At 64.3% G+C, this 103,939-nt stretch carries 99 protein-coding genes, 2 tRNA genes, 1 other RNA gene and 3 pseudogenes; 20 read left to right on the top strand and 85 right to left on the bottom strand.

The annotated features are described in order from the left end of the window. The 12 genes and pseudogenes from ACLL97_RS18845 to ACLL97_RS18790 all read right to left on the bottom strand — a co-directional run. A partial coding sequence (locus ACLL97_RS18845; protein ID WP_411282014.1) for a proton-conducting transporter membrane subunit occupies positions 1-734 on the bottom strand: 734 nt, incomplete at its 3' end. Beyond that, positions 731-1,024, bottom strand: coding sequence for an NADH-quinone oxidoreductase subunit NuoK (nuoK, locus tag ACLL97_RS18840; RefSeq protein WP_411282013.1), 294 nt, complete (start codon positions 1,022-1,024; stop codon positions 731-733). The genes ACLL97_RS18845 and nuoK, both read right to left, overlap by 4 nt. Further along, the gene (locus ACLL97_RS18835) at positions 1,021-1,527 is read right to left on the bottom strand and encodes an NADH-quinone oxidoreductase subunit J (protein ID WP_411282012.1); all 507 of its coding nucleotides are present in this window, start codon (positions 1,525-1,527) and stop codon (positions 1,021-1,023) included. Before ACLL97_RS18835 ends, nuoK begins: the two co-directional genes overlap by 4 nt. Next, complete coding sequence (locus tag ACLL97_RS18830) at positions 1,524-2,021, bottom strand: NuoI/complex I 23 kDa subunit family protein (protein WP_230981130.1); 498 nt, start codon at positions 2,019-2,021, stop codon at positions 1,524-1,526. Before ACLL97_RS18830 ends, ACLL97_RS18835 begins: the two co-directional genes overlap by 4 nt. A gap of 299 nt (positions 2,022-2,320) precedes the next feature. Then, positions 2,321-3,406: pseudogene (gene nuoH / locus ACLL97_RS18825) on the bottom strand (NADH-quinone oxidoreductase subunit NuoH); the annotation flags it as partial. Beyond that, positions 3,406-4,989 (bottom strand): 2Fe-2S iron-sulfur cluster-binding protein, encoded by a 1,584-nt coding sequence (locus ACLL97_RS18820; protein WP_411282011.1) that lies wholly within the window; start codon positions 4,987-4,989, stop codon positions 3,406-3,408. The pseudogene nuoH and the gene ACLL97_RS18820, both read right to left, overlap by 1 nt. A 7-nt stretch (positions 4,990-4,996) precedes the next feature. Beyond that, on the bottom strand, positions 4,997-6,325 hold the full coding sequence (nuoF, locus tag ACLL97_RS18815; RefSeq protein WP_411282010.1) for an NADH-quinone oxidoreductase subunit NuoF: 1,329 nt from the start codon (positions 6,323-6,325) through the stop codon (positions 4,997-4,999). Next, positions 6,325-6,876: an NADH-quinone oxidoreductase subunit NuoE gene (nuoE, locus tag ACLL97_RS18810; RefSeq protein WP_411282009.1), complete on the bottom strand. Its 552-nt coding sequence runs from the start codon at positions 6,874-6,876 to the stop codon at positions 6,325-6,327. The genes nuoF and nuoE overlap by 1 nt, the downstream gene beginning before the upstream one ends. After that, positions 6,873-8,060 (bottom strand): NADH dehydrogenase (quinone) subunit D, encoded by a 1,188-nt coding sequence (nuoD, locus tag ACLL97_RS18805; RefSeq protein ID WP_411282020.1) that lies wholly within the window; start codon positions 8,058-8,060, stop codon positions 6,873-6,875. The genes nuoE and nuoD overlap by 4 nt, the downstream gene beginning before the upstream one ends. Before the next feature lie 119 nt (positions 8,061-8,179). Next, positions 8,180-8,932: an NADH-quinone oxidoreductase subunit C gene (locus tag ACLL97_RS18800; protein WP_411282008.1), complete on the bottom strand. Its 753-nt coding sequence runs from the start codon at positions 8,930-8,932 to the stop codon at positions 8,180-8,182. Next, a complete protein-coding gene (locus ACLL97_RS18795) occupies positions 8,929-9,555 on the bottom strand; it encodes an NADH-quinone oxidoreductase subunit B (protein ID WP_411282007.1) in 627 nt (208 codons plus the stop codon). Before ACLL97_RS18795 ends, ACLL97_RS18800 begins: the two co-directional genes overlap by 4 nt. Beyond that, on the bottom strand, positions 9,546-9,950 hold the full coding sequence (locus tag ACLL97_RS18790) for an NADH-quinone oxidoreductase subunit A (protein ID WP_411282019.1): 405 nt from the start codon (positions 9,948-9,950) through the stop codon (positions 9,546-9,548). The genes ACLL97_RS18795 and ACLL97_RS18790 overlap by 10 nt, the downstream gene beginning before the upstream one ends. Before the next feature lie 275 nt (positions 9,951-10,225). On the opposite strand from ACLL97_RS18790, the gene dcd reads away from it, so the two are divergent. Then, positions 10,226-10,780 (top strand): dCTP deaminase, encoded by a 555-nt coding sequence (dcd, locus tag ACLL97_RS18785; protein WP_411282006.1) that lies wholly within the window; start codon positions 10,226-10,228, stop codon positions 10,778-10,780. A gap of 20 nt (positions 10,781-10,800) precedes the next feature. On the opposite strand, the gene ACLL97_RS18780 is transcribed toward dcd, so the two are convergent. Next, complete coding sequence (locus tag ACLL97_RS18780; RefSeq protein WP_411282005.1) at positions 10,801-11,430, bottom strand: twin-arginine translocation signal domain-containing protein; 630 nt, start codon at positions 11,428-11,430, stop codon at positions 10,801-10,803. 435 nt (positions 11,431-11,865) lie between these two features. Here ACLL97_RS18780 and ACLL97_RS18775 point away from each other — a divergent pair, with 435 nt between their 5' ends. Beyond that, positions 11,866-12,153, top strand: coding sequence for a hypothetical protein (locus ACLL97_RS18775; protein WP_411282004.1), 288 nt, complete (start codon positions 11,866-11,868; stop codon positions 12,151-12,153). Positions 12,154-12,180: 27 nt separating this feature from the next. Here the strand turns inward: ACLL97_RS18775 and ACLL97_RS18770 are convergent, their stop codons facing one another. The 5 genes from ACLL97_RS18770 to ACLL97_RS18750 are packed head-to-tail and all read right to left on the bottom strand — an operon-like array spanning position 12,181 to position 17,654. Further along, positions 12,181-13,038, bottom strand: a complete 858-nt coding sequence (locus ACLL97_RS18770) for an HpcH/HpaI aldolase/citrate lyase family protein (RefSeq protein ID WP_411282003.1) — start codon at positions 13,036-13,038, stop codon at positions 12,181-12,183. After that, the gene (locus ACLL97_RS18765; protein ID WP_411282002.1) at positions 13,035-14,408 is read right to left on the bottom strand and encodes an MmgE/PrpD family protein; all 1,374 of its coding nucleotides are present in this window, start codon (positions 14,406-14,408) and stop codon (positions 13,035-13,037) included. Before ACLL97_RS18765 ends, ACLL97_RS18770 begins: the two co-directional genes overlap by 4 nt. Before the next feature lie 27 nt (positions 14,409-14,435). After that, the gene (locus tag ACLL97_RS18760; RefSeq protein ID WP_411282001.1) at positions 14,436-15,593 is read right to left on the bottom strand and encodes an acyl-CoA dehydrogenase family protein; all 1,158 of its coding nucleotides are present in this window, start codon (positions 15,591-15,593) and stop codon (positions 14,436-14,438) included. A gap of 13 nt (positions 15,594-15,606) precedes the next feature. Then, entirely contained in the window at positions 15,607-16,470 is an 864-nt protein-coding gene (locus ACLL97_RS18755) for a MaoC family dehydratase N-terminal domain-containing protein (RefSeq protein ID WP_411282000.1), read from the bottom strand. Then, complete coding sequence (locus ACLL97_RS18750; RefSeq protein WP_411281999.1) at positions 16,470-17,654, bottom strand: CaiB/BaiF CoA transferase family protein; 1,185 nt, start codon at positions 17,652-17,654, stop codon at positions 16,470-16,472. Before ACLL97_RS18750 ends, ACLL97_RS18755 begins: the two co-directional genes overlap by 1 nt. 25 nt (positions 17,655-17,679) lie before the next feature. Here ACLL97_RS18750 and ACLL97_RS18745 point away from each other — a divergent pair, with 25 nt between their 5' ends. Together ACLL97_RS18745 and ACLL97_RS18740 are read left to right on the top strand one after the other, a co-directional pair. Continuing rightward, complete coding sequence (locus tag ACLL97_RS18745) at positions 17,680-19,158, top strand: aldehyde dehydrogenase (protein ID WP_411282018.1); 1,479 nt, start codon at positions 17,680-17,682, stop codon at positions 19,156-19,158. Between the two features lie 7 nt (positions 19,159-19,165). Continuing rightward, positions 19,166-20,842, top strand: coding sequence for a thiamine pyrophosphate-binding protein (locus ACLL97_RS18740; RefSeq protein WP_411282017.1), 1,677 nt, complete (start codon positions 19,166-19,168; stop codon positions 20,840-20,842). Between the two features lie 1,816 nt (positions 20,843-22,658). Here the strand turns inward: ACLL97_RS18740 and ACLL97_RS18735 are convergent. From ACLL97_RS18735 to ACLL97_RS18570, 34 genes and pseudogenes are all read right to left on the bottom strand, one after another. Next, positions 22,659-23,462 carry a c-type cytochrome gene (locus ACLL97_RS18735; protein ID WP_411281998.1) on the bottom strand — a complete coding sequence of 268 codons (804 nt, stop codon included), beginning with the start codon at positions 23,460-23,462 and terminating at the stop codon, positions 22,659-22,661. Between the two features lie 120 nt (positions 23,463-23,582). Next, entirely contained in the window at positions 23,583-24,353 is a 771-nt protein-coding gene (locus ACLL97_RS18730) for a succinate dehydrogenase/fumarate reductase iron-sulfur subunit (RefSeq protein ID WP_411281997.1), read from the bottom strand. Beyond that, a complete protein-coding gene (locus tag ACLL97_RS18725; protein ID WP_411281996.1) occupies positions 24,353-26,266 on the bottom strand; it encodes a fumarate reductase/succinate dehydrogenase flavoprotein subunit in 1,914 nt (637 codons plus the stop codon). The genes ACLL97_RS18730 and ACLL97_RS18725 overlap by 1 nt, the downstream gene beginning before the upstream one ends. 1 nt (position 26,267) lies before the next feature. Then, the gene (locus tag ACLL97_RS18720) at positions 26,268-26,990 is read right to left on the bottom strand and encodes a succinate dehydrogenase cytochrome b subunit (RefSeq protein WP_411281995.1); all 723 of its coding nucleotides are present in this window, start codon (positions 26,988-26,990) and stop codon (positions 26,268-26,270) included. A gap of 62 nt (positions 26,991-27,052) precedes the next feature. Beyond that, positions 27,053-27,982 carry a malate dehydrogenase gene (gene mdh, locus ACLL97_RS18715; protein ID WP_411281994.1) on the bottom strand — a complete coding sequence of 310 codons (930 nt, stop codon included), beginning with the start codon at positions 27,980-27,982 and terminating at the stop codon, positions 27,053-27,055. A gap of 224 nt (positions 27,983-28,206) precedes the next feature. After that, positions 28,207-29,247, bottom strand: coding sequence for a GTP 3',8-cyclase MoaA (gene moaA, locus ACLL97_RS18710; RefSeq protein WP_411281993.1), 1,041 nt, complete (start codon positions 29,245-29,247; stop codon positions 28,207-28,209). Then, positions 29,217-29,666, bottom strand: a complete 450-nt coding sequence (locus tag ACLL97_RS18705; protein ID WP_411281992.1) for a molybdenum cofactor biosynthesis protein MoaE — start codon at positions 29,664-29,666, stop codon at positions 29,217-29,219. The genes moaA and ACLL97_RS18705 overlap by 31 nt, the downstream gene beginning before the upstream one ends. After that, entirely contained in the window at positions 29,663-29,905 is a 243-nt protein-coding gene (locus tag ACLL97_RS18700) for a MoaD/ThiS family protein (protein WP_411281991.1), read from the bottom strand. The genes ACLL97_RS18705 and ACLL97_RS18700 overlap by 4 nt, the downstream gene beginning before the upstream one ends. A gap of 147 nt (positions 29,906-30,052) precedes the next feature. Continuing rightward, positions 30,053-30,397, bottom strand: a complete 345-nt coding sequence (locus tag ACLL97_RS18695) for an HU family DNA-binding protein (protein ID WP_411281990.1) — start codon at positions 30,395-30,397, stop codon at positions 30,053-30,055. A gap of 122 nt (positions 30,398-30,519) precedes the next feature. Then, on the bottom strand, positions 30,520-31,632 hold the full coding sequence (gene carA, locus ACLL97_RS18690; RefSeq protein ID WP_411281989.1) for a glutamine-hydrolyzing carbamoyl-phosphate synthase small subunit: 1,113 nt from the start codon (positions 31,630-31,632) through the stop codon (positions 30,520-30,522). Positions 31,633-31,639: 7 nt separating this feature from the next. Then, a complete protein-coding gene (gene secG, locus ACLL97_RS18685) occupies positions 31,640-32,074 on the bottom strand; it encodes a preprotein translocase subunit SecG (protein ID WP_411281988.1) in 435 nt (144 codons plus the stop codon). An 82-nt stretch (positions 32,075-32,156) separates the two neighbouring features. Continuing rightward, positions 32,157-32,912, bottom strand: coding sequence for a triose-phosphate isomerase (gene tpiA / locus ACLL97_RS18680; protein ID WP_411281987.1), 756 nt, complete (start codon positions 32,910-32,912; stop codon positions 32,157-32,159). Positions 32,913-32,958: 46 nt separating this feature from the next. Continuing rightward, positions 32,959-34,155, bottom strand: a complete 1,197-nt coding sequence (locus tag ACLL97_RS18675) for a phosphoglycerate kinase (RefSeq protein ID WP_411281986.1) — start codon at positions 34,153-34,155, stop codon at positions 32,959-32,961. A 121-nt stretch (positions 34,156-34,276) separates the two neighbouring features. After that, a complete protein-coding gene (gene gap / locus ACLL97_RS18670; RefSeq protein WP_411281985.1) occupies positions 34,277-35,287 on the bottom strand; it encodes a type I glyceraldehyde-3-phosphate dehydrogenase in 1,011 nt (336 codons plus the stop codon). A 5-nt stretch (positions 35,288-35,292) separates the two neighbouring features. Then, a complete protein-coding gene (locus ACLL97_RS18665) occupies positions 35,293-35,820 on the bottom strand; it encodes a ComF family protein (RefSeq protein WP_411282016.1) in 528 nt (175 codons plus the stop codon). A gap of 126 nt (positions 35,821-35,946) precedes the next feature. After that, positions 35,947-36,078: pseudogene (locus ACLL97_RS18660) on the bottom strand (double zinc ribbon domain-containing protein); the annotation flags it as partial. Between the two features lie 80 nt (positions 36,079-36,158). Further along, the gene (locus tag ACLL97_RS18655; RefSeq protein WP_411281984.1) at positions 36,159-37,037 is read right to left on the bottom strand and encodes a shikimate dehydrogenase family protein; all 879 of its coding nucleotides are present in this window, start codon (positions 37,035-37,037) and stop codon (positions 36,159-36,161) included. A 13-nt stretch (positions 37,038-37,050) separates the two neighbouring features. Continuing rightward, a complete protein-coding gene (locus tag ACLL97_RS18650; RefSeq protein WP_411281983.1) occupies positions 37,051-37,515 on the bottom strand; it encodes a low molecular weight protein arginine phosphatase in 465 nt (154 codons plus the stop codon). 24 nt (positions 37,516-37,539) lie between these two features. Beyond that, entirely contained in the window at positions 37,540-38,217 is a 678-nt protein-coding gene (locus ACLL97_RS18645) for an L-threonylcarbamoyladenylate synthase (protein ID WP_411281982.1), read from the bottom strand. Positions 38,218-38,223: 6 nt separating this feature from the next. Continuing rightward, entirely contained in the window at positions 38,224-39,000 is a 777-nt protein-coding gene (ispD, locus tag ACLL97_RS18640; protein ID WP_411281981.1) for a 2-C-methyl-D-erythritol 4-phosphate cytidylyltransferase, read from the bottom strand. Then, entirely contained in the window at positions 38,997-40,394 is a 1,398-nt protein-coding gene (radA, locus tag ACLL97_RS18635) for a DNA repair protein RadA (protein WP_411281980.1), read from the bottom strand. The genes ispD and radA overlap by 4 nt, the downstream gene beginning before the upstream one ends. Positions 40,395-40,404: 10 nt before the next feature. Then, the gene (gene dnaB, locus ACLL97_RS18630; protein ID WP_411281979.1) at positions 40,405-41,901 is read right to left on the bottom strand and encodes a replicative DNA helicase; all 1,497 of its coding nucleotides are present in this window, start codon (positions 41,899-41,901) and stop codon (positions 40,405-40,407) included. Continuing rightward, positions 41,898-43,022, bottom strand: coding sequence for a uracil-DNA glycosylase (locus tag ACLL97_RS18625; protein ID WP_411281978.1), 1,125 nt, complete (start codon positions 43,020-43,022; stop codon positions 41,898-41,900). The genes dnaB and ACLL97_RS18625 overlap by 4 nt, the downstream gene beginning before the upstream one ends. Next, positions 43,012-44,217 carry a bifunctional phosphopantothenoylcysteine decarboxylase/phosphopantothenate--cysteine ligase CoaBC gene (coaBC, locus tag ACLL97_RS18620; RefSeq protein ID WP_411281977.1) on the bottom strand — a complete coding sequence of 402 codons (1,206 nt, stop codon included), beginning with the start codon at positions 44,215-44,217 and terminating at the stop codon, positions 43,012-43,014. Before coaBC ends, ACLL97_RS18625 begins: the two co-directional genes overlap by 11 nt. A gap of 91 nt (positions 44,218-44,308) precedes the next feature. After that, positions 44,309-44,515 carry a DNA-directed RNA polymerase subunit omega gene (locus tag ACLL97_RS18615; protein ID WP_171224451.1) on the bottom strand — a complete coding sequence of 69 codons (207 nt, stop codon included), beginning with the start codon at positions 44,513-44,515 and terminating at the stop codon, positions 44,309-44,311. A gap of 3 nt (positions 44,516-44,518) precedes the next feature. Then, complete coding sequence (gmk, locus tag ACLL97_RS18610) at positions 44,519-45,166, bottom strand: guanylate kinase (RefSeq protein ID WP_411281976.1); 648 nt, start codon at positions 45,164-45,166, stop codon at positions 44,519-44,521. Then, a complete protein-coding gene (locus tag ACLL97_RS18605; protein ID WP_411281975.1) occupies positions 45,163-46,038 on the bottom strand; it encodes a YicC/YloC family endoribonuclease in 876 nt (291 codons plus the stop codon). Before ACLL97_RS18605 ends, gmk begins: the two co-directional genes overlap by 4 nt. Positions 46,039-46,081: 43 nt before the next feature. Beyond that, a complete protein-coding gene (locus tag ACLL97_RS18600; RefSeq protein WP_411281974.1) occupies positions 46,082-47,995 on the bottom strand; it encodes a TonB-dependent receptor plug domain-containing protein in 1,914 nt (637 codons plus the stop codon). Positions 47,996-48,012: 17 nt separating this feature from the next. Further along, the gene (locus tag ACLL97_RS18595; protein WP_411281973.1) at positions 48,013-49,494 is read right to left on the bottom strand and encodes a leucyl aminopeptidase; all 1,482 of its coding nucleotides are present in this window, start codon (positions 49,492-49,494) and stop codon (positions 48,013-48,015) included. A gap of 177 nt (positions 49,495-49,671) precedes the next feature. Further along, a tRNA-Asn gene (locus ACLL97_RS18590) sits at positions 49,672-49,743 on the bottom strand. Between the two features lie 119 nt (positions 49,744-49,862). Then, positions 49,863-49,946, bottom strand: a tRNA-Leu gene (locus ACLL97_RS18585). A 92-nt stretch (positions 49,947-50,038) separates the two neighbouring features. Then, on the bottom strand, positions 50,039-50,641 hold the full coding sequence (locus ACLL97_RS18580) for a hypothetical protein (RefSeq protein ID WP_411281972.1): 603 nt from the start codon (positions 50,639-50,641) through the stop codon (positions 50,039-50,041). Then, positions 50,638-51,333, bottom strand: coding sequence for a zf-HC2 domain-containing protein (locus ACLL97_RS18575; RefSeq protein WP_411281971.1), 696 nt, complete (start codon positions 51,331-51,333; stop codon positions 50,638-50,640). The genes ACLL97_RS18580 and ACLL97_RS18575 overlap by 4 nt, the downstream gene beginning before the upstream one ends. Beyond that, positions 51,326-51,880 carry an RNA polymerase sigma factor gene (locus ACLL97_RS18570; protein ID WP_411281970.1) on the bottom strand — a complete coding sequence of 185 codons (555 nt, stop codon included), beginning with the start codon at positions 51,878-51,880 and terminating at the stop codon, positions 51,326-51,328. Before ACLL97_RS18570 ends, ACLL97_RS18575 begins: the two co-directional genes overlap by 8 nt. A gap of 131 nt (positions 51,881-52,011) precedes the next feature. Here ACLL97_RS18570 and ACLL97_RS18565 point away from each other — a divergent pair, with 131 nt between their 5' ends. After that, positions 52,012-52,728: a glycerophosphodiester phosphodiesterase gene (locus ACLL97_RS18565; protein ID WP_411282015.1), complete on the top strand. Its 717-nt coding sequence runs from the start codon at positions 52,012-52,014 to the stop codon at positions 52,726-52,728. 92 nt (positions 52,729-52,820) lie between these two features. On the opposite strand, the gene ACLL97_RS18560 is transcribed toward ACLL97_RS18565, so the two are convergent. The 14 genes from ACLL97_RS18560 to ACLL97_RS18495 form a co-directional block, all read right to left on the bottom strand. Further along, entirely contained in the window at positions 52,821-53,186 is a 366-nt protein-coding gene (locus ACLL97_RS18560) for a hypothetical protein (protein WP_411281969.1), read from the bottom strand. A gap of 126 nt (positions 53,187-53,312) precedes the next feature. Continuing rightward, positions 53,313-53,606 carry a 50S ribosomal protein L27 gene (gene rpmA, locus ACLL97_RS18555; RefSeq protein ID WP_411281968.1) on the bottom strand — a complete coding sequence of 98 codons (294 nt, stop codon included), beginning with the start codon at positions 53,604-53,606 and terminating at the stop codon, positions 53,313-53,315. 50 nt (positions 53,607-53,656) lie between these two features. After that, positions 53,657-53,974: a 50S ribosomal protein L21 gene (gene rplU / locus ACLL97_RS18550; protein ID WP_411281967.1), complete on the bottom strand. Its 318-nt coding sequence runs from the start codon at positions 53,972-53,974 to the stop codon at positions 53,657-53,659. 129 nt (positions 53,975-54,103) lie between these two features. Then, positions 54,104-55,675: an Rne/Rng family ribonuclease gene (locus ACLL97_RS18545; protein WP_411281966.1), complete on the bottom strand. Its 1,572-nt coding sequence runs from the start codon at positions 55,673-55,675 to the stop codon at positions 54,104-54,106. A 472-nt stretch (positions 55,676-56,147) separates the two neighbouring features. Then, the gene (locus tag ACLL97_RS18540; RefSeq protein WP_411281965.1) at positions 56,148-57,365 is read right to left on the bottom strand and encodes an acyl-CoA dehydrogenase family protein; all 1,218 of its coding nucleotides are present in this window, start codon (positions 57,363-57,365) and stop codon (positions 56,148-56,150) included. Between the two features lie 14 nt (positions 57,366-57,379). After that, a complete protein-coding gene (locus ACLL97_RS18535) occupies positions 57,380-59,173 on the bottom strand; it encodes an ATP-dependent DNA helicase RecQ (RefSeq protein ID WP_411281964.1) in 1,794 nt (597 codons plus the stop codon). A 71-nt stretch (positions 59,174-59,244) separates the two neighbouring features. Beyond that, positions 59,245-59,442: a hypothetical protein gene (locus ACLL97_RS18530; protein ID WP_411281963.1), complete on the bottom strand. Its 198-nt coding sequence runs from the start codon at positions 59,440-59,442 to the stop codon at positions 59,245-59,247. A 1-nt stretch (position 59,443) separates the two neighbouring features. Beyond that, positions 59,444-61,954: a DUF3656 domain-containing U32 family peptidase gene (locus tag ACLL97_RS18525; protein WP_411281962.1), complete on the bottom strand. Its 2,511-nt coding sequence runs from the start codon at positions 61,952-61,954 to the stop codon at positions 59,444-59,446. Positions 61,955-62,209: 255 nt separating this feature from the next. Further along, positions 62,210-62,368 carry a hypothetical protein gene (locus ACLL97_RS18520; RefSeq protein ID WP_411281961.1) on the bottom strand — a complete coding sequence of 53 codons (159 nt, stop codon included), beginning with the start codon at positions 62,366-62,368 and terminating at the stop codon, positions 62,210-62,212. Next, positions 62,365-62,718 carry a hypothetical protein gene (locus tag ACLL97_RS18515; RefSeq protein WP_411281960.1) on the bottom strand — a complete coding sequence of 118 codons (354 nt, stop codon included), beginning with the start codon at positions 62,716-62,718 and terminating at the stop codon, positions 62,365-62,367. The genes ACLL97_RS18520 and ACLL97_RS18515 overlap by 4 nt, the downstream gene beginning before the upstream one ends. 5 nt (positions 62,719-62,723) lie before the next feature. After that, a complete protein-coding gene (locus ACLL97_RS18510) occupies positions 62,724-64,094 on the bottom strand; it encodes an acyclic terpene utilization AtuA family protein (RefSeq protein ID WP_411281959.1) in 1,371 nt (456 codons plus the stop codon). Beyond that, on the bottom strand, positions 64,094-65,728 hold the full coding sequence (locus ACLL97_RS18505) for an acyl-CoA carboxylase subunit beta (RefSeq protein ID WP_411281958.1): 1,635 nt from the start codon (positions 65,726-65,728) through the stop codon (positions 64,094-64,096). Before ACLL97_RS18505 ends, ACLL97_RS18510 begins: the two co-directional genes overlap by 1 nt. Continuing rightward, positions 65,725-66,138 (bottom strand): cobalamin B12-binding domain-containing protein, encoded by a 414-nt coding sequence (locus tag ACLL97_RS18500; protein ID WP_411281957.1) that lies wholly within the window; start codon positions 66,136-66,138, stop codon positions 65,725-65,727. Before ACLL97_RS18500 ends, ACLL97_RS18505 begins: the two co-directional genes overlap by 4 nt. Positions 66,139-66,214: 76 nt before the next feature. Next, positions 66,215-66,970, bottom strand: coding sequence for a class I SAM-dependent methyltransferase (locus ACLL97_RS18495; RefSeq protein ID WP_411281956.1), 756 nt, complete (start codon positions 66,968-66,970; stop codon positions 66,215-66,217). 102 nt (positions 66,971-67,072) lie between these two features. On the opposite strand from ACLL97_RS18495, the gene ACLL97_RS18490 reads away from it, so the two are divergent. After that, positions 67,073-67,510 carry a BLUF domain-containing protein gene (locus tag ACLL97_RS18490; protein WP_411281955.1) on the top strand — a complete coding sequence of 146 codons (438 nt, stop codon included), beginning with the start codon at positions 67,073-67,075 and terminating at the stop codon, positions 67,508-67,510. Positions 67,511-67,516: 6 nt separating this feature from the next. Here ACLL97_RS18490 and ACLL97_RS18485 read toward each other — a convergent pair whose 3' ends face one another. The 7 genes from ACLL97_RS18485 to aspS are packed head-to-tail and all read right to left on the bottom strand — an operon-like array spanning position 67,517 to position 75,768. After that, a complete protein-coding gene (locus tag ACLL97_RS18485; RefSeq protein WP_411281954.1) occupies positions 67,517-69,211 on the bottom strand; it encodes a methylmalonyl-CoA mutase family protein in 1,695 nt (564 codons plus the stop codon). A 4-nt stretch (positions 69,212-69,215) separates the two neighbouring features. Continuing rightward, on the bottom strand, positions 69,216-70,331 hold the full coding sequence (gene meaB, locus ACLL97_RS18480; RefSeq protein WP_411281953.1) for a methylmalonyl Co-A mutase-associated GTPase MeaB: 1,116 nt from the start codon (positions 70,329-70,331) through the stop codon (positions 69,216-69,218). Positions 70,332-70,333: 2 nt separating this feature from the next. Beyond that, the gene (locus ACLL97_RS18475) at positions 70,334-71,281 is read right to left on the bottom strand and encodes a CBS domain-containing protein (protein WP_411281952.1); all 948 of its coding nucleotides are present in this window, start codon (positions 71,279-71,281) and stop codon (positions 70,334-70,336) included. After that, positions 71,281-72,558 (bottom strand): hemolysin family protein, encoded by a 1,278-nt coding sequence (locus ACLL97_RS18470; protein ID WP_411281951.1) that lies wholly within the window; start codon positions 72,556-72,558, stop codon positions 71,281-71,283. The genes ACLL97_RS18475 and ACLL97_RS18470 overlap by 1 nt, the downstream gene beginning before the upstream one ends. Beyond that, positions 72,555-73,025 carry an rRNA maturation RNase YbeY gene (gene ybeY, locus ACLL97_RS18465; RefSeq protein ID WP_411281950.1) on the bottom strand — a complete coding sequence of 157 codons (471 nt, stop codon included), beginning with the start codon at positions 73,023-73,025 and terminating at the stop codon, positions 72,555-72,557. The genes ACLL97_RS18470 and ybeY overlap by 4 nt, the downstream gene beginning before the upstream one ends. Continuing rightward, complete coding sequence (locus tag ACLL97_RS18460; RefSeq protein ID WP_411281949.1) at positions 73,022-73,963, bottom strand: PhoH family protein; 942 nt, start codon at positions 73,961-73,963, stop codon at positions 73,022-73,024. Before ACLL97_RS18460 ends, ybeY begins: the two co-directional genes overlap by 4 nt. Before the next feature lie 26 nt (positions 73,964-73,989). Beyond that, positions 73,990-75,768 carry an aspartate--tRNA ligase gene (gene aspS / locus ACLL97_RS18455; RefSeq protein ID WP_411281948.1) on the bottom strand — a complete coding sequence of 593 codons (1,779 nt, stop codon included), beginning with the start codon at positions 75,766-75,768 and terminating at the stop codon, positions 73,990-73,992. Between the two features lie 177 nt (positions 75,769-75,945). On the opposite strand from aspS, the gene ACLL97_RS18450 reads away from it, so the two are divergent. Together ACLL97_RS18450 and rlmN are read left to right on the top strand one after the other, a co-directional pair. Next, on the top strand, positions 75,946-76,845 hold the full coding sequence (locus tag ACLL97_RS18450; protein ID WP_411281947.1) for a hypothetical protein: 900 nt from the start codon (positions 75,946-75,948) through the stop codon (positions 76,843-76,845). Further along, complete coding sequence (rlmN, locus tag ACLL97_RS18445; protein ID WP_411281946.1) at positions 76,845-77,936, top strand: 23S rRNA (adenine(2503)-C(2))-methyltransferase RlmN; 1,092 nt, start codon at positions 76,845-76,847, stop codon at positions 77,934-77,936. Before ACLL97_RS18450 ends, rlmN begins: the two co-directional genes overlap by 1 nt. Here rlmN and ACLL97_RS18440 read toward each other — a convergent pair. From ACLL97_RS18440 to ACLL97_RS18405, 8 genes are read right to left on the bottom strand one after another with little or no spacing between them, the layout of a single operon-like run. Next, the gene (locus ACLL97_RS18440; RefSeq protein ID WP_411281945.1) at positions 77,865-78,368 is read right to left on the bottom strand and encodes a LytR C-terminal domain-containing protein; all 504 of its coding nucleotides are present in this window, start codon (positions 78,366-78,368) and stop codon (positions 77,865-77,867) included. The genes rlmN and ACLL97_RS18440 overlap by 72 nt on opposite strands. After that, positions 78,365-78,925, bottom strand: a complete 561-nt coding sequence (locus ACLL97_RS18435; protein WP_411281944.1) for a hypothetical protein — start codon at positions 78,923-78,925, stop codon at positions 78,365-78,367. The genes ACLL97_RS18440 and ACLL97_RS18435 overlap by 4 nt, the downstream gene beginning before the upstream one ends. A gap of 8 nt (positions 78,926-78,933) precedes the next feature. Next, a complete protein-coding gene (gene trpA / locus ACLL97_RS18430; RefSeq protein ID WP_411281943.1) occupies positions 78,934-79,740 on the bottom strand; it encodes a tryptophan synthase subunit alpha in 807 nt (268 codons plus the stop codon). Beyond that, positions 79,724-81,184 (bottom strand): HD-GYP domain-containing protein, encoded by a 1,461-nt coding sequence (locus ACLL97_RS18425; protein ID WP_411281942.1) that lies wholly within the window; start codon positions 81,182-81,184, stop codon positions 79,724-79,726. The genes trpA and ACLL97_RS18425 overlap by 17 nt, the downstream gene beginning before the upstream one ends. Then, positions 81,181-82,881, bottom strand: a complete 1,701-nt coding sequence (locus ACLL97_RS18420) for a hypothetical protein (RefSeq protein ID WP_411281941.1) — start codon at positions 82,879-82,881, stop codon at positions 81,181-81,183. The genes ACLL97_RS18425 and ACLL97_RS18420 overlap by 4 nt, the downstream gene beginning before the upstream one ends. Then, complete coding sequence (trpB, locus tag ACLL97_RS18415) at positions 82,878-84,086, bottom strand: tryptophan synthase subunit beta (protein ID WP_411281940.1); 1,209 nt, start codon at positions 84,084-84,086, stop codon at positions 82,878-82,880. Before trpB ends, ACLL97_RS18420 begins: the two co-directional genes overlap by 4 nt. Continuing rightward, positions 84,083-84,781 carry a phosphoribosylanthranilate isomerase gene (locus ACLL97_RS18410; protein WP_411281939.1) on the bottom strand — a complete coding sequence of 233 codons (699 nt, stop codon included), beginning with the start codon at positions 84,779-84,781 and terminating at the stop codon, positions 84,083-84,085. The genes trpB and ACLL97_RS18410 overlap by 4 nt, the downstream gene beginning before the upstream one ends. Continuing rightward, the gene (locus ACLL97_RS18405; RefSeq protein WP_411281938.1) at positions 84,781-85,623 is read right to left on the bottom strand and encodes an indole-3-glycerol phosphate synthase TrpC; all 843 of its coding nucleotides are present in this window, start codon (positions 85,621-85,623) and stop codon (positions 84,781-84,783) included. Before ACLL97_RS18405 ends, ACLL97_RS18410 begins: the two co-directional genes overlap by 1 nt. 88 nt (positions 85,624-85,711) lie before the next feature. Between ACLL97_RS18405 and lexA the strand changes: the two genes are divergently transcribed. Beyond that, a complete protein-coding gene (lexA, locus tag ACLL97_RS18400; RefSeq protein WP_411281937.1) occupies positions 85,712-86,320 on the top strand; it encodes a transcriptional repressor LexA in 609 nt (202 codons plus the stop codon). Here the strand turns inward: lexA and trpD are convergent. Both trpD and ACLL97_RS18390 read right to left on the bottom strand, forming a co-directional pair. Beyond that, positions 86,314-87,372 carry an anthranilate phosphoribosyltransferase gene (gene trpD / locus ACLL97_RS18395; protein ID WP_411281936.1) on the bottom strand — a complete coding sequence of 353 codons (1,059 nt, stop codon included), beginning with the start codon at positions 87,370-87,372 and terminating at the stop codon, positions 86,314-86,316. The genes lexA and trpD overlap by 7 nt on opposite strands. Further along, a complete protein-coding gene (locus ACLL97_RS18390; protein WP_411281935.1) occupies positions 87,362-88,672 on the bottom strand; it encodes a GAF domain-containing protein in 1,311 nt (436 codons plus the stop codon). The genes trpD and ACLL97_RS18390 overlap by 11 nt, the downstream gene beginning before the upstream one ends. Positions 88,673-88,777: 105 nt before the next feature. On the opposite strand from ACLL97_RS18390, the gene truA reads away from it, so the two are divergent. The 11 genes from truA (at position 88,778) to ACLL97_RS18335 (ending at position 103,194) form a co-directional block, all read left to right on the top strand. After that, on the top strand, positions 88,778-89,554 hold the full coding sequence (gene truA / locus ACLL97_RS18385) for a tRNA pseudouridine(38-40) synthase TruA (RefSeq protein ID WP_411281934.1): 777 nt from the start codon (positions 88,778-88,780) through the stop codon (positions 89,552-89,554). After that, entirely contained in the window at positions 89,544-90,998 is a 1,455-nt protein-coding gene (locus ACLL97_RS18380) for a trypsin-like peptidase domain-containing protein (RefSeq protein WP_411281933.1), read from the top strand. The genes truA and ACLL97_RS18380 overlap by 11 nt, the downstream gene beginning before the upstream one ends. A gap of 4 nt (positions 90,999-91,002) precedes the next feature. After that, positions 91,003-92,442, top strand: coding sequence for an adenylosuccinate lyase (purB, locus tag ACLL97_RS18375; protein WP_411281932.1), 1,440 nt, complete (start codon positions 91,003-91,005; stop codon positions 92,440-92,442). After that, positions 92,439-93,395, top strand: a complete 957-nt coding sequence (locus ACLL97_RS18370) for a phosphoribosylaminoimidazolesuccinocarboxamide synthase (RefSeq protein ID WP_411281931.1) — start codon at positions 92,439-92,441, stop codon at positions 93,393-93,395. The genes purB and ACLL97_RS18370 overlap by 4 nt, the downstream gene beginning before the upstream one ends. Positions 93,396-93,567: 172 nt before the next feature. Continuing rightward, a complete protein-coding gene (gene pssA / locus ACLL97_RS18365) occupies positions 93,568-94,476 on the top strand; it encodes a CDP-diacylglycerol--serine O-phosphatidyltransferase (RefSeq protein ID WP_411281930.1) in 909 nt (302 codons plus the stop codon). After that, positions 94,473-94,730 carry a phosphoribosylformylglycinamidine synthase subunit PurS gene (purS, locus tag ACLL97_RS18360; RefSeq protein WP_411281929.1) on the top strand — a complete coding sequence of 86 codons (258 nt, stop codon included), beginning with the start codon at positions 94,473-94,475 and terminating at the stop codon, positions 94,728-94,730. Before pssA ends, purS begins: the two co-directional genes overlap by 4 nt. Next, positions 94,727-95,431, top strand: coding sequence for a phosphoribosylformylglycinamidine synthase subunit PurQ (gene purQ, locus ACLL97_RS18355; protein WP_411281928.1), 705 nt, complete (start codon positions 94,727-94,729; stop codon positions 95,429-95,431). The genes purS and purQ overlap by 4 nt, the downstream gene beginning before the upstream one ends. Continuing rightward, positions 95,428-97,755: a phosphoribosylformylglycinamidine synthase subunit PurL gene (purL, locus tag ACLL97_RS18350; protein ID WP_411281927.1), complete on the top strand. Its 2,328-nt coding sequence runs from the start codon at positions 95,428-95,430 to the stop codon at positions 97,753-97,755. Before purQ ends, purL begins: the two co-directional genes overlap by 4 nt. 14 nt (positions 97,756-97,769) lie before the next feature. Next, entirely contained in the window at positions 97,770-99,173 is a 1,404-nt protein-coding gene (purF, locus tag ACLL97_RS18345; protein ID WP_411281926.1) for an amidophosphoribosyltransferase, read from the top strand. A 32-nt stretch (positions 99,174-99,205) separates the two neighbouring features. Next, positions 99,206-101,866, top strand: coding sequence for a pyruvate, phosphate dikinase (gene ppdK / locus ACLL97_RS18340; protein WP_411281925.1), 2,661 nt, complete (start codon positions 99,206-99,208; stop codon positions 101,864-101,866). Positions 101,867-101,868: 2 nt separating this feature from the next. Beyond that, positions 101,869-103,194 (top strand): flavin-containing monooxygenase, encoded by a 1,326-nt coding sequence (locus ACLL97_RS18335; protein WP_411281924.1) that lies wholly within the window; start codon positions 101,869-101,871, stop codon positions 103,192-103,194. 36 nt (positions 103,195-103,230) lie between these two features. Here ACLL97_RS18335 and ssrA read toward each other — a convergent pair. Then, positions 103,231-103,587: a transfer-messenger RNA gene (gene ssrA, locus ACLL97_RS18330) on the bottom strand. 87 nt (positions 103,588-103,674) lie between these two features. Then, positions 103,675-103,939: pseudogene (locus tag ACLL97_RS18325) on the bottom strand (hypothetical protein); the annotation flags it as partial.

The following is a 103,939-nucleotide window of genomic DNA, read 5'->3' as shown; positions in this document are numbered from 1 at the left end:
AGCTGCGCGCTCTTGCCGGCGCAGCCGATGAACAGGAAGAGCGCAATCGCCAGTACAACGGGGGCGCCGGCCATGCCGCTCAGCGCCGCATGCGCGCCGATGAAGTCGAGCTTCTGCGTCGTAACCCAGATCAGGAACATGGCGACCAGGAAACCGAAATCGCCGACGCGGTTCACCACGAACGCCTTCTTACCCGCCTCGGCATTGGCTTTCTCGCTGAACCAGAAACCGATCAACAGATACGACGCGAGCCCAACGCCTTCCCAGCCCACGAAGAGCACCGGGTAGCTCGCGCCCAGCACCAGTACGAGCATGAATGCGACGAAGAGATTGAGGTACGCGAAATAACGCGCGTAGCTCGCATCGTCGCGCATGTATCCGACCGAGAAGAGATGAATAAGCGACCCGACGCCAGTGATCACCAGGACCATCAGGATCGAGAGCTGGTCGAGTTGCAGGCTCCAATCGATTACCAGATTGCCGACCGGCATCCACTGTCCATAGCGTACGATGTGCAACGCCTGTGCCGGCACGCGCTGCATATCGAAGAAGAGTGTCAGCGCCACGCCGAAGGCCGCCAGAATGACTCCAGGGCCGATCACGGTGACCAGCGGATGACGGGCGGTCGTCGCACGATCGCCCTCCGCCCGTCGCCCGAAGAGCGCGATCGAGCCGTTGGCGAGAAAGCCGAGTATCGGCAGCAGGATGAGCACGCCAAGCATGGTGGGGATCATCCGCGAAGTGTCCGGAGCGAGGACAGATCCACCGTGCCGAAATGCCGGAACACCGAGATCAAGATCGCGAGACCGACGGCTGCTTCCGCAGCGGCGACACTCATCACCATAATCACGAACACGTGGCCCGTCACGTTGTGCATCTTGGCCAGCGCCACAAAACTGAGGTTCACGGCGTTCAGCATCAGCTCCGCGCACATGAACAGGATGATCGCGTTGCGACGGGTCAGCACGCCGACCACGCCGATCACGAACAGAATCGCCGAGACGATCAGCGCTTCGGAGATCATAGTCTCACCCGCTTCTTGGCGAGAAGGACGGCGCCGATGACCGCCACCAGCAGCACGAGACTGGTCAATTCGAAAGCCACGAGGTAATCGGTGAACAGCGAAGCGGCGATGCCTTCGACGACGTTGTCGATGGCCGGAGCCAGCGCGACGCGCGGAATCTTGTCACGCTGCACAACCAGCAAATTGGCCAGCAGCGCCAGTCCGACCACACCAGCTCCGAGGCGCGAACCCAACGACCGAATATCGGACACACCGCTGCGTCCGAGGTTGAGCAACATGACGACGAACACGAACACGACCATAATCGCGCCGGCGTACACGAGTACCTGAATTACGCCGACGAATGGCGCGTCGAGCATCACGTACAGTCCGGCCAGCGCAAACATCACGTTCACCAGCCACAACGCGGCGGGCACCGGATTCTTGCGCGTGACAAACAGCAACGCCGAGGCGATGGCGAGCAGCGAAAACAGGTAGAACTGGAATTCGTAGAAGGCGTTCATTCACCCTTCGGGTCAGCGGGATCCCAGAGCTCGCTCACCGGATGTGTCTGCGCCATCAGGCGCTCGAGGTCGTACACGAATGACGCGCGGTCGAATTCCGCGTTCTCGTAGTGTCGTCCGAGATGGATCGCCTCCTCCGGGCACACTTCCTGGCAGAAGCCGCAGAAGATGCAGCGGAACTCATCGATCTCGAACACGAGCGGATAGCGGTTGCCCTGTTCGTCCTCGCCGGGCGTCAGCTTGATGCAATTGGCCGGGCACACCGTTGGGCACAGACCACAGGCCACGCACTTTGCCTTACCGTCTTCCGTCGTGAGCATGCGATGCGTGCCGCGCCAGCGCGGCGACAGATCCCATTTCGTTTCCGGATACTGCATCGTGACCTTATGGGGGTCCACCAGGTGCTTGAGCGTCGTGGCCATCCCCTTCAACGTCGCCCGCACGTAACTCACGCGTTCGAGCGGCCGATTCATGACCTTCACACCGATGGCCATCAGACGCCTCCTTCAGCAATCAACGTGGTCGTGACGGGCAGCGCCGTCATCGCCGGAGCCGGCAGCGTCTCGCTCAATGACGGGCGCTGCGTGGCCAACTGACGACGCGACAAGTCCAGCCCCCGCGCACGCAGGCGCTCGAGATCGGTCGGCCCGACCCGCGCACTCGACGGACTGATCAACTTGCCCTTATCCAACCAAGCGAGCAGGACGGCGATGATCACGATGTTCATGCCGAGCAACGAGAGCGAGAAGAGTGGCCCGCGGACGACCCCCAGCATATCGAGCCCCAGGGTGGCGGCGGCGATGACGACAATGTAGCCCAGTGCAATCGGCAACATAACGCTCCACCCGAGCGACATGAGTTGGTCGTACCGGAAGCGCGGCACGGTCCACCGCACCCACATGAACACGAACAGGAAGAAGCCGGTCTTGAGGGCGAACATGGCCATCGTGGCCAGCGTCTTGAGCACGCTGTACGCGCCGACATTGTCCCACTGCGTAAACGGAATGTCCCAGCCGCCGAAAAAGAGCGTCGCGGTGAGGCCGCTCACGGTCGCCATGTTCGCGTACTCGGCGATGAAGAACAGGGAGAACTTCATGCCGCTGTACTCGGTATGATATCCGGCCACCAACTCCGATTCGGCTTCCGGCAAGTCGAAAGGCAGCCGGTTCGTTTCGGCGAACGCAGCCACCAAGAACGTGAACCACGCGACGGTGAGCGATAGCACGTTCCACCCCATGTGCGACTGCTGCTGCACGATGGTGGTCAGCGAGACATTGCCCGCGAGCAGGATCACCGGAATCGTCGACATCCCCATCGCGATTTCGTACGAGATCATCTGCGCGCTCGAGCGGAGGCCGCCCAGCAAGGCATATTTGTTGTTCGACGACCAGCCAGCGAGCACGATGCCGTACACGCCAAGCGATGAAATGGCGAGCGTGAAGAGGAATCCCACCGGCAGCGGTGCCACCGCCATATCGATGAGGCCCCACGGCGTCGGCAAGGACGAGGCGATCGGCAGCACGGCCCACGTGAGCATGGCCGGAATGAAGGCCAGCGCTGGCGCGATGAGAAAGAGCCAGCGATCTGCATCAGCTGGATTCGTTTCTTCCTTCATGAAGTTCTTGATGCCGTCGGCGACCGGCTGCAGAATGCCACCGGGTCCGGCGCGATTCGGCCCCCGCCGATCCTGAATCCAGGCGGCAAGCTTCCGTTCGGCGAGCGTCAGGAACGCCACGCCGAGCATGTAGAGGCCGAAGACCACGATGATCTTGATTGCGCTGGCCAGCACAAACGTGCCAATCGCCGTCGGCTGTTGCTGCGGGTCGGCCGCTGGAAACCAGCTGATGACATCGAGCAGGGGACGGAACGGAAGACGCATCACGCCGTCACCTCGGCGGACGCGTCGGGAGTGCCTGTTTCAATGATCGGCAGTCCGCGCAGGCCCAGCGCGTCGTAGTCCAAGCCGGCAAACGCGTCATGTGTGGAGGCCAAGGCGGCAAAGACGTCGGACGGCATATAGAAACGGCCTTCCCCGCCGACCGCGGCGAGCAGGTCGGCGAGTACGTACCACGTCGGACGCGCGACGCCGGGCGCCGCCTTGGCCTGCAGGTAACGCTGCACGCGCCCACGCAGATTCGTCAGCGTACCTTCTTCCTCCAGAATGTTCGTTATCGGCAAGACGACCGCCGCGCGCGCGTCGAGCGTCGCCGGCAAGGCCGTACCAACGAATACAATCGACGAGGCGCGATCGAGATCGGCCGCGCCCACGCCGTCGAGTTGATCGCCGACGATCAGCAACGCATCGCCTTCGCGGAGCATGGCGCTGATGGATTCCGTTTCCGTGAACCCGAACAGGCGCGCTCCCGTGGCGTTCGCCACCCGCTCGACCCGGAGCGCTAGATCCGGCGCGCCGGGCAGCGGTACCTCGTCCCCGCGTTCAAGTCGGAATACACCAGTCCCTCCCGCGGCGGCGATCGTGCGTTCCAACAGGAACAGCGCTTCGTTCGACAAATTCGCCGAGGCCAACACCACCAGACGCTGTCCGGTGAGTGACCGCGCCGCGCTCGTGACCGCGTCATCCCATTCGGCGATCGCGAGCGTGTTCCCCTGACGCACGAGCGGCTGATCGGCACGATCGCGACGATTGAATTCGCGATAGCCCTGACGGCCGACCTCGCACAGGTAGTACTGATTGACCTGCTCGTTGGCGCGAGGCTTGAGTCGCACGACGACGTTGTCGCGCGTTTCCGCCACGGCGTTGCAGCCTTGGCTGCATCCAGTGCAGATGATCGGCGCGCGATCAAGCTCCCAGGCGCGCGCCCGATTGAGGAAGTCCTTCGAGAGAAGCGCACCGACCGGGCAGAGATCGACGACGTTGCCCGCCCACGGATTCGTGAGGTCGTGCCCGTCGGCTTTCCCGATGAACGCGCGATCACCACGCTCCGACACGTTCAACACGGGATCGTGCGCGACATCCGACATGAAGCGGACGCAACGCGTGCACAGGATGCAGCGGTTCGGCACGTACAGCACGTCACCGCCGAAGTCTTCGACCGGATTGAAGCGTTTCGGCTCGCGGTAGCGAGAGTCGGCGCGACCTTCGGCGAAGGTGTAGTCCTGCAACTCGCACTCGCCAGCCTGATCACAGATCGGGCAGTCGAGCGGATGATTGATCAGCAGAAACTCGAGCACGCCCTTGCGAGCATCGAGCGCCTTCGGGGAGTGCACGTGCACAACTTGCCCTTCCCCCACCGAGGTGGCGCACGCCGGCGCCAATTTCGGGAACTTCTCGACTTCGACGAGGCACATACGACAGACGCCCGCCACCGGCAATCCCGGGTGGTAGCAATAGTGTGGAATGAGCACGCCGGCGGTCTTGGCCGCTTCCAGAATCGACATCCCATCCGGTACCGTAACCGGACGCCCCTCGATCGTGAGCGACACCATCTTCAGATCAGCCATCAGTTCCTCACGCCGCGGAGGCGCGGAACGCCCCCGGTACGGTGACCATCGACTTATTCGCGGCGATCTTCGCCTCGAATTCATGTCGGAACTTCTTGAGGCCGGACATCACGGGCGTCGCGCAGGAATCGCTCAGCACGCAGATCGTCTTGCCGCTCATGCCATCCGAAATGGCAACGAGCGTATCGAGATCCTCGGCCCTGCCCTGCCCGTCGCGGATGCGCTCCATAATGCGCGTGATCCACGCCGTGCCCTCACGGCATTGTGTGCACTGGGCACAGCTCTCATGGGCGTAGAAGCGCGTGAGGCGTGCGATCTGTCGCACCATGTCCTGCCGATCATCGAACACGATGACGCCGCCGGATCCAAGCATGGTGCCCGACGCGACGAAGCCTTCGTAGTCCATGATGGCTCCTTCGGCCTCCTCCCGTGTGAGGATCGGCACCGACGAGCCACCGGGGATCACGGCCTTGATCGCGCGACCTTCGAGCGGCCCCCCGCACAGGTCATAGAGAAAATCCTTGAACGGAAATCCAAGCGCGACTTCGTAGTTGCCCGGACGGCTGATGTTGCCACACACCGAGAAGAGTTTGGTACCGATGCTCTTCGGATTGTCGGGGCGACCGTACTGCTTGTACCACTCGGCGCCGTGCTTGATGATGTACGGCACGGTGGCCAACGTCTCGACGTTGTTGATCGTGGTCGGCTTGCCGAAGAGGCCAGCCACGGCCGGGAACGGCGGCTTGATACGCGGATTGCCGCGCCGTCCTTCCAGCGAATTCATCAGCGCCGTTTCTTCGCCGCAGATGTACGCGCCGGCGCCGCGATGGACGTGCACATCAACGTGCTTACCGGAACCCATGGCGTTCGGACCGAGCATGCCGGCGGCATAGGCCTCGTCGACGGCCGTGCACATGCGCGCATAGGGTTCGGTGAACTCACCGCGGATGTAGATGTAGGCCGTCTGCGCGTAGATCGCGTGCGCGGCCAGCGCGACGCCTTCCACCAGGCCGTGCGGCGTCCAGCGCATGATTTCACGATCTTTGAACGTGCCGGGCTCCGACTCGTCCGCATTACAGCAGAGGTAGTGCGTCTTACCGTCGGGCTTCATGAACGACCATTTCATGCCCGTCGGAAAGCCGGCCCCCCCACGGCCGCGCAGGCCGGAATCCTTCACGACCGTCTGCAACTCCTGCGGATCGGCGTTCAGCGCTTTCTCGAGCGCCTCATAGCCACCGCGCGCACGCCACCCGGCGAGGGTGCGCGCCTCAGGATCGCCGAAATACTTCGACAGGATCGGCGTCTCACGTGGATGCGACGGATGCGGATACCCCATTACTGCAGCTCCGACAGAATCCGTGACACCGACTCCGGCGTCACCGACTCCACAAAATCGTTGTTGATCATGATCGGCGTGGCAAAACCGCAGGCGCCGAGGCACTCGACCTCGATCACCGTGAAACGGCCATCGGCGCTCGTGAGACCAAGATCACCGCACCCGGTATGCTCGAGTAGCGACCTCACCACATCCTCGGCACCGCACACGTTGCACGGCGTGGTGGTGCAGACTTGAATAAAGTGACGACCCACCGGATGCTGGTGGTACATCGTGTAGAAACTGACCACGCCCTTCACGTACGCGGGGCTGATGTCGAGCGCCGCGGCAACTTCTTCAATGCCGCCTCCGCTCACCCAGCCACGTGAGTCCTGCAGCATCCACAAGGCCGGCAACAGCGCCGCCTGCTTCGTGGGATAGCGCGACAGAATGCGATCGAGTTCGACGCGGGTGGCGCCGACGAACACGGGGACGTGGGGTTCGTCGTGATGCGTGCCGTGCGACGGGGCTGCAACGAGTGCGCCACCGCTGGCGGAGGGGCCATGACTCACCGGTCGATCTCTCCCATCACGATGTCGATGCTGGCGTTGATCGCAATCACGTCCGACAGCAAGTGTCCTTCCACCATCTTCGGGATCGCCGAAAGATTCACGAACGACGGCGGACGGATACGCCAGCGCACCGGCTTCGATGTGCCGTCGCTGACCATGTAGTAGCCCTTCTCACCCTTCGGACTCTCCACCGGCACGTAGCATTCCCCAGCCGGCGGACGCGGACCTTCCATCACGAGCTTGAAGTGGTGGATCATCGACTCCATCTCGCTCGTCGCTTTGTGCTTCGGCGGCAGAATGAGACGCGGATCGTCGATGTTCACGGGGCCGTCTGGCAAGCGCTGCAACGCCTGCTCAAGAATGCGCACGCTCTGACGCATCTCTTCGACGCGCACCAGGAAGCGATCGTACACGTCGCCCGCCGTTCCAACCACGACGTCGAAGTCGTACGTCTCGTAGTCGAGATACGGAAAGTCCTTCCGAACATCGTACGCCACGCCAGACGCGCGCAGCATGGGGCCGGAGAGTCCCGCGTTCACCGCTTCCTGCGCACTCATCGCACCAAGACCAACGGTGCGACCGGCCCAGATCGCGTTGGTCTCGAGCATGCGCACCGACTCCTCCAGCGTCTTGGGGAATCCACGGAGAAACGCGCGGAGTCCGTCGAGCCAGCCGTCGGGAATATCGGCCGCCATCCCACCAACGCGCGTGGCGGTGGTCGTGAGGCGCGCCCCCACCCAGCCTTCGAGCAGGTTGTAGACATTCTCCCGTTCCTGATACAGCCACAGAAACGGGGTGAACGCGCCCAGGTCGACGGACGTGGTGCCCAGCCACACCAGGTGCGAGATGATGCGCGACAACTCCATGAGTATCACGCGTAGCACCTTGCAGCGGTCGGTCATTCCGACGCCGAAGAGGCGTTCAGCGCCGAGTACGAAGGCAACGTTGTTGCCCGGCGAATTGAGATAGTCCTCGCGATCGGTCCACGGGATAATCTGATTGTACTGACGGTACTCGCCGATCTTCTCAAAGCCGCAATGCAGATAGCCGATGTGCGGAATACAGCGCACCACCGTTTCGCCGTCCAGCTCGAGCACCAGTCGCAGTACGCCATGCGTCGCGGGGTGTTGCGGCCCGATGTTGATGAGCATGTGATCGGAGCCCATTTCGGGCTCCGGCACCATGACCGCTGTGTCGAGCGCGACCGCTTGTCCACCCTGCGCCACCAGCGGGGCGCGCACCGGCATGCCCTGCGCATCGAGCCCGCTGGTACCGAGTGCGACTTCGATCGTGCGACGCGAGCTCATTCGCCCACCGCGTCGTCGACGTCGTGCCGTTCGGCGCGTTCGGCAAGCCGCTTCTTCATGTCTTCAGGCAACGAATCGAAGGCATCGGCGATGGACAGTTCTTCCATGGAGTACCGCGCTTCGGGATCGGCCGCCAACGCCTGCTTGAGCTGCTCCGCGCGACTGAACCGGCCACGCAACGGAAAGTCCTTCCGGAGCGGATAGCCCTCTTTGTATGTCTCCCAGAGCAGCAGGCGGCGCAGATCGGGATGCCCTTCGAAGCGGATGCCGAACATGTCGTAGCACTCACGCTCGAGCCAATCAGCACCGCTGTAGATGTCCATTATCGACGCGACGGACAAGACCGCGCGCTTCGGGAGTTCGACCTTGAGTCGCAGGAAGCGGCGATGGGCGAGGGCGCGCAAATGCCACACGACTTCGATCGGACGATCAGCGTCGCGATACTCGACCGCCGTCACGTCGACCAGATAGTCGTAGCGCTCGCTCGGCTCGTCGTGCAGCCAGCGCACGATGTCGTGCAGCGCCGCGTTGGTGACGAACAGCGTGGTCTCACCCCACGTGACATCGGTGCGGACGATGGCCGTGCCGAATCGCGCGACCAGTGCGGCGGCCGACGGATTCACGGGGCCACCGCGATGCGCGATGTTGGTGGGCGTGATCGGCGAGCCGTTCGCGTCGGAAGCAATGGCCGCCTGCAGCGCTGGAGGCGCCGCGACGCTCTCGACTGCGGGCACGATGGGCGCGGTCATGGTGCCGACCGGGTCTGATGCACCGAGTTGCCGAACGGCTCCGAGAGTTCGTCGATGCGTGACGGCGGAATGTAGAGTTGACTCTCGGTATCGGGCACGATCTCCACGTGTCGCGTGGAGTCCTTCATCCGATCCTGCATCACTTTCTTCTGCAGCATCATGATGCCGTAGATGAGCGCTTCCGGACGCGGCGGACATCCCGGCACGTACACATCGACCGGAATGATCGTATCGATGCCCTGCACCACGGCATAGTTGTCGAACATGCCACCGGTAGACGCGCAGGCACCCATCGAGATCACCCATTTCGGCTGCGGCATCTGCTGATAAATGCGCCGAATGACCGGGGCGAGCTTGAGCGGCACGCGTCCGGCGCACAACAGCACGTCGGCCTGTCGCGGTGAGTAGCTGAGACGTTCCATGCCGAAGCGCGCGAGGTCAAAGCGGCTCGCGGCGGTCGCCATGAACTCGATGGCGCAGCAGGCCGTACCGAACGGCATCGGCCAGAGCGAGCCGGCACGCGCCCAATTCACGAGGAAATCGAGGCGCGTCGTGACCCAACCATCCTGCGCGCCGGGATCGACCTGTACGAGGCGGCTCTCCGCGGGGGCAATCAATCCCACGTCAACGCTCCCTTCTTCCAGACGTAGACAAAGCCGACGACGAGAATGGCCGCGAATACGAGCATCTCACCAAGGCCGAAGAACGACAACTGTCCCACGGGACAGGCGCCGCCGACCATCGGGACCGCACACGACAGCTGCCGATAGTACACGCCCCATGGGATCATGAACACCGTTTCGATGTCAAACACGATGAAGAGCATGGCGACGAGATAGAACTTCACCGAAAAGCGGTCGCGCGCGTCGCCGAGGGGGCTCATGCCCGACTCGTACGGCTGCGACTTCACGGCCGTGGGTTGTGGTCGCACCGTGAGATGCGCGATGCCGAGAATCAGCACCGCGTTGATCATCACAAAGCCCAACAGGAGCAAAACCGGCAGATAGGTTCGTAGCATCACAAGCACTAGCGGATGGTCGCACAGAGGCGCGTCCTGCCCTCGTGAAAGAATTCACAAGGCAACAGGCGGAAGGTACTAGAAGGACCGCCTGCACTCAACGGCAAGTCACGTAGATCTGTGGCGCCAAGTAACCGGTGAAGCGGCTTTGGCCTGTGACGCGACTCGTCCGTATGTTCTGCCGGAGTTTCGACTATGTTTCCCGCCGATCGTGCGCCACGGAGCGGACCAGAGGGTCCGAGTCCGGCACGGGTCACCCTCGTCCCTCCCGCCTCATGGGGCTCTGCTCTGACCGCTGGATCACGCGCATGGCGCGTGACCATGGCATGATCGAACCATTCGAGGACCGTCAGGTTCGCGAAGGCGTCATCTCCTACGGCGTCAGCTCCTACGGGTACGACATGCGCGTCGCCCGGGAGTTCAAGATCTTCACGAACGTGCTCAGCTCGATCGTCGATCCGAAGGACTTCGATCCGAAGAGCTTTGTCGAGTTCGAAGGTGATGTCTGCATCGTGCCGCCGAATTCCTTCGCCCTGGCCTGCAGCGTCGAGTACTTCCGGATTCCGCGCAATGTGCTCACGCTCACGGTGGGCAAAAGCACCTACGCCCGGTGCGGCATCATCACCAACGTCACGCCCTTTGAGCCCGAATGGGAGGGCTACGTGACGCTTGAGATCTCGAATACGACGCCATTGCCGGCCAAGATCTACGCCAACGAAGGCATCGCGCAGGTCGTTTTCTTTACCGGGGACGAACCGCCCGAAGTGTCGTATGGCGAGAAGAAGGGCAAGTACCAGGGGCAACACGGCGTCACGCTGCCGCGCATCTAAACATCTCGGACGGCGGCTGCTTAGCCGCCGCCGTAGATATACCGGCAACCGCGGTCTTGGGCTTGCTGCAACGTCACGATCATGGCGGGGACGACATCCACGCCGGGCAGCAGATTCGCCCGGACCTCGTCGGAAAACGCCGTGCGTAACGTTGCATCGCCGCGCTGCGACTGGGGCAGGAAGCGCTGCCCAGACGCGCGGATGGAATTATTGCACGCCAGAATGATCACGCCGCGCGCAATCAGCTGGGCCACGAGCGCGGTATTGGCATTGCTCGTGCCCGGCATCTGCACTGTTTTGCCGATCGGATACTTCCGCCAGATCGCGTCGTTGAACAGCAGGCCGATCGCACGACCATTCAACCCAACGACGACGGAACTGTCCGCATCGGTCTGGCCGTAGGCGCTCTTTTGCGTGTCGAGAAAGGTCTGCGCCCAGCGCAACACGATGCCGTCGCTCGCCAGGTGCGAGTGAAAGACGACGCGGTTCTTCCCCTTGAGCCTCGACAGCCAAGGATCGTCGGCGGCGGTGAGGGCGGTGGGCTCAGTCGCCTCCGTCGCCTGAACGAGCCTCGGCGAGGCCAAGCCCACTGCAGCGCCCAATGCGGAAAGGCGGGCGAGGAAGCGACGACGAGTCGGATACGAGGACATGGCGAAGTGGTCAGGTGGGGGCGTCGTTGGATTACCGACGGTGCCGTCGGAAGCGCCCGCCGTTACCGGCCGGCCAAACCCAACGCGCGTTCGATACGATGAACTCTACACTCATGCGCCGGAAGGGGGCATTGGGACGTGAACCATGGTCGGCCGTCGGGGCTTCACCCCTCACCTCCAGCGGCAGCTCCATCTAACGAATCGCTTGGTTGATTCGACACCATTCCTTGATCGCCAGAGCTGCGCGTTCACCTGCCGGCTCGCCCTGAGTGTCACCGCCCCCTTTCCGATTCCTGTTGGTCGCCCCGCAGGTCTTGCTACCGCACTGCTTTCAGCGCGTTTCTCTCACGATGCATGTACACGCGGCATCACCACCGAGCGCGAGGCCGCGAATGTCAGTTCACCGTACATGCATGATGCCATGGTTCAGAGGTCATGACCACGTTCAAGCTGGCCTATGGCACAACCCATCTGGCCAGCCTCATCAAGGAGGCAATTGCCGAGACGGCGACCGCGCACCGCACGGGTGGTGACCTCGGGGTACGTGGTGCGCTCCCCGACAGTTTTTTCGCTCCGCTCAGTGAAGCTGACGCTGGGGATTGGGGCTTGTCGTGCGCGTGCGGTTGGACACACACGTCGATTTCTGGTGGCACGCCGAGCGCAAGCGGTTGTCGACGGCGGCTCGACGCGCGATCGGTGACCACGGCAGCACGGTGCATGTGAGCGCCGCCACCGTTGGGGAGTTGTCGATCAAGGCACACGCGACGGGGTGGGGAGATGCGCGTGTGGAGTCAGCACGTGCCCCTGCCCTGCGCGGGCCAGTACCGCCTGCGCTCGCAAGATTACCGGGCGGTCGACCATCGTGCCATCCAGCGCGACCGCCGCGCCGCCTGACGCACTCGCGATCTGCAACACGCGACGCGCGTGTGCCACGGCCGCGTCGCCAGGGTGCATCGCCGCATGCACCAGCGCCACCTGTCGAGGATGGATGCACAGCTTGGCGCCGAAGCCCTGACGGACGGCGCGTTGTACGTCGTTGGTCAGTTGGGCATCGTCGTGGTAGGCCATCGTCACGCCATCGACCGGCGGTGCCAATCCCGCCAGTCGCGATGCCAGCACCAGCTGCGCGCGGTACGGCGCGAGTTCGCTTTCAACGACATCGGCGTCAATGCCAAGATCGAGTTGGATGTCGAGACTGCCAAACACCAGACGCACGACACCGCGTGCGCTGCCAATAGCCGCCGAGTTTACGAGGCCCTTCGCGGTTTCGATCAAGGGCCACACGCCGACGTCCGGGAGGCCTTGCACATCAGCGGGCTGCTCGCACTTTGGCAGCACCACGCCCTGCACCTCGACGTCGCGCAGCGCCGCCACGTCCCCATCAAACCACGGCGTGCTGCGCGCATTCACCCGCACCAGGCGGATAGGGCCGGGATGGCCCGCCATACGGCGCAGCCACGCCTGCACCGCGTCACGCGCCGACGCCTTGTTGGACGCACTCACCGCGTCTTCCAGATCCAGCACCACGGCATCGGCGCCGCTGCTGACGGCTTTGTCGAAGCGCTCGGGCCGGTCGCCAGGAACGAACAGCAACGTCCGAACACTCATGGCAACAGGCGCTCCATACGCGTGCACTCGGCAAGCGTCCAACAGCGCGCGATGATCGCGGTCATCTCGGCGTCGCTGGCACCGCCGGCATACGCCGCCAGCCGACGCGCCTTGTCCTCGATCTCCGAACGACTGAGCGTATTGCCGGGATCGCCTTTCGGCTCGTCTACGCGACCGTGCAACACGCGACCGTCTGTAGTCTGCACGGTGACCTTGCCAATCCAGCGTTGGGGATAGGCGCCATCGACCTCGGCGTCGAGAACCATGTGCACCTTGTCGCGCAGTACCATCACGCGTTCATCGAGATAGTGTGCATCAAACTCCACCGGACCCGCGCGGTCGAATAGGGCGATTATTCCCAGCACGGAACCCATCGAAAACTTGCTGTGATGCACCGTGCGTGGATTGGTCACCTGTCCCAGCACGTCAATCGCGCCCTGATGAACATGCGCGGTCACCACGGCCAATTGGTCTGCGTGCAGCGCGTGCTCACGCATGACCTGCTGCAGCGCGTCGGCCGCCGGATGCGTATGCCGACACGATGCATGCCACTTGAACGACGTTTCCGTCAACGCCCACCGTTGTCCCAACGCATCGGTCAATCGACGCGGATCGGCATCGGTAGACATGCCTGCCGCCATGCCCTGCGGTCCTTCGAGAATATGTCGCGCGCCAGTAAACCCGTCGGCCGCGAGATATGCGGCCATCAGTCCATCGGCGGCAGCCTTCGCCGTGTGCAACTGTTTGCTGTCCGCCGCGTCGCGCAGGAATTCCCACAAGCCGGCGGCTTGCGTACCGGCCGATCCAAACGCGTGCAGCATGTGATTCGCATCGAGTCTGAGCAATTGCCCCACGGCAGCGGCCGCAGCCACTGTCCCTGCGGTACCGGTGGTGTGGAACACCTTGTAGTGAGAGCGACCAAGGAATTCGCCAACACGAATGCCCACTTCGTATCCTGCGACGATAGCCGTGAGCATATCGCGACCCGAGGCGCCGATAGACTGCGCCACCGCTAACGCCGGTGGAATCACGACCGCTCCAGGATGGAACACCGCGCCATTGTGCACATCGTCCTGCTCGGCCACATGCGACGCGGCCGCATTCACCATCGCCGCAAACAAGGGCGTCGTGCGGGCACGAGAAATCAGGACTTCCGATCCGCGCTCCCCGGCTTCACGCACCGGACCCATCGCCGACGCGAACCGGGCAATGCTCTCAACGGCGCGCGCGTTGCGCCCGGCCAGAGTCGATCCGACCCAGTCGAGAACCAGATCTTCCGCGCGGCGCAGCACCGCGTCGGGGATGTGCTCGAAGCGCAGGTCTGCAGCAAAGCGCGCCAGCACCACGCTGGCCGACTCAGGCTCGTTCATGATCGCTCCGGCATGCGCATCGCGCGCTTAATACGAACGTGGCAGGCCCAGCACATGTTCTGCGACATAGCTCAGGATCAAGTTGGTAGAAATCGGCGCCACCTGGTACAAGCGCGTCTCGCGAAACTTACGCTCAATATCGTACTCGCTGGCGAACCCAAAGCCGCCATGGAACTGCAGGCAGGCGTTGGCCGCCTCCCAACTGGCTTTTGCCGCCAGATACTTGGCCATGTTCGCCTGCGCACCACACGGCAGGTGCGCGTCGTACAGGCGACACGCTTCCCAGCGCATCAGGCTCGCCGCCTCGACCTCGATGTGCGCTTCGGCGATCGGAAACTGCACGCCCTGGTTCTGGCCGATCGGGCGACCAAATACGACGCGGTCTTTCGCATACTTCGTGATGCGATCGATGAACCAATGCCCATCGCCAATGCATTCCGCGGCGATCAGCGTCCGTTCAGCGTTCAGTCCGTCGAGGATGTACTTGAAGCCATCCCCTTCCTGGCCAATCATGTTCTCCGCTGGAATCTCCAGATTGTCGAAAAACAGCTCAGCGGTTTCGTGGTTGACCATGTTGCGGATCGGCCGCACGGTCATGCCGTGGTCGATCGACGCTTTCAAGTCCACCAGGAACACCGACATGCCCTTGCTCTTCTTCGCGACGTCCGCCAAAGGCGTCGTGCGGGCGAGCAGGATCATGAAATCGGAATGCGGCACACGCGAGATCCAGACCTTCTGTCCGTTAACGATGTACCGGTCGCCGCGCCGGACCGCCGTGGTCTGGATGCCGGTCGTATCGGATCCCGTGGTCGGCTCGGTCACCGCCATCGATTGCAGGCGCCACTCGCCGGAGGCAATGCGCGGCAAGAACTGCTGCTTCTGCGCTGCGCTGCCGTGACGCAGCAGCGTGCCCATGTTGTACATCTGACCATGACACGCGCCCGAGTTGCCGCCAGCGCGATTGATCTCTTCCATGATCACCGACGCTTCGGCCAGACCAAGGCCCGAACCGCCGTATTCCTGCGGAATGAGCGCGGCCAGCCATCCCGCTTTGGTCAACGCCTCGACAAAGGCCTGGGGGTAGGCACGCTCTTCGTCGACCTTGCGATGATATTCGTCGGGAAATTCAGCACAGAGCGCGCGCACGGCGTCGCGAATATCCTGGTAGTCGTTGGGGGGTGTCATGAAATGTTCTCGTTCACTCGATGGTGGCTGACGCCTGCATGGCAAGCTGACGCTGATCGTCAAGGGCCCAGAGACGGTAGCTCGTTGCGCTGTCGGCGTGTCCGTGGATGCTGAACGGCGCGGTATCGAACAGGGGCCGATGGGCCTTGAAGTTGAAGGTTTGCACCAGTGCCTCAGGTTTCTCGCGACGCAGCAGGTCCAACAACAACGTGGCAATTAGCGGACCGTGCACAACGAGGCCGGAATAGCCTTCAACGTCGGTGACATAGCGACGGTCGTAGTGGATGCGGTGACTGTTGAAGGTCAGTGCCGAATAACGGAACAACAGGACGGGGTCGGGAGTGATCACGCGGCTGAAGGCTGATGGCGGCGCGGCTTGGGGCGCGGTCGGCGTGGCGTTGGCCCGGTCCGGCGTTGGCGCATCGCGATACACGATATCCTGGGCTTCACTGATCGCCAGACCGCGCGGGGTGTGGAGGTCATGCTGCACGGTGATAAATACGAGCCGACCTGACGCACCGGATTTTTCCTGGACGTCGGCAACGCGCGACACGCGCCGCACCGCTTCACCAACGCGGGGCAGATGCGCGAACGTGAGCCGACTGCCCGCCCACATGCGTCGGGTCGGTCCCACCGGCGGCATGAACCCGCCGGGCGTTGGGTGACCATCGAGGCCGACGTCGCGCATGGGGGTGCGCGACAGGAAGAACAGCCAGTGCCAGAGTGGCGGCAGGGCGTCTCCATCGCGCGGCGCGAGGTCATCGCGATCGAGCGTGGCCGACAAGGCCGCGATTGGCGCGGTGGTGATCGTGTCTTCCGCTACCTGCTCGCGACCGATCCAGTCGCGCAGGTTGACGTCCCCGGCGTTCTGCGGCATCACACCACCCCTGCCGCACGCAGTTCGGCGATGCGCGCACGGTCGCAGCCGAGTTCGGCCAACAGCGCATCGGTGTGTTCACCCAATGAAGGCACCGGGTCCATTCGCGCCTCGTAGCAATTGTTGGGTGCTGGAGGTCGGAGCGCCGGTATCGGCCCGGCTGGCGTTACCACTGTGGTCCAGCACGCGCGCGCCAACAATTGTGGGTGCTGCCATAAATCGGCAGGACTGTTGATGCGGGCGGTGGCGATCTCCGCTTCCTGTAGTCGTGCCTCAGCTTCATGTACCGTGAGAGTAGCAAAGCATGCGGTGATCTTGTCGTCGAGCAGCTTACGGTTCTGAGTGCGCACCGTGTTATTGCAGAAGCGCGAATCGGCGGCGAGCTGCGGGTCGCCCAGCACGTCGGTGCAGAAGCGATGCCATTCGCGCTCGTTCTGAATGCCCAGCAACAGCAGCCGACCGTCACCGGCCAGCATCGGACCGTACGGTGCAATGCTGGGATGCGACGCGCCGCTTCGCGGGGCAGACGCCTGCCCGTCGTGCGTGTAGTACATCGGATTGCCCATCCACTCGGCCAGCGTTTCCATCATTGAGACGTCAATGTGTGAACCCTGCCCCGTGCGACCGCGCAACAGGAGAGCGTTCAGTACGCCGGCATACGCGTACATGCCCGCGCTGACATCAGCCGCCGAGAAGCCAGCGCGCGCCATCATTTCGCCGTCGCCCGTTGCGGCCACCAGTCCGGCTTCGGCCTGCACCAGCAAGTCGTAGGCTTTCCGGTTGCGGTAGGGGCCCACGTTTCCGTAACCAGAGATATCACAGACGATCAGACTGGGATGCTGCTCGGTCAATTGGTTGAAGGAAAGGCCTAACCTCGCGGCCGCTCCCGGTGCCAGATTCTGCACGAGCACGTCGGCGCGTTCCAGCAGCGCGTTCACCAGCGGCCGCGCGTCGGCGTGCTTCACATCCAAGGTCAGGCTTTCCTTGGAGCGGTTCGCCCACACGAAGTAGGACGATTGCCCCAGCACACGCGTATCGTACGTACGAGCAAAATCGCCGACCACCGGTCGCTCGATCTTGATCACACGGGCACCCTGATCGGCCAGGTGACGTGTGCAAATCGGCGCGGAGACTGCATGTTCCAGCGCCAGCACGGTGATACCATCCAGGGGACGTACAGACATGATGGGGAGCTTAGGAGCCGAAACGATGCAGCGCTACCAGATGTACATCAATGGCCAATTTTCGGACGCCAGCTCCGGAAAGTGGTTTGATAGCTACAACCCCTATACTGGCGACGTTTGGGGTCAGGTTGCACAGGGTAACGCGGACGATGTGCATCGCGCCGTCACTGCCGCGCACACGGCGTTCACAACCGGTCCGTGGCCGCAATTCACCGCCAGCCAGCGTGGGGCCTTGTTACGCACGCTGGGCGACCTGATCGCACGCGACGCCCGCAAGCTGGCGGAATATGAAGTGCGCGACAATGGCAAGCTGATCGCCGAGATGGCGGCGCAGCTCCGCTACCTGCCGCAGTGGTACTACTACTATGGTGGCTTGGCCGACAAGGTACAGGGAACGGTGATTCCGCTGGACAAGAAGGGGTACTTCAACTTTACACGGAATGAGCCGCGCGGCGTGGTCGCCGCCATTTCGCCATGGAACTCACCGCTGCTGCTGAGCAGTTGGAAGATCGCGCCGGCGCTCGCTGCCGGCTGCACCGTGGTGCTCAAGCCGTCCGAGTTCACGTCGGCATCGTCACTGGAGTTCGTGAAGCTGGTTGCGGAAGCAGGATTCCCTCCTGGCGTCGTGAATGTCGTGACGGGCTTCGGCAGCGAGGTTGGTGCGCCGTTGATCGAACATCCACTCGTGAGGATGGTCGCGTTCACCGGTTCGGATACCACCGGTCGAGCCATCAATGAGCTCGCCGCCAGACACTTCAAACATGTGAGTCTCGAGTTGGGCGGAAAGTCGGCCAACATTGTATTTGCTGACGCCAACCTTGACGACGCGGTGAACGGCGCGGTGTCTGGCATTTTTGCGGCCACTGGACAAACGTGCATTGCGGGATCGCGGCTCTTGCTGCAGGACAGCATTCACGATCAGTTCGTCGAGAAGCTCACCGCGCTGGCGCGCACCGCGCGCATGGGTGACCCCATGAGTCTCGATACGCAGGTGGGTCCGATTACCACGCGACCGCAATATGAGAAAGTGCTGCGCTACATCGATATCGCCCGGCAGGACGGCGCCGAGCTGTTGGTGGGCGGTGCGCCGGCCACTCGTCCGGAGTGCGGCAACGGCTGGTTCATCGAGCCTACCATTTTCTCGGGCGTCAAGAACACCATGCGCATTGCGCAGGAAGAGGTGTTCGGACCCATCCTGTCGATCATCCGGTTCACCGACGAAGACGACGCAGTGCAGATCGCCAACGATTCCCGATTCGGTCTCGGAGCTGGCGTGTGGACCAGTGATATCGGTCGGGCCTTCCGTATGTCGGAGCGCATTCAGGCCGGCACCGTCTGGGTCAATACCTATCGCGCGCTCAGTTATATGTCACCGTTCGGCGGGTACAAGGACTCCGGGCTGGGTCGGGAGAACGGGATCGATGCAATTCGCGAATACCTGCAGGTGAAAAGCGTTTGGATCAACACTGGTGCCGCAAGCGCCAATCCGTTCACGATGCGTTGAGATGCACATACACGAACGCACGACCGGCCGTGACGCGTTTCTGCGGCTCTTGATCGATGAGGGGGTCACCCATCTGTTCGGTAATCCCGGCACCACCGAGCTGGCGCTCATGGAAGCGGTCCCGCAATTCCCGCAGCTCACGTACGTGTTGGGGTTGCAGGAGTCGGTGGTACTCGGCATGGCCGATGGCTTCGCGCGCGCGTCGCACCGGCTCGCCGCAGTCAACTTGCACTGTACACCGGGTCTTGGTCATGCCATGGGTGCCCTGTACAGCGCGAAGTTCTCCGGGTCGCCGCTGATCATCACGGCGGGACAGTACGAGATCGGCTATGGCCTGCAGGAACCGCTGTTGTATGAGCCGTTGGTGCCCATCGCGCAGCCACTCGTGAAGTGGGCCGTCGAGGTGACACGCGTTCAGGATCTGCCGCGCATCGTGCGACGCGCCGCAAAGATCGCGATGACGCCGCCCACTGGCCCCGTATTCATCAGTCTGCCGGGCAACATCCTGGATGACGAGACGGAACTCGATTTCGGCAGTCGCACTCGCGTCGATGCCGCCACTCGACCCTCTGACGCGGCGTTGATTCACCTGGCGGATACGCTGCTCGCGTCAGCGCGGCCGGTGATCATTGCCGGTCGCGAACTGGCCAACCGTGACGCGTTCGACGAAGCCAGCGAGCTGGCGACGTTGCTTGGCGCGGCAGTGTACCACGAGCCTGTGCCCTACAACGCCCGCTTTCCGTCCAGTCATCCGGCATGCATGGGCGACTTGACGCGCAACCAGACCAAGGTGCGAGAGACGCTGTTGCCGCACGACCTGCTGTTGTGTCTCGGCGCCGATCTGCTGCGCATGTCGCCGTACAGTACGGTCAATCCACTGCCTGACTCCCTGCCCGTCGTACACCTCACGGAACGCGACTGGGAACTCGGCAAGAACTATCACACGGCATTGGCGATCCGCGCGGACGTGAAAGAAACGTTGCGCGCGCTGCTGCCGGTGCTGCGAGCGCGACAAACCGCAGAGCACCAGAGCGCAGCCGGGCAGCGCCTTCACGCACTATCTGCTTCTAACTGGATATCCAGTCGCCTGCAGGCGCGCGGGGAAGCCAGCGTGCACGCCACGTCGATGCCCATTGATCCACGCGTGCTGATGATGTGTGTGGTCGACGCGTTGCCCGACAATGCCATCGTGGTGGAAGAAGCGCTGACAGCGGCGCCCGCGCTGGCCCGCTTTCTCCCCATGCGTGATGTGCAAAGCTTCTACGGGTTGGCCAGCGGCGGTCTGGGCTTCGCGATGGCGGGCGCCATTGGCATCAGCCTCGCGCAACCTGGACGTCCCGTCGTGGCGATGGTTGGCGATGGGAGTGCGATGTATGGCATCCAGGCGCTCTGGACGGCGGCGCATCTCGAGCTGCCGATTACCTACGTGATCATCAACAACCGCAGCTATCGGATCATCAAAGAGCGACTCGTGGCCGGCCGTCACTCCAATCGCTTCGTCGGGATGGATATGCGCGATCCGCCGATCGACTTTGCCGGCGTGGCCAGGGGATTCGGCCTCGCCGCGCGTTGCGTGACCGATCCGGACGATATCGGTCGTGTCATGCGGGCGGCGATCGAAAGCGGTGTGCCGAATCTGGTCGAGTTCATTGTCGACGACGGGTTCGGAAACGGCAACGCCTGAACCCGATACGCCGCCGCGAACAGCTTTACGCGGTGACCGTCGGCGCTGGTCCGCCGCCTCGGAGCGCCGCGTGAATCATCAGAAACTCGCCGAGATTCTCCGCTGTGACGGAGCTTGGTTCGTTACTGTCGCAAGCGCGAGGAGTCACGCTCGCGCTTTCGCCGATCTCGACGCTGTGGGCGGACGCGCATCGCGGAAGTGTGGATCAACAAAGCGGAGGACCAGACGGCGGTCATCGGGTAGCACTGCTCACTACACTCTTCACTCGCCCGTCTCATTTTCCTTGACAGGTTCCGCCCAGCCACGATACCTCTCAAGTACCTCGATCCAGAAGAGCGCCGAAAATTGCGCGCGGGTGGGTGAAGATCTTGGCGGATTCCGACTACTCACGTACAGCGCACATGATTCCCATCTCGCGAGCTGCGTTAGTCGTGCGGACGATCGTCGAGCTCTCGGGTGCGACGAGCACCGCGCTGCTCATCGGATTGCTGGCTCTGAGCCATCCGCTGCCTGCGCAAAGCCGAATCACCGGTGTCGTCATGGACTCGCTGTCCGGTACCGCGCGTCCGCTTGGCGGAGCCATCGTGACGTTGCCTGGCTTACGCCGGTGGTCCGATGCGGACAGTCTGGGACGATTCGCGTTTGACAGCGTACCGGCGGGTCGCCATGCGATCGCCGTGATGCATTCGCTGCTTGATTCGCTCGACGTCACCCTCCCCTCATCGTGGATCGACGTTCCGGAAACGGGCGAAGTCACGACGGTGCTCGCGGTACCCGGTGTTCGGTCGATGCACGCTATGCTCTGTGGCGCTTCCCTCGGGGACGGGGCCGGCCTGTTGATCGGCCGAGTCTTACTCGGTGATAGCACACGACCGGATTCAGGATTCGTCAAGTTCACATGGGTAGAGAAGGACGCTGCTGAGGTATCGCTGTCGCTCACCCTACAGCGAGGTGCCGTTTTTGTGGGGTGCAATGTTCCGGCCGGGCAACCCATTCGGATTGACGCGAGCACGCCTTTGGGGTCGTCGTTGCCCGTACAGGTCACTCTCGCCGGTCTCTCTTTTGTTCATGTCCCGATCCACGTGCGGACGGGGCAGCGGCGGCTCTCCCTTTCGGTCATGACAAATGATGGTCTGCCGATCGCTGATGCCAACCTTTCGACGACTGGCGCATCGAGCAGAACGTGGTCTGACTCCGTGGGACGCGCAGCACTCGTGGTGGCCGCTGGATCGCAATCTGTCAGGGTTTCGCGCGTAGGCTATCTGGAGCATTGGCAGTCGGTCGATGTCGCACGTGACACGGTACTGTCGATAACGATCCCACGTCTTCCCTTCCCGCTGACCCTGCAACGTATCGTCGGCCGATCCGGCGGGTTGCTACCAGCGGGTTTCGAGGCCCGCCGACTCGCCGGATTCGGAACGTTTCTCGGCCCGGAGACCTTGAAGCAGCTCGGAGGGTTGGAGCTGGGTCCGTTGCTTGCGCAAGCGAGAGGCGTCACGCTGGGTTTTACGTCTCGCGGTCGCAGTATGCCATCTCTTCGAGCGTTCAGTGCGGGCCGCTGCATTCCGAACTACTTCGTGGACGGAGCACCCTTCGTCGTCGAATCGGTCCTTCCCGCCCTGGGGAAATCTCGCTCATTCGCCGATCTCGACGCTGCGGTGCCACCCGAGTCGATCTTAGCGGTGGAGGTGTACGCATCACCCGTCGGACATCCGCCGGAGTTTGATCTTTCTTCCTCGACGGGGTGCGGGACAATCTTGATCTGGACAAAGCGTCGATGACCGTCGGGAAAGACGGGTAAGCACGTCGGGCGGCGTCACCTGTGGCTCGAGTCAGGTGAAACGCGGCGGTCGATTAGGGGGCGTACCGTCGGCATCGGTTTCCCAGCCTTGAGCGCCGCCTCGGTCGCATACGCCACGTCGGGCGGCGGGTCGCCCTTGGGCCAGTCGCGCGCTTTGCCGGGATGGTCCTGCCGCGGGAGCGAAAGTATGTACGCCGCGATGTCGGCCGCCTCGCGGGCCGTCAACGTGTCGGCACGATCATAAGGCATGTTGTGGCGCAGGAACGTGGCCAGCGTGTGCTGGCGCGCCATGCCGGCCCCGATTGAATAGCTGTCCGCCCCCCACACCGCCGGCGCCACCGTCATGCCCGCGCCGTTGGCCCCATGGCAGCGAGCGCACTGCCCCGCATATCCGACGTCACCGCGCGCGACCACGCCCACCAGCTTGACCGAATCGACCGGTGCCGGGCGAGGCAGCGCACGCAGCGTTTCAAGATACGCCAGCATGTCGCGCATCTCCTGGCCATCCTCGGGCAACATACGACCCGCCAAACTGCGAGCAACACACTCGTTCACGCGGCGGGCCAGTGTCTCTTCATAGCCGGGACGCGCCCGGTATCGCGGATAGCGCGCCGCCGTGCCCTGCCACGACATGGCGCTCGGTCGCGTGCCGTTGTCGAGATGGCAACTCACACAGCGCAGCGCATTCCCGCTGTGCTCCGGCAACGAATCGCGGAACGCCGACATCAGGGCAAGACCGCGTTCGGCATTACCGGCGTGAGGGACCGGCGCGCGCTCGGCGCATCCCACGATGAACACGACCACGAGCGGCGCAGCCACAATGAGAACAGCCGAGCGGAGTGAGGAGAGTACGCACATGCCTGAACATACGACAAAAAACGTGAGCGCGTTGCTGAAGCAGCGCGCCCACGTCCTTTGTGGCCGCGGCCGCAGCGCGACTCAGCTGGCCGTTGCCGTCTTGGACTCCTGCCGTTTGGCGCTTGCCACCAAGTAGTCTCGATTCATCTTCTTGATGACATCGATGCTGATCTCCTTCGGGCAGGCTTCCTGACACTCACCAACCAGCGTGCAGTGCCCGAAGCCCTCGATGTCCATCTGCTCGACCATCGCCAGCGCCCGCGGGTCGCGCTCCGGCTGGCCCTGTGGCAGCATGCCGAGGTGCGTGATCTTGGCGCCCGTGAAGAGCGACGCTGAGGCGTTCGGGCACGCCGCCACACAGGCACCGCAACCGATGCAGGCCGCGGCGTCCATCGCCTCTTCGACCGTGTCCTTGCCGATCAGGATCGAGTTGGCGTCACGCGCCCCGCCGGTATTCACCGACACGTACCCGCCCGCCTGGATGATGCGGTCGAACGAACCGCGATTCACCACCAGGTCCTTCACGATCGGAAACGCCGACGCCCGCCACGGCTCGACCGTGATGATGTCGCCGTCTTTGAACGCACGCATGTGGAGCTGACAGGTCGCCGCGCCCGCCCACGGTCCGTGTGCCTGCCCGTTGATCATCATGGAGCACGAGCCGCAGATGCCTTCGCGACAGTCGTGCGCAAAGGCCACCGGCACCTTCCCTTCGGCCGTGAGCTGTTCGTTGAGCAGGTCGAACATCTCGAGGAACGACATGTCCGCGCTGACACCGTCGAGCGTGTACGTCTCGAGCTTGCCCGGAGCCTGCGAGGCCGGCTGACGCCAGACGTTCAGAGTGAGCTTCATTACTTGTAGCTCCGGGTGGAGAGGTGCACGTTCTCGTACACCAACGGTTCCTTGTTCAGAATCGGCGTCTTGCCTTCGCCGGCGAACTCCCATGCCGCGACGTATGCGAAGTCATCGTCGTTGCGCTTCGCTTCGCCCGCCTCCTGGTATTCGACGCGGAAGTGACCACCGCACGACTCTTCGCGCTCGAGCGCATCGCGGCACATCAGTTCACCGAGTTCGATGAAGTCTGCTACTCGTCCAGCGTTTTCGAGCGCCTGATTGAGCGTGTCGCCGCTGCCGGGCACGTTCAGATTGCTCCAGAACTCTTCCTTGAGCGCCGGGATCAGCTTGAGCGCCTCGGTGAGTCCTTCCTTGGTGCGCGCCATGCCGCAGTGCTCCCACATGATCCGGCCGAGCTCCTTGTGGAAGGAGTCGACGGAGCGTTTTCCCTTGATGTCGAGGAAACGCTTCGTCTGCGCGCGCACCGACTCTTCCGCGGCGCGGAACTCAGCGTGCGTGTTGTCGACCTTGGCGAGCTTGGTACCGGCGATGTAATCACCGATCGTGTACGGCAGCACGAAGTACCCATCGGCCAGGCCCTGCATGAGCGCCGACGCACCGAGCCGGTTTGCCCCGTGATCGGAGAAGTTCGCTTCGCCAGCGACGTGGAGGCCGGGGATAGAGCTCATCAAGTTGTAGTCTACCCACAAGCCACCCATCGTGTAGTGCACGGCCGGATAGATACGCATGGGCTGGTCGTACGGATTCTCATCCGTGATGCGCTGATACATGTCGAACAGATTGCCGTATCGCTCAGCGATCGTGCTCTTGCCAAGACGCTTGATCGCATCGGCGAAGTCGAGATACACCCCGAGACCGCCGGGACCGACGCCGCGACCATCGTCGCATGCTTCCTTGGCGGCACGCGACGCAATGTCACGCGGTGCGAGGTTGCCGAAGCTCGGATACTTGCGCTCGAGGAAATAATCGCGCTCCGACTCCGGAATCGCCGACGCCGCGCGGTTGTCACTGCGCTTGATCGGCACCCAGACGCGCCCGTCGTTGCGGAGCGATTCCGACATGAGCGTCAGCTTCGACTGATGGTCGCCGCTCACGGGAATACAGGTCGGATGAATCTGCGTGTAGCACGGGTTCGCGAACGCCGCGCCCTTCTTGTACGCGCGCCACGTGGCGGTCGTGTTCGACAACATCGCGTTCGTGCTGAGATAGAACACATTGCCGTAGCCGCCCGTCGCCAGCACCACCGCATCGGCGGCATGCGACGTGATCTGACCGGTGAGCAGATTGCGCGTTACGATCCCGCGCGCATGACCGTCTACGACCACGACGTCGAGCATCTCTTCGAACGTGTGCATCTGTACGCCCTTGAGCGCGACCTGACGTTCGAGCGCCGAGTATGCGCCGAGCAGCAGCTGCTGTCCGGTCTGGCCACGGGCGTAGAACGTACGCGATACCTGTGCACCGCCGAAGGAGCGGTTGGCGAGGAGCCCGCCGTACTCGCGGGCAAACGGCACGCCCTGCGCGACACACTGATCGATGATATTCACCGACAGCTGCGCGAGCCGGTAGACGTTGGCTTCACGGGCGCGGAAGTCACCCCCCTTGATCGTGTCGTAAAACAGCCGGCGGATGGAGTCGCCGTCGTTCTGATAATTCTTCGCGGCGTTGATGCCGCCCTGCGCGGCGATCGAGTGCGCTCGGCGCGGCGTATCGTGGAAGACGAAGCAGGAGACGTGGTAGCCGAGCTCCGACATCGTGGCGGCGGCGGACGCGCCGGCGAGGCCGGCGCCGACGACGATCACGCTGTGCCGGCGCTTGTTGGCCGGATTCACCAGCTTCATCGAGAACCGATGCTGATCCCACTTTTGCTCGAGGGGACCGCTCGGAATCTTCGGGTTCAGGTCGAGCATATCAGTGGGTCTCCGCAGCAGGCGTCGCCAGCGCAGTGGCCGCCGACGATTCGGCAAGCGGTGGCGCCGGCGCAAACTTGCCGAGCACGGCGGCTATCGGGATGATCATGAAGCCGGCCGCGACGATGATCGCCACAGCCAACGCAATACGACGTTTGAGGGGATGCGCCGATGGTCGGGCCACGCCGAGCGTCCGTACGACGGCCCAACTGCCGTGGTACAGATGCAAGCCGAGCGCAGCCATCGCCAATAGGTAGAACGCCGCCACCAGCGGATTCGACAACGCAACACGCACGTTGGTGTACGGATCGAGATCGGTGAAATCCGGATGGATTACACCGACGGTGAGCTGCAGCAGATGGAGCACGATGAACACCAGGAGCAGGACGCCGCCCCAGCGGATCGTGCGCGCCGCGAACGTGGTGACCTGCGGACGGCGCTCTGCATATTCTTGCGGGCGCGCGGCGCGCGAGCGCATCGTGAGCTGATACGCCGCGAGCACGTGCAGCACAACGGCGGCAAGCAGACCGATACGAACGGCCCAAAGCAACGGTACGCTCGTGCGTAGCAGGAGCGCGTATTGGTGCATGGCCTCCTGCCCTTTGAACATGAGCAGATTGCCGGACATGTGGCCGATGACGAACAGGATCCCGATGATCCCGGTCACCGCCATCACGATCTTCTTGCCGATCGTGCTTTGCCAGAAACGCGAGAGAACGTGCATATGCGGGGGCAGAAGAAGAAACCGGCGCGCTCACCGTGGTGATCGCGCCGGTCCTATCAGAATCAGAGGGAGATCACGGACATCGGCTCGCGCACGGCTTGTGCGGAGCGTTCGAGCGCAGCGCGCTCGTCGTCGGTCAGGTCGATTTCAAGGATCTTCTCGAGACCGTTGCGACCGAGCTTGCAGGGCACGCCGAGGAACAGACCGGACAGCCCGTACTCGCCTTCAAGCCACGCCGCACACGGCAGGATGCGCTTGCGATCGTAGACGATCGCCTCGACCATCTCGACCGCCCCCGACGACGGCGCATAATACGCTGAGCCCGTCTTCAGGTACTTCACGATTTCGGCCCCACCGTCGCGCGCGCGCTGCACGATCGCGTCGAGCTGCTCACGCGGCATCAGCTGCGTGACCGGGATGCCGCTGATCGTGGTATACGAAATGAGCGGTACCATCGTGTCGCCGTGTCCGCCGAGCACCATGGCTTGAATGTCGCGCACCGACACGTCGAGCGCTTCGGCAATGAACGCGCGATACCGCGCCGTGTCGAGCACGCCGGCCATGCCGATCACGCGCTCGCGCGGAAAGCCCGTGACCTGTTTCGCGACGTAGCACATCACGTCGAGCGGGTTCGAGACCACGATCACGATCGCGTCCGGCGACGTGGCCTTGATCTGCTCGGACACCGACTTCACAATGCCCGCGTTGGTATTGAGCAGATCGTCACGTGACATCCCCGGCTTGCGGGCGATACCGGCGGTGATGACGACGATGTCCGATCCGGCCGTTTCCTCATAGCCGTTCGTGCCGATGACGCGCGTGTCGAATCCTTCGACGGGCGCCGACTGCCACTGGTCGAGTCCCTTGCCCTGCGGGATGCCGTCGACAACGTCGACCATCACCACCGTGCGACCAAGGGACTTTTCGGCGATGCGCTGCGCCGTCGTGGCGCCGACATTGCCCGCGCCAACGACCGTGATCTTATTGACCATGTTGTGCCGGTTCTCCGAACGGGTGTCCGAGCGAAGTTAAATGATGCGAAGGAGCGACACACAGGCTAAATCGAAGTTAGACGGTTAGCCTTTGGTCGTCGCTGCGAAGAAGACAGCTTTCGCATAATAGAGTGCTGCACCGACGCGAGCAACACGAACGGTCTCGCTCGTTGCGCATTGTGCCGTCGAGGGGGTGACCGTCGAGGGGGTGACCGGCGAAGCGGTTAGCCGCCGACCTGACTCAGCGCGCGGAGACCACCGACGCGCATCTGCAGCAACTCATGCGCCTTCGGCTTCTCGGCCAGCGCCTGGAGAAACAGCGGTCCGAGCGGCACCCCGGTACGGATCGCGTCGCGCAGCAAGACTTCATGGTCACCAAACAGACAGGTACGCAAGCGCCCATCAGCCGTGAGACGCACCCGGTTGCACCGCTCGCAATACGTGTGCGTCATCGGGGTAATCACGCCGACCGTACCCGCCGCATCGGGATAACGGTAATAGACGGCAGGACCGTTCCCGCGCGACGGGCCGGCATCGGGAGCCAACGCATCGACCGCCCGGATGCGCGACAGCACTTCGTCTGTGGGGACGACATGATCGAACGTGAGCTCGCGCAACTCCCCCACCGGCATGAGCTCGATGAACCGCACGTGCCACGGATTGTCCCTTGTCAGCGCGGCGAAGTCGGCGATTTCATCATCGTTAATCCCGCGCATGACCACCACGTTGATCTTGATCGGGCCAAGACCCGCGGCCTGCGCGGCGCGCGCTGAGGCGACTAGATCAAAGTGCAAATCCCGTCGTGCAATCTTCACCACACGCTCAGGACGCAACGAATCGGCGCTGATGTTCACGCGATCGAGACCGGCGTCAGCAAGTTCAGCCGCCATGGAGGGCAGTTTCACGCCATTCGTGGACAGCGCAATATCCTCGATGCCGGGGATGTCACGCAACATTCGCACGAGCGTCGCAAGCTGCGGCCGGATCGTGGGTTCGCCCCCCGTAATGCGAAGCCGTCGGAGACCCATCGGGGCGAGCTGACGCACGACATCCGCGATCTCTTCATATCGCAGAATATCCGCTTTCGGCAGCCAAGGGAGACCCTCCAGCGGCATGCAATACTGACAACGAAAGTTGCAGCGATCGGTCACCGAGATGCGCAGGTACTCGATCTTTCGCCCGAACTGATCGCGCGATTCGCCGAGAACGGGGGCAACGGAAGCGTCGGAGAGTGTCACGCCGTCACCGTGGTCGGATCGATCCATTCGCGATCCCCGCTCACGTAGTGCTCGCGCTTCCAGATCGGCACGCGTCGCTTGAGCGCTTCGATGACATCACGCGCGCCGTCCATGGCCTGTGCACGGTGGGCATGCGCCGCGACGATGGCCACACTGGCCTCACCAATATCGAGCACGCCCACGCGATGCTCGACCACTAGTCGCAATCCAGCGATGCGCCCGCAGGTCTCGTCCGCGATGGCCCGCAGCTCCGACTCGGCCATCGACTCATAGGCTTCGTACTCCATGCCGCTAACCGGTCGCCCGTCATTCAGGTCGCGAACGGTGCCCAGAAACACCGACACCGCGCCCACGCCGGGAGCCTGCGCCCTCGACAACAGCGCGCCGACGTCGATCGGCCCGTTCACGATGGCCACATGCAACACAACGCTCTCGGGCACCGTCATCCCCCCGCCACGGGAGGAATCAGCGCGACCTCGTCACCAACCTGCACGGCGGCACCTTCACGGACCCAGGTGCGGTTTACCGCGACCAGCGGTGCTGTGGGGAGACTATTACCGCCCGGCATCGATCGGATGACACACACGAGATCGGCCACCAGACACGGCGCCTCGAGGGGTACGTCGAGGCAACGAGAGCCGAAGGCGTCGGCGTAGGACGCGAAGAGAAGGACTGGAATGCTCATGTGATATACAAGATAGCCGATCAGATGCCGTTCGGTTCCGTGAGCTATCGTAATATCAACGCCCCGCTCGCGCGGCGCGCGGCGGGGCGTTGCAGTGGGGCGTTGCAGTGGGGCGTTGCAGTGGGGGCAGAATCGAATGGAGACAGACTACGCCTCGTTCATCTCCTCGATGTCGTCATCCTCGAGCATGCTTACATCCACACCTGCTACCATCGCACGCAGCTCCTTGCTGGGCTTGAACACTGGGACGGGACGCGCCGAGACCTCGACAGGCGAGCCCGTCCGCGGATTGCGCGCCATGCGCGTCTTCCGCTGTCGGATCTTGAACGTGCCGAAACCACGCACTTCGATATTCTTTTGCTCCTGAAGGGCTTCCTTGATGGCATCGAGGAAGGCGTCGACTACCCGCGCACAATCCTTTTTGGAGATGGTCGGTCCGGCCGTCTGCGCGATGCGCGCCGTGACGTTCTCAACCAGATCGGCTTTCGTCATGGACTCTACCAAGGGGTCGACGTGCCGGCCCAGCTTCTGGGGGCGTCCGGCACGCATCGAAGATCAAGCGAAGGAACCGAACGTATGACCTTAGTGCTTATCAGTCAAGCGTTTGGGTCACTTCACGGACGACGATTTTTCAGTGCGTCGAGAAACTGATCGAACAGGGGAACCGCGTCGTGCGGTCCCGGCGCTGCTTCCGGATGGTACTGGACAGCGAAGATCGGCAAGGTCCGGTGACGGAGTCCTTCAACGGTGCCATCGTTGAGGTTGACATGGGTAATCGCGAGATCGGGCGCTCCCTCGACCCCGTCAATCGATCCGACCACAGCGAAGCCATGATTCTGCGACGTGATCAACACCTTGCCGGTCGCGAGATCCTTGACCGGCTGGTTTCCGCCCCGATGCCCAAACGGCATCTTTTCGGTGCGCGCTCCGAACGACAGACCGATCAATTGATGACCGAGACATATCCCGAACATCGGCGTCCGGCTCGCGGCGATCTCACGGATGGCGGCCGGCGCGTAGGTCACGGCATCCGGGTCGCCTGGCCCATTCGACAGGAACACCCCATCTGGGTTCATCGCGAGCACGCGATCGGCTGGCGTGTCCGCCGGCACAACGGTCACGCGGCAATCGTGCGCCTCGAACAGCCGAAGAATATTCCGCTTGATCCCGTAATCGTAGGCCACGACGTGATACGTCGCGTCCGACTTACCCCAGGAGTAGGTCTCACGGGTAGACACCACGGTCGCAAGGTCGAGCCCTTCCATGCTCGGGCAGCCTTCGAGCACAGTCAGCGCCTCGCGGGTTGGCGTCTCGCCGAGCCCGATCACGCCGCGCATGACGCCGACAGAGCGGAGGTGCTTGGTCAAGCGACGGGTGTCGACCTCTGTAAGGGCTGGCACCTGATGCTCCTCGAGCCACTCGCGCAAGCCACCGGTGGCTCGCCAGTTCGAATAAGTCGGAGACAGTTCACGCACGACGATGCCGGCAACCTGCGGCCGAGCCGATTCGGGATCCTCAGTATTGACGCCGTAATTGCCGATCTGCGGCGCCGTGAGCACGACAGTCTGGCCGCGATATGAGGGGTCGGTAAAGACCTCCTGATATCCGGTCATGTTGGTGGTAAACACCACTTCGGCCACGGTGGGCGTTGTCGGTCCGACAAGCCGGCCGAGAAAAAGGGTTCCGTCCTCGAGGAGGAGGAACCCCTTGGGAGGCAACGTGCGCACGTATCGGTTACGGCTGCTTGGCGGGCGCTGCCGGCGCGGCCGGGGCCGCAGGCTGCTGAGTAAGGGGGGCGGCCGGAGCCACCCCGCCGGCGGGCGCTGACGACGGCGTCGTGGGTGCCGCCAGCTTGTCGAGCACCGACTTCGGCGCCGAACCACGCGACGACATCACCTGCAGGATGAACGCCAAGCCGAGGAACACGCCACCGCACCACCAGCTCGCCTTGGTGAGCAAGTTGCCGGCCTGACGCGTACCGATCACGGAATCAGACGACGAACTGGCTCCTCCGAAGCTCGCCGCGAGCCCACCGCCCTTACCGGACTGGAGGAGCACGGCGATCGCCAGGACGATCGCGTCGAGGATGAGCAGAGTCAGCAGGAACGTGTACATGTCACGAAGCCGGAATCGAGTGCGGTCAGCATGCGCGAAAATCGCGCCAGCCATAAAACATGGTGGAGGGAATGTGCCGAGGCAAGTCCTTCCCCACCCAACAGTTGCGAGAGAGCGGGTGGGGTGTGGCGCAGGACTAGCTGCGAACGATGCTCGCCCAGCTGTCGGCATCGAGCGACGCACCACCAACAAGCAATCCATCGACGTCCGGTGCCGCGAGCAGGGTGGCGGCGTTCCCGCGGTTCACCGAACCGCCGTACAGAATGGGGACGCCAGCGGCGGCCTTCGCGCCCAGTCGGCTACCAATCGCAGCGCGCAACACACTGTGAATCGCGCTGGCGTCCTCAGGCGTCGCGGTCCGCCCGGTTCCGATGGCCCAGACGGGCTCGTAGGCGAGCATGATCCCACCTGCCTGGCTGTCATCGAGCTCCGCCAACCCCGCCGACAACTGCCGTTCCACGACGGAGGTCGTTGCACCGGCTTCGCGCTCCTCGAGGGTCTCGCCGACGCAGAGCATCGGGACCAGGCGCGCCTGACAGACAAGGGCCATTTTCTTTGTCGTCATCGCATCGGTCTCTCCGAACACGTGCCGTCGCTCTGAGTGTCCCACGAGCACCACCCGCGCTCCCACATCCCGCGCCATCAGCACCGAGTTCTCACCGGTGAAGGCTCCCTGCGCTTCCGAGTGCACGTTCTGGACGCCAACCCAGATGTCCGGACGCTCGCGCAGTCCCTCCACGACTGTCGTCACCGTGATCGCCGACGGGAAGAAGACCAGCGTCCGGTCGTTCATCTTCGGCGCCTGCGCGAGAAACCGCTGCAGGAATGCCTTCGCGTCGGTGGGGCTGTGATTGAGCTTCCAGTTAGCAGCGATGACCGGCTTGTGATGCATGAGAGGCAGATGACCTGTAGTTGAATGAGTGCGCGACGAGCGCCGATCAGCGAAGGTCGAGCGCGGTCACGCCGGGCAGGTCCTTCCCCTCGAGAAACTCGAGCGACGCACCGCCGCCAGTGGACACGTGCGACATCTTTGACTCGAGACCGGCGTCGGTCACGGCAGCGGCCGAATCCCCACCGCCGATGATCGTGGTGGCGCCGCGATCGGTGGCCACGGCCATCGCCTGAGCCACCGCGCGGGTGCCGACGTCGAAGGGCGGTTTTTCGAACACCCCCATCGGTCCGTTCCAGAGCACCGTACGCGCCGACTCGATCAGCCTGCAATAGTGCTCCGTACTGGCTGGCCCGATGTCGAACATGGCCTCACCGGCGACAATCAACTCCCGACCGACCACCCGCGCCGCGCTTCCCGCGTCCATCGACGGCGCGATCACGGCGTCAACGGGAAGCACGAGCGTATTCCCCGCCCGCGCGAGCAGATCCTTCGCCATGTCGAGTCGATCTGGCTCGACGAGTGAGGTGCCCGTTTCAAAACCCATCGCGCGAAAGAACGTGCACGCCATCGCGCCGCCGATCAGCAAATAGTCGACCTTGGGTAGCAGGGCTTCGACCACGTCGATCTTGCCCGAGATTTTGGAGCCGCCGAGGATAGCTACGAACGGACGTTTCGGATCGGCAAGCGCGCCGCCCAAGTACGCCAGCTCCTTTTCCATGAGCAGACCGGCAACGGCCGGTCGGCAGTACTTCGCCACGCCAGCGGTACTGGCGTGCGCCCGGTGCGCCGCACCAAAGGCGTCGTTGACGTACAGATCCCCCAACTCCGCGAGCTGACGCGAGAGCGCATCGTCATTCCGCTCTTCGCCGTCGAGAAAGCGCGTGTTCTCGAGCAACAGGACTTCACCATTGTGCAGTGCATGCGTGGCGGACACAGCGGCGGCTCCAATCGTCTCACCAAGGAACTGCACGGGACGCGGGAGCAGTTGCTTCAATCGCTCGGCAACCGGCGCCAACGAATACTTGGCGTCCGGCGCCCCCTTGGGCCGACCGAAGTGCGCGAGCAACACGACCTTCGCCCCCTGATCGAGCAGCGTCGTGATCGTGGGCAGCGCGGCGGTAATGCGTGTGTCGTCGCTGACCGCACCGGCCTCGTCGAGCGGGACGTTGAAGTCGACGCGAACGAGCGCGCGCTGGCCGGCGAGATCCGCCGCGGAAAGGTCGCGGATGGTGCGAGTGGTCATGGCGAGGAAATACGACGGGAGTGAGACCGCGTGCGACCGGTGCTCCTACGCACGAGCCCCGGCACGCAGGCACCGGGGCTCGTGGAGAAACACGCGAACGGGCGAAGAAACGTCGAAGCGATTAGAGTCGTGCGCCGACAAAACGCAACAGGTCGACACACCGCGACGAGTAGCCCCACTCGTTGTCGTACCAGCCGGAGATTTTCACGAGCGTGCCATCGATGACGATCGTACTGAGCGCATCGAGCGTGCACGAATGCGGATCGCCAACATAATCGATCGACACCAGAGGCACCTCGCTGTAGCCGACGATGCCCACGAGTGACGTCTCCGACGCAGCCTTGAAGGCGGCGTTGACTTCGTCCTTCGTGACCTTGCGTTCGACCACGCAGGTGAGGTCGGTGAGCGAGACATCGGGCGTCGGCACGCGCACCGCAATGCCGTCGATCTTGCCCTTGACTTCCGGAATCACGAGCGCCGTGGCCTTGGCCGCCCCTGTCGTGGTCGGGATCATCGAGACGGCGGCCGCACGCGCGCGACGCAGGTCCTTGTGCGGCAGATCAAGGATCGACTGATCGTTCGTGTAGCTGTGGATCGTGACCATCGAACCGTGCACGAATCCGAAGTTGTCACGAATGATCTTCACCATCGGCACGAGGCAGTTGGTCGTGCACGACGCATTGGAGATGATGTGGTGCGACGCCGGATCGTACTTGTCGCTGTTCACACCCATCACGATCGTGATGTCCTCATTCGTGGCCGGCGCCGAAATGATGACCTTCTTCGCGCCGGCGTCCATGTGCTTCTGCGCATCGGCGGCGACGGTGAAACGGCCAGTCGATTCGAGTACGATATCGACGCCCATTTCGCCCCAGCCGAGCTTGGCCGGGTCGCGCTCGGCGAGAATGCGGATGCGATCGCCGTCGATCGTGATGCTCTCGGCATCATGACTGACCTCGCCGTCGTACCGCCCATGCACCGAGTCGTACTTGAACAGGTGCGCCAACGTGGCGGTATCCGTCAGGTCGTTAATTGCAACGAAGTCGAGGTCAGCGACGCCCTGTTGCTTGGCGGCGCGAAGCACCTGGCGGCCGATGCGGCCGAAGCCGTTGATGCCTACGCGAATAGCCATTCGTGTCAGTTCCGGAGAAAGTCGTAGTCAGAAACGGCGCGGTCGCCCGGTTCAGGCGCCCGTCCGAATGTCACACAGGAGATAATGCGCGCGCCGCCGTCGGCGAGAGCCTGAGCGGACGCGTTGATCGTCGCCGCGGTGGTGATGACATCGTCTACCAGCACGATATGTGCCCCACGGAGACGCGCGTTCGCGCGGCCTGCAACCACGAACGCACCGGAAACGTTGCTCGCCCTCTCCGACGGTGTCAACTGCACCTGCGATCTGGTATTCCGTCGGCGCTCAAGAACGTCGGCCCATACGGGTAGGCGCCAGTGAGCGGACAACGCGCGGGCGAGTTCCTCCGCCTGATTGTAGCCGCGCTCGCGGCGTCGGGTGACTGAGAGCGGAACGGGAACCAGGGCGGTCCGCTCACGGATGACGTCGTCCGGCCATTCAAGGCGGGCCATGCGCCGGGCCATCGGCTCCGCGACGGCATGCCATCCGTCGTACTTGAGCGCGTGCACCAGCGCTGCGCCCGTCCCCTCATCCATGCGACACGCAGAGCGTACGGCGCGGATCGTCGGCGCAAGCCGCGGACACCATCGGCACGGCGGGATCACCCCCGACGGCGTGGCTTCGACCGGCAGGGGAATCGCGACCGACAACCGCGGCTGTCCGCAGCGGCTACACTGGGGCCAGCCTAATTTCACTATCCGCACCAGGCACGCTTGGCAGACAATGCCGTCGGCGTCGGCCCGATGGAGCGCATGACAGATGGCGCACGCGGAGGGGAGCAACAAGTCGACCATCCCGCGCGCCGTTTCGCGCGCGAGTTTGACGACGGTCGCGAACCGGATTTCGGCACGGCCGTACGGGACGTCACGCCGGGTCATCGGCTGTCGTACGTCGTCGGCACCGCGTTGAGCGCACGCCACATAGCCGCCCGTGGGGCCGGCACATCGAACCACGCTTCGAACGCCGCGGCCCCCTGCTCGACCAGCATACGCAGCCCGTCTTCGGCACGCCGACCGGCCTCCCGGCAGGCGGCAATCCACGGCGTCAGCCCGGGGCGATACACCACGTCGAAGGCCGCGCACCCAGCGGGGAGCAAGGTCACCGCCATCGGAAACGCGTCGTCGCGGAGTCCGACCGGCGTCGCATTGATCACGAGTCCCGCCCCGCCGACGACCCGTTCGATCGCATCATACATCACGATCCGCGTCGGAATGGCCAACCGCGCCGACAACGCCTGCGCGCGCGCCGTGCTGCGCGCGACGATCGTGATGTGGTGATATCCCAGGTCGTGCAGCGCAACCAGCGTCGCGGCCGCTGATCCGCCCGCACCGCACAGCACGACTCGCGTGTCGCGCCCGTCCGCGTCGGTACCCGCGACGAGCGCTCGTATCGTCGCGGCCGCACCGTCAACATCGGTGTTGTGGCCGACCAGCGCGCCCTGCTCCGTCCAGAACGTGTTCACCGCGCCCACCCGGCGCGCCGCCGGCGTGCATTGCGTGATCAACGCCGCGGCGGCCTCCTTGTGCGGAATCGTGATGTTCCCACCGGCACCCTCGGCGGCGAGGCGCACGAGGGCGTCGGCTAAATGAGAAGGTGCGATATCCTCGCCATCATACGTGACCGAAATTCCGACGTCACGTAGCGCCGCGCGCTGAAAAACCGGTGACAGCGCATGTGCGACCGGATGTCCGAGAATCACCAGTCGCGACGGTCGCTGTGCTGCACGGTCTACGCGCTCCTGCGGTCGGTTCATGACGGGCGTCAACTCAACGCGTGCTGCGTGAACGATCGACGACGATCCGGTCGAGCGCGGCGTCAATCGCCTGTTCGAGCTCCAGGTACGTAGCGCGGTAGACGTCAAGATCCCCACCAAATGGATCGCTCACCGGGCGAGGCGCGCCCCCTGCATACTCAGTGAGCAGCCAGGATCGGCGCGTGCCCCCGAGCGCCTCCGCACGATCGAGATGGTGCGGGCCCATGGTGAGGATGACCTGTGCGCCGCTAACGAGCTCCTGTGCCAGCGGCCGCGATCGATGATCGCCGAGGTCGATACCGTGTTCGAGCGCGACGAGCAGTGCGCCGTCGGATGCCGGCGCATCGGCCCACGCGCTCGTGCCAGCGCTGCCGACCGTGAGGTAAGGAATCGCACGATCGGCAATCATGCGCCGTGCGATCGCCTCAGCGAGCGGACTGCGGCAGGTATTCCCGGTACAGACGAAGAGCAGATGCATGCGTTGTGCGCCCCTCGGCGTATGCTAGGTATCACCCACGAGATCCGGCACGCACTCGCGCAGCTGGATCGCCGACAACACACCCGGTCGGATGACGCGCGCTCGGCGTCCGGTACAGTCCACCACCGTGGACGATCGGGACGGCGCCAGCCGACCGCCATCAAGCACGTGCAACTGACCGCGATGAATCGCGTCCGGCCACTGTTGTACAATTTCGGCGACTGTCATCGCAGGGGGAACCCCAGGCCGATTCGCACTCGTGCTCGTGATCGGTTCGCCATACGCCGCCAACAGGCGTTGGAGGCCCACGTGCGGCGTCCAACGGACCGCCACGCCGCCCTCGGGGCCGCGGAGTCGCGGCGAGACGCGCTGATCTCCGCCGCGCAACACGAGCGTGAGAGGGCCAGGCCAGAAGCGTGCGGCCAGCGTGGACGCATAGGTGGGCAGATGCAGGTCAAGTCGCGCGATCTGCGCCGGGTCGTTGATCAGTAGCAGGAATGGCTTGCCGGGCGGACGGCCTTTGAGCTGCACCAACGCCTCCACGGAATCGTGATCGACGGCGGTGCCGAATCCGTACACGGTCTCCGTGGGGTACGCGAGCACACGCCGCTCACCGAGATGCAGGATCGCCTCGCGCAGTGCTGCCTCGACCTCGACGGGAGACCAGAATGGTATCGTGAGCGCCTCACGATGCAGGGACACGAGCGACTACTCCGGCAGCATGTGGAGGGCGTCAGCACGCGCAAAATCGACATCCTCGGTGATCTTCATGCCGCGTTCGCTTCCGCGCACCACGACCACCGGCAGTCCCAGACGCTCGCACAACCCGGCGTCGTCGGTTGCTCCGATGCCATCGCGCCGCGCGGCGATGTGCGCCTGCTCCAGCATTGTCCGCGGAAACGCCTGCGGTGTCTGTGCGCGCCAGAGATTGGTGCGATCGACCGTGCGTACGATGCGGCCGTCGGCATCGACTTCCTTGAGCGTGTCGACAACCGGTAACGCCGCCACGGCGCCATGCCCCTTGCGGGCCTCATCGATCACCCGATCGATGGTTGCATCGGTCACCAGCGGACGGGCCGCGTCGTGCACGACGGCGATGACCACCTCTTCCGGAAGATCCTCGAGACCGTTCACGACGCTTTCGTGCCGCTCACGCCCTCCCACGGATACCAGCAACCGGTCGACATCGCACTGAAACAACCACGGTGGCGGATCGGCGGCGTACGCCTTGGGCAGGACCACCACGACGATTGCGACGTCGGGGCGAGCCATGAACGCCTGCACACTGTGCAGTAGCGCCGGCTTACCGGCGACCCACCGGAACTGCTTCAGCTCTGCACTCCCGGTGCGCGAGCCGGACCCACCGGCCACGATCACCACGCCGACATCTCGCACAACCCCCACCGGCGCCACGGATTCCTCTCCGCGCGAGGCAATGACCGGCGGTGGAATCACGCGGCGTGGTGGCGCTGGCAACTCACTCATGATGCATCTTTGCCGACGGTTTTTTGTAGCACGTCGGCCAGCGTGCGCACACCGACCAAGGTGATGTCGCCAGGCACGCGTCGCGGAATCGCACGATCTGAGAGATAGGCGCTGGTCATACCGAGCTTGGCCGCTTCGGCAAGGCGTCGCTCAACCTGCGACACCGGACGGACTTCGCCGCCAAGTCCGACTTCGCCGAGGAAGATGGCCTGAGCCGGTAACGGCTTATCGACGACGCTGGAGGCAATGGCGGCAACGATTGCGAGATCGACACTCGGCTCTTGCACCCGCATACCACCGACGATGTTGCAGAACACATCGAGCTGCGCACACGAGAACCCGCCACGCTTGTCGAGCACGGCTAACAGCAGCGCCAGTCGGCGCGCGTCGATCCCGTTGGCCACGCGTTGCGGCGTGCCGAACCCAGCACGCGCGGCGAGCGCCTGCACCTCCACGAGTACGGGTCGCGTGCCTTCCATGAGCGCGCAGACCGCACTGCCGCTGGCCACATCGCGACGGTCACCAAGAAATAACGCCGACGGATTCTCCACGGGAATGAGTCCCGTTCCAACCATGCGAAAAACACCTATCTCATCGACCGAGCCGAAGCGGTTCTTGGTCGCACGCAGCACACGATGATCGAGCGTGCCATCGCCTTCGAAGTACAACACGGTATCGACGATGTGCTCGAGCGTTTTGGGGCCGGCGATACCACCACCCTTCGTAACATGACCAATCACGAACACGGCGGTACCAGTGTCCTTCGCGAATCGCATGAGACGCGCCGCGCACTCCCGGACTTGCCCCACATTGCCCGGTGCACCTTCGAGTAACTCGGTGTGCACGGTCTGAATCGAGTCGACGATCAGCACACTGACGCGCCGGCCATCGGCGGATGGCTGCGCCGCCGTGGCGAGAATCGTTTCGAGCGACGTCTCGGTCAGCAGCTCCACCGATGAGGCATCCTCGGCCAGCCGGTCGGCGCGAAGACGCACCTGCAGCGCACTTTCTTCGCCGGACACATACAACGTGGCCAGTCCGGCCGTTTCGAGCCTGGCCGCCACCTGCAGCAACAAGGTACTCTTGCCGATACCGGGTTCACCGCCCACCAACACCATACTGCCCGGCACGAGGCCGCCACCAAGCACGAAGTCGAACTCATTCAGCTGCGTGATCCACCGCGGCGTGTCGGCCGCCGTGACGCGACCCAACGTGACCGTAGTGGCGGCGATTCCCTGCGCGCTGCGCGCTGCCGTGCGCTTGCTGGTGGGCACCGTCGAGACGCTCTCCTCGCCAAGCGTATTCCAGGCGTCGCAGCTCTCGCAACGACCCGCCCACTTGGGAAACGCCGCGCCGCACTCCGTGCAGCGATAGACGGTCTTCGCCTTGGCCATTAGGTCGCGCTCAGAACGGCGTTCCGCCGAAATCATCGGCGCCCTTCACCAGCTTGGGTCCGCCGAAATCCGACTTCGGTCCGCCATAGTCATTCGGGGCCTGGCGGGCCGAGAAGTTATCGAATCGCGTGTACTGCTTGTGGAAGTACAACCGCGCGCTGCCGATAGGACCGTTCCGTTGCTTACCGATGATGATCTCCGCGCGTCCTTCGAGATCCGGGTCCTTGAGTCGGCCGTTCTCGTCGCGTTCGGCGTACACTTCCTGTCGAAAGATGAACATGATCACGTCGGCGTCCTGCTCGATAGCACCCGATTCGCGAAGGTCGGACAACTGCGGACGTCCCTTGTCGTCGCCGGTCCGTTGCTCCGGCGCACGTGAGAGCTGCGACAGCGCGACGACGGGCACGCCCAACTCTTTCGCGAGCGCCTTGAGGCCGCGCGAAATCTGTGAGACTTCCTGCTGTCGGTTCTCGACGCCGGCGGGGCCGGTCATGAGCTGCAGGTAGTCGACGATGATGAGTCCGAGATCGTGTTCGGACTTGAGTCGACGCGCTTTGGCGCGCATGTCGAGCAGCGTGATGCCGGGCGTGTCGTCGATGAAGATGGGCGCATGGCTCAGGATACCAGCCGCCTGCGCCAAACGTGGCATCGATTCGTCGAGCGCCCTACCGCCTTTACGCAGCGCCTGCGCATCGATGAGCGCTTCCGAGGCGAGCATACGTTGCACCAGCGACTCCTTGCTCATTTCGAGCGAGAAGAACGCGACCGGCACCTTGGCCGTGATCGCCGCGTGCTGCGCAATGTTGAGCGTAAACGCCGTCTTGCCCATGGACGGACGCGCGGCCACGATCACCAGATCGGCCGGCTGAAAGCCCGACGTCATGAAGTCGAGTTCGTTGAATCCGCTGGGCACACCCGTGATCGCCGCTTCGCGCTGGGCGAGCAGCTCCAGCTTCTCCATGGCCGGCCAGAGCAGTTCCTTGATGCGCGAGAATCCGGTGCGCTCGCGCGTTTGCGACAGCGAAAAAATGCGCGACTCCGCCGAGTCGAGCAGGTCCGCTGCGGCCGTGCGTCCCTCGAACGCCTCGGAGACGATTTCGGTGGACACCTCGATGAGGCGGCGCAACAGCGCACGCTCCTTCACGATGCGGGCGTGATACTCCACGTTCGCGACCGTTGGCACCGCATCGAGCAGGAACCCCAGATATTCGCGGCCGCCCGCGTGCTCGAGTTCCCCGCGCCGTTCGAGTTCATCGGCCAGCGTGAGTGGATCGATGACGCCGCCGCGTTCCGTGATCGAAATCATGGCGCGGAAGAGACGGCGATGCCCCTCACGGTAAAACATCGTGTCGTCGACATGCTCCGCGGCGCGCATCACGGCGTCGGCGTCGAGCAACATGGCGCCAAGGACGGCCTGCTCCGCTTCCTCGGACCAGGGTGGCCGGCGTTCCTTGAACGGATCGCGCGTGGCCGGTGCGGCCGCGTTGGGAACGCTAAGACTGGTCATGGTGCCATGGTGTCTGCGCTGGCGGCGCGCGATGCATCGAGAATGCGACGGGCGAGCTTCACATCTTCCCAGGTGGGACGCTTCCACGATTCGTTGCGCAGCAGCGCCGCCGGATGATACGTCACGATGAGCGGCACGCCGTGAAACCGATGGATGCGACCACGCAGTTCACCGATGCCCGTCGTGGTCTGGAGGAGCGTCTGCGCGGCGAAGCGGCCCAGCGCGAGGATGACGCGAGGCCGCACCAATTCGATCTGGCGCAGCAGGTACGGATGGCACGCGACGACTTCATCCGGCGAGGGATCCCGATTCCCCGGCGGCCGATGTTTGAGCACGTTGCAGATGAACACATCCTCGCGCGACAGCTGGATCGCGCTGAGAATCTTGGTGAGCAACTGGCCGGACTCACCGACAAACGCCCGACCTTGCGCGTCCTCGTTGACCCCGGGTGCCTCACCGACACACAGCAGTTCGGCCGTCGGATTCCCTTCGCCCGGCACGTGATGCGTGGCTGACTTGTACAACGCGCATCGGGTGCACCCGGCCACGTGCACGGCCAATTCCTCGAGGGTAGGGAGAGTCGCGACATCCGGCGCGGCGTCGATGACCCGTAGCCGACCGGCCTCGATTCCCAGCGGGAGTTCGAGCGCTGACAGCCATGCCGGCAAATCCCTGACGTCGGCGTCCCCCATCCCGTGGTCGGCGGGGGCAGCGTCGGGCTTGGCGGCATCGGCGGCGGGTGGCGTCGCCCCGGGCGCAGGCGGCCGCGGAGGCGACGCCTCACTTGGCCGCATCGCGCCGGCGTTGCGCAGCGCTTCACGCCAGTCGGTCGTTGCGCCTCGATCGAATCGCACGCCAGGCTCCGGCGGCGGCGCCAGTGGCATCGACAACACGTCGATCGGATCGCCGGTGGGCGGCGCATCAGCATCCCGCGGCGCAGGGGCCGGCTCGCGTGACTTCGCTCGCGGCGCCGCGGGCGCGTCGGGTGCTTTCGACGCTGACGGCTTCGCGCCTACCATTTTCATCACGTCTTCGATGGACAAACTATCGAGCACGAGCTCAGACTCGCCAAGCTCGCGACGCTGTTCGAGATAACGGCGGAGACGATCCCTAGCGTCCATGCAGCAGCACCTCCACACGATCGAGAATCTCATCCGCCACCTGCAGCTTGCGCTGTAGCGGCAAGTGCTCTTCGCGGCCGTCGGCGTGTCTGATCGTCACGCGGTTCGTGTCGACGCCGAAGCCAGCACCCGCTTCGAGTGCATCGTTGGCGACGATAAAGTCGAGTCCCTTGTCCACCAGCTTGCGACCTGCCTCACTGCGCGCGTCGCCCGTTTCCAGCGCAAAGCCGACCGTCACGCACGACGCCGGTCGCGCGGCACGAGTGCTGGCGAGGATGTCGTCCGTGGGCACGAGCGCGAGGGCATGTGCGGCCGCCGCCTTCTTGATCTTGGCGGTCGCTGGTGCGGCGGCGGTGAAATCGGCTGGCGCCGCCGCCATGATCAGTACATCCGCGCCGGGGAGCGCCCGCGCGACCGCATCGCGCATCTGCGAGGTCGTCTCGACCGTCACGACGTGCAGTCCAGGGGGAATCTCCACCTCGAGCGGTCCGGCGATCAGCGTCACATCCGCTCCGCGTCGCCACGCGGCGGCGGCAATCGCCACGCCCATTTTCCCGCTGCTTCGATTCGACAAAAAGCGCACCGGATCGATCGGTTCGCGCGTCGGACCTGCGGTCACCACGATAGAGCGGCCCTTGAGCACGGTCGACGTTTCGAGCAAGCGCGCACAGTACGCCAGAATAGTCTCGGGCTCCGGCATGCGCCCCGGACCACTGCCCTCTCCGACCGCTAGCGCACCGTTGTCAGGCTCGAGGACGTGATAGCCGATTCCACGTGCGGAGTCGGTGTTGCGACGCACCTGTGGATGCGCCCACATCCGATCGTTCATGGCCGGAACCAGCAGCGTTGGTGCGCTCGTGGCGAGCAGGCAGGCGGACAGCAGATCATCGGCGTGACCACCGGCGGCCCGCGCCAAGAAATCAGCGGTCGCGGGCGCGACGACCACGAGCTGCGCCGCGCGGGCCAGGGCGATATGATCGAGCGCATGGCCTGGCGCGATGAGCGCGGTGTAGACCGGACGTCCCGTCAGCGCCTCGAACGTAATCGCGCCGATGAACTCACACGCCGAGCGCGTGAGTACGACGTCCACCTCGGCACCGGCCTGCGTCAGCAGGCGCGCCAGCCACGCGGCCTTGTAGGACGCGATGCCGCCGGTGACCCCGAGCAGAATGCGCTGACGGTCGAAGGGACGCACAGGAGCAGGCGAGGACGCTGAGGGGGGAGAAAAGGCGCCGCGCCGGAACGATCGTCACGGCGCGGCGCAAGGTCCAACAAGCGGTGGGTACTCAGCCCGGACGGCGGCGCGGCACCACGCGGTACTCAATCTCACCGTGGGCGAGCTCTTCGAGCGCACGCGTGGTGAGCTTCTTCTCGTGGGCGGAGCGATCGCGGGGGAACTCGTTGAGCACGCGCGCGAATTTGGCCGCGATCAGCACACTCAGATATTTGTTGGCCGCGTGCTTCGACACGTCGGACGGAGTAAAAACCTGCATGCGTCAGTCGCCTTTGCTGAAAACGTGGATTTCCTCTTCGAGCTGCGCGATGAGCACCTCGACCTGCGCCTCGACCTCATGTACTCGATCGTGCCGCAGTCCTTCCGCATCGATAATAGCACTTACCTGATCCACCGCACGCTCGAGATCATCGTTCACCACCACGTAGTGGTAGCGTCCGACTTCCCCCAGCTCCGCGCGAGCGTTTCGCAGGCGAACGAGCAACCGCTCGCGATTTTCGCTCTTCCGCGCCGAGAGCCGGGACTTCAGCACCTCGCCAGACGGCGGCAGGACAAAAATCAGCACGGTATCGGGAAACGCGACGTGGAACTGTCGTGCTCCCTGCACGTCGATGTCCATCAGCACGTGCTGCCCGGCGTTCAGCACGCGCTGAATTTCGGATCGCATCGTCCCGTAGAAATTGCCGTGCACCTCAGCCCACTCAGCGAACTCCCCCGCGTCACGCGCGCCAGCAAACGCCTCGAGACTCATAAATCGATAGTCCCGACCGTCCACCTCACCATCCCGAGGCAGGCGCGTGGTACAACTCACAGAATAACCCACATCGGCCCGCCGCTCCAGCACGCGACGCGCAATCGTGGTTTTTCCACCCCCGGAGGGAGCGGACAGGATGACCGGAAATGGACTCACTCGAGGTTCTCGACCTGCTCCCGGATGCGCTCCAGCTCTTCCTTCACACCGACCACGTCATGAAGAATCGCGGCGTCGGCCGCTTTGCTTCCGGTGGTATTCGCCTCCCGGAGCATTTCCTGCAGGAGAAAACCCAATCGTTTGCCCACCGGTTCTCCACCTGCATCCGCGAGGACACCGTGGAATGCGGTGATATGCGACCGGAACCGATCGAGCTCCTCGCTGACGTCCATCCGATCAGCCAGAATCGCGATTTCCTGGGCCAGCCGCACTTCGTCCACCGCCAGCCCGTCGGCCAGCTCACGAACGGCCGCCCGCAGGCGATCCCGCTGCACCAGCAGGCGCTCGGGCGCGCGAAGCGCTATCCGCTGCAGCGCCCCGTCCACCATCTCGAGCCGCGCTTGCAAGACTGCGGCGAGACGCGCGCCCTCTTCGACCCGGGCGCGCCCGAGGTGATCGAGCGCACACTCCACGATCGCGATCAGGTCGGCGACCGTGCCCGTGTCTTCCTCCTCACGAGGGGCCGACATCACCTCGGGCATGCGCAACACCGTGGCGAGGTCCACACCACCGGCGAGACCGTGCCGGTCATGCAACTCCCGCAGCTGCGCGACCACGGCCGCGAAACGCTCGTCATCGATGGCGATGGCCTGCGTGGCCAGTCGTTCGCTGCGAGCCGTCAGGGTCACGTGGCCACGACTGACCTTGAGCCGTATCGCCTCACGCACCTCGGTCTCCCAGCGTCCGTATGCACCCGGCAACTTGATGCTCGGCGAGAAAAATCGATGATTGACCGTGCGCACTTCGACCAGCACCCGAGCGGTGCCGACCGTGCCCTCCGCCTGGCCGAAGCCCGTCATTGAACGAATCATGCGATCGGCAATGAAACGTGGGCGCGAGAGTGCGTCAACCGCATCAGTTCCAGAACTCCCAGCGCACGCCGTACATCTGCACTGCCGGCGGCATCGTGATTCCGCGAATCTGCTCGTACGCACCGCCGGTCAGGTTGCGATACTGGTAGAACAACGTCGCGCGCTGAATGCGGAGTTCGAGCAACCCGGTGACGACATTGGCCCGCTCGGTGATGCGGACATCGGGCGTGCTACTCCCCGCCGCGGTGCCATAGTCGAACGGCACACCGTCGCGCAGCTCATGCCAGATGCGGGCGTTGATCGAGAACTCGCCACGCGGGAATTTGCGACGCCAGTCGCTGATCAGCGCGATCTCGGTGCGGACATGCAACTGTGGGCGATTGTACTGCGAACCATCCCACCGGATGGCCTGCACATCGACGCGCACGTCCTTGTACAGTCGGCCCGTCGCCGACACGAGCACGCCTTGCGCAGCAACCGACGACAAGAGCGCGGTGGGTGTGCCGAGAATGACGGGTGACTCGAAACTGGTCGCGTCATCCCGAATCACGCCTCCGCCGAGCCACAGCCGGCCTACCCTGAACGCCGCCTCAGCCCGCAGCGTGCTGCCGCCCACGCGAGCGGTCGCCGAATCCGGCGTGCGCGTGCTTTGAGCGCCGGTGAATATCAGCCACGAAAACGGTTGCGCGCGGGCGGAGAGATCGACGCGACGGGTGGAGTCGGCGCCATTCGCTTCGGCAAAGGCCCCGATCGCGTAGCGCAATCCACCGAATCGTCCGCGCACTGCGGGGGCATGAAAGGCCATGCCGTTGATCGGACGCACGCGATCCGTCATCGACACTGCCCAGCGCGACGTGCGATAGCCTGCGGACAGTACCTGTTGCGTGCGGCCGCGGATCGTGTCCGTCTCGACGATAACCGTCGTATCTGTTTCAGCGGACGGATCGCCAACGCCCTCCAACCGCGTGCGCACGACGCCGATGAGCGCCTGCGACCAGAATCCGCGTAGCGTGTCGCCGTACCCAAGGCGCAGATAGGCATCGCGACGCGAGCCTTTGTACCTGAGGAGGTCCGTGAAGCCTTCGCGCGCGGTATGCGCATCGCGTTCCCGGCCCATGGCGTTCGCGAACAGATCCACGCTGAGTCGACGCTTGGACCATCCGATGCGGGCCATGAAGCCTTGCACAGTGCCATCGCTGCGACCCGTCGAACTCTCAGCGCCGGTGAAGGCATTCACACGGCCACTCTGCGTGGCCACCTGTTGCCCACCAAGCTGCAGCAACACGCCGTTGCGCCAGCGGCGCGCAAAGAGACCGCGGAACGCGTTGGTGTTCAGATCACCGGTGAAAATGTCAGCGCGGGTATACGGCGTGGTGCGCTGCACGGTCCACGTGCGCATCCACACGCGCACCTCACCCGCCGCCCGCTCCACCACCAGTTCGTCGAGCGTCCACAACTGCACATCGGTGAGATCGAGCGTGCCGCCATTGCGCGGCTCGATCGCGTCCATCTCCACGCCATCGACGAACAGGCGCAGGCGACGCGTGTCCCCGGCGAACGCGGCGGCATGTACGCCGGCGATCCATCCGCTGCGATACGTCGTGACACCCGGCACACGATCGAGCAAGTCCGCGAGGTTCACCGCACCCGACGACAGAATCTCCTCGCGCGAAAAACGAAGTCGCGGCGACGACTCGAAATCATCCGGTCGCTCGAATCGCGCGAGCGGTGCCTTGATGGTATCGCCCGCGATGAAGCGCTTGACGCTGTCGGTGCGCGCGACCTCGCGCGCGAAGACGGAGGAATCACTGGCAATCGTGCGCTTGGGAAGCGTGTCGACACCGAGCGGCGGCACCGGCACCGATATCCGCACGGTATCCTTCCGCACGCTGTCCGGACGAACCTGCGCCGATGCGAGCGTCGGCGCCGCGATGGCCGCCAGGAGGCTGGCGACCATAAGCCGAACGGCGCAAATCACCGACGCGCGCGCGCCCGTACGATTTCGACGAAGGTACCCACGGGCGTGCCTGTAGGTCCCTTCGGAATCCAGCCCAGATCGACCTGCGAGTAGGCCGTACCGGCCACGTCCAGATGCACCCACGGATAACCGTCCACGAATTCCTGCAGGAAGAGAGCAGCGGTAATGGACCCCGCCGCGCGACCGCCCGAGTTCTTCAGGTCGGCCACATCGGATTTGATCTGCTCCTTGTACTCATCCCACAGCGGAAGGGGCCATCCTGGTTCGCCTGCGGCAGAACCGGCGGCCAGCACTTCGTCGACCGCCGCCTTGTCGGCGCCGAAGACACCGACGGCGTGTGCGCCGAGGCCGATGACGACGGCACCGGTGAGTGTGGCGGCATCGATGGCGAGGGCGGGATTGAACCGCTTGGCAAACACCAACAGATCGGCCAGCACGAGGCGGCCTTCGGCATCGGTGTTGATGATTTCGATGGTTTTGCCGTTCGACGCCCGAACGACGTCACCAGGCTTCACCGCCGTGCCCGAGGGCATATTCGTGGTCGCTCCGATAATACCGACCACGTTGATGGGGAGCCTGAGACGACCGATGGCTTCCATCGCGCCCATCACGCCACCTGCACCAGACATGTCAAACTTCATCCATTCCATCTCCGGCGCCGGCTTGATCGAGATACCGCCAGTGTCGAAGCAGAGACCCTTGCCGATCAGGACCACAGGCTGCTGATCCGGCGCGCCACCCCGGTACTCGAGGGCAACGAGGCGCGGCTCCTCGGGCGTTCCCTGCGCCACGCAGAGGAACGAGCCCATCTTCTCCAGCTCCATCTCGGCGCGTCCCAGCACCGTGATCGTCATGCCGTGCCGTGCGGCAATCTCGCGCCCCACTTCGACGAACGTCTCCGGCGTGCAGACGTTTCCGGGCATCATTCCCAGGCGCTTTGCAATGGCCTGCCCTTCTGCGACCGCGGCTCCAGCTGCAAAACCGGCACGCACGGCATCCGTGTCGCCACCGAGTACCGTGACCGATTGCAGACGCGCCCGCCGTTCCTTCTCGGGCGGCTGAGTCTGCAGATCGGGATAGGCCCAACTGCCGGCGGCGGCGCCAAGGGCAACCCCTTCGATCGCGTCAGCGTCGGCTCCCGGGAGCACGAGATGCATCGCACCCGTGCCCAGCTTGCCGGCCTGACGGGCGGCGATCGCCGACGCCCGTCGTGCGACCGCGCGCGTGAGCGGAGCCGATCCACGGCCCACGAGGAGCACGCGCTGGGCGCCCGAATCGCCGCCGACGAACAGCATCGTCTCATCCCGGCCGCCACGGAAGTCGCGGCGGGCGATCGACCGCTGGATCGCGCCGGCCAACGGCGTGTCGACGGCGCGCAGGGCGTCGTCGAGCGACGGGTCCTGTGGCAGAACGATCGCCAGCAACGGCGAATCCACCGAAGCGGGGGCAGCGTGACTGAGCTGGAGCGAGAAGGACATGGACGCAATCGGCGCAGAAGGGGACGGCGATGACACGCAGCAACAGAGCATGTGAAGCTAGGCGTCGACCGGCGGGCGCGGCAAGCGAGGCGAGCGCCCGCGCGACGACTTCGCGCGACATAAACACACAACGCCCGGCTTTCCTTTCGGAGAACCGGGCGCTCTATGTTGCAACAACTGGGGCGGTAGGAGTCGAACCTACAACCGCTCGATTAACAGTCGAGTGCTCTGCCATTGAGCTACACCCCATCAAAGGCTGCCTCGTGACGCCTTCGTACCCTCAACATTGCGACACACGACCGACAACTCAACCGCGTCGTTCGAATCGGTTGGCAAATCGTGCACAATGGTACAACACGCTGCCGACATGCCCAGACCGGGGGTCGAACCCGGAAACCCTTGCGAGTGGGGGATTTTGAGTCCCCTGCGTCTGCCAGTTCCGCCATCTAGGCCTACACCACCTACCGTGAGACAAGTGTACACGGTTGGTGAAAGCGACGCCACGGGGGTGCCGAGTCTGGGGTGCCGAGTCGGCGATGCCCGATCACATCGGAGGCGGTGCCGAGCGTCGCCGGAATCCGCGGCTGTTCTTGGGGGAGTCCGAAGAATCGTGGAGACCCATTCGCCCGCGCTGGAGGTCCTGCATGCCACGCCGAAGCTCGTCCTGCAGCCCGAAGTAGCGCGCGCGCTGCGTTGCGGACAGGAATTTCGCCAGCTCGCGCTGTTCGGCCTCCATGAGGTCGAGCTTCCGACGTTCGAGTCGAGGTACTTGCTCGAGCAACTCTCCGACCTTCGATTCGTTTGCCTTATCGCCAGCCTTCATCTCCTCGCGCAACGACGTCCGTAGCTCGAATTCCTCATGCCGCAGCACGCGACGAGATTCTTCCGTGCGTGAGGCCACGTCACGCAGTTTGACCTGCTGTTCGTCCGTCAGGCGCAGCCGCTGCTTCACGATAGCGTCGATCCGCTCCTTGAAGCGCTTCTCGAGCACATCACGCTGCTGATCAGGCATGCGCGAGGTGCCCTGTCGATCGTACCCTCGCGGCGGCGCGCCCTGCGCAACCGCCATGACCGGCGTACCGACCGCCGCGACGAGCGCCGCGGCAAGGAGCCGTCGGAGTCGCGACGTGTTGATGGACATGTTCATGGCGCGGAACCTCCCGAGGTCGACACAACAGGGAGCGTCGGCAGCGGCTCAGAAGAGCTGGTGCCATCCCACTTCTCGAGGCGATCGAGCATGTGCTGCAGCTCGGCCTCCGAATAATTTCCGAGGTCGCCGTACGACACCGACACGCGTGACTCACGAGCCGCACCGGCCATGCTCGACGGCGAATCTAGGACAGCGACCGTCACGGACGGTATCATGCCGGCCGCCCCCGATGTCCCCGACAGCGCGCGCTCGGCGGCTTCCGCCAACTGGGCGTCGCTCGAGCGGGCGCTCGTGAGGCGGTTCGGGCTGTTCCGCGACACCAGAAGAGAGGTGCCGCCGACGATCATCACACCAACGGCCGCGGCCACTTGCCACACGGCGGCCGACCACCGACGACGAGGACGCGCCGCCGTCGTGTACGATGCCGTGACGAGGGCAGCCTCACTGGAGGAGCGTACGAGTCGCAGCGTGGGCGCGGAACGCGGCAGCTTCGCCACAATCTGCGCGACGTCGATCGGTAGGGCCTTCGGGCGAACCGCCCGCGCAAGACGTAGTACGGCGACGTCGTCGCGACACGGGTCGCAGATCGACAGGTGCTGCTCGACCAGCGCGGCGGCCGTCGCGTCGAGCGAAGCCGAAGCGTAGTCGGGCAGCAGGTCCTGCATGTCCGGTGTCCGGCACTCAGTCATCGAGAAACTCCTTCACCGCTCGCATTGCGTTGTGGTAGTGCACCCGCGCGGCGCCCTCGGAACTCTCGAGAATCTCCGCGATCTCTTTGTAACTCCGCCCTTCCTGCACACGCAGTGTGAAGACTTGACGCTGCATGCGTGTCAATCGACCGATCGCCGAGGCCATCCGCTGTGCGGCTTCGTCCGCCACCAAGACATCGAGCGCATCGTACCCCGTGGCGGTGTGTCCATCATCGAGGTCGACCTCGCGACCCCGTCTGGCACTTGATCGTCGCCGGTCGATTACCAGACGGCGTTCGATGGTAAACAGCCACGTCCGAAGCGAACTGTCTGACCGAAACGACTCGAGCGCCGAAAACGCCCGGATGAACGTGTCCTGCACCAACTCGTCGACATCCTCGTCAACGCCCAACCGGAGGGCAAAACGCGCCAGCGCGCCCGCGTGCCGCTCGACGATCGCCGTGGCGGCCCGCTCGTCACCCGCCATCCACCGGGCGATCAGGGCGCCGTCGAGTGACGCGTCGTCGGTCTGTTCGGCATGGATCATACGCTGCAACCCATTGGACGACGCACTGCCGCTATCGTTAAGGTCGCGCCCCACCTTGTACTCGCCACGGCCGCAAACGGCCGCGTGGTCGCCTCGGTTGGCGTGGACGGAGGTCGAACGATCACGACGTGATGGGAAGAGCGGACATGCATATACCAGACATCATCGCGCATCGCGGCTCGTCACGCGAGTGCCTCGAGAATACCCTTGCCGCCTTTTCTCTCGCCCTCGATCAACAGGCGGATGGGATTGAGCTCGACGTGCACGGATCGGCCGACGGCCATCTGGTGGTGCATCACGACGCGGTACTCCGGCTCGATCAGGGCGGCGGTGCGGGAGGGACCACGGCCATCCGTGAGCTCACCTTGACCGAACTGCATGCCGCGCGGCTGCACGGCGGCCATCCCGTGCCGCTGCTCGACGAGGTATTCGATTTGATCGGCTCCCGGGCCGCAGTGTACGTGGAGGTCAAGGCACCCCGCATGGAAGCAGCCCTCGCGGCTCTGCTCAACCGCCACCCCGCGGTGCGCGCGGCCGTGCACTCCTTCGACCACCGCATTCCGGCGACGGTCCGGGCGCTCCGCCCGGGCACAGCCATCGGTTTTCTCTCGGACTCATATCAAATCGAGCCAGCCGGCATGCTTCGGCCGATGGTGCCGGACGCCCTTTGGCAGTACACCGAACTGATCGACGAAGCGCTGGTCACGGCGGCCCATGCACGGGGCGCCAAAGTCATCGCCTGGACCGAAAACGATCCGGTGCGAGCGCGTCAGCTGGCCTCATGGGGGGTGGACGGGCTCTGCACCGACGTGCCCGCCACGATTCGCGCGGCGTTCTCTTCTGTCTGATTTCGTGGAACCCGGGTCCCGCATTGGCTGCAGGACCCGCACGCGCCGACCCCGCTGCCGCCTGCCGCGACGGGCCATTTTAGCCGGCCATTTTAGCTGATTGCATCGGTCGGCGGCGCGGACTGCTGCACGGGTGCAGTGGGTACCGCACTGCCCGGCGCTTCAGGGGCGTCCGTCGTGCCATTGGCCGCGCGAGCGTCCGCGAGCTCTGCCTCCATCCGGCGCGCCTCGACGTCTTGCGCGCGCAAGGCCGCGATGAGCCGGTCACGCGCGTCCGCTGCCAGTTCACTACCAGCATCGGCCGCACGGAACACCGCATACCCCAGTGCTTCCGCGGCCTTGTCGGCCTGTTCACGGGCTCGATAGGAGTCGAGGCGCAGCTTTCCCTCGTCGAAGACGTCCTGCGCCGCCTTGCCAGCCTTATCGATCCCCTGTTTGACCTTGTCCCAGATCGCCATGGCGCCCTTCTCCGCAAAGTGTGAGTGATGCTAAAACGTACGTCGCTCGGCCTCCGGAAGTTACGTGCCGGAACGCACAAAGCCCCCGCGCGAGGCGGAGGCTTCGTAAACAGGCGATGGCGACGATCAGGCCTCGACCGTTTCCTCAGCCGCCACTTCGACGAACTCGACAGGGAGAACGCTGATCTTGTACTTCTTCTTGTTGTGATGCTGGAACTGCACTACACCGTCGACGAGCGAGTAGATCGTGTAATCGGTGCCCATGCCGACATTGCTGCCGGGATGCCACTTCGTGCCGCACTGACGCGCGATGATGTTGCCAGCCGTTACGTACTCACCACCGTACTTCTTGATGCCGCGAAACTTCGGGTTTGAATCGCGACCGTTGCGTGATGAGCCGACGCCTTTCTTATGTGCCATTGCTCTTAGTCCGGAAAAGGAGGCACGCCAGAACGGCGCGCCGCCGGCGATCAGCCGAGGGTGATTTCGTGAATGCGAACTTCCGTGAACTTCTGCCGATGACCCTGCTTACGGGCATAGTTCTTACGGCGCTTGAACTTGAAGACGATGATCTTGTCTTCGAGGCCGTGCTTCACGATCTCGCCCGTGACCTTGGCGCCACTGAGCGTGGGTACGCCCATGCGCACACCGGTGCCGTCGTTGCCGATAAGGACGTCGTTGAACTCGACGGACGTGCCGGCATCGCCCAGGAGCGAGGGAATCCTAAGGGACTTGCCCGGCTCGGCACGGAACTGCTTGCCGCCGGTGCGAATGATCGCGTAGCTCATGGCTCTATCTGTTAAATCGTATTCTGCAGGCTTCAAACGTAGCCTTAAAGCTTATCCGGCTTCGCTTTAGCTGTCAAGCGCCTAAGACCAGCCTCAGGCGCATCGGGGAATGTGGGTTTCCGACCGTTTTCAGGCCAGAGCGTACTGTTGCGTAACATCCCGCTGGGCGCCGCGCATGACGAGCTTGATTTCGTCCGGCCGGAGCAGCGGATCGTCTCGCAACTCCAACGGGAATCCGGCCAGCTTTTCGAGGCGCTTCACGAAGTCGTGCTCCTGCTCTAGCACGTGTAGCGCGACCTCCGGATGGAGACGGAGAATCACCGGCTCCCGGCGTCCCTCGGCCGACATGCGGCGCACGGCCCGCTCGGTGCGCCGGACGATCGTCTCCGGCGTAAATACGCGGCCGGTGCCGCTACAGGTGGGGCATGACTCGGTCATGCTTTGCCAGTGGCTCTGTCGCACGCGCTGTCGCGTCATCTCCACCAGCCCCAAGTCAGACACCGCGTGGGCCTTGGTACGGGCGCGATCACGACTCAGGTGGTTGCGCAATTCGTGAATCACCTTGTCGCGATTCCCCTGCGTTTCCATGTCGATGAAATCGCAGACGATGATGCCGCCGACGTCGCGCAACCGGAGCTGCCGCGCGATTTCACGCGCCGCCTCGGTATTGGTTTTGAATACCGTTTTCTCGGGGTCGCGCTTGCCGGTGTATCGACCTGAGTTCACGTCGATCGACACGAGCGCCTCGGTAGGCTCGATAATCAGGTAGCCGCCGCTCGGCAGGTCGCAACGCCGCTTGAACAAGTCGCGGATCTCCGTCTCGATGTCCGCCTTGTCGAACAACGGCACGATATCCTCGTACAGCTTCACGCGCTCCACGAGCTCGGGCGCGATGCCCGTGAGGTACTCCGTGATCTCGTTGAAGACCTGACGGGAGTCGACGGTGACGCCCTCGACTTTGGCGCTGAAGAGGTCGCGCACGAGGCCGCGCGTAACGTTCGTCTCACGGTGGACCAATGCCGGCGCGCGCGTGAACTGCGTTTTCCGCTTGATCCGCTTCCAGTTATTGATGAGTGTGTTGAGCTCACGCTCGAACACCTCCTTGGTCGCGTCTTCCGAGACGGTGCGGATAATGACGCCACCGACATCGTCCGGGAGCATTTCGGAGACCATCGCTCGGAGGCGCTGCCGCTCGGAGCGCTCGTCGATCTTGCGGCTGACGCCGACCTTCGACGCAAAGGGCATATACACCAGGAACCGGCCAGCGAGAGATACCTGCGCGGTAACGCGAGGTCCTTTCGTGGAGATGGGTTCCTTGGTGATCTGAACGAGGATGTCCTGTCCGCGTTTCAAAAGGTCCTGAATAGGGCGGACCTCGCGGCGACCCCGACGACCTCCGCCGGCGCTGCCGCCGCCGGCATCGTCGCCAGCCTCGTCCTCGTCGTCATCTTCGTCGTCGGCAACCGGCGCATCCTCGACCACCACATCGGCGGCGTGCAGGAATGCGGACTTTTCGGTGCCAATGTTCACGAAGGCGGCCTGAATTCCGGGGAGCACGGCTTCGACCTTCCCGAGATACACGTCGCCAACCATGCGACGGGCATCGGGTCGATCCACCAGCAACTCCACCAACTGGCCGTCCTCGAGAATGGCGACGCGCGTCTCGCGCGGCGTCGCGTTCACCAGGATCTCTCGCTTCATTCTGACGTGCCGCGCGCCTCGGCGGTGGCGACTCCACTGGACCGATGCGGCGACGAACACGGTGATCGAACAGAGACTGCCCGAGCGCGCCAGTCGGCGGCGACACGGACGACGTCACGGGGCTCCCCCAGCCAGCACGACTGATCGGACGGGCGAGTCGCGCCCGAAAACCGCGGACCGTCCCGCGCTTCGGTAGCGGCGGAAGGCGCAGGCCTCAGGACAAACGCGATTACCCGCGATCAACACACAGGGTGTGTCGTGCGGTGGGACGTGTGGAGGGCGTCGGACGGCTGCACGCTGGCGCCGATCCGCCCCCGCCACAAACGCAAACGGCCCGTGAGTCGCACGGGCCGCCGGCGCCGGAAGCGACGGCTACGGAAACTGCGGGGTCCTGCCAAAACGGACTACCAAGGAAGAGTACACGAGACCGAACGTCCCCCGCAATACATGGTTGGCGGTCCGTCCCGGAGACTCACTCCATCAGTCCTTTCAGCAAGTGCCTCGCGATGACCATGCGCTGAATCTCGCTGGTCCCCTCGCCGATCTCGCAGATCTTCGCGTCGCGCATGAAGCGCTCCACCGGGTAGTCTTTCGTGTAGCCGTACCCGCCGTGAATCTGAATGGCCTTGATCGTGGCACGCATCGCGAGCTCCGAGCAGAACAATTTCGCCATCGCAGCTTCCTTGCCGAACGGCTTCCCCTGCTGCGCCAGCCAGGCGGCGTGGTACACCAGATGGCGGCCCGCTTCGATTTCAGTGGCCATATCGGAGAGCTGGAACTGAATGCCCTGGAACGTCGCGATCGCGGCGCCGAATTGCTTCCGGACCGACGCGTACTTGAGTGACTCCTCGAGCGCCCCCTGCGCGATACCGATCGACAGCGACGCGATCCCGATACGGCCGGCATCAAGCGTCTTCATGAAATTGATGAAGCCCAAGCCTTCGGTGCCCAACAAATTCTCGGCCGGCACTTCGACGTTGTCGAACAGCAGTTCGCGAGTGTCCGACGCGCGCCAGCCCAGTTTGTTTTCCTTTTTGCCCGACGTGAATCCCTTCATCGGTGCAAGGGAGTCGTCGTGGCCGATTCCCAACACACGGCACTGTTCAAGATCGCAGCTCTCCTTGTTCAGGATGAACGACGAGATGCCCTTCGTGCCTTTGGAGGGATCGGTTACGGCGGTCACGACGAATACCTCGCCGACACCAGCGTGCGTGATAAACCGCTTCGATCCGTTCAGCAAATAGTAGCCGTCTCTCTTTTCGGCGGTCGTGCGCGTACCACCGGCGTCGCTGCCCGCGCTCTCCTCCGTGAGTCCGAAGCCACCGAGCACCTTGCCACTGGCCAGCAGCGGCACATACTGCTCGATCTGTGCCTTGGTGCCGAAGCTGATGATGGGCGACGTGCCGAGCGTCGTGTGGGCGCTGATCGTAATGGAGTGCGAGGCACACACTTTCGCCAGCTCTTCGATCGCGATCATGAAGCTGATCGTATCGAAGCCGGCGCCACCGACATCTTCAGACCACGGAATGCCAAGGAGTCCGAGTTCTCCCATGGCCTTCACGTTCACCCAGGGGAATGTAGAATCCTCATCGTGTTGCGATGCGACGGGGGCAACCTGCTCTCGCGCAAAGGTGCGGACCATGTCACGCACGGCGAGATGCTGCTCGTTGAAATAAAGACTATCGTCCATGGAAGACGTCGAGGTCAGAGCGGGCGGGACCGGGCACGAACGAACTGTTTCGTGTCGGCCGGTGGAAGGACTTCAGTGGTGCCGAGGCAACGATCGCAGGCAGCGCACTGGGAGCGCACTTCAGGGTCTCCGAAATAGCGCAGGACGAACGCTCTACGGCAATAGCGCGTCTGTGCATATCGCTGCATCGCATCGAGTCGGCCCAGATCAGATTTGCGCCGTCGTTCGATCGCGGGCCAGTCCACCGGCGGCCATTTCGCGTTCCGAGCGCGAGGATCGAGCCGTATGCCGCCGCCGGCGCGTATCCACGTAATGAACTGTTGCGCCTTCAGTCGCTCCAAAACAGGGACGAGCCCCCTCGATCCGCCGAGTTCAGGCGGCAGCCGGTCGAGATCGATCGAGGCACCGAGCTCGAGTTTCCGGCCAACGGCACGCCAGAGAGCCCGCAGAACCTCCCGGTCGAACGCCCGGTCGCCGGTCAACTCGCCGACGATCCGGTCGGATGCCGCGAGCAGGCGGACCGAGACGCGACCCATGGCGGCCGCCTCAGCGGAGCACGCGCCAGCCGCCGTGAGTACGCGAAGCGCCGCACTGACCTTGCGCTCGCCGAGCGTGGCCGGCAACCGGCGCGCGAGGGCATCGACCGTGAGTGCCACATAGCCGTCTCGGTCAGACTGCGCTCGCAGCAACGTCCACACCTGTTCGACCGTGGCACGGTCGGGATGCGCGCTCCCGATGAAAAACTCGTGTGTGAAGCGATCGGGGTATGCATGCAACAACACGCAGGTACTGTGCTTCCCGTCGCGACCAGCGCGACCGGCCTCCTGATAGTACGCCTCGAGGGATCCGGGCATCGCCTGATGGACCACCAGTCGAACATCAGGCTTGTCGATACCCATGCCAAAGGCGCTGGTCGCCACGATCACGCGCGCGCGCTCCTCCATGAACGCATCCTGCGCGCGTTGTCGCAGCACGTCGTCGAGTCCAGCATGATAGGCCACCGCTCTGATCCTGCCGCGCACCAGCACCGACGTGACACGCTCGACGGCTTTACGCGTTGGCGCGTAGACGATGGCCGGACCGTCCGAGGCACGCAGCAACGCGATGGCCGTCCGGTCTTTGTCGGGCTGCGCGCGCGTAGGCATGACGTAGTACGTGAGGTTGATGCGATCAAAGCCCGCCACTACCACTTCGGCATCACGCAGCGCGAGTTGACGCACGATATCGAGCCGGACATCGGGCGTTGCCGTCGCGGTGAGTGCAACGGTTTGCGGTGTCCCGAGTCGCTCACGAATCAGTCCGATCCGTCGATAGCTCGGACGGAAATCGTGTCCCCACTCGCTGATGCAGTGTGCTTCGTCAACCGCAAGGAGGCACACGCCGATCGTCACCAGCTGTTGTAGCGTGCGACCGGCTTCCAGGCGCTCCGGCGCCAGATACAGCATCTTCAGCGAGCCATCGCGGGCACGGGCCATACGATCGGCCACATCACCTACGCTGAGCGTGCTGTTGATGAAGGCGGCCGATACGCCTTTCCGCTGTAGCGCATCGACCTGATCCTTCATCAACGAGATGAGCGGCGAGACTACCACCGTGAGCCCGTCACGAATCAGCGCGGGCACCTGGTAGCAGAGCGACTTGCCACCGCCGGTCGGGAGAACGACCAAGGAGTCACGACCAGAGAGCACCGCCTGTACCGCGCGGATCTGCGGCGGCCGGAAATCTGGATAGCCGAAGGTGTCGCGCAGCGTGGCGCGGGCGAGCTCCAGCGTACCGTCGGGGACGGAAGTCGTGCGAGTGATCGGCATGCCGCACGGTAGCCGAGCGCACCGCCGCAGGCGTCATCCAATCGACGCGCGCGTCATCACACCACCGCCGACTACTGGTCGCCCGTCTGGATACGCTTATTCGTCTCGTACAGCATGTAGGCGACGAACAGCCAGACCAGCACGCTGACGACTTTGAAGGCGCCGCGTCCTGTGCGTCCCGCATGGAATGCCGTTGCCGCATCCATCACGGCCAGTGCCGACAGAACCAAGGGCAGCAGCGGCATCGCCGCGCGAAAGAGACGCTTCATATCAAACCGCTCTCGCGAAATGGCCGCGCGTAAACGCACCATCCAGTAGACGACGGGTCGCCGTCAGCTCCGGGAGCACGTTGCCGGCCAGCGAGTCGAGCATCGTGCGATACGAACGAACAAGCAGTCGCACGGGATCACCGGGAACGTTGAAGACCATCTGATAGCCGCGAACGCCCTGCGCCCACAAGTCTGGCAGGTACTCGGAGCCGTCGATCGGGCGTGAATGCAGCAGCCGGTTTCGACACGCCGAGTCGGTCGCGACGGCGAACGTGTAACCAGCCGGATCGGTGAGCGAGACGTTGGTGTGCTTCTGAACGCAGAGATCGCGGCACGTCGTCGGCTCGCGATCGAACGCCGCCGAGAGCACGCAATGCTCGATCGTCATGCCCTCCGTACGGCCGTACACCAGAACATCAAAATTGCGTCCACGCCACGGATCGGTAAGCTGCCCGAGTTCCTCGGTGGTCAATTCGATCGACGCGACCAGTCGCGACGCGCCGAGTTCGAACAGCAGCTGCGCGGTGTGCTGATTAAACACGTTGGTCGCGTAATCCGCGATGACATCGCGCCCTGCCCCGCCAAACTCCGCCAGCAAGCCCACGTGGCCGGTCAGCAGTGGGAGATCAAGCGCGAGCCACTTGTCAAGGTGGCGGCGCTCCGCGGGCCGTACAATCGTCGGTGTGCGCAACCGGAGGGCGACACCAGCCGCCGCCAGTGCTTCCCTGAGCGCGTGCACGCGCGCCAGCGGTGGCGTCGGGTGGCGCAGGAACGGATCGAGCACGATTTCCGTCGCGCCGCCGGCCGCGGCCTCACGCGCCGTGTCGAGATCACACACGATCGCGCGCAACGCGAACGACGTGTCCACTACCGGCGACGACACGGACGACGCAATCGTGTCGACCACCTCGGCGATGCGCGCGTCGCGAACGGCGAGGTCACTCTGACGCGCCCAGCCGAGCTGCTCGTCGAGTTGTGCGACCGCGTCCTGTCGAATGCGATTGAGTTCGCTCACGGGCAGGAACAGCCCGTCGGAAAGTCCAGCTACGTCGACCGTTCCGAGCTTGAAGGCCGTGCCACCCAGACGTCCCAGCTGCTCGCGCAGCAGTGGCACGTCGAGCGCACGCTTGCTGGCAACACTGAGCGGCACATCGCCGCGCACCGACACTTCCATCTCGCCGGAATTCCAGATTGTCTTGAGCGGACCACCGCTGTGTCCGAACACGCGCACATCAAGGCGCATCGCACCGACGCGTTCGGGAACGACGACATTCGCGAACGACTCCTGCGCCTGACGCAACAACGTGACATCACTGGTGCGCACCACGCGCCATCCCTCGGGCACGTGCGATCGCACGCTACTCAAACGGACACCGACGACCTGCCGATGCGTACCGTGCCGCGTCCACAGGTGGCGGACCGTCTGCACGGTGCCACCCATCGTGGCGGACGACGTCGGCTCTGGCGACTCGAAGCCGAGCCCATCACCGATCACGACCGCATGCGTGGTCTCGACGATCAAGTCGGCGCCCTCGTGGCCCATGACTTTGCCGATGGGCAGTCCCCGATTGTCCGGCTGCGTGCGCGTGATGTACTCGCGTCCTTCCCGTCCACCGTACATCCCGCCGGTGTTTCCACGGCTGAAGATCTGCACTAGCGGTTCGATCTCTTCGATCGACGGCGCGAGTCCGCGTTCGCCGCGTGCCAAGGCGTCGAGCCATCCACGATAGGCCTTCGTAACGGTCGCGACGTACTCCGGTTTCTTCTTGCGCCCTTCGACTTTGAGACATCCGATCCCGAGCTCGGCGAGCTGCTCGAGGTGATCATGCGCCGCGAGATCTTTGGCCGAGATCAGATACCCGCTGTCGAGCGTCGCGCCGCTCGATGTATCGGTCAGCGTGTAGTCCTTGCGACAGGACTGTGCGCACGATCCGCGATTGGCGGAGCGCTCGCTGATCATGCCCGACATGAAGCACTGTCCAGAGTACGCGATGCACAGCGCGCCGTGGACAAAGGTCTCGAGACCAAGCTCCGGTACCGCGTCGCGGATCGCGCGAATGTCTTCCAGCGTGTTCTCGCGCGCCAGCACTACGCGCTCCACTCCGAGCCGCTGCATGACGCGCGCGCCGGCCGCATCGTGCACCGTCATCTGCGTCGAGCCGTGGACCTCGAGCTGGGGATACACCTGCTGGATGAGTCGTACGACGCCGAGGTCCTGAACAATCGCCGCATCGATGCCGCGATCGACACACTCGCCAAGATACGCGAGCGCTTCGCCCAGTTCTTCTGGCTTGATGAGCACGTTGAACGTGAGGTACACGCGGGCGCCGCGGGCATGCGCCAAGGCGCACGCCTGGGCGAGTTCATCCAGGGAAAGCTGGGCGCCTTCATCGCGAGCGTTATACATCGACGCGCCCAGGTAGACCGCGTTGGCGCCATTGGCGACCGCCGCGCGCACGGCGTCGAGTGTGCCGGCCGGGGCCAGGAGTTCAGGAACGGGGTAGCGAGACATTCCGGTAAGCTAACCGGAGCCGCGGTTGCAACCGAGTGACTTCATTCCGGAAGCGGTTCGGTCAGGAAGGTATGGGCGGCTAGGGGACGTACCACAGGGGCGGGGCTCGCCGTGGAGGCAAACGAGGCGACGGACTTCTGTGCACTGCGATCCCGCAGGCCAACGTTGCTCTAGCACGTCACGTCTCGGCCCGGCACTCCCATCCGCCCCACACACCTTGCTTCCCAAACGGCCTACAGGTGTGACATCAAACGGCTACGACCGCGGCCCTCGGAGTCGCTCGACGAGCCGAATGATCAGCGCTCCGACTAGGCAGCCGATGCCGACCCAACGGACCCACTCGGTGCCCGTGCGCAGGGCGACGATGAACGCCATGATACCGGCACCGATCAAAGCCAGACGCAGGGCAATCATGCGGAGGCTGGAAGCCCTGCGGCGGTGGCCTCGGCGTCGGGCACGTCAATAATCATGCGCAGAAGGGCGGTGGAATAGACCTTACCCTGCGCGTCAGTCTTGAGCGACAACGTCCCGCCGCCGTCGAGCGCCCCGTGCAGCAGGAAGTTGAGTGCATGGAGGTTGGGCAGTTCGAAGCGATCCACGCCGCCGTGGATCTGGCCGGCGAAGTGCTGCGCGACGCGATCGCGCGTCACGTGGGCTACGAGCACCGGATACCACTCCGGCTTGAGCGCGATCACGCCGACGTTGGCTGTGTCACCTTTGTCGCCACTGCGGGCGTGTGCGATATCGAGCAAACGAATGTGCATAGCCGTTACTCCATGATGCTGACGGCGGTCGACACGGCTCGCTTGTCGAGCAGCGCAGGCCAGTACGCCACGATCTCTTCCACCTTGGGGCGACCACCGGCGAACCCAGTGACACTCGGCGGGCCGTTCAACACGAGTGGCACGATCTCGCGCGTGAACCGCTCGACGGCGGCGCGGTCGTCCCCACGCACGCCGATGCGGAACATGACTTCGGGCGCCTCATGGCCATCGCCCGCCAGCGATCCGTGCGTCGCCGTAGCGCCGACGAACTCCGAGAGCACCTGGTCGAATGAGAGACCGAGATTGTCGAGACGCTGGCGAAGGATACGATCCGCCATCTGCGCCTTTTCCATCGCGTCGGGCCACGAGTACACGAGCGATCCCACCGCCTTGTACCCGGCGCGATAGGCGATCGAGACCTTGAGAAACGGCGTCGGTGGACCGCCGGTGATACCGTGCACCCGCACGCGATTCTCACCGTCGGGTGCGAGCTGAATACTGGTGAAGTCGGCGACCACGTCGGGCGTGATGTAGGCGTGCGGGTCGCCCATCTCATACACCAACTGTTCGGAGACACTCGGCACGCTTACGCGACCGCCCGTGCCCTCGTGCTTGGTGATGATGAACGTGCCATCGTCGGAGGCTTCGGCGATCGGGTAACCGACATTCGCCATGTCGGGAATCGTGCGCCAGTCGTGCATGCAGTTGCCGCCTGATGACTGCGCGCCGCACTCCAAGATGTGGCCAGCGATAATGCCTGAGGCCATCTTGTTCCAGTCGTCCGCCGCCCACCCGAATTCATGCCGCAGTGGGGCCATCGTGAGGGCGGTGTCGGTGCTACGGCCGATCACGACGACATTGGCTCCAAGGGCGAGCGCTTCGACGATCGGCTCAGACCCAATGTACGCGTTCGCCGACATCACACGGTCGCGAATCGTCGACAGCGGCGCGCCTGTGTCCATGTTCTTGAGTTCATGGCCGGCGGCCAACAAATCGTCGAGCCGTGCGAGAATGTCATCGCCCGTCACCACGCCGATACGGATCTTGCCGCGCACGCCGTGCTTGGAAGCCGCGTCGAGCAGGGCCTCTGCGCACGCCACCGGATTCACGCCGCCGGCGTTGGCGATCACCTTGACGCCGCGTTCAGCGACCGCCGGGAAGACACTTTCCATCGCCCCGATGAAGTCGCGCGCGTAGCCCATGCGCGGATCGCGTTCCTTCTGCTTCTGCAGAATCGACATCGTGACTTCGGCGAGGTAGTCGAGCATCAGGTAATCCACCTGACCACCTTCCACCTGACGACGCGGCGCTTCGAGCCAGTCACCCCAGAATCCCTGACCGCTGGCGACGCGCACCACGCGCGATGAATCGGACATCAGTACTCCGTGCCGGGACCCGGCGCGCCGAAGGTCGGCATGGTGGGCAAAACGAAGGCACCGAGATGCGGACCCGGATTCTGGGCCGCCGCACGCAGCGCAAGCGCCAGCATCGTGCGAGTGTCTTCGGGATAGCAGATCGCGTCGACGAAACCGCGGGCCGCGGCGTAACGGGCGTCGAGCTGTGTCTCGTAATCGGCGCGCATTTGCGCCGCCGACTCGAGCACCTCGGGCGACGGATCGACTCCGGCCTTTTTCGCCGCGTCCAGTGACGGACCGTGCACCGCGCCAACGGCCGCTTCCCCTTCCATCACGGCCATGCGGCCGGTGGGCCAGCTGAAAATGAAGTCGGGGTCGAAGCCCTGCCCGGCCATGGCATAATACCCGGCACCACTCGCGTGGTTGACCGTGAGCACGATTTTCGGAACACGCGCGCACGCCATCGCTTCCACAAAGCGCGCGCCCGCGCGAATGATGCCTTCATGTTCGGCGTCGGGACCAACCATGAACCCTGACACATCCTGCACGAAGACAATGGGCAATCCCTGACGGTCGCACCGCTCGATGAAGTACGCGACCTTCTCCGCGCTTTCGGCGTAGATGATCCCGCCGAAACGCGGACGTTCACCGGCGCGACCCTTGATCAAGCCACGTTGGTTGGCCACGATGCCAACGGGAATGCCTTCGATGCGCGCATCACCGCAAATCATTTCCTTGGCGAGATTCGGCTGGAACTCATCGACGACGCCGTCGTCGAGCACCGCCTTGAGCACCGCGTGCATGTCGTACGACATGCGATGGTCGGCAGGCAACACGTCGTACAACGCCGACGGCGGCACGGCGGGCGGACGAAAGGTCGAGGGCACCGTGCGGACGGGCTTCGGCAACCGGGCGACGAGCTCGCGCAATTTGTCGAGGCACTGCGCGTCGTCGTCGAGCGCGTAATGCGCCACGCCGGACACTTCGGTATGTGTGATCGCACCGCCCAACGTCTCGCCATCCACGGTCTGTCCCGTGGCGCCCTTCACCAAATTTGGGCCACCCAACCCCATGAACGACGTGCCCTTTACCATCAGGATCACATCGCTCAACGCGGGCAGGTAGGCACCGCCGGCGACGCACTGACCCATGACCGCGGAGAACTGCGGAATTCGCAGATACCGACGCATAATCGAGTTGTAGTAAAAAATGCGCGCCGCGCCGAACTGACCAGGAAACACGCCGCCCTGGTAAGGAAGGTTCACACCGGCCGAGTCGACGAGATAGATGATCGGGAGTCGGCATCGCATTGCGACTTCCTGCGCGCGCAGGATCTTCGTGATCGTCTCGGGCCACCACGAGCCGGCTTTCACCGTCGCATCATTGGCGACGACGACCACTTCGCGACCGTCGACGATGGCGATGCCGGTGATCACACCGGCGCCCGGCGCTTGGCCGTCGTAGAGATCGTAGGCCACGAGCAGGCCGATTTCGAGGAACGGCATCCCCGGATCAGCCAAGCGCTCCACGCGCTCACGGGCGGTCAGCTTTCCCTGTTGGTGCTGCTTCTCGATCTTATCCGGTCCCCCTCCAAGTCGGAGGCGGGCTTCCAGCGCGCGAACGTCGTGAGCGAGCTGGCGAAGCCTCCCGCTCACGCGTCCTGCTGTTGACGGGACGCGAACCAGCCGCGGATATACTCCACGAGATCCTGCGTGCTCGTGCCCGGTCCGAACAGGCGGGCGACCCCGCGCTGCTGAAGGGCATCCATGTCTTCTTTCGGTATAATGCCACCGCCAGTGAGCAGAATGTCGTCGCGCCCTGCCTCGACCAGGAGATCCCGAACCCGCGGGAAGAGGGTCATATGGGCGCCGCTTAGAATCGAGAGGCCCACCACGTCGACGTCTTCCTGAATGGCCGCCGAAGCGATCATTTCAGGGGTCTGGTGCAAACCGGTGTAGATCACTTCCATGCCGGCGTCACGGAGCGCGGCAGCCACCACTTTGGCGCCGCGATCATGGCCGTCGAGGCCAGGTTTGGCCACGAGCACGCGAATCGGTCGAGTCATCGGAGGGCAAACGGGAAAGGACCCGGGGTCGGGCGCCGCCAACGCGAGGATTCCGCGCGGCAGCCCTTCAAGCTACTCACCCATCCTTACGCGCCACCAGCAGCATTTCGCTGGATTTGCGCGTGAGTGGGCGTTCGGTCCAAGCATCGAAGGCCTGCTCGACCACCAGACCAACCTCTTGCATGCGCGCGGCCAACTCGGATGCCGAGTACAGACGGATGCGGTGGGTCCGCTCACCCTCTCCCTTCGGCCCCCGCCACGTGGAGGTGATCTCGAGGAAGCCCGACAGTGGGTCGAAGCGACGCTCCTGTCCGAAAACAGTCCCGTCCTCGGTGCTCCACCAGTCACGGGCGAGAAAGCGTGCCATGACGCCATCCCGGCTGCCGCCATGCCAGATCAGTAGGCCGCCGGGCTTGAGCACGCGCGCAAACTGGGCCAGCACCTTCCGATCGTCATACGGATCGTCGAAAAACCCGAACGACGTAAACAGGTTGACGACGGCATCGAAACGCCCGGTCCACTTTGTCGGCAGCTTCCGCATGTCTCCTTGCGTGTACCGCAGCGTCTTGCCGGTTCCCCGGCGTTTCGCCACGTCGAGGAGGGGCGTCGAGTAGTCGAGCCCGCTCACCTCGAAACCGGCTTCGGCCAACAGATGCGCATGGCGCCCCTGGCCACAGGGACAATCGAGAATCCGAGCGCCTGACGGCAACTCGAGGACGTCGAGAAGTCGGGCCACCTCGCGACGATCCTGCACGAGACTGAACAGGGGCTCATACTCGTGGAGATACTGGGCGTCGAAGTGGGTGGCCCACCAAGGACTGGTCGTCTTCATTCGAACACGCTAGATACTCCCGTGGTCGCACACAAGTCGCCAACGTACCCGCGTCAGGGTCGCCAGCGCTCAGGTAGGAGTTCGTACGTCAACGGGAGCGCCATGCACACGATCCGATTGCTCTACTCGAGCGATGCACTGGAAGGCCTGCGCTACCGCGACTTCTTGACGATTATGGAAAAAGCGGCCGAGACAAATCGCGAACGCGCCATCACGGGGATGCTCTGCTACGGTGGTGGCCAGTTCCTTCAAGCGCTCGAGGGTGAACGACTCACGGTGAACGCACTTTATCACCATATCGCCAAGGATCCACGCCACTCGAATTGCCAACTGCTGAGTGTCGAGGAGATCGGTGCGCGCGACTTCGCCGAATGGTCCATGAAGATCATCGACTGGAACGATGCCGTCACCGCTGCCCGACAGGCGCTGCTCCTCAAACACTCTGGCTCGCGTCAGTTCAATCCGAGCCAGATGACCGCGCAGCAGGCCACCGTATTTTTGCGCGATCTGGCGGCCATGGAGCGCCTGCTCACGGAGTAACGCGTCCTAGAAGAAGACGGGCTCGCGGTACGCGCCGAACACGTCTTCCAACGCGGCACGGATTTCAAACAAGGTGCAGTACGCGCGCGCGCAATCGAGAATGCGGGGCACCACGTTTTCGGTGCCCCGTGCTGCGTTCCGGAGGGCGTCGAGCCGTTCGGCAACGAGCGTGTTGTCGCGCGATGCACGCAACGCGACCAGGCGCTCGCGCTGTTCCGTCTCGGCATACTCGCCAATGCGCAGAATCGGAATCGTGAGTTCGGGTTCGTCGGTGACGAACCCATTGACGCCGACGACGAGCTTGCGGCGCTGCTCGATCTCCCACTGCTGCCGCGAGGCGCTCTCGGCGATCTTCTTCTGGAACCAGCCTTCTTCCAGCCCCTTCACGACACCGCCGAACTCGTCGATCTGTGCGAAGAGTGCTTCGGCTTCCTGCTCCATCTGATCGGTCAGCGCTTCCACGTAGTACGATCCGCCCAGCGGATCCATCACGTTCGGCACGCCGGTTTCATAGGCCAAAATCTGCTGCGTACGCAACGCGACCTGCACGGCTTCCTCAGTCGGTAGCGACAGCGTCTCGTCCATCGAGTTCGTGTGCAACGACTGCGTGCCGCCAAGCACCGCCGCCATGGCCTGATAGGCCACGCGCACGACGTTGTTGGTGGGCTGCTGCGCGGTGAGCGTGACGCCAGCCGTTTGCGAATGAAACCGCATCATCCACGAGCGCGGGTTCTTTGCACCGAACCGTTCCTTGAGATGACGCGCCCAAATACGTCGCGCCGCACGTAACTTCGCAATCTCCTCGAAGAAGTCGTTGTGGATGTCCCAGAAGAACGACAGGCGCGGTGCGAATTCATCGACGTCGAGCCCACGCGCCACGCCACGTTCCACGTACGTGAAGCCGTCGGCAAGGGTGAACGCGAGCTCCTGCGCCGCGGTGGCGCCCGCTTCGCGGATGTGGTAGCCGGAGATCGAGATCGTGTTCCAGTTCGGCGTGTGCTTCGCGCACCAATCGAACCCATCGACGATCAGGCGCAGCGCTGGCTCGATCGGGAAGCACCAGGCGTGCTGCGCCATGTACTCCTTCAGGATGTCGTTCTGCACCGTGCCCTGCAGCTTTTCGGCGCTCACGCCCTGCTTCTCCGCCGCGGCAATGTAGAAGCACAGCAGAATGATCGCCGGCCCGTTGATCGTCATCGACGTGGACACCTTGTCGAGGGGAATGCCCTCGAACAGCGTTTCCATGTCGGCCATCGACGAGATCGATACGCCGCACTTGCCCACTTCGCCTTCCGAGCGCGCATGGTCGGCGTCGTAGCCCATCAACGTGGGAAAGTCGAACGCCACCGACAGGCCGGTTTGTCCTTGCGAGAGCAAGAACTTGTACCGCTGATTGGTCTCTCGCGCCGTGCCGAATCCAGCAAATTGGCGCATCGTCCAGAGTTTGCCGCGATAGCCGGTGGGATGAATGCCACGCGTGAACGGCCACTGCCCCGGCAACTCAAAGGCCGAGCCGGCGGTGTCCTCAAGATCGAGTGCGGTATACAGTGGCGGCACCTCGTTCGCCGAATTCGTAAACGCGATCTCGCGCTTCCGACCGGCGTCGTACTGCCGCCGCCACTGACCGACTTCATGGCGCAGTCCGTCGAGCTCTTCCTGCTGCTGGCGGACTACATCCTCGAGTTCCTGAATGGTCGTCATACGCTCATCCATCCTGAAGCGGCGCGTATTCGGCGCCGGTGAGAAGTACTGCACTGCGGGCCCGCAGGGCGTCAGCAACGGCGAAAGGCACCTGGGTGCCGGCCTCGAGCGCATCGAGTCGTTCGTCCACCCACGTCAGTGTGTCCTGATCCTGCCACAGACGCCGACGGATCTGCTGATCCACCACCTCCATTACCCGCTCCCGCAGGCGAGCCCGTCGCCGCGACCGTAGATCTCCGCTGGCTTGAAGATAACGGAGGTGTCGATCGAGCGCGTCGACGACCTCATCAACCCCTTCGTTCTGGGCGGCGATTACTCGTAAGACTGGTGGGGTCCACTGCACGGGCTCGGCTTCCAAGGCGGCGGCGCGTGCCGCCCGCGCCGGATTCATGGCGTCGCGAAGGGCATCACGGTCCGGCAGATTCCGAAGGTCTACGCCATGGTGGGCCGGAACGTTCGGCATCGTGGCACCGGCACGCAGACCGAGCATGAGTTCGATGTCGTTGCGCAGACGATCCGCACCGGGGCGATCTGCCTTGTTCACGGCGAAGACGTCCGCAATCTCCATCACGCCTGCCTTGAGCGTCTGAATCGAGTCGCCGGATTCCGGGACGAGCACCACCAACGTGGTATCAGCGGCCCTCGAGATATCGAGCTCGCTCTGTCCCACGCCCACGGTTTCGAGCAAAATGATGTCCATCCCGAACCCGTCGAGTACGTCGCACACCTCGCGCGTGGCCGTGGCCAGTCCACCCAACGATCCGCGGGTCGCCATCGAGCGGATAAAGACGCCCGGATCGAGCGCAACCTCCTCCATCCGGATCCGATCCCCAAGAAGCGCCCCACCGGTGAACGGCGACGTGGGATCGACGGCCACGATACCAACGCGCAGATCGGCATCGCGATACCGCCGCGCTAGACGTGTGGTGAGTGTACTCTTGCCCGCGCCCGGTGGGCCGGTGATCCCGATGCGACGCGCGCGGCCAAGCGTGGGATGTACGGCGGAGAGAATCTGCTCGAAGCCCGGACGGTGATTCTCCACGATGCTGACAGCCCGCGCCAACGCGGCTGGCTTACCAGCACGAAATTGCTCCAACAGTCGAGACATCGCGTCAGTCATCGTCACTCGTCGTCGTGTTCATCGCGGATGTCGCCCACCAATTCTTCGAGCAGGTCTTCGAGCGTCACCAGCCCAACGACCGTTGCGTCGTCCTGAACAATCGCCAACTGTCGGCGCGCGCGCAGCAGCTCAAAGAGCAACTCTTTGGCGGATTTCGCTGACGTGGTCACCGTTACCGGACGGATAGCTGGTAGCGTCTCACCACTGCGGACGAACACATCGAACACATGAACCATACCGATGATCTGGTCCGGTGAGTCTCGATACACCGGAACGCGGCTGTAGCCGGCATGGGCCACCCGTAGCGCGAGATCCGCCGCCGGCAAACCGTCTGGCAAGGCAAAGATCTTCGCGCGCGGTGTCATGACGTCGTGCACAACCTTGTCGCCGAACTGCACCACACCGGAAATGATCGCCATCTCTTCCGTCGTGCTGAGATCGTCGAACGCGCCGTCCCGGAGCAGCTCCTCGAGCCCTTCGCGAGTATCATCGTCCACGCCGGATACCGTACCGGACGCCATCAGACGGCGCACGAGATCGGCAACCACGTGAAAGGGCGTCAGCAGCAGATCCACGAGGCGCAGCAGCGGCACGAGCACGGGAACGAGTTGCGGTGCCCAGCGACGTCCCACCGCGCGCGGTAACAACTGGCCAACCAGCACCAGCAGCGTGAGGTACAGCAGCACATCGACCAGAAACTCCCATGCGCGCAGACCATCGGCCATCGCGATCATCGACCCGGTGGCAAACACGGTCAGCATGCTCGCCGTGGCCGCCGCGTGCAGTAAACGCGCCGGACGCTCCAGATACCGCGTCATCGCACCGGTGCCGCCGTGACGACGTTCGATCCAGTGTCGCAACCATAATCGGCTCACCGCGCGCACCGCCGACGCGGCGAGCGTGAGCGTCCCCACGATCGCGACCGAGAGCAGCGTTAGCAATAACGGCATCAGCTCTCCCCGGTCGCAAAGCCGTCGAGCGGCTGCGCCCGTTCGAGATACACGCGCTCGATCTTACGGCGAACGACGCGCTCCACGATCACCTTGAACGGTCCGATCGCCAGCGTTTCGCCGGCGCGCGGTACGCGCCCAAGCAACTCGAGCACCAATCCGCCAACCGTCGACACGTCGTCGCGACGGAAGTCGTGCGACAAGGCCTCCGACAGATCATCGAGTGTCAGCTGTCCGGAGACCCAGAAGCGGCCCCCCGCTTCGCTCTCGACCGGCCGTTCTTCTTCGTCGTACTCGTCGCGAATCTCACCGACCAATTCCTCGAGCACGTCCTCGATGGTCACGAGTCCCGCCGTGCCACCATACTCGTCGGCCACCACCGCGATGTGCCGACCGGCCACGCGAAATTCGCGAAGTAAATCAGCAATGCGCTTCGATGGCGGAATGAACACCGGCGGACGCAGCAGCGTCTGCCATCCGCCCTCCGGTTCATCGTCCGCCAACACGGACGGCAGCAGATCCTTCACGTACAGGATGCCCACGATCTCGTCGATTGTGTCCTCGAAGATCGGCACCCGCGAATGCTGTGCACTCCGCACGCGATCAAGCATCTCCGACCACGGCGTCTCCTGCTCGATGCCGACGATGTCGACGCGCGGCACCATTACCTCTTCCACGGTGGTCTCACCAAATTCAAATACGCCTAGCAACAGGTCGCGTTCGTCGCGAGAAACATCTGCTTCGCTGGTGATCACTTCGCGAAACTGCGCCGCCGCCTCTTCACGACGTTCGATGGTCGCGTCGGCATCGGAGATCACTTCGGCGAATGCCGCTTCGACCCAATTGCCCAGCCGCACCATCGGCGCAAACAGCTTCTCCGCACCCGTCGAGAACCACGCCAGACGCGCTTCGGCATCTTCGCCGAGGGCATCACCGACCACGCGCGCCGTGGTCTCGGCGGCGAGTACGACCGCCAGTCCAAGGCCGAACAGTAAGGCGACCGTGGAGAGGGTCGCCCGTCCGGAGAGGCCTAAACCGACGGCAATACCAGAACCGGCGGCGAGGTGACCGAGGACGCGAGCAAAGGCCAGCGCGCGGTGCGTTCGTTCCCGCGCGGGCACAGGGCGCGGCACCACCGGTGCCGGCGGTGCGAGCGTAGAGCGGTCAGCGGGAATCGACGAAAGGGGCGGTTCGGACAACAGCGCACCTTCGGCGACGGCGGCGAGCGCGGCCACAATAGCTCCACCGGTCGCCAGCCCCCACGCAACAGCACTCATGCGGTGCGGGGCGGCGTGATCCAGAAGCGGTGTAGCAACTGCTCCTGACGTCGCCACATCGGCGACGTGATCCGTTCGTCATCGTCGGGATGTTCCCACCCGCAGGCGTGCAGCATTCCGTGCACCACAAGGCGCGCGAGCTCTTCACGAACTCCGACACCGAATTCTTTCGCCTGACGGCGAGCGACGTCGAGGCAAATGTAGATGTCCGCAATGACGGTGCCGGTCGGATCGGCCCCGAGCGCGAACGTGATCACATCGGTAGGCCCGCGATGGCCGAGATGCCGACGATTCAGCGTCGCGCTGGTGCGCGACGAGACGAACGTCACGCTGATCATGGCCCGCGGCACCTTGAGCGCGCGAAGCACATGGCGCGAGAGGTCGATGAGCCGGTCGGCCGCAAGCGGCACGCGAATACCGTCGGCCTGCACGGACACCGCGCGTGGATTTTCACGCATGGTGCTCATGCGCCAGCCGCATCGGCATTGTAAGCGCGAATGATATCGCGCACCAAGCGATGGCGAACCACATCGGCATCGGTGAAGTAGTGAAACGAGATCCCTTCGATACCGTGCAGGATGCGCTCGATCTGCATCAGTCCCGAGTCTTCACGACGCGGCAGGTCGACCTGCGTCTTGTCACCGGTGATCACGATCTTCGAGTTCACGCCCAGACGCGTAAGAAACATCTTCATCTGTAGTCCGGTCGCGTTTTGCGCCTCGTCGAGAATCACGAATGAATCGCTGAGCGTACGGCCACGCATGAAGGCCAGCGGCGCCACCTCGATGGTGCGCGTTTCGATGAGCTTCTGGAGGCGCTCGACCGGAATGAGGTCATCGAGCGCATCGTACAGCGGGCGAAGATACGGATCGATCTTGGCCTGCATGTCGCCCGGCAAAAAGCCGAGGCTCTCCCCCGCCTCGACGGCAGGCCGCGCCAGTACGATGCGCCGGACGCGCTTACGCATCAGCGCATCGACGGCGGCGGCGACGGCGAGATACGTCTTGCCCGTGCCTGCGGGTCCGACGCCAACCACGATGTCGTGTTCGCCGATCTGTTTGAGGTACTCCGCCTGTCCCGGCGTTTTGGGCTGGACCGCACGCCGCGCGCCTGGCAGCACCAGCGCACCGTTGGTCGCAGCCGGCGCCTCGGCCGGACGTGCCGTGAGCGACAAGCGGAGCACGTCGTCGGCACTCAGCGTCTTCCCCTCGCGCACAAGCAGTACCATCGCGGTGGCGATGGACTCGGCACGCGTCACGTTGTCGGTATCACCGGTGATCGTGAGACTATCGCCGCGAAGCGCGACGCGGGTGCCGGTGGCGCGGCCGAGCTCAACGAGGTTGCCGTCGTTCGCGCCGGCGAGCATCTGCATGTCTGCCCCTTCGACTGAGACGCGCGTGGTCACGGGCTCTGGTGCGCGATCGTTGCCATTCACGCGTTGATCCCAGTAACGGTGAGATGCAGCTCGGACAGGTCGTCATCGGGCACCGCGACCGGCGCCCCTTCGAAGAGCGAGCGGGCGGCGGTTGTTTTCGGAAAGGCAATCACGTCGCGCAACGAGGGCGCGCCTGAAAGCAGCATCGCAATGCGGTCGAACCCGAACGCGATGCCACCGTGCGGTGGAGCGCCAGCGCGGAGTCCTTCCAGCAGGAAGCCGAACCGACGCTCCTGATCGGCCACATCACCAATCCCGAGCAGCGAGAACATCCGCGACTGCATGGCCGGATCGCTGATGCGAATGCTCCCACCACCGAGCTCCGTCCCATTCAGCACGACGTCGTAGGCCAAGGCACGCCAACGCGCTGGCTGGTCGGGGAACGCCTGCATGTCTTCGGGATGCGGCGCCGTGAACGGATGATGCACCGCGGCGAGCGCGCCGGTGGTCGGATCTTCGTCGAACATGGGGAAGTCCATCACTACAACGAATCGCTGCAACGTGTCGTCGATGAGATCGAGCCGACGTGCACATTCCTGGCGCACGCGATCGAGCGCCGGGTTGGAAACGCGATCAGGAGCCGCGACGAACAACGCGAGGTCTCCGTCAGCCAGCGCGAACGCCGTGCGCGCGTTGTCCGTCAGGAACTTGGCCAACGGGCCATCATACGCACCGTCGGCGTGTCGCAGGCGCAGCAGTCCGCCGGCCCCAGCGCTCTTCGCCAAGGCTTCCAGCTCGTCCACCTGTTTGCGGCTCCACGCCGCACCACCCGGTACAACCAGTCCGCGCACGCGCGACCCGTTTTCGATGGCGCTCGTTGTGACCGCGAAATCGAGCGCGGCGAATACCGCCGTGTAGTCGGCGAGCGGCAGTTCGTACCGCAGGTCGGGGCGATCGCACCCGTAGCACTCCATCGCATCGTGGTAGCTCATGCGATTGAATCGCGCCGGGATGGTGTGACCGGCCTCGGTCCAGAGCGCGCCGATGAGTTCTTCCGCGAGCGCCAAAATATCCTCACGCCCGATGAACGACGCTTCAATATCGATCTGGGTGAATTCCGGTTGCCGGTCGGCACGCAGGTCTTCATCGCGGAAGCAACGTGCAATCTGAAAATAGCGATCGAACCCGCAGCACATGAACAGCTGTTTGTAAATCTGCGGCGACTGTGGCAGCGCGTAGAATTCGCCCGGATGCACGCGGCTCGGCACGAGGTAATCGCGCGCGCCTTCCGGCGTCGGCTTCGTGAGAATCGGCGTCTCGAGTTCGAGGTATCCACGATCGCTGAGAAAGCGACGGGAGACCTGCAACAAGCGATGCCGCAACACCAGATTCTCCTGCAGCTCCGGACGACGGAGATCGAGATGGCGATGGCGCAGGCGCAGCTCTTCGGCCGCCAGCTTCTCTCCGCGTCCCCGCGCCACCGGCAGCGCCGGCGTGACCGCTGGGCCGACCACCCGCACCGACGTGACGCGCACTTCAATCGCGCCGGTCTGCATATCCGCATTCTGTCGCTCCGGTTCGCGCGCGACGATTTCGCCTTCGCACAACACCACCGACTCGACACCAACGGCGGCGGCAATACGCAGCGTCTCCGCATCGCTCCAGGTCGGCCCGAACGCCAACTGCACCAGCCCCGTGCGGTCGCGCAGGTCGATGAATACGAGGCCTCCCAAATCGCGACTGCGGTGCACCCATCCGCCAAGGCGAACGGTGCGCCCGACATCGATGGGGCGAAGAAGGCCGCACGTGTCAGTACGAAGCGAAGTGGCGAGCACGGACTGCTCTGGCGAAGACAACATTACGCGCGGCGCTCCGAACGGGGCGAATCAGGGAAGTACACGGACCGGTGAACGGCCGCAACCGATGAAAGTTAAACGATTTACGCTGATCTCGGTAGCGATGGCGGGGGGCATTCGCTTGACCCGCCAAGGCGGTGACCGTTAGTGTCCGCTATGCGCCCTATGCTCATCGGCGGGATCGCCGTGTTTTTCTCGGCCCGCGGGCTCGTCGCGCAGCCGGTGCCTGCGCGCGATCTCTGGGAGTTTCCACTCGGCGCCGTTCTCGAGCCTGCCGCGTTGGCGACCCAGCCCGGCGCTGGATTGTGGAATCCGGCGGTGTCTGCGCTCCGGCCAGGCGAGCGCATCCGCCTCGGCGTGGCGTCGTTGTCGACGGGAGCGCAACAGGGTGTTGACGGGCAGCTGCTGTCCGCGTCGTATCGCCGCGCCTCGGGCACCACGCTGGGCCTGTCGGTGGCGCGAAGTTCGGTCGCCGGCCTTGTGCGCACCGACAGCGACCCGCAGAGCATCGGTGACATCAGCTACGCGAGCGTCTTGGTAAGCGCGACCGCCGCGCGCACCCTTGTGCCGCACGTTACGGCCGGAGTGGCGATACGGTGGCGCGAAGGCCGGGCCGATCGGGAGGTGAACTCCGCCGTCGCGGCGGACCTCGGAGTGGTGTTGCACGATCTCCCGTGGCAGAACGCCAGGATCGCGCTCTCCAGTTTTCTCTGGCGACCGGGGCGTGAAGTCGAGGATCGGCCGGCGTTCGTGGCCGCCATCGACGCTCGAGTCGTCGGCGATTCGGCCTCGCGCGAGCTTCGCCTCGGCGTCAGTCAGAACAACGTCAATCGCGGCGCGACTGAGCGCGGACCCTTTCTCTCGGGTCGACTGGATCGGCTGGAAGCCCGGGCCGCGATCGTCCGGGCATCAGCGGGGGCCACCAGCGTGATGCGTATCCGCTCTGGGCTTGCCGTGTACTATGCGCGGTACGTGGTCGGTGTGGCGCGCGAGGAAGGCATCTCGGGGCTCGGACCCGTTTATCAGTTCACGCTCAGTTCGATTCTCAAGGAATAATGTCAAACACGATACCGACCGAAAACCTGCTCGATCTCGCGCCGGATGCTGCCATGTTGCGACTCCTCGCGTGGCTCACGGCGCGTGGCGAGCCGTCGTATCGTGCGGCGCAGATCTTTGCCCGACTCTGGCAGCGGCCGGTTCGTGCGTTCGACGAGATCACCGAATTGCCGAAAGCGCTCCGCGAGGCGCTCGCGCAGTCGTTTCACCTTCCTCGCCTCGAGCTTTCCACCCGCCAGACGTCGACCGACGGCACCGAGAAGTTTCTCTTCCGGATGGCCGACGGGCAGCTGATCGAAACTGTGTCGATTCCTGACGGCGACCGGATCACCTTGTGCATTTCGTCGCAGGCGGGATGCGCACTCCAGTGCGCGTTCTGCGCCACCGGCGCGATGGGTTTTCAACGCAACTTGACACCGTCTGAAATCGCCGGACAGGTGCGCGAGCTTCGCCTGCTGTCGCCGCCGATCCTCCCCACGAACATCGTATTCATGGGCATGGGCGAACCGATGATGAACTGGAAGGCGGTGGATGCCACGCTGTCGCTCCTGAACGATGCACGCGCGCTGGGAATCGGAGCGCGACATATCACCATATCTACGGTCGGCGTACTGCCGGGTATTGTGGCGCTGTCCGAGCGCCCCGAACAGTTTCGCCTGGCCATCTCGATTCATGCGCCAAGCGATGACTTGCGAGAATCGTTGATGCCGGTCAACACGAAATATCCGCTGGCTGACGTGATCGCGGCGGCGGCGCAATTCGATCGCCGCGTCACGTTCGAGTATGTTATGTTGGGCGGCGTCAACGACCAGCCGGCGCATGCCTTGCAGCTGGCGCAATTGGCTCGCGAGTGCCGCGCTTTCGTGAATCTAATTCCGCTGCACCCCGGCGGCACGATGGGCTTCGTCCCGTCGCCGGGATCAGTGATCGCCTCGTTCTCGCGCGCGCTCCGCGCTCGTGGGGTAGAGACGGCGGTGCGTCGCAGCCGTGGGCTCGACATTGCCGCGGCGTGTGGTCAGTTACGGACGGAGCGCCTCGGTCGCCGGCTTCCAGTCGCGACCCACGTAGACGGTGAGATCGACGAAGCGTAGCGAGTCGGCACGCGCCTCGATGGTGCCGGTCCCGAACGCGCGCCGCAGCCGGTCGGCCCAGTCATTATGACCGGTGTGTGATACGATCACCGTCCCGCTGCGCGCCTGTCCTTGCTCGGTTTCATACTCCACCACGTCGAACCCGCGATCCCGCAACTCGAGCGTGGCGCGGCGGGCATAGCCGCGGGTGCCGGATGCGTTGAGCACCCGCACGCGCACTCGACTGTCACTCGGTGCTCGGGCGAGCGAATCATCGACCGCAGCCATCGTGCCCCGGGCGACGCGGACCGCAGGCGTGCCACGCGTGCGCCACCACGCCGCGCCGGCGCCGAGCAGTACCACCGCCAGCAACGCGACGATCACCCAACCACGACGCTTACGTTGCGGTAACTCCGCTGTCGGCATCGACGGCCAGCCCGGCGCGGACCTCATCGCACACTATCCCACAACGCCACAGTTTCCGGCGCGAGCCCTTTTCCTTCGCGAATCGCCCACTCTATTCGCAGACGAACAACTTGGCGAAAAACCTGATCGAACGCGAGTGGAACAGTGCTGGCGAGAAAGGCGCGATCGGCCTGCATGAACGAACGCCCCGGCTCGAGAAAGTCCGCCATGTAGAGTGCCTGCCCTACGCGCGACCAACTCGTCTGCCCGACCGTGTGCCAGCGGATGGCGTCGAGCACATCCTGACGCGTTTCTCCGAACGCAACGAGACGGATCGCCGCCGCCGGGCCGTGCAACAGACCGATCGGGCGTGTGAGATCGCCCGTTTCAGTACGCAGCCTCGGCTCGTCGGCGTCGCGCAACGCATCGTGCCACGCTCCCGCATCCATCCAGGCGTGCGCTTCTGTCGACGACAGCGCGAGCGCGTGAGCCCAAGTGCGCAACAAGCCCACGACGCGCGCGATGTGGGCGCGCCGCTTGTCGGTCACGATCGACCATGACGGCAGCTCGAGACGCGGCTGGTCGCTGAGCATCTCGGGTGTCATGGGATTCGTCAGATCTCGTCGATCGCCGCGCGCAGGGCCGCCGTGAGTTCGATCGCCTCCTGCACGGAGCGACCGGCGGCCCGCACTAGGGCGCTCCCCACGACCACGCCATCGCCCAGCTGTGCCGCTGCTTTGGCCTGCGCCGGCGTGGAAATCCCGAAGCCGATGCAGATCGGCAGTGACGTTGACGAGCGTAGCCGTGCCACCGTGTCGGGAAGATCGGGGGGCAGCTCAGCGCGTTCCCCGGTGACCCCCAGTCGGCTAATGAGATACACGAATCCGCCACCGTGACGCGCGATCTCCGCCATGCGTGGGGCCGGTGTCGTCGGCGCCACCAAGCGCACGAAATCGAGGCCACTCGCGCCGAACCACGCTTCGCGCGTCGGATCGGCACCGACCGGCAAGTCGGTCACGAGCACGCCATCGACACCGGCGGCGCGGGCCCGCGCTAACACGTCGGGACCGCCGGCGATGATCGGGTTGAGGTAACTGAACAACACCACCGGCACGTCAAGCGCGGCGTCACGCACAATGTGCAGGGTCCTCTCGAGGCTCACCCCATGGTCGAGGGCGATCTGAGAACTCTGCTGGATGACCGGACCGTCGGCCATCGGATCGGAGAACGGCACGCCGACTTCGATCACGTCGGCGCCCGCCGCCGCGATTCCACGCAGCAGCGTCACGCTCTGCTCAGGATCGGGATGCCCCGCCGTGACATAGCACACGAGCGCCCGACGGCCTTCCGCCGCCAGCGCGGCGAAGCGCGCGGAGAGCCGGGAGGCCTTGGGGGCGGAGACGTCAGGCGAAGTACTCACCGATGTTGATACCATAGCGTTGTGGGTCCTCGGTCCGGATGATGGTGTGTTCAAATTGGCCGGATACGTGGCAGGATGTCAGGTCATACACCTGCAAATCGCTGAGCCGGTTCCCTTGGGCGTCCGTGATCATGCGTACCAGGGGACGCGACAGCGCGCCGGGATCCGGATTGGCGGCAACGACCATCGCGAGCGCGAAGGAATCGAGCACCACCAGCGTGCCGACCGGATAGATGCCCGTGAGGTTGATGAATGCCTTCACGACGACCGGATCCAGTCCGAGCCGCGCGTTGTCGCGCATGCCGCGCAGCACATCCGCCGGTGTCCACGGTGCGTCCTGATACACGCGTGTTGTGGTCGCCGCATCGAATCCGTCGGCCACCGCGATGATCTTGCTGTACAACGTGAGGCGACGCGGCCGCAGTGGCTTGGGATACCCCGTCAGATCGATGCGCATGTGATGCTCGTAGGCCGTCGTCATGGCGCGCCATGGGCGGGCCGAGCCGGTCGGCATCGCAAACATCGAAAGCACGCCTTGCCACGGGTGCGTCTGCAGGATTGCCCGTTCACGATCGTCGAGCGAGCCTCGCTTGTTCAGCAGATCGAGCGGGACCCGGGATTTACCGATGTCGTGCAGCAACGCCGCAAGGCCAAGGTCGAGCAACTGCGGCTTGGTCAGCCCGAGCCGACGTCCCAGTGCCACGGAAAGGATGCTCACGTTCACACTGTGCACGAACGTGTATTCGTCGAACTCGCGCAACGTCGTCAGACCGATCAGCGAAGCGGCATCGGTGAGGATGGCGTCCACGATGCCCTGCACCGCCCGCTTGACCCGCTTGAGTCCCGCGCTCCGCCCGAGACGGGCCGACGACATGACTTCACGGGTCACATCAAGCGAGCGCACGTACGTTTGTCGCGCTCGCTCCTTTGCATCCAGCACCGTTTCGTGCTGATCAGACTCGTCGACCGGTGGATAGAACTCGAAGCAAACGACCCCCGACTGCCGGACGCGAGCCGAGAGCTGGTCGAGTCGCTCGTCTTCGGGATACTCCATGGGCGGTGCCTGGAGGAACGCGAGCAACACGACCCAGACACGCGGCGAAGTGGGAGCGATCACCGCGAAACCGCCAAGCCCCGCTTCGCGCAGAAGACCCAACACGTAGGCCACGGCGGCGTAATTGTCGAGTGTGAGTCGAAGGCGCGTCTCGTTGACGAATACGTAGTCACCGACCCGCCGCAAACGGCACTGGCCGTCGGCCAACTCCACGCGTTCGACCGCATGCCCCAGCTCGGCGATCGCCTTCTGCACCGCGCTGTTCTCGACCGGATAGAGCCGCACCGCACGAACGGCGCCGTGCAGCGCAACGACGAATCCGCGCGCCGTGCGCTGCGCCTGGGGATCACCCGACGGCATGCCCACTGCGGACGTATGCGGCACGCTCACGCGTTCCCTCGCATCGCGCGCGCGACGGCGCTGCGCACGACGACATCTTTCGTGTCGGCCGCGCGCTGTAGCGCGGCAATCGCGAGCGGCGAGGCGACCATGCCGAGGGCGCGGGCGGCACACGCGCGAAGCGCCGCCGGTTCACGCGCCCCCAGGAGGCTTCGCGCATTGAGCAGCGTATCGAGTTCGGCAACGCCGACGTCGCCGCACATACTGCCGAACGCTTCGAAGAGCGCCATCTTCTCGCTCAGGTCCGCCGAACGCAATTCTTTGCGCCGCACCGCATCGAGTAATCGCGGCAGCGCCGCCGCATGCAAGCGGGTGGCGATCACCCGAAACGCCGCGACTCGCACGTCGCGATCACTGTCGTCGATACCGCGTTCGACCGCCTGGAGCGCCGCCGGTGACGCAATCTCGCCTAGCACGTTGAGCGCCTCGACCCGCAACTTCACATCGCCACCACGCAGCAGGCGGGCAAGCCCGGGCACGGCGGCCGGCGTCGCCAGCTGGGCAGCGAGTCGCAACGCCCCACGCACAACGAACTCACTGGCATGCTCAAGCAACTGCGCCAACGCCGCCGTGTGCGCACCGGCTAAACGCGCCGAGGCGCGCTCAATGGCGGCGCGCGCGGGTGAGGCGGTCGCCATACCGATCCATGCTACGAGCGGTTCAAGGGCCGACGCCCGCAGCTCCACGAACAGTTCCTCGAGCAGCGACGCCACCGGGGTGCGCGCGCTCTCGTCGAGGGCCTGCAACAGCTGCGATATCACCGCTGGTTCGCTGAGCCGCGCCGGGAGGTCGCGCAACGCCGCCATGACACGTTCATCGGCGACCAACCGTCGCGACGTGACCGACGCCTCCCGCAGCGACAACGCCACGAGTTCGTAGTCGCCGAGCGTGAGAAAATCGACCAGCAGCTGATCCACCGTGCGCAGGGCTTCGAGCTGCGCTTCGGGAACCGACTGCCCTTCGATCACGTCGAACAAACTGCCCACCACCAGCTTGCGATGATCCTCGGCGTACTCGCGCTTGAGTTCCTCCTGCAGATACGTCGTTTCCCGCGTATCGAGGAAATACAGGGTGCTGTCGAAGTCCTCTACCCGTATCATGCCGGGCGGGGGGCCTTCACCTGGTGGCGAAGACTCCATCGCGGGCACCCCCAGTGGCGCGACGCCCGGCGCAAACACCGCCACGCCGGGACGGTCGGCACCACCGACTACGGGCATGTCGCCGACCGCATCGTGCTCGACGTGGCGGTACGCGAGCGTCGCGAGGTCGGCCACCCAGAGTAACGTCACCAGATCGTCGTCATCCGGCGCGGCGGTGCGCGTTTTGTGCAGAATGGCAAGGAACGCGTCGAGATCCGTGGTCTCGAAGCCGCTGTGCACGGCCAACGACCGCAGTCCATCACGATACAGCAGCCACGGCAAGCCGTCTGTGCCGCGCTCCGCGTCGAGATACACGGTCCTCCCCTCCCACTCGAACGATGCTTCCTTGATCTGGATCTCGAGCGGATTCGCGACGCGCCAGACGGCGCCGAACGCGCCACGCACCCGTTCGATGGCGGCCGCCCGCGTCGGATTGTTCGGCAAATACAACTGAATGGCACGAAGCGCCTTCGCGAAGGCGCGCAGCGCGTCCTCGATCGCCGCCACCGCTTGCGGCGACGCGGTCGCCTCGTGCCCCGTCGTGATCATACCTCGGGCAGCGTGTACTGATTGATCGTACCGATGTCTTTGTCGCCGCGGCCGCTGACACACAGCAGGATCGGCTCCTGATCCGACCAGCGTCCCGCTTCACGCTCGATCCACGCAACCGCATGCGCAGTCTCGAGCGCCGGGATGATGCCCTCGAGCCGACTCAGCAAGGCCACACCACGAAGCGCCTCGGTGTCGTCGACCGACACGTACTCGGCGCGACCGGTGTCGTGCATCCACGCGTGCTCCGGGCCGACGCCGGGGTAATCCAACCCGGCGGAAATGCTGTGTGCCGGATGTACCTGTCCGTTGGCATCCTGCAGCAGATAGCTGAGCGACCCATGCAGCACACCGGGCGTCCCGCGCGTGATGGACGCGCTATGCCGTTCGGTATGGAGGCCTTCGCCGGCCGCTTCGACACCGACGAGTTCCACGCCGGTATCGTTCACGAATCCAGCGAAGATACCCATCGCATTCGATCCGCCACCAACACACGCCACGACCGTCTTCGGCAGCGCGCCGGCGCGCACCAACATCTGCGCGCGCGCTTCACGCCCGATGACCGATTGAAACTCGCGCACCATGCGCGGATACGGTGCCGGCCCCACCACCGATCCGATAATGTAGTGGCTGTCGTTCACGGACCCGACCCAGTCACGAATCGCCTCCGTCGTCGCATCCTTGAGCGTGCGAGTCCCTGACAATACGGGAACGACGGTCGCGCCCAGGAGGCGCATGCGGAACACGTTCAGCGCCTGACGCTGCATGTCCTCTTCGCCCATGTACACAACGCACTCGAGGTCGAAGCGCGCGCAAATCGTCGCCGTCGCCACGCCGTGCTGGCCGGCGCCGGTTTCGGCGATGATGCGGCGCTTCCCCATCCGACGCGCCAGCATCGCTTGTCCTACCGTGTTGTTGATCTTGTGCGCACCGGTGTGACACAGATCTTCGCGCTTCATCCATACCGGTGCGCCGATACGCGCGCTCAACCGCGGCGCGAAGGAAAGCGCTGTCGGGCGTCCGACGTATTCTTGGAGCAGCGCGGCGAGCTCCGCCTGAAACGCGACATCGCGACGCGTCTCCTCAAACGCCGCTGCGAGTGCATCGAGCGCTGGGATCAGCGTTTCCGGAACATACCGTCCACCGAACGGGCCAAAACGATCCTGCGACGCGATCGCGTCATTCGCTGTCTCCACCATGGTCATCGCTGCATCCCTGCGGCCGAGTGAACGGCCGCGACGAACTGTTCGACTAACACCGGATCCTTGACACCCGTCTCGGATTCCACTCCTGAAGATACGTCTACGACGTCAGGAGAAAGCAATCGGATCGCCTCGATCACATTCGCCGGACGCAAGCCGCCCGCGAGGATGATACGGACCCCCGGTACCGACGCCCGAAGCGCCCTGACGGCCGCCTGAAGTCCAGACCAGTCCAACGCGACACCGGTTCCTCCCAACTGCCCCACCACGTGCGCGTCAAGCACCACGGCCCCGGCCGCGGCGGCGAGCGCAGCGGCGCCGTCGGGCAACGTGGTTCCGGCGACGCGGAGGACCGGCCACACGGTCCGCCCGGTTTCACGACGTATGATTTCGATGGCGTCGGGCGTGCACGTGCCGTGCAACTGCGCGATGTCGAGATCGAGCGCTCTCACCGTGACGATTACCTCGTCGGGATGTTGCTCGCCGAACACGACGACTCGCTGCAGATCATGACGGCGCGGGCCAAGCACCGCACGGGCCCGATCCCACCTGAGCAGCCGCGGACCGCCCGCCATGATTGCACCCAGATACGCCGCTCCGACGTGCGCCGCGTGCGCCGCATCGCCGACGCGCGTGAGCCCGCAAATCTTGACCGCGATGGACACCGAGCGCGAACGGTCGGACTCGGCTGCTGGCATCAACGCCGGGCCGTGGTCGACCGCGCGATCCCAGACAAGGCGCGCACCGCCGCCGTCGGATCGGCCGACGCGGAAATGGCACTACCAACGAGAATCGCATCGGCACCCGCCAGAGCGGACGGCGTGACATCATGGGCGTGCTGCAGGCCGCTTTCGGCCACCGCCACACAGTGCACGGGAATGTGTGGAATCAGCGCGGGCGCGGTGGCGGGGTCGATCGTGAGCGTTTCGAGGTTTCGATTGTTCACCCCGATCACAGTGGCCCCAACCGCGAGTGCGCGTTCGAGCTCCGCTTCGTCCCGCACTTCCACGAGCGTCGCCAGACCGCATTCGCGGGCGGCGTCCATCAGCATCGCCAATTCGTCTGGCGAGAGGGCGCGTACGATCAAGAGCGCGGCGGTGGCGCCGCGCACCCGCGCCTCCCAGAGCTGGACGGGATGAACGAGGAAGTCTTTTCGAATGGCTGGCACTCCCACCCGTGCCGCCACCGCCGAGAGGTCGTCGAGTGACCCACCGAAGCGCGTGGGTTCGGTCAGGACGGAGATGGCGGCCGCGCCTCCGGCGACATAGTGCGCGGCCTGCGACGCCGCGTTGATGCTGGCGTTGATCGCTCCCTTCGAAGGCGAAGCCCGCTTGACCTCGGCGATCACGCGAATCGCCGCGCCGCGAAGCGCGGCGGCAAAGTCTGCCACTGTGGGCGCGGGCGGAAGATCGCGGGCCGCGCGCCGCAGTTCTGGCAACGTGGCACTGACGAGGCCCGCCCGTTCATGAGAGGCGCGGGTGAGGTCGCCGAGGGTCCCGGACGGGAAGGTCCACTCCGGTCGTGAAGAAAATGCTTGCACTTCGGCCTGTGTTCGGTTAGCGTGGCGATTGGTGGATTCGGCCTGCATTCGGGAGCCGACTCTGTAGGTCCCCTTTCGTGGAGCAACCATGCCGCTCACCAAGCGACAGCGGGAAATCCTGTCCTTTCTCTCCGACTACAACGAAGAGAACGGATACGCCCCGAGTTTCGAAGAGATCGCGTCGCGATTCAACTATAACTCGCTGGCAACCGTGCACGAGCATCTCACCAACCTCGAACGCAAGAACTACATCAAGCGTTCGTACAATGAGAGTCGTGCCATCGAGATCCTACCATCCGATTTGTTTCAACGCTCCGTGGAGCTCCCGTTGCTCGGCTCCGTGGCGGCCGGTGCGCCCATCGAGCAGATGCATACGGGTGAAACAATGTCGGTGCCAGATGGTTTCCTTCGGCGCAGCGGCAGTCACTACGTCTTGAAGGTGCGCGGTGACTCGATGATTGAGGAACAGATCAAGGACGGCGATTACGTGGTCATCAACGATCGCAGCGCTGCCGACAACGGCGAAATGGTGATCGCGATGCTCGACGGTTCCGGTGCCACCGTCAAGCGCTATTATCGCGAGCGCGACGGACGCATTCGCCTCCAGCCAGCCAACGAGAGCATGTCCCCGCTGTTCGTACACGAAGACGACGTGCGCATTCAGGGTATCGTCGTCGGCGTGTTGCGCCGCTACTGAGCCGTGCGCCCGGATTCGCGTCGGGGCGCGTTGGAGGCGACACGTAGTCGTTGCAGTGCGGCGAGGCCGACCCCGTCGGCCATCGCCCGCCGCGTCATGTCGACCGCGTCCGCGTAGCTCCCGTCGTCGCGGCTCACGTACAGCGCCGCCGCGGCGTTCAGCAATACGGCCGCCTGCGCACCTACCGAGCCACCACCACGCAGCACCTCCTCGATCAGCGAAGCATTCTGCGCTGGATCGCCGCCGACCAGATCGTCGAGCGAAATTCCCGAAATGCCGTGCGCGGATGGATTGATCGTCCATGACGCCGTCCGGCCATCGCGCACCTCCATCACATGCGTCAAGCCGAGGGGCGAGATTTCGTCCAGTCCCGGCTCCCCATGCACCACCATCGCCCGAATTGCCCCCAATTCCAAGAGTGCATCGGCGAGGAGTTCGAGGCGCGCGCGTTCGGCCACACCAACCACCTGACGCCCCGCGCGCGCCGGGTTGGCCAGCGGTCCGACGATGTTCATCACCGTCGGCACCGCGAGTTCACGGCGCACCGGACCGACGTGGCGAAGTGCGGGGTGCATGAGCGGGGCGAACATGAACACGATGCCGGCGTCAGCCAGCGTGGCCGCCATCGCCGGAGGCGTCGTATCGATCAATACGCCCAGCGCCTCGAGGACGTCGGCACTACCCGACCGTGAGGTGAACGACCGATTGCCATGCTTGGCAACGCGCACCCCCATGCCGGCGGCGACCAGTGCGGCTGCCGTCGAGATGTTGAACGTGGTCAGCGAACCGCCGCCGGTTCCGCAGGTATCGACTAGCTCGTCGGGACGGTCGGCCGACAGCACGATCATCGCTTCACGGAGCGCCCCGACCACCCCGGCCACTTCAGCCGGCGTCTCTCCCTTCACCCGAAGCGCCATCAGGAGCGCCGCGACCTGCACTGGCGTGCCCTCGCCGCGCATGATGACGCCGAACGCGCGCCGCACATGGTCCGCGTCGAGCGACTCATGAGCCGCCAACCGCCGGATCGCCTCGCTCAACGACTCACTGGACATGAATCGCCTCGAGCAGGCGATCCGGCAGCGCGTTCCTCGTCATAATGAGCGAAATCACGAGACCGAGCAGCCGCACGCGCTCCACGTCCTCATCGGTATAGACGCCGCGCTGCGCCCGGTTGGTGAGATTGAGCACGCCAACCAACTCGTCGTGATAGACGAGCGGGAAACTGATGAAGCTCCCGGTCGTGAAATATTGGTCACGAAGCAGCGGGTGCTGCGAGGCTTCCCGAACATCCTGAACGAGGAGCGGCTCGCGAGCGGCCGCCACTCGCCCCGCCACGCCTTCGCCAATGCGAATGCGCATGCCCTCGACAATATTCGGCGCGATACCGCGAGCGGCCGCCAGGTACAGGTAGTCGGGCTCCGGCGCTCGCAGCATGAGGGAACACCGCTGTGCTTGCATGTCATCGCCGACCAACGCCAGCAAACCGTCCACCAGCTTCCGGGCGTCGGTCGTCGCCGCATCCAGCGAGAGCGCGCGATCGAGCAGGTACAGGGTGCGCGTGCGCTGCCGCAGGGCTTCACTGCGGCGATGGAGCTCGACATGGGCCTGCTCGAGCTGTCCGACCGCCGACGTGAGTTGTTGGTCGGCGAGCTCCGCTCGGCGCTGTGCCCGTCGGGCTTCCTCGCCGGACCGTGCCGCGTCGGCCTGAATCGCAATCGCCTCCGCCGGATTGAGCGCGGTGATGTTCCGTGGCGTGTTCCGCACCTCGCGCAGCTCGGCCTCCAGCGCCGTCAGCTTCCGCACGTATTCCCCGTGCACGCGCTGGGTGACGTCTTCGAGCGTGCGCACGGCCTCTTCGCGGGCGTCCCGCTCGGCGAGGCGCACATAGGCCAGGTCGAAAAGCGCGACGGCCGGCGCCAGCCGCTCGGTGGTGCGGGTGCCGAAAATCTTGCGGGGCTCGTACAAGGCCAGAACGGCACCCAGCAGCCCTTCCACCTTGAGTCCGCGCACGGCCAGAATCCCACCGTCGAGCGCCGCCGTGAAGCCGCACAGCCGTGCGTAGTCGGCCGATCGGTCGCTCACGTCAAAGAAGGGGCCACCCGCCAGAATCTTGACACGAGCCGTCTCTGGCAGATGATCGAAAGTCGTCTCCATTGACGTTCTGACGACCTGCGCGCCAACCGGTGTGAGCCGATCCCGAAGCATGTCGCGCCGGGCATCGTACTGGAGAAGCGCGACCGCCGCGCCGCGGTCCAACTCGGCGAGGCACTCACCTAGGGCGATGAGTGCGCCGTCGAGATCGGAGGTGGCGGACAGCGCGTGCGCCAACGAGGCAAGTGAGCGAGGAGGCATGGCGACTGGAGGAAACGTCGGCGGGCGCGACAGCGCAATAGTCGAGCGCCATTGAACTCAGATCAGTTGAAGCGAACGCGTCTGGTGCCTAGCTTCTTCCATGTCATGGACCCGCGACCGATCCTCCTGGTAACGCAGTATGACGGGGGGCGCTTCGCCGGTTGGCAGCGTCAGCCCGTCGTCCGAACCGTGCAAGGCGACATGGAGGTGGCGCTCGCCCGCCTGTGCGCGAGTGCCGTGCCAGCCATTGGTGCTGGCCGTACCGACGCGGGAGTCCATGCGCACGGCCAGGGCGTTGGGGTGCGGGTGCCGGAGCGCTGGAATCCGACCACGCTCCGCCGGGCCATGAACGCCATTCTCCCCACTGACATTTGGATCGCGGAAGCGCATCGGATGGCACCGGAATTCCACGCACGGCGGAGCGCCATCGCGCGCCGCTACGGTTATCTTATCGGGGTGGACGAGGCGGCACGTTCCCCGTTCCGTCGGCGGTACGAGTGGGCGGTGAGCCACCCGCTCGATCCGGCGGCGCTTCAAGGTGAAGCCGACAGTGTGTTGGGTGAACACACTTTCCGTGCCTTTGCCGTTGCCCACACGGCGCCGGTCGACGATCACCACCGCTGCATCATTGAGCGTGCACAGTGGATCGAGCGCGACGGCGGCTGGGTGTTCGACGTTGCGGCAAACCGTTTTCTCCATCACATGGTGCGTTTTCTCGTTGGGACGATGGTTGAAGTGGCACAAGGGCGGCGTCCGCGCGGTACGATCGCGCGGCTACTCGTGGCACCTGACAATTCCGGCACCTCCGCACCGGCGCCGGCCCATGGCCTCTCGCTGCGCGAGGTGACGTATCCGGCCGAGCTCTACACCGATGCCTCGTGACACCGGCATCCCGTTGATGGGCCAGCGCTCCACGCTCACGCTGCTGGTCGCTCTGGCGCTCATCGGCTGTGAGGGGGCCAACCCCAGTACGTCGAATGCGCAGGCCCGCACGTTACCGCCCGCGCCCACCAAGCCGGTCGGACCGGTCGCCGCGCCGTCGATCGATGCCTCGCGGCGAACCGCCATCACGGCGGCCGTCGAACGGGTGGCGCCGGCGGTCGTCACCGTGCAGACGGAAACGGTACAGAAGGTCCCGGTCGACTTCTTTGAGTACTTTATGGGCGGCCGTACGGGCGAGCGCCGCAACGCGGGCATCGGATCCGGCTTCGTCGTGCGGAGTGATGGCATCATCGTGACCAATGCGCACGTGATCTCGGGCGCCACGAAGGTGTCGATCGGCATGCGCGACGGCACCTCGTACGAGGCCACGGTGGTCGGCATTGACGAAACGAACGATCTCGCGGTAGTGCGCATCAAGGCGAAGGACTTACCGGTTGCTCCGCTGGGGAGTTCGTCGACCTTAATCGTTGGCGAGTGGTCGATCGCGATCGGCAACCCGTTCGGATTCGTCCTCGGAAACAGTGAGCCTAGCGTCTCGGTCGGCGTGGTCAGCGCAGTGGGCCGCAATCTCGCCGGTCGCGGCGACGGTGGCGGCGTCTACGTCGACATGATTCAGACCGACGCGGCCATCAACCCAGGGAATTCCGGCGGGCCGCTGGTCAACGCGTCGGGCGAAGTGGTCGGCGTGAACAGCTCGATCTACTCACCGAGTGGTGGATCCGTCGGCCTTGGCTTCGCGATTCCGATCGATCGCACCAAACGCATCGTGGAAGACCTGCTCGATCATGGCTCCGTGCGTCAGCCGTGGGTCGGGATTCGCTTGCAGACGCCCAATGTACAGAGTGCGCGCGAAGCGGCAGCGGTCGGCGCGATTGTCGCCCGGGTGGTGCCGGGCTCGCCGGCAGATCGGGCCGGTGTGCGCGCGGGTGACCAGGTCGTCGCCGCTGGTACGCGCTCTGTCAAGAATCCGTTCGACTGGGAAGCCCGCCTGCTCGACCTGCGAGTTGGTGAGCAGCTGCCGGTGACGGTGCGCCGCGGCGGCAGTGAGATGCGTTTCTCCCTGCAGGTGGCCGACGCCCCGGAAGTGAGCGCGCCGAAGGTCACGGTGCTGCGCGAGCTGCAACTCGTCTCACTCACCGACGTGATCCGGCAAGAACGGGGCGTTGCCTCGAACGCCGGCGCGCTGGTCTACCGCGTATCCGATCGCATTCGCGACGAGATCGGCCTGCAGGACGGCGACGTGATCGTGCAAGTGGGACAGTCGCGAGTGAATTCGGCCGAGGCGGCGTCTGCTGCCATCGACCGGTACGGCGCTCGCGGTCCCGTGTCCGTGGTATTCGAGCGCAATCGACAGTACCTCCAAACGTCGTTCTCTCTCCGCTGATTCCGTGACCGCACCAGACCGCACTTCCTACGCCTCTCCGCTTGCCGACCGCTATGCGTCGCGCGCCATGCTCACGCTGTGGGGCCCGCAGATGCGGTACGGTCTTTGGCGACGACTCTGGCTCGCTCTCGCGGAAGCGCAGCAGAGTCTGGGTATGGCCATTCCCGACACCGCGATCGAGGAGATGCGGGCGCATCTCGACGACATCGATTTCGACGCGGTCGCGGTGTACGAGAAAAAGTTCCGCCACGACGTCATGGCGCACGTGCACGCGTTCGGCGATGTCGCGCCGGCGGCACGAAAATTTGTGCACCTCGGTGCGACGAGTTGTTACGTCACCGATAACGCCGAGTTGATTCTCATGCGACGCGGGTTGCACCTGCTCCGGGAGAAATTGCTCGACTCGCTTGAAGCACTGAGCGTGTTTGCGCGCGAGTGGAAGGATGAACCGGCCCTTGGCTACACGCATCTACAGCCGGCGCAGCTGACGACGGTCGGCAAGCGCGCGACGTTGTGGATGCAGGATATTCTGCTCGATCTGGAAGATCTCGAATACCGCGTCGCTCAATTGCCATTTCGTGGTGTGAAGGGCACGACCGGAACGCAGGCGAGCTTTCTGTCGCTATTCGACGGTGATCACGCAAAGGTCCGCGAGCTCGATCGGCTCGTGACGACGCAGATGGGATTCACGGCGTCGATCCCCGTAAGTGGCCAGACGTACTCCCGAAAAGTGGATGCGCAGGTGTTGAGCGTGGTTGCCGGTATCGCGGCCACCGCGTCGAAGTTCTCAGGGGACATCCGAATGCTGCAGGCATTCGGCGAGATCGAAGAGCCATTTGAAAAGAATCAGATCGGGTCATCCGCCATGGCGTACAAGCGGAATCCGATGCGTTCAGAGCGGATTGCGTCGCTCGCGCGGTTCGTGCTCTCGCTGGAGCCAAATGCAAATCAAACACATGCGGTGCAGTACTTCGAGCGCACGCTCGACGACTCCGCGAACCGACGTCTGGTGATCCCCGAATCGTTTCTCGCCACGGACGCGATTCTCGTGTTGATGCAGAACGTGGTGCGTGGGCTCGAGGTGCATCCAGCCCGAATTCGCCGACGCGTCGAGGACGAACTGCCGTTCATGGCGACCGAAGAGATCATCGTGCGGTTCGTGCGCGCCGGGGGTGATCGCCAGGAAGCCCACGAGCTCATTCGTGGGCACAGCATCGAGGCCGCGCGTGCCGTGAAGGATGGTGCGCCACGAAACGACATGCTGGAACGGCTCGCCGCCGATCCCGCCTTCGGCATCCCGCTGGAAGACCTGCAGGCGGTGATCGAACCGACGCGTTTTGTCGGTCGTTCGCCTGAGCAGGTGGTGGAGTTCCTCGACGAGCACGTTGCCTCGTGGCTCGCGCGCGCGCGCACCGGTGTGGACGTGGAAGAGGTGCGCGTATGATCACGGGCCTCCCCCCGGCGATGATCGAGACGTCGCTGCCGCTGCCGCTGGTTCGTCGCGGGAAAGTGCGCGACGTGTACGCCGTGGATGACGACCGGCTGCTGCTGGTGACCACGGACCGCATCAGCGCGTTCGATGTCGTGATGAAGGAGGCGATTCCGTACAAGGGTGCGGTGCTCACGCAACTCACCGCATGGTGGCTATCGCAATTATCGGGCGCGGTCGAGCATCATCTGCTCTCCGCCGACACCGACGAGATTGTGCGCGAGGTCCCGGCTCTGGCGCCATTTCACGAGGCGCTCGCCGGCCGCACCATGCTGTGCCTGCGCGCCGACGTGATACCAATCGAGTGCGTGATCCGCGGCTACATCACGGGCTCGGCGTGGAAAGAGTATCAGGCGCACGGTACGCTGGCTGGCGAAGCGTTAGTCGTTGGACTGCGTGAGAGCGATCGCCTCGATCCACCAATGTTCAGCCCCGCCACCAAGGCAGAGACTGGCCATGATGAAAACATCCCGATCTCGAGCGTCATTGCATCGGTGGGTTCCGATACCGCCGCCACGCTCGAGCGACTGGCGCGTACGGTGTACGAATTCGGTCGCGTTACTGCCGAGCCGCGTGGCATCATCGTGGCCGACACCAAGTTCGAGTTCGGCTGGCGTGACGGACGACTGCTGTTGATCGATGAAGTCCTCACCCCGGACAGTTCCCGCTTTTGGCCGGCTGCCAGCTACACGCCAGGACAGGGTCAGCCGAGCTTCGACAAACAGCCGCTGCGGGACTGGCTTGAGGTGGAACGGCGAGCGGGTCGATGGAATGGTGAAGCGCCAGCTCCGACGCTGCCGGACGAGGTTATTTGGGCGACCAGCCATCGCTATCGCGATGCCTTTACGCGTCTCACCGGAGCGCCGATGGAGTTGGCGCACTTGGGACGTTCTGTGGATACCGTTTGATGTTTACGCGTGAGGGTTATCCGTTGCTGCTCGGCGCTGCCGGACTGGCCGTGCTCACGTTCGCGGCCGCTCTGCGATTCCGCTCGTGGCCGTTATGGTTGGCCGGATTCGTTCTCACGCTCGTCGCCCTTTCCGTTGCGTGGGTCTATCGTACTCCTCTCGGAATGCCCACATGAGCGGTCCGGATACACGCGAGACCGGCGCCGACGGCGTGGAGCGTCCGCGCCGCAAGCGCCCCCGCGCCGCGGTTGCCCTGCCCAACGGCTTCACGCTGGCGAACCTGTTCTTTGGCATCTTCGCAATCGTCGCGGCATCGCGTGGCGATTTTGATGCGGCCGCCCGCTTCATCGTGTTCGGCGCGATCGCCGATACCCTCGATGGTCGGATTGCGCGGGCGACGAAGTCCGGCACCCGATTCGGCGAGGAACTCGACTCGCTCGTCGACGCGATTTCATTCGGCACGGCGCCCGCCTTGATCATGTACTTCGCCGTGTTCCAGAGCACACGGTGGGAGTGGATCTTCTGCTTTTTCTTCACGGCCTGCGCGGTGATGCGTCTGGCGCGCTTCAACGTGGAGCAGGCCGGCACGAAAAACACGCATTTCACGGGGTTGCCCAGTCCAGCCGCCGGCATGACGCTCGCGACGTATTACTGGTTTAGTCAGACGCCGCTGTACACCGAAACGATGATTGGTGATCTGCCTTGGCATCAGATGCTGCGGTGGGTGATGCTCGGACTGGGCATGCTGATGATCAGCAATGTGCAGTACGCGAAAGTCCCGACGGTGAATTTCCGCACGCTCAATGGCATCCTCGGATTCCTGTTGGTCGTGGGCACCTTCGTGGGGGTCATTTTCCTGCCCAAGAAGTTCTTCTTCCCCGCCCTCATGGCCTATGTGCTGTACGGCATCGGCCGCACCGTCTTTCTTGGGTTGCTCGATCGCATTCCCGGCGCGCGTGATGACGACGCGACCGAGAACGAGCGCGACGCCCCCCTCGACCGCCGACGCCGCAGTCGACGCCGTCTTCCTTCACGACAGAATATCGCGCCGGACTCCGGTCGCGAGGAGCCTTTGGCATGACCCGTTTCCGCTGCGCCATCCACATCGTTCCACGTCGCGGGATCCTCGATCCCCAGGGCAAGGCGGTTGCCGACGCACTCCACTCGCTCGGCTTCGCCGACGTCAGTGACGTGCGCGTCGGACGCCACGTGATCGTGGAGACCGAAGCAACGAGCGCCGACGCCGCGCGCGCGCGCGTCACGGCCATGTGCGAGAAGCTACTGGCCAACCCGGTCACGGAAGACTTCGAGATTGCCTCGGTGGAGCACGCGTGAAGGCCGGAATCGTGCGCTTTCCCGGTTCGAATTGTGACGAGGATGCCTTCCACGCGATCGCCGATCACCTCGGTCAGAACGCCGTCTATCTGTGGCACAAGGATCACGATCTGCAGAACGTGGACCTCGTCATCCTGCCCGGTGGATTCAGCTACGGTGACTACCTGCGAGCCGGCGCCATTGCTCGCTTCAGCCCGATCATGCAGGAGGTCATCGCGTACGCCAAGCGCGGTGGGCCGGTGCTTGGCATCTGCAACGGATTTCAGATCGCGTGCGAAGCGGGACTGCTCCCAGGTGCGCTTCTGCGGAACGCGAGCCTGCGATTCGTGAGTGCACCGACGCAACTGCGCGTCGACTCGATCGCGACCCGCTTTACGTCGCAGTATCACATCGGTCAGGTCATCTCCATGCCCGTGGCCCATGGCGACGGTCGCTATACCGCGGATGCCGACACGCTGGCCCGTCTCGAAGGTGAAGGGCAAGTCGTGTTCCGCTACGTCAACGCCGACGGTGAGGCCTCCGCATCGGCAAATCCGAACGGATCGCTGCGGAACATCGCCGGCATCGTCAACGCCGAGGGGAACGTGCTTGGAATGATGCCGCATCCGGAGCGAGCACTCGACATGACGCTCGGGTCAACCGACGGCGAACCCTTGTTCGCGTCGATCCTGGAATCGATGCTCGCTGAGGTGAAGGCATGACCACCGCGTCCAACGCACGTCCCGTGGAATCACGTCCGGGCGATCCGGTGATCACGCCAGCGATGGTTGCCGAACACGGTATCACCGAGTTCGAGTACGAGCGCCTCCTTGCGATGCTCGGCCGCACTCCGACGTTCACCGAGCTTGGGATCGTGAGCGCGCTGTGGAGCGAGCATTGCTCCTATAAGCACTCGCGCCCGCTGCTCAAGACCCTGCCGACCACGGCGCCGTGGGTTCTGCAGGGGCCGGGCGAGAATGCCGGCGTCATTTCCGTCGGCGATGGATGGGCCGTCGCGTTCAAGATCGAATCGCACAATCACCCATCTGCCATCGAGCCGTATCAAGGTGCGGCCACCGGCGTCGGCGGCATTCTGCGTGACGTGTTCACGATGGGCGCGCGGCCCATCGCGCTGCTCAACTCGCTGCGTTTCGGACCGCTCACGTCGAGCCGCGTGCGGTGGCTGTTCGCCGGCGTGGTGAAAGGCATCGGCGACTACGGCAATTGTGTCGGGGTACCGACCGTTGGTGGCGAGGTCGTATTTGACCCATCGTACGAAGGCAATCCGCTGGTGAATGCGATGTGCGTCGGCCTCATGCGCGAGGACGAGTTGATCACCGCGGTGGCGTCAGGGGTCGGCAATCCGATCATGGCAGTTGGTGCGCGCACCGGTCGCGATGGCATACATGGCGCATCATTTGCCTCCGAGGATCTCTCGGCCTCCAGCGAGGCCAAGCGCCCCATGGTGCAGGTCGGCGATCCGTTCACCGAGAAGTTGTTGCTGGAAGCGTCGCTCGAGCTGATTCGCAGCGGCCACATTGTCGCGATTCAGGACATGGGCGCGGCCGGCCTCACGTCGTCGTCAGCCGAGATGGCCGAACGCGGCGAGGTGGGCGTCACGATCGATGTCACGAAGGTGCCGGTGCGCGAACAGGGTATGACGCCGTACGAGATTCTGTTATCGGAATCGCAGGAGCGGATGCTCGTCGTCGCGAAGCTCGGGCATGAAGACGATGTGCGGGCAATCCTCGCTAAGTGGGATCTCGAGGCCGCGGTGATCGGGGAGGTGATCGAGGAACCGGTGTATCGAGTGACCGAGGGCGAGCGCGTGGTGGCGGAGTTCCCCGGGTCGCGTCTGGTGACCGAGTGCCCGCAGTACGTACTCGAGCCGAAGGAGAGCGACGCGCTGAAAGCGGCGCGGGCGCGCTCGGCGCACGCCGTCGTCGCGCTTGACGAGGAACGCGATCATGCGTGGACGCTCGAGCGCCTGCTGTCGTCGCCGACGATCGCGAGCAAGAAGTGGGTGTGGCAGCAGTACGACTCCACGGTACGTACCAGCACGATGCGCGGCCCGGGTAGCGATGCCGCCGTGGTGAAGCTCCGCGGCACCGACAAGGCGATCGCGCTCTGCATCGATGGCAACGGCCGCCACGTGGCGCTGTCGCCACGCAACGGCGGGCGGGCGGCCGTCTCCGAGGCCGCGCGCAATGTCGCGTGCACTGGAGCGCGTCCGATGGCCATTACCAACAACCTCAACTTCGGTAATCCAAAGAAGCCGGAAGTGTACTTCCAGCTGAGCGAAGCGATCGCCGGTATGGGCGAGGCCTGCACCGTGCTCGAAACGCCGGTAACCGGCGGCAACGTGTCGCTGTATAACGAGAATCCGCAGGGTGCGATTCACCCAACCCCGACGATCGGTATGGTGGGGCTTATCGAGTCGCTCTCGCATGTCACGCCGTCGGGATTCCAGACGACTGGCGATGACATCGTGTTGCTGGGCGACTGCACCGATGAACTCGGGGCCAGTGAGTACCTGCTGGAAATTCACGGGCTGACGATCGGCGAACCGCCAGTCTGTCATCCGAGGCGCGAACGCGCACTCATCGACGCACTACTGGAATCCATCCGCAGCGGTGTAGTGCGCTCGGCGCATGATTGCAGCGATGGTGGGCTGGCGGTGGCCCTTGCCGAGTGCGCGATGGCAGATCGCGACCGGATGTTCGGCTTCCTCGTCGACCTCTCGGCGTGGGCGACTCTCCCACACCGGGCGCTTCTGTTCGGTGAGGCCCACGGGCGCGTCGTGGTATCCACGGCGGACAGCGCCGCCGTCCTGCAGATCGCGCAACGCCACGGCGTACCGGCCCGTGTGATCGGCACCGTCACCGCCGCTGACAACGGCGCGCACTTCACGATGTCGGACGACACCTTCTCGGCGCCGATCGCTTGGCTCGCGAAGGCGTTTCATGAGGCGATTCCGCTTGCCATGGATGGCGAGACGCCGGCTGAGCATGCGGTGACCTCATCGCACGCTCCTACCAACGACTGATCGGGAGTTTTCCCATGTGTGGTATTTTCGGCGTCTACGGAGTACGGGACGCAGCAGCACTAACGCAGCTCGGGTTGTACTCGCTGCAGCATCGCGGTCAGGAGTCGGCGGGTATCGTTGCCGTCGATGACGCGCAGCATGCGCGCGTCAGCCGTGCGATGGGACTCGTCTCGGAAGGATTCGGCGACGAGGAGATGGAGGCGCTGCGTGGACCGATCGCGATCGGCCACACGCGGTACAGTACGGCCGGCGCGTCGGCGATCGAGAACGCGCAGCCGATTCTCGCCCGCGTGCGCCGCGGCCATATCGCCTTGGCGCACAACGGCAATCTGACGAACGCGGTGGAACTACGCCGAGATCTGGAAGACGGGGGCGCGATCTTCTCGTCGACCATGGACTCCGAGGTGATCGTGCACCGGATTGCCCGTTCCCACGGTGGGACACCGGAGTCCCGCGTGGCGGAAGCGCTGCAAGGCGTCGAAGGCGCGTACTGCCTCTTGATCGTACTCGACGACACCGTGCTCGTTGCACGTGATCCGCACGGCTGGCGTCCGCTCGTAATCGGGCGGCTCGGCGACGGGTGGGTGTTCGCGTCGGAGACGTGCGCACTGGACATCGTCGGTGCCGTCTACGAACGCGAAGTGCAGCCGGGTGAGATCATTGCCGTCGATGCGACCGGACTTCGATCGGTGCATGAGCTGCCGTCGGCCCCGATCAATCGCTGCGTGTTCGAGCATGTGTACTTCGCGCGTCCCGACAGCGCCGTGTTCAGCGGCTCCGTTGACCGGTCCCGCCGCGCGCTCGGTCGGCAGTTGGCGCGTGAATGCCCGGCGCCGGGTGCCGACATCGTGTTCGCAGTACCCGACTCCTCGAACTCGGCCGCCCTCGGCTTCGCCGACGAGTCGGGGACATCGTACGAATTGGCGCTGATCCGTAATCACTACATCGGTCGTACCTTTATCCAACCGACACAAGCCGGACGCGTTGCGAAAGTCAAGGTGAAGTACAATCCGGTGCGTGAACTGCTGGAGGGTCAGAGCGTAGTGATGGTTGACGACTCGATCGTGCGAGGCACGACGACGCGCGGGTTAGTCTCGTTGGTGCGCGCAGCAGGTGCGCGCGAGGTGCACATGCGCGTGTCAAGCGCTCCGATCATCAGCCCCTGCTACTACGGCATCGATACGCCGCGTCGCGAGGAGCTCATCGCCGCGCAGATGACGCACGATGAACTGGTGCGGCACCTCGGCGTGGACTCCCTCGGCTATCTGTCCATCGATGGCATGTTGTCTGCAATGCCTGAGGGGCCGGATGGCTATTGCCACGCCTGCTTCTCGGGCAAGTACCCGACCCCGACGCCGAGCGAACCGGAACTGTTGCGGGCCGGCAGCGCCGCGGGTATTCCCGTAGGAATCCCCTGATCCTCGTGTCTCACACTGCAAGGGAGAACTGAATGACCCGCTCCGTCTATTTCTTCGGAAACGGTAGTGCCGACGGTACGCGGGAAATGAAAGCGGTCTTGGGTGGAAAAGGCGCGAATCTCGCCGAGATGACGAATCTCGGCGTTCCCGTTCCACCCGGCTTTACGATTGCCGCCCATCGGTGCGTCTCGTATCTCGCCGATGGGTTGGTGGATGACGCGTTTCGCGAGGACGTGACTCGCGCGCTGACCCGTCTCGAGGAGGTGAGCGGCAAGCGCTTCGGCGACGCGTCGAATCCACTGCTCGTCTCGGTCCGCTCGGGTGCCGCCGTCTCGATGCCGGGCATGATGGAGACCATCCTCAACCTCGGTCTCAACGACGACACGGTCGAAGGGTTGGCGAAGGCGAGCGGCAGTGCACGCTTTGCCTATGATTCGTACCGCCGCTTTCTTCAGATGTATGCCGATGTCGTGCTTGGCGTGCCGATTGCCAAGTTCGAGCAGTTGCTTGGCAGCAAGCGCGTCACCAACGGTGTCACAACAGACAGCGAGCTCAGCGCCGACGCGTTGCGCACGCTTGTGCACGAATACCAGCAACTGATCCGGTTCACCACCGGACAGGACTTCCCGAACGATCCGCAGGTGCAGCTGTGGGGCGCGATCGAAGCCGTGTGGAAGTCGTGGACACTGAAGAAGGCCATCGACTACCGGCGCGTGAACGGCATCTCGCACACGCTCGGTACCGGTGTCAATATCGTGTCGATGGTGTTCGGCAATATGGGAGAGGACTCCGGCACCGGGGTCGCATTCACCCGTGATCCGTCCACCGGCGAGCGCCGCTTCTATGGCGAGTTTCTGGTAAATGCGCAGGGCGAAGATGTGGTGGCCGGTATTCGCACGCCGCTGCACATCGACGACATGGCCACCATGCTACCCGGCGCGTATACCGCCTTGATGGCCACGCAGGATCGCCTCGAGCAGCATTTCCGCGACATGCAGGACATCGAGTTTACCGTTGAGCGCGGTACGCTGTATCTGCTGCAGACACGGACCGGCAAGCGCACGACGGCCGCCGCCCTGCGCATCGCGCTCGACATGGTGAACGAAGGATTGATCACGCAGCGCGAAGCCGTGCTTCGCATGCAACCCAATCAGCTCGATCAGCTACTGCATCCGGTGATCAGCTCGGATGTACGCGCCACGGCCCTCGCGGTCGGCTTGCCGGCCAGTCCCGGTGCCGCCAGCGGCATCGTGGTGTTCGATCCCGATGTAGCCGAGCGTCGTCACGCCGCTGGTGAGCAGGTGATCCTGGTGCGCGAAGAAACCACGCCAGAAGATTTCCATGGCATCGTCGCGGCGCGCGCGGTGCTTACCGCCCGCGGTGGCATGACCAGTCACGCCGCTGTCGTTGCGCGCGGCATGGGCAAGTGCGCGATCGTGGGCTGTACTGCACTGGAGATCTCGCACGAGCAGCGTCTGATGCGAATTGGTGAGCACGTGATCACCGAGGGTGAGTGGATCACGCTCGACGGCGGGACCGGTCGGGTGTTCGCTGGGGACTTGCCAACGCAACCGAGCGAAGTGATGCGCGTGAGCAATGGCGTACTCGCCGCGGCCGACGCGCCCACGTATCTCGGGTTTGCGAAGCTGATGGGATGGGCAGACGAAGATCGTCGGCTTCGTGTGCGCGCCAATGCTGATACCCCGCGCGATGCCCGTGTGGCGCGCAACTTCGGCGCGGAAGGCATCGGTCTGTGCCGCACGGAACACATGTTCTTCGAAGGAGAACGGATCACGGCAATGCGCGAGATGATCGTCGCGCGTGACTTGGGCGGACGTCGTCGCGCGCTCGAGAAGCTGCTGCCGATGCAGCGTGCCGACTTCGAGGGAATCTTTCAGGCGATGGACGGCTTTCCCGTCACGATCCGCCTGCTCGATCCACCGCTTCACGAATTTCTTCCGCATGGCGGCGAAGAGTCGACCATGCTGGCGCAATCGTTGGGACTGTCACGTCCCGAATTGGCCCGCATCGTGGCCGCGCTGCATGAGACCAATCCGATGCTCGGACATCGCGGCTGCCGACTGGGCATCGTGTACCCCGAGATCACGGAGATGCAGGCGCGCGCCATCTTTGAGGCGGCGGTGCGTGCGCATCGCCGCGGCGTCGACGTGCGGCCGGAAATCATGGTCCCGTTGGTCTCCGACGTGTCCGAACTCCGCCATCAGCGAGAGATCATCGAGCGCGCGGCAGACCAGGTAATGGGTGTGATGGGCGAACGCGTGCCGTATCTCATCGGCACGATGATCGAATTGCCACGTGCGGCGCTAACGGCAGACGAGATCGCCACCGAAGCGGATTTCTTCTCGTTCGGCACCAACGATCTCACGCAGACCACATTCGGCCTGAGCCGCGACGACGCCGGCCGCTTCCTGCCGTATTACATCGAGAAGGGCCTGCTGGCCGAGGATCCATTTCAGGTGCTCGACCGTAAAGGGGTGGGGAAACTGATTTCATGGGCCGTGCGCGACGGTCGCGCCACGCGCGCCGATCTTAAGGTCGGTATCTGTGGCGAGCACGGCGGTGAACCGCAAAGTGTCGCGTTCTGCCATCAAGTCGGATTCGACTACGTGTCCTGCTCGCCGTATCGCGTGCCGGTTGCCCGACTCGCGGCGGCGCACGCCGCACTCGCCTGACCATGTTGCCGCCGAGCGCACGCATCGCGGTGATCGGTGCCGGTCCATCCGGCATTGCGGCGGTGAAGAATCTGCTCGATGCCGGATTCACCGACGTCGTCTGCTTCGACCGGAACGATGCAGTGGGCGGCAACTGGTTATTCCGACTCGAGTCGTCGCATTCGAGCGTGTTCGAGACGACGCACATCATCAGTTCGAAATCGTTGTCGCAGTACCACGATTTTCCCATGCCGTCGTGGTACCCGGATTATCCGTCGCACGAACAGCTTGCTCGATATTTCCAGAGTTACGCCGACTTTTTCGGCGTCACGGAGCATGTGCGCTTCGGCACCGATGTGTTGCGCCTGGAGCCGCGCGCCGACGCCCGATGGTCGATTACGGTCCGCACGGACGAGCACGAGACCACCGAGTCGTTTGAAGCCGTAGTGGTAGCGAACGGGCATCATTGGCGCCCGCGCATGCCGTCATATCCCGGGGTGTTCAGCGGCACGATGTTGCACTCGCACGACTTCAAGCGGGCCGCACCGTTTATGGGCCAGCGCGTGCTGGTGATCGGTGGCGGCAATTCGGCGTGCGATGTCGCAGTGGAAACAGCGCGCGTGTCTGCCTCGACGGACATGTCGTGGCGCCGAGGCTACTGGATCGTGCCCAAGTTTCTTTTCGGACAACCGAGCGATGTGGTTGGGCAACGCACGCAGTGGATGCCGCGCGCCGTGCGCACGAAGGTCAATCAGTTTCTGTTGCGTCTCCTGCAGGGTTCCAATCGTGACTACGGCCTTCCTGAACCCGATCATGCATTCGGTGCCACGCATCCCACCGTCAACTCCGAGCTGTTCTACGCGCTGCGCCACGGCCACATCATACCGCGCCCGGACATTGCGCGCTTCGACGGACAGACCGTGCACTTCACCGATGAGACGCGTGCAGAGTACGACGTGATCGTGGCCTGTACCGGCTATTGGATCGCCCATCCGTTTCTGGCACCCGACGTCGCGGACTTTTCGAGCGGTTCGGTGCCGCTGTATTTGCGCATGTTTCCCGCTCGGTATCCGACGCTGTCGTTCGTGGGGCTCTTCCAGCCGCTGGGTTGTATCTGGCCGGCGGCCGAGCTGCAGGCGAAGGTACTGGCGAGGCGTCTGTCCGGGGCGTGGAAGCCCCCGAGTGACCTCGACGCGGAAATCGCTAAGGAACTGGCCAATCCCGACTATCCGCAGCTTGATACGCCGCGTCACACAATCACGGTGGATTACCACAAGTTCAAGGCGCGGCTGCTGAAGCAACTGCCGGTGAACTGGCGCTCCGATGGCACCGGCGCGGCGGTGCCGTAAACAAAAGCGCCCCACCGCGATTGCGGTGAGGCGCCCAAGTGGAGGTGAGGGGAATCGAACCCCTGTCCGAGACTGAATCGACCCCAGCGTCTACGTGCGTATTCTGTTGATTGAGGTCTCCGTCCGCTGGCCAACAGAAAGCCCACGTCCGAACAAGCCTGCTAAAGTTTTGCCCTACGCCCGCCGGCGTGACGTAGAACTAGCCCAGATTTGCGATACTCACATGCCGCCCCGGGCGGGCTGCCTTGTGAGCACTGCCGGTAACCCGAAGGTTAGGCGGCGAGCGCGAGGTTGTTGTTCGCGATTGGAATTTTCCCGAGTGTTTTACCAGGTGCTCGAGGACCTGGGCACGCAACCAGAGCTTCACCAACCCCGTCGAAGCCAGTCACCCCCGGCTAACGGTCCTGCACTACACTGTACACTAGGGGAGCACGGTCGGTTCCCGCAACTCCCCGCAACTCCCCGCACAGCCTGGCGCCTTTACGCCGCCTCGCAGGTGAGGTCCGAGACATCCGGATCAATGGCCGCGAGTCGCTGCGCCCGATACTCCTCGTAATGCAGCAGGTAGTTCGAGAAGATCTCCTCCACTTCACTGAAGTCGCGCACCTGGTGCAGCAACTTCCGAAGATCGGCCGAATTCGGGAGACCCTTCACGTACCACCCAAGATGCTTTCGGAATTCGAGCGCCGCGCCGACGGCATCGATTTCGTAGCCCTGCACCAAGCGGGCGTGGTCGAGCGCGATC

The organism is Gemmatimonas sp. (assembly GCF_046594945.1).
Lineage (GTDB): Bacteria > Gemmatimonadota > Gemmatimonadetes > Gemmatimonadales > Gemmatimonadaceae > Gemmatimonas.
This window is presented reverse-complemented; position numbering and strand designations above follow the sequence as displayed.

Coding starts and splice junctions, on each gene's coding strand:
- ACLL97_RS18720 (WP_411281995.1), bottom strand. CDS start 26,990: ATGCACGTTCTCTCGCGTTTCTGGCAAAGCACGATCGGCAAGAAGATC.
- ACLL97_RS18485 (WP_411281954.1), bottom strand. CDS start 69,211: ATGACGACCATTCAGGAACTCGAGGATGTAGTCCGCCAGCAGCAGGAA.
- pssA (WP_411281930.1), top strand. CDS start 93,568: ATGAGCGGTCCGGATACACGCGAGACCGGCGCCGACGGCGTGGAGCGT.
- ACLL97_RS18790 (WP_411282019.1), bottom strand. CDS start 9,950: ATGCTACGAACCTATCTGCCGGTTTTGCTCCTGTTGGGCTTTGTGATG.
- ACLL97_RS18540 (WP_411281965.1), bottom strand. CDS start 57,365: ATGGACGATAGTCTTTATTTCAACGAGCAGCATCTCGCCGTGCGTGAC.
- ppdK (WP_411281925.1), top strand. CDS start 99,206: ATGACCCGCTCCGTCTATTTCTTCGGAAACGGTAGTGCCGACGGTACG.
- ACLL97_RS18820 (WP_411282011.1), bottom strand. CDS start 4,989: ATGGCTGATCTGAAGATGGTGTCGCTCACGATCGAGGGGCGTCCGGTT.
- ybeY (WP_411281950.1), bottom strand. CDS start 73,025: ATGAGCACCATGCGTGAAAATCCACGCGCGGTGTCCGTGCAGGCCGAC.
- tpiA (WP_411281987.1), bottom strand. CDS start 32,912: ATGCATCACAAGCCGGTCATCGCTGCTAACTGGAAGCTCAATCACAGC.
- trpD (WP_411281936.1), bottom strand. CDS start 87,372: ATGTCCAGTGAGTCGTTGAGCGAGGCGATCCGGCGGTTGGCGGCTCAT.
- ACLL97_RS18515 (WP_411281960.1), bottom strand. CDS start 62,718: ATGCACATTCGTTTGCTCGATATCGCACACGCCCGCAGTGGCGACAAA.
- truA (WP_411281934.1), top strand. CDS start 88,778: ATGGACCCGCGACCGATCCTCCTGGTAACGCAGTATGACGGGGGGCGC.
- rplU (WP_411281967.1), bottom strand. CDS start 53,974: ATGAGCTACGCGATCATTCGCACCGGCGGCAAGCAGTTCCGTGCCGAG.
- ACLL97_RS18745 (WP_411282018.1), top strand. CDS start 17,680: ATGCAGCGCTACCAGATGTACATCAATGGCCAATTTTCGGACGCCAGC.
- ACLL97_RS18495 (WP_411281956.1), bottom strand. CDS start 66,970: ATGAAGACGACCAGTCCTTGGTGGGCCACCCACTTCGACGCCCAGTAT.
- trpB (WP_411281940.1), bottom strand. CDS start 84,086: ATGACCATGGTGGAGACAGCGAATGACGCGATCGCGTCGCAGGATCGT.
- nuoF (WP_411282010.1), bottom strand. CDS start 6,325: ATGGGGTATCCGCATCCGTCGCATCCACGTGAGACGCCGATCCTGTCG.
- ACLL97_RS18420 (WP_411281941.1), bottom strand. CDS start 82,881: ATGATCACGACGGGGCACGAGGCGACCGCGTCGCCGCAAGCGGTGGCG.
- ACLL97_RS18600 (WP_411281974.1), bottom strand. CDS start 47,995: ATGGTCGCCAGCCTCCTGGCGGCCATCGCGGCGCCGACGCTCGCATCG.
- purS (WP_411281929.1), top strand. CDS start 94,473: ATGACCCGTTTCCGCTGCGCCATCCACATCGTTCCACGTCGCGGGATC.
- ispD (WP_411281981.1), bottom strand. CDS start 39,000: ATGAGTGAGTTGCCAGCGCCACCACGCCGCGTGATTCCACCGCCGGTC.
- ACLL97_RS18545 (WP_411281966.1), bottom strand. CDS start 55,675: ATGAAGCGAGAGATCCTGGTGAACGCGACGCCGCGCGAGACGCGCGTC.
- ACLL97_RS18695 (WP_411281990.1), bottom strand. CDS start 30,397: ATGACGAAAGCCGATCTGGTTGAGAACGTCACGGCGCGCATCGCGCAG.
- ACLL97_RS18775 (WP_411282004.1), top strand. CDS start 11,866: ATGACCACGTTCAAGCTGGCCTATGGCACAACCCATCTGGCCAGCCTC.
- ACLL97_RS18435 (WP_411281944.1), bottom strand. CDS start 78,925: ATGACACCCGAGATGCTCAGCGACCAGCCGCGTCTCGAGCTGCCGTCA.
- ACLL97_RS18450 (WP_411281947.1), top strand. CDS start 75,946: ATGCGCCCTATGCTCATCGGCGGGATCGCCGTGTTTTTCTCGGCCCGC.
- purF (WP_411281926.1), top strand. CDS start 97,770: ATGTGTGGTATTTTCGGCGTCTACGGAGTACGGGACGCAGCAGCACTA.
- lexA (WP_411281937.1), top strand. CDS start 85,712: ATGCCGCTCACCAAGCGACAGCGGGAAATCCTGTCCTTTCTCTCCGAC.
- ACLL97_RS18560 (WP_411281969.1), bottom strand. CDS start 53,186: ATGGCGATCTGGGACAAGGTCAAACAGGGGATCGATAAGGCTGGCAAG.
- ACLL97_RS18755 (WP_411282000.1), bottom strand. CDS start 16,470: ATGCCGCAGAACGCCGGGGACGTCAACCTGCGCGACTGGATCGGTCGC.
- ACLL97_RS18615 (WP_171224451.1), bottom strand. CDS start 44,515: ATGCAGGTTTTTACTCCGTCCGACGTGTCGAAGCACGCGGCCAACAAA.
- ACLL97_RS18770 (WP_411282003.1), bottom strand. CDS start 13,038: ATGAGTGTTCGGACGTTGCTGTTCGTTCCTGGCGACCGGCCCGAGCGC.
- ACLL97_RS18595 (WP_411281973.1), bottom strand. CDS start 49,494: ATGTCCTTCTCGCTCCAGCTCAGTCACGCTGCCCCCGCTTCGGTGGAT.
- ACLL97_RS18490 (WP_411281955.1), top strand. CDS start 67,073: ATGCACACGATCCGATTGCTCTACTCGAGCGATGCACTGGAAGGCCTG.
- ACLL97_RS18705 (WP_411281992.1), bottom strand. CDS start 29,666: ATGACGGTGCCCGAGAGCGTTGTGTTGCATGTGGCCATCGTGAACGGG.
- ACLL97_RS18565 (WP_411282015.1), top strand. CDS start 52,012: ATGGGAAGAGCGGACATGCATATACCAGACATCATCGCGCATCGCGGC.
- ACLL97_RS18780 (WP_411282005.1), bottom strand. CDS start 11,430: ATGTCCTCGTATCCGACTCGTCGTCGCTTCCTCGCCCGCCTTTCCGCA.
- ACLL97_RS18470 (WP_411281951.1), bottom strand. CDS start 72,558: ATGAGTGCTGTTGCGTGGGGGCTGGCGACCGGTGGAGCTATTGTGGCC.
- ACLL97_RS18500 (WP_411281957.1), bottom strand. CDS start 66,138: ATGACTCGACCGATTCGCGTGCTCGTGGCCAAACCTGGCCTCGACGGC.
- ACLL97_RS18390 (WP_411281935.1), bottom strand. CDS start 88,672: ATGCCTCCTCGCTCACTTGCCTCGTTGGCGCACGCGCTGTCCGCCACC.
- ACLL97_RS18725 (WP_411281996.1), bottom strand. CDS start 26,266: ATGCTCGACCTGAACCCGAAGATTCCGAGCGGTCCCCTCGAGCAAAAG.
- meaB (WP_411281953.1), bottom strand. CDS start 70,331: ATGACTGACGCGATGTCTCGACTGTTGGAGCAATTTCGTGCTGGTAAG.
- ACLL97_RS18510 (WP_411281959.1), bottom strand. CDS start 64,094: ATGTCCGATTCATCGCGCGTGGTGCGCGTCGCCAGCGGTCAGGGATTC.
- ACLL97_RS18605 (WP_411281975.1), bottom strand. CDS start 46,038: ATGATTCGTTCAATGACGGGCTTCGGCCAGGCGGAGGGCACGGTCGGC.
- ACLL97_RS18830 (WP_230981130.1), bottom strand. CDS start 2,021: ATGGCCATCGGTGTGAAGGTCATGAATCGGCCGCTCGAACGCGTGAGT.
- ACLL97_RS18580 (WP_411281972.1), bottom strand. CDS start 50,641: ATGAACATGTCCATCAACACGTCGCGACTCCGACGGCTCCTTGCCGCG.
- ACLL97_RS18440 (WP_411281945.1), bottom strand. CDS start 78,368: ATGAGGTCCGCGCCGGGCTGGCCGTCGATGCCGACAGCGGAGTTACCG.
- ACLL97_RS18835 (WP_411282012.1), bottom strand. CDS start 1,527: ATGAACGCCTTCTACGAATTCCAGTTCTACCTGTTTTCGCTGCTCGCC.
- ACLL97_RS18760 (WP_411282001.1), bottom strand. CDS start 15,593: ATGACACCCCCCAACGACTACCAGGATATTCGCGACGCCGTGCGCGCG.
- ACLL97_RS18655 (WP_411281984.1), bottom strand. CDS start 37,037: ATGAACCGACCGCAGGAGCGCGTAGACCGTGCAGCACAGCGACCGTCG.
- nuoK (WP_411282013.1), bottom strand. CDS start 1,024: ATGATCTCCGAAGCGCTGATCGTCTCGGCGATTCTGTTCGTGATCGGC.
- dnaB (WP_411281979.1), bottom strand. CDS start 41,901: ATGACCAGTCTTAGCGTTCCCAACGCGGCCGCACCGGCCACGCGCGAT.
- rpmA (WP_411281968.1), bottom strand. CDS start 53,606: ATGGCACATAAGAAAGGCGTCGGCTCATCACGCAACGGTCGCGATTCA.
- ACLL97_RS18750 (WP_411281999.1), bottom strand. CDS start 17,654: ATGTCTGTACGTCCCCTGGATGGTATCACCGTGCTGGCGCTGGAACAT.
- ACLL97_RS18650 (WP_411281983.1), bottom strand. CDS start 37,515: ATGCATCTGCTCTTCGTCTGTACCGGGAATACCTGCCGCAGTCCGCTC.
- purL (WP_411281927.1), top strand. CDS start 95,428: ATGACCACCGCGTCCAACGCACGTCCCGTGGAATCACGTCCGGGCGAT.
- ACLL97_RS18525 (WP_411281962.1), bottom strand. CDS start 61,954: ATGTCTCGCTACCCCGTTCCTGAACTCCTGGCCCCGGCCGGCACACTC.
- moaA (WP_411281993.1), bottom strand. CDS start 29,247: ATGGATCGATCCGACCACGGTGACGGCGTGACACTCTCCGACGCTTCC.
- ACLL97_RS18665 (WP_411282016.1), bottom strand. CDS start 35,820: ATGGATGAGGGGACGGGCGCAGCGCTGGTGCACGCGCTCAAGTACGAC.
- ACLL97_RS18370 (WP_411281931.1), top strand. CDS start 92,439: ATGATCACGGGCCTCCCCCCGGCGATGATCGAGACGTCGCTGCCGCTG.
- ACLL97_RS18765 (WP_411282002.1), bottom strand. CDS start 14,408: ATGAACGAGCCTGAGTCGGCCAGCGTGGTGCTGGCGCGCTTTGCTGCA.
- ACLL97_RS18380 (WP_411281933.1), top strand. CDS start 89,544: ATGCCTCGTGACACCGGCATCCCGTTGATGGGCCAGCGCTCCACGCTC.
- ACLL97_RS18625 (WP_411281978.1), bottom strand. CDS start 43,022: ATGGACGCTAGGGATCGTCTCCGCCGTTATCTCGAACAGCGTCGCGAG.
- ACLL97_RS18700 (WP_411281991.1), bottom strand. CDS start 29,905: ATGAGCATTCCAGTCCTTCTCTTCGCGTCCTACGCCGACGCCTTCGGC.
- ACLL97_RS18575 (WP_411281971.1), bottom strand. CDS start 51,333: ATGACTGAGTGCCGGACACCGGACATGCAGGACCTGCTGCCCGACTAC.
- ACLL97_RS18520 (WP_411281961.1), bottom strand. CDS start 62,368: ATGATTGCCCTGCGTCTGGCTTTGATCGGTGCCGGTATCATGGCGTTC.
- secG (WP_411281988.1), bottom strand. CDS start 32,074: ATGGCTGGCGCGATTTTCGCGCATGCTGACCGCACTCGATTCCGGCTT.
- ACLL97_RS18800 (WP_411282008.1), bottom strand. CDS start 8,932: ATGACCGCGCCCATCGTGCCCGCAGTCGAGAGCGTCGCGGCGCCTCCA.
- gap (WP_411281985.1), bottom strand. CDS start 35,287: ATGGCTATTCGCGTAGGCATCAACGGCTTCGGCCGCATCGGCCGCCAG.
- mdh (WP_411281994.1), bottom strand. CDS start 27,982: ATGGTCAATAAGATCACGGTCGTTGGCGCGGGCAATGTCGGCGCCACG.
- radA (WP_411281980.1), bottom strand. CDS start 40,394: ATGGCCAAGGCGAAGACCGTCTATCGCTGCACGGAGTGCGGCGCGGCG.
- rlmN (WP_411281946.1), top strand. CDS start 76,845: ATGTCAAACACGATACCGACCGAAAACCTGCTCGATCTCGCGCCGGAT.
- ACLL97_RS18335 (WP_411281924.1), top strand. CDS start 101,869: ATGTTGCCGCCGAGCGCACGCATCGCGGTGATCGGTGCCGGTCCATCC.
- ACLL97_RS18730 (WP_411281997.1), bottom strand. CDS start 24,353: ATGAAGCTCACTCTGAACGTCTGGCGTCAGCCGGCCTCGCAGGCTCCG.
- ACLL97_RS18570 (WP_411281970.1), bottom strand. CDS start 51,880: ATGATCCATGCCGAACAGACCGACGACGCGTCACTCGACGGCGCCCTG.
- ACLL97_RS18410 (WP_411281939.1), bottom strand. CDS start 84,781: ATGCCAGCAGCCGAGTCCGACCGTTCGCGCTCGGTGTCCATCGCGGTC.
- nuoD (WP_411282020.1), bottom strand. CDS start 8,060: ATGGTGCCGGAGCCCGAAATGGGCTCCGATCACATGCTCATCAACATC.
- ACLL97_RS18530 (WP_411281963.1), bottom strand. CDS start 59,442: ATGAAGCGTCTCTTTCGCGCGGCGATGCCGCTGCTGCCCTTGGTTCTG.
- dcd (WP_411282006.1), top strand. CDS start 10,226: ATGGGGCTCTGCTCTGACCGCTGGATCACGCGCATGGCGCGTGACCAT.
- ACLL97_RS18535 (WP_411281964.1), bottom strand. CDS start 59,173: ATGCCGATCACTCGCACGACTTCCGTCCCCGACGGTACGCTGGAGCTC.
- ACLL97_RS18475 (WP_411281952.1), bottom strand. CDS start 71,281: ATGCCGTTATTGCTAACGCTGCTCTCGGTCGCGATCGTGGGGACGCTC.
- ACLL97_RS18675 (WP_411281986.1), bottom strand. CDS start 34,155: ATGACCACTCGCACCATCCGCGACCTTTCCGCGGCGGATCTCGCCGGC.